At 74.2% G+C, this 112,122-nt stretch carries 103 protein-coding genes and 3 pseudogenes (2 of these 106 cut by a window edge); 56 read left to right on the forward strand and 50 right to left on the reverse strand.

Translation table 11 applies throughout. The features are described from left to right. Nucleotides 1-763: the 5' portion of a UDP-N-acetylglucosamine--N-acetylmuramyl-(pentapeptide) pyrophosphoryl-undecaprenol N-acetylglucosamine transferase gene (locus tag FHR36_RS34310; protein ID WP_253803774.1), read on the reverse strand. It extends 410 nt beyond the left edge of the window; only the first 763 of its 1,173 coding nucleotides appear in the window; it begins with the start codon at nt 761-763; its stop codon lies beyond the left edge, outside the window. A gap of 135 nt (nt 764-898) precedes the next feature. Between FHR36_RS34310 and FHR36_RS34315 the strand changes: the two genes are divergently transcribed. Beyond that, on the forward strand, nt 899-1,885 hold the full coding sequence (locus FHR36_RS34315) for an alpha/beta hydrolase (RefSeq protein WP_253803775.1): 987 nt from the start codon (nt 899-901) through the stop codon (nt 1,883-1,885). Nucleotides 1,886-1,925: 40 nt separating this feature from the next. Here FHR36_RS34315 and FHR36_RS34320 read toward each other — a convergent pair whose 3' ends face one another. Together FHR36_RS34320 and FHR36_RS34325 are read right to left on the reverse strand one after the other, a co-directional pair. After that, complete coding sequence (locus FHR36_RS34320) at nt 1,926-3,413, reverse strand: SulP family inorganic anion transporter (protein ID WP_253803776.1); 1,488 nt, start codon at nt 3,411-3,413, stop codon at nt 1,926-1,928. 234 nt (nt 3,414-3,647) lie between these two features. Continuing rightward, entirely contained in the window at nt 3,648-4,007 is a 360-nt protein-coding gene (locus FHR36_RS34325; RefSeq protein WP_253803777.1) for a hypothetical protein, read from the reverse strand. A 239-nt stretch (nt 4,008-4,246) separates the two neighbouring features. Between FHR36_RS34325 and FHR36_RS34330 the strand changes: the two genes are divergently transcribed. Further along, nucleotides 4,247-4,993: a class I SAM-dependent methyltransferase gene (locus FHR36_RS34330; protein ID WP_301331038.1), complete on the forward strand. Its 747-nt coding sequence runs from the start codon at nt 4,247-4,249 to the stop codon at nt 4,991-4,993. 23 nt (nt 4,994-5,016) lie between these two features. Here FHR36_RS34330 and FHR36_RS34335 read toward each other — a convergent pair whose 3' ends face one another. Together FHR36_RS34335 and FHR36_RS34340 are read right to left on the reverse strand one after the other, a co-directional pair. Then, nucleotides 5,017-6,468: a HAMP domain-containing sensor histidine kinase gene (locus FHR36_RS34335; RefSeq protein ID WP_253803779.1), complete on the reverse strand. Its 1,452-nt coding sequence runs from the start codon at nt 6,466-6,468 to the stop codon at nt 5,017-5,019. Continuing rightward, entirely contained in the window at nt 6,465-7,190 is a 726-nt protein-coding gene (locus FHR36_RS34340) for a response regulator transcription factor (RefSeq protein ID WP_253803781.1), read from the reverse strand. The genes FHR36_RS34335 and FHR36_RS34340 overlap by 4 nt, the downstream gene beginning before the upstream one ends. Before the next feature lie 36 nt (nt 7,191-7,226). Between FHR36_RS34340 and FHR36_RS34345 the strand changes: the two genes are divergently transcribed. The 13 genes from FHR36_RS34345 to FHR36_RS34410 all read left to right on the forward strand — a co-directional run bounded on the left by FHR36_RS34345 (nt 7,227) and on the right by FHR36_RS34410 (nt 18,044). Then, nucleotides 7,227-7,805: a hypothetical protein gene (locus tag FHR36_RS34345; protein WP_253803783.1), complete on the forward strand. Its 579-nt coding sequence runs from the start codon at nt 7,227-7,229 to the stop codon at nt 7,803-7,805. 325 nt (nt 7,806-8,130) lie between these two features. Further along, complete coding sequence (locus FHR36_RS34350; protein WP_253803785.1) at nt 8,131-8,994, forward strand: CAP domain-containing protein; 864 nt, start codon at nt 8,131-8,133, stop codon at nt 8,992-8,994. Between the two features lie 116 nt (nt 8,995-9,110). Beyond that, nucleotides 9,111-9,806, forward strand: a complete 696-nt coding sequence (locus FHR36_RS39685; RefSeq protein ID WP_308199714.1) for a thioredoxin family protein — start codon at nt 9,111-9,113, stop codon at nt 9,804-9,806. Beyond that, the gene (locus FHR36_RS34365; RefSeq protein ID WP_253803787.1) at nt 9,803-10,363 is read left to right on the forward strand and encodes a hypothetical protein; all 561 of its coding nucleotides are present in this window, start codon (nt 9,803-9,805) and stop codon (nt 10,361-10,363) included. The genes FHR36_RS39685 and FHR36_RS34365 overlap by 4 nt, the downstream gene beginning before the upstream one ends. A 4-nt stretch (nt 10,364-10,367) precedes the next feature. After that, nucleotides 10,368-10,964: a TlpA family protein disulfide reductase gene (locus FHR36_RS34370; protein ID WP_253803789.1), complete on the forward strand. Its 597-nt coding sequence runs from the start codon at nt 10,368-10,370 to the stop codon at nt 10,962-10,964. After that, on the forward strand, nt 10,961-11,731 hold the full coding sequence (locus FHR36_RS34375) for a cytochrome c biogenesis CcdA family protein (RefSeq protein WP_253803791.1): 771 nt from the start codon (nt 10,961-10,963) through the stop codon (nt 11,729-11,731). Before FHR36_RS34370 ends, FHR36_RS34375 begins: the two co-directional genes overlap by 4 nt. 347 nt (nt 11,732-12,078) lie before the next feature. Then, a complete protein-coding gene (locus FHR36_RS34380) occupies nt 12,079-13,002 on the forward strand; it encodes an alpha/beta fold hydrolase (protein WP_253803793.1) in 924 nt (307 codons plus the stop codon). 123 nt (nt 13,003-13,125) lie between these two features. Next, a complete protein-coding gene (locus tag FHR36_RS34385; protein ID WP_253803795.1) occupies nt 13,126-14,100 on the forward strand; it encodes a quinone oxidoreductase family protein in 975 nt (324 codons plus the stop codon). Nucleotides 14,101-14,315: 215 nt separating this feature from the next. Beyond that, complete coding sequence (locus FHR36_RS34390; RefSeq protein WP_253803797.1) at nt 14,316-14,762, forward strand: SRPBCC domain-containing protein; 447 nt, start codon at nt 14,316-14,318, stop codon at nt 14,760-14,762. Then, the gene (locus FHR36_RS34395; RefSeq protein WP_344586036.1) at nt 14,759-15,112 is read left to right on the forward strand and encodes an ArsR/SmtB family transcription factor; all 354 of its coding nucleotides are present in this window, start codon (nt 14,759-14,761) and stop codon (nt 15,110-15,112) included. Before FHR36_RS34390 ends, FHR36_RS34395 begins: the two co-directional genes overlap by 4 nt. Before the next feature lie 264 nt (nt 15,113-15,376). Further along, on the forward strand, nt 15,377-16,798 hold the full coding sequence (locus FHR36_RS34400; protein WP_253803799.1) for an MFS transporter: 1,422 nt from the start codon (nt 15,377-15,379) through the stop codon (nt 16,796-16,798). A gap of 140 nt (nt 16,799-16,938) precedes the next feature. Further along, nucleotides 16,939-17,589: a tetratricopeptide repeat protein gene (locus tag FHR36_RS34405; RefSeq protein WP_253803801.1), complete on the forward strand. Its 651-nt coding sequence runs from the start codon at nt 16,939-16,941 to the stop codon at nt 17,587-17,589. Between the two features lie 110 nt (nt 17,590-17,699). Then, entirely contained in the window at nt 17,700-18,044 is a 345-nt protein-coding gene (locus FHR36_RS34410; RefSeq protein ID WP_253803803.1) for a YrhB domain-containing protein, read from the forward strand. A gap of 183 nt (nt 18,045-18,227) precedes the next feature. On the opposite strand, the gene FHR36_RS34415 is transcribed toward FHR36_RS34410, so the two are convergent. Genes FHR36_RS34415 through FHR36_RS34435 form a run of 5 tightly spaced genes read right to left on the reverse strand, consistent with a single transcriptional unit; the run spans nt 18,228 to nt 24,181 of the window. Then, nucleotides 18,228-18,668 (reverse strand): acyl-CoA thioesterase, encoded by a 441-nt coding sequence (locus tag FHR36_RS34415; RefSeq protein WP_253803805.1) that lies wholly within the window; start codon nt 18,666-18,668, stop codon nt 18,228-18,230. Nucleotides 18,669-18,672: 4 nt separating this feature from the next. Then, nucleotides 18,673-21,081 carry a bifunctional salicylyl-CoA 5-hydroxylase/oxidoreductase gene (locus FHR36_RS34420; RefSeq protein WP_253803807.1) on the reverse strand — a complete coding sequence of 803 codons (2,409 nt, stop codon included), beginning with the start codon at nt 21,079-21,081 and terminating at the stop codon, nt 18,673-18,675. Nucleotides 21,082-21,092: 11 nt separating this feature from the next. Beyond that, a complete protein-coding gene (locus FHR36_RS34425; RefSeq protein ID WP_253803809.1) occupies nt 21,093-22,751 on the reverse strand; it encodes an AMP-binding protein in 1,659 nt (552 codons plus the stop codon). A 39-nt stretch (nt 22,752-22,790) separates the two neighbouring features. Then, on the reverse strand, nt 22,791-23,702 hold the full coding sequence (locus FHR36_RS34430) for an acyl-CoA thioesterase (protein WP_253803811.1): 912 nt from the start codon (nt 23,700-23,702) through the stop codon (nt 22,791-22,793). Beyond that, nucleotides 23,699-24,181 (reverse strand): cupin domain-containing protein, encoded by a 483-nt coding sequence (locus FHR36_RS34435; protein WP_253803813.1) that lies wholly within the window; start codon nt 24,179-24,181, stop codon nt 23,699-23,701. The genes FHR36_RS34430 and FHR36_RS34435 overlap by 4 nt, the downstream gene beginning before the upstream one ends. A 154-nt stretch (nt 24,182-24,335) precedes the next feature. On the opposite strand from FHR36_RS34435, the gene FHR36_RS34440 reads away from it, so the two are divergent. From FHR36_RS34440 to FHR36_RS34455, 4 genes are all read left to right on the forward strand, one after another. Then, nucleotides 24,336-24,773, forward strand: coding sequence for a RidA family protein (locus FHR36_RS34440; protein ID WP_253803815.1), 438 nt, complete (start codon nt 24,336-24,338; stop codon nt 24,771-24,773). Between the two features lie 105 nt (nt 24,774-24,878). Further along, a complete protein-coding gene (locus tag FHR36_RS34445) occupies nt 24,879-25,766 on the forward strand; it encodes a fumarylacetoacetate hydrolase family protein (protein WP_253803816.1) in 888 nt (295 codons plus the stop codon). 114 nt (nt 25,767-25,880) lie between these two features. Further along, nucleotides 25,881-26,729, forward strand: coding sequence for a PaaX family transcriptional regulator (locus FHR36_RS34450; RefSeq protein ID WP_253803818.1), 849 nt, complete (start codon nt 25,881-25,883; stop codon nt 26,727-26,729). A 45-nt stretch (nt 26,730-26,774) separates the two neighbouring features. Next, entirely contained in the window at nt 26,775-27,242 is a 468-nt protein-coding gene (locus tag FHR36_RS34455) for a hypothetical protein (protein ID WP_253803819.1), read from the forward strand. On the opposite strand, the gene FHR36_RS34460 is transcribed toward FHR36_RS34455, so the two are convergent. Continuing rightward, entirely contained in the window at nt 27,229-28,920 is a 1,692-nt protein-coding gene (locus tag FHR36_RS34460) for a glycoside hydrolase family 64 protein (RefSeq protein WP_253803820.1), read from the reverse strand. The two genes, FHR36_RS34455 and FHR36_RS34460, sit on opposite strands and share 14 nt — an antisense overlap. 65 nt (nt 28,921-28,985) lie before the next feature. Continuing rightward, on the reverse strand, nt 28,986-30,254 hold the full coding sequence (locus FHR36_RS34465; RefSeq protein ID WP_253803821.1) for a ricin-type beta-trefoil lectin domain protein: 1,269 nt from the start codon (nt 30,252-30,254) through the stop codon (nt 28,986-28,988). Nucleotides 30,255-30,493: 239 nt separating this feature from the next. Here FHR36_RS34465 and FHR36_RS34470 point away from each other — a divergent pair, with 239 nt between their 5' ends. Beyond that, entirely contained in the window at nt 30,494-31,501 is a 1,008-nt protein-coding gene (locus FHR36_RS34470) for a 1-aminocyclopropane-1-carboxylate deaminase/D-cysteine desulfhydrase (protein WP_253803822.1), read from the forward strand. Here the strand turns inward: FHR36_RS34470 and tsaA are convergent. Next, nucleotides 31,498-31,911: a tRNA (N6-threonylcarbamoyladenosine(37)-N6)-methyltransferase TrmO gene (gene tsaA / locus FHR36_RS34475; protein ID WP_253803823.1), complete on the reverse strand. Its 414-nt coding sequence runs from the start codon at nt 31,909-31,911 to the stop codon at nt 31,498-31,500. The genes FHR36_RS34470 and tsaA overlap by 4 nt on opposite strands. A 470-nt stretch (nt 31,912-32,381) precedes the next feature. Here tsaA and FHR36_RS34480 point away from each other — a divergent pair. Together FHR36_RS34480 and FHR36_RS34485 are read left to right on the forward strand one after the other, a co-directional pair. Further along, nucleotides 32,382-33,569 (forward strand): annotated as a pseudogene (locus tag FHR36_RS34480) (family 2 encapsulin nanocompartment cargo protein terpene cyclase); the annotation flags it as partial. A gap of 16 nt (nt 33,570-33,585) precedes the next feature. Beyond that, nucleotides 33,586-34,467 (forward strand): geranyl diphosphate 2-C-methyltransferase, encoded by an 882-nt coding sequence (locus FHR36_RS34485; RefSeq protein WP_253803824.1) that lies wholly within the window; start codon nt 33,586-33,588, stop codon nt 34,465-34,467. A gap of 78 nt (nt 34,468-34,545) precedes the next feature. On the opposite strand, the pseudogene FHR36_RS40410 reads toward FHR36_RS34485, so the two are convergent. From FHR36_RS40410 to FHR36_RS34510, 6 genes and pseudogenes are all read right to left on the reverse strand, one after another. Then, nucleotides 34,546-34,965: pseudogene (locus FHR36_RS40410) on the reverse strand (NPCBM/NEW2 domain-containing protein); the annotation flags it as partial. A 36-nt stretch (nt 34,966-35,001) separates the two neighbouring features. Then, nucleotides 35,002-36,696 (reverse strand): annotated as a pseudogene (locus FHR36_RS34490) (NPCBM/NEW2 domain-containing protein); the annotation flags it as partial. 88 nt (nt 36,697-36,784) lie between these two features. Continuing rightward, complete coding sequence (locus FHR36_RS34495) at nt 36,785-37,828, reverse strand: ABC transporter permease (protein ID WP_253804142.1); 1,044 nt, start codon at nt 37,826-37,828, stop codon at nt 36,785-36,787. Next, nucleotides 37,825-39,444 (reverse strand): sugar ABC transporter ATP-binding protein, encoded by a 1,620-nt coding sequence (locus FHR36_RS34500; RefSeq protein WP_301331040.1) that lies wholly within the window; start codon nt 39,442-39,444, stop codon nt 37,825-37,827. The genes FHR36_RS34495 and FHR36_RS34500 overlap by 4 nt, the downstream gene beginning before the upstream one ends. 55 nt (nt 39,445-39,499) lie before the next feature. Beyond that, entirely contained in the window at nt 39,500-40,549 is a 1,050-nt protein-coding gene (locus FHR36_RS34505; RefSeq protein WP_253803828.1) for a substrate-binding domain-containing protein, read from the reverse strand. A gap of 415 nt (nt 40,550-40,964) precedes the next feature. Continuing rightward, nucleotides 40,965-41,804, reverse strand: a complete 840-nt coding sequence (locus tag FHR36_RS34510; RefSeq protein ID WP_308199716.1) for an alkaline phosphatase family protein — start codon at nt 41,802-41,804, stop codon at nt 40,965-40,967. Nucleotides 41,805-42,014: 210 nt separating this feature from the next. Between FHR36_RS34510 and FHR36_RS34515 the strand changes: the two genes are divergently transcribed. Continuing rightward, on the forward strand, nt 42,015-43,970 hold the full coding sequence (locus FHR36_RS34515) for a glycoside hydrolase family 5 protein (protein ID WP_253803829.1): 1,956 nt from the start codon (nt 42,015-42,017) through the stop codon (nt 43,968-43,970). A 91-nt stretch (nt 43,971-44,061) separates the two neighbouring features. Here FHR36_RS34515 and FHR36_RS34520 read toward each other — a convergent pair whose 3' ends face one another. Next, the gene (locus FHR36_RS34520) at nt 44,062-44,487 is read right to left on the reverse strand and encodes a MarR family winged helix-turn-helix transcriptional regulator (RefSeq protein WP_253803831.1); all 426 of its coding nucleotides are present in this window, start codon (nt 44,485-44,487) and stop codon (nt 44,062-44,064) included. Nucleotides 44,488-44,580: 93 nt separating this feature from the next. Between FHR36_RS34520 and FHR36_RS34525 the strand changes: the two genes are divergently transcribed. Both FHR36_RS34525 and FHR36_RS34530 read left to right on the forward strand, forming a co-directional pair. Then, nucleotides 44,581-45,945 (forward strand): aldehyde dehydrogenase family protein, encoded by a 1,365-nt coding sequence (locus tag FHR36_RS34525; protein WP_253803833.1) that lies wholly within the window; start codon nt 44,581-44,583, stop codon nt 45,943-45,945. A 50-nt stretch (nt 45,946-45,995) separates the two neighbouring features. Further along, nucleotides 45,996-46,763 (forward strand): maleylpyruvate isomerase family mycothiol-dependent enzyme, encoded by a 768-nt coding sequence (locus tag FHR36_RS34530; RefSeq protein ID WP_253803835.1) that lies wholly within the window; start codon nt 45,996-45,998, stop codon nt 46,761-46,763. Between the two features lie 36 nt (nt 46,764-46,799). Here the strand turns inward: FHR36_RS34530 and FHR36_RS34535 are convergent, their stop codons facing one another. Beyond that, complete coding sequence (locus FHR36_RS34535; RefSeq protein ID WP_253803837.1) at nt 46,800-48,236, reverse strand: MFS transporter; 1,437 nt, start codon at nt 48,234-48,236, stop codon at nt 46,800-46,802. 106 nt (nt 48,237-48,342) lie between these two features. Between FHR36_RS34535 and FHR36_RS34540 the strand changes: the two genes are divergently transcribed. Continuing rightward, complete coding sequence (locus FHR36_RS34540) at nt 48,343-48,924, forward strand: helix-turn-helix domain-containing protein (protein WP_253803839.1); 582 nt, start codon at nt 48,343-48,345, stop codon at nt 48,922-48,924. Nucleotides 48,925-49,004: 80 nt separating this feature from the next. Here FHR36_RS34540 and FHR36_RS34545 read toward each other — a convergent pair whose 3' ends face one another. Beyond that, nucleotides 49,005-49,766: a CbtA family protein gene (locus FHR36_RS34545; protein WP_253803841.1), complete on the reverse strand. Its 762-nt coding sequence runs from the start codon at nt 49,764-49,766 to the stop codon at nt 49,005-49,007. Between the two features lie 22 nt (nt 49,767-49,788). Then, entirely contained in the window at nt 49,789-50,001 is a 213-nt protein-coding gene (locus tag FHR36_RS34550; RefSeq protein WP_253803843.1) for a CbtB domain-containing protein, read from the reverse strand. 302 nt (nt 50,002-50,303) lie between these two features. Between FHR36_RS34550 and FHR36_RS34555 the strand changes: the two genes are divergently transcribed. After that, nucleotides 50,304-50,876 (forward strand): histidine phosphatase family protein, encoded by a 573-nt coding sequence (locus tag FHR36_RS34555; protein ID WP_253803845.1) that lies wholly within the window; start codon nt 50,304-50,306, stop codon nt 50,874-50,876. 105 nt (nt 50,877-50,981) lie between these two features. Here the strand turns inward: FHR36_RS34555 and FHR36_RS34560 are convergent, their stop codons facing one another. From FHR36_RS34560 to FHR36_RS34575, 4 genes are all read right to left on the reverse strand, one after another. Continuing rightward, nucleotides 50,982-52,214 (reverse strand): vWA domain-containing protein, encoded by a 1,233-nt coding sequence (locus tag FHR36_RS34560; protein ID WP_253803847.1) that lies wholly within the window; start codon nt 52,212-52,214, stop codon nt 50,982-50,984. Further along, nucleotides 52,211-53,377 (reverse strand): sigma 54-interacting transcriptional regulator, encoded by a 1,167-nt coding sequence (locus FHR36_RS34565; RefSeq protein ID WP_253804145.1) that lies wholly within the window; start codon nt 53,375-53,377, stop codon nt 52,211-52,213. Before FHR36_RS34565 ends, FHR36_RS34560 begins: the two co-directional genes overlap by 4 nt. 98 nt (nt 53,378-53,475) lie before the next feature. Then, entirely contained in the window at nt 53,476-55,260 is a 1,785-nt protein-coding gene (locus tag FHR36_RS34570; protein WP_253803849.1) for an ankyrin repeat domain-containing protein, read from the reverse strand. After that, nucleotides 55,257-56,390 (reverse strand): leucine-rich repeat domain-containing protein, encoded by a 1,134-nt coding sequence (locus FHR36_RS34575; protein ID WP_253803851.1) that lies wholly within the window; start codon nt 56,388-56,390, stop codon nt 55,257-55,259. The genes FHR36_RS34570 and FHR36_RS34575 overlap by 4 nt, the downstream gene beginning before the upstream one ends. A gap of 314 nt (nt 56,391-56,704) precedes the next feature. On the opposite strand from FHR36_RS34575, the gene FHR36_RS34580 reads away from it, so the two are divergent. The 4 genes from FHR36_RS34580 to FHR36_RS34595 all read left to right on the forward strand — a co-directional run bounded on the left by FHR36_RS34580 (nt 56,705) and on the right by FHR36_RS34595 (nt 60,341). Continuing rightward, a complete protein-coding gene (locus tag FHR36_RS34580; RefSeq protein WP_253803853.1) occupies nt 56,705-57,424 on the forward strand; it encodes a YukJ family protein in 720 nt (239 codons plus the stop codon). Between the two features lie 157 nt (nt 57,425-57,581). Next, the gene (locus tag FHR36_RS34585) at nt 57,582-58,595 is read left to right on the forward strand and encodes an Acg family FMN-binding oxidoreductase (protein ID WP_253803874.1); all 1,014 of its coding nucleotides are present in this window, start codon (nt 57,582-57,584) and stop codon (nt 58,593-58,595) included. A gap of 131 nt (nt 58,596-58,726) precedes the next feature. After that, complete coding sequence (locus FHR36_RS34590) at nt 58,727-59,443, forward strand: AAA family ATPase (protein WP_253803875.1); 717 nt, start codon at nt 58,727-58,729, stop codon at nt 59,441-59,443. A 16-nt stretch (nt 59,444-59,459) separates the two neighbouring features. Then, the gene (locus tag FHR36_RS34595) at nt 59,460-60,341 is read left to right on the forward strand and encodes a glycosyltransferase family 2 protein (protein ID WP_253803877.1); all 882 of its coding nucleotides are present in this window, start codon (nt 59,460-59,462) and stop codon (nt 60,339-60,341) included. A 33-nt stretch (nt 60,342-60,374) separates the two neighbouring features. Here FHR36_RS34595 and FHR36_RS34600 read toward each other — a convergent pair whose 3' ends face one another. From FHR36_RS34600 to FHR36_RS34615, 4 genes are all read right to left on the reverse strand, one after another. Continuing rightward, on the reverse strand, nt 60,375-61,241 hold the full coding sequence (locus FHR36_RS34600) for a universal stress protein (protein WP_253803879.1): 867 nt from the start codon (nt 61,239-61,241) through the stop codon (nt 60,375-60,377). Nucleotides 61,242-61,466: 225 nt separating this feature from the next. Continuing rightward, nucleotides 61,467-62,090: a class I SAM-dependent methyltransferase gene (locus FHR36_RS34605; RefSeq protein WP_253803881.1), complete on the reverse strand. Its 624-nt coding sequence runs from the start codon at nt 62,088-62,090 to the stop codon at nt 61,467-61,469. Nucleotides 62,091-62,192: 102 nt separating this feature from the next. Further along, a complete protein-coding gene (gene fusA / locus FHR36_RS34610; protein ID WP_253803883.1) occupies nt 62,193-64,262 on the reverse strand; it encodes an elongation factor G in 2,070 nt (689 codons plus the stop codon). Between the two features lie 308 nt (nt 64,263-64,570). Further along, nucleotides 64,571-65,863 (reverse strand): cytochrome P450, encoded by a 1,293-nt coding sequence (locus FHR36_RS34615; protein ID WP_253803885.1) that lies wholly within the window; start codon nt 65,861-65,863, stop codon nt 64,571-64,573. 214 nt (nt 65,864-66,077) lie between these two features. Between FHR36_RS34615 and FHR36_RS34620 the strand changes: the two genes are divergently transcribed. From FHR36_RS34620 to FHR36_RS34635, 4 genes are all read left to right on the forward strand, one after another. Continuing rightward, complete coding sequence (locus FHR36_RS34620) at nt 66,078-66,968, forward strand: hypothetical protein (protein ID WP_253803887.1); 891 nt, start codon at nt 66,078-66,080, stop codon at nt 66,966-66,968. Nucleotides 66,969-67,033: 65 nt separating this feature from the next. Then, nucleotides 67,034-68,002 (forward strand): SDR family NAD(P)-dependent oxidoreductase, encoded by a 969-nt coding sequence (locus FHR36_RS34625; protein WP_253803889.1) that lies wholly within the window; start codon nt 67,034-67,036, stop codon nt 68,000-68,002. Continuing rightward, entirely contained in the window at nt 68,002-68,724 is a 723-nt protein-coding gene (locus FHR36_RS34630; protein WP_253803891.1) for a polysaccharide deacetylase family protein, read from the forward strand. The genes FHR36_RS34625 and FHR36_RS34630 overlap by 1 nt, the downstream gene beginning before the upstream one ends. Before the next feature lie 155 nt (nt 68,725-68,879). After that, complete coding sequence (locus tag FHR36_RS34635; RefSeq protein WP_253803893.1) at nt 68,880-69,302, forward strand: hypothetical protein; 423 nt, start codon at nt 68,880-68,882, stop codon at nt 69,300-69,302. 19 nt (nt 69,303-69,321) lie between these two features. Here FHR36_RS34635 and FHR36_RS39690 read toward each other — a convergent pair whose 3' ends face one another. The 3 genes from FHR36_RS39690 to FHR36_RS34650 are packed head-to-tail and all read right to left on the reverse strand — an operon-like array spanning nt 69,322 to nt 72,544. Further along, complete coding sequence (locus tag FHR36_RS39690; RefSeq protein ID WP_308199717.1) at nt 69,322-70,455, reverse strand: MGDG synthase family glycosyltransferase; 1,134 nt, start codon at nt 70,453-70,455, stop codon at nt 69,322-69,324. After that, nucleotides 70,452-71,387, reverse strand: a complete 936-nt coding sequence (locus FHR36_RS34645) for an NAD-dependent epimerase/dehydratase family protein (RefSeq protein WP_253803895.1) — start codon at nt 71,385-71,387, stop codon at nt 70,452-70,454. The genes FHR36_RS39690 and FHR36_RS34645 overlap by 4 nt, the downstream gene beginning before the upstream one ends. 32 nt (nt 71,388-71,419) lie before the next feature. Then, nucleotides 71,420-72,544, reverse strand: a complete 1,125-nt coding sequence (locus FHR36_RS34650) for a DegT/DnrJ/EryC1/StrS family aminotransferase (RefSeq protein WP_253803897.1) — start codon at nt 72,542-72,544, stop codon at nt 71,420-71,422. A gap of 259 nt (nt 72,545-72,803) precedes the next feature. Here FHR36_RS34650 and FHR36_RS34655 point away from each other — a divergent pair, with 259 nt between their 5' ends. Next, the gene (locus FHR36_RS34655; protein ID WP_253803899.1) at nt 72,804-74,609 is read left to right on the forward strand and encodes a ricin-type beta-trefoil lectin domain protein; all 1,806 of its coding nucleotides are present in this window, start codon (nt 72,804-72,806) and stop codon (nt 74,607-74,609) included. Nucleotides 74,610-74,768: 159 nt separating this feature from the next. Beyond that, complete coding sequence (locus FHR36_RS34660) at nt 74,769-76,988, forward strand: NADP-dependent isocitrate dehydrogenase (RefSeq protein WP_253803901.1); 2,220 nt, start codon at nt 74,769-74,771, stop codon at nt 76,986-76,988. A gap of 77 nt (nt 76,989-77,065) precedes the next feature. On the opposite strand, the gene FHR36_RS34665 is transcribed toward FHR36_RS34660, so the two are convergent. Both FHR36_RS34665 and FHR36_RS34670 read right to left on the reverse strand, forming a co-directional pair. After that, nucleotides 77,066-77,998 (reverse strand): ketopantoate reductase family protein, encoded by a 933-nt coding sequence (locus FHR36_RS34665; RefSeq protein WP_253803903.1) that lies wholly within the window; start codon nt 77,996-77,998, stop codon nt 77,066-77,068. 77 nt (nt 77,999-78,075) lie between these two features. Then, nucleotides 78,076-78,846 (reverse strand): arylamine N-acetyltransferase family protein, encoded by a 771-nt coding sequence (locus tag FHR36_RS34670; RefSeq protein WP_301331118.1) that lies wholly within the window; start codon nt 78,844-78,846, stop codon nt 78,076-78,078. Nucleotides 78,847-78,958: 112 nt separating this feature from the next. On the opposite strand from FHR36_RS34670, the gene FHR36_RS34675 reads away from it, so the two are divergent. After that, on the forward strand, nt 78,959-79,264 hold the full coding sequence (locus FHR36_RS34675) for a hypothetical protein (protein WP_253803906.1): 306 nt from the start codon (nt 78,959-78,961) through the stop codon (nt 79,262-79,264). A gap of 32 nt (nt 79,265-79,296) precedes the next feature. Here FHR36_RS34675 and FHR36_RS34680 read toward each other — a convergent pair whose 3' ends face one another. Both FHR36_RS34680 and FHR36_RS34685 read right to left on the reverse strand, forming a co-directional pair. Next, nucleotides 79,297-79,959 carry a response regulator gene (locus FHR36_RS34680; RefSeq protein WP_253803907.1) on the reverse strand — a complete coding sequence of 221 codons (663 nt, stop codon included), beginning with the start codon at nt 79,957-79,959 and terminating at the stop codon, nt 79,297-79,299. Continuing rightward, complete coding sequence (locus tag FHR36_RS34685; RefSeq protein ID WP_253804147.1) at nt 79,956-81,149, reverse strand: sensor histidine kinase; 1,194 nt, start codon at nt 81,147-81,149, stop codon at nt 79,956-79,958. Before FHR36_RS34685 ends, FHR36_RS34680 begins: the two co-directional genes overlap by 4 nt. Before the next feature lie 211 nt (nt 81,150-81,360). Between FHR36_RS34685 and FHR36_RS34690 the strand changes: the two genes are divergently transcribed. Continuing rightward, nucleotides 81,361-82,887: an alpha/beta hydrolase family protein gene (locus FHR36_RS34690; protein ID WP_253803908.1), complete on the forward strand. Its 1,527-nt coding sequence runs from the start codon at nt 81,361-81,363 to the stop codon at nt 82,885-82,887. On the opposite strand, the gene FHR36_RS34695 is transcribed toward FHR36_RS34690, so the two are convergent. Genes FHR36_RS34695 through FHR36_RS34705 form a run of 3 tightly spaced genes read right to left on the reverse strand, consistent with a single transcriptional unit; the run spans nt 82,865 to nt 85,350 of the window. Beyond that, complete coding sequence (locus FHR36_RS34695; protein WP_253803909.1) at nt 82,865-83,281, reverse strand: VOC family protein; 417 nt, start codon at nt 83,279-83,281, stop codon at nt 82,865-82,867. The two genes, FHR36_RS34690 and FHR36_RS34695, sit on opposite strands and share 23 nt — an antisense overlap. A gap of 9 nt (nt 83,282-83,290) precedes the next feature. Then, nucleotides 83,291-83,710, reverse strand: coding sequence for a helix-turn-helix transcriptional regulator (locus FHR36_RS34700; protein WP_253803910.1), 420 nt, complete (start codon nt 83,708-83,710; stop codon nt 83,291-83,293). Nucleotides 83,711-83,733: 23 nt separating this feature from the next. Further along, nucleotides 83,734-85,350, reverse strand: coding sequence for a serine/threonine-protein kinase (locus FHR36_RS34705; RefSeq protein ID WP_253803912.1), 1,617 nt, complete (start codon nt 85,348-85,350; stop codon nt 83,734-83,736). A 166-nt stretch (nt 85,351-85,516) separates the two neighbouring features. On the opposite strand from FHR36_RS34705, the gene FHR36_RS34710 reads away from it, so the two are divergent. Then, nucleotides 85,517-86,524 (forward strand): NADP-dependent oxidoreductase, encoded by a 1,008-nt coding sequence (locus tag FHR36_RS34710; protein ID WP_253803914.1) that lies wholly within the window; start codon nt 85,517-85,519, stop codon nt 86,522-86,524. 48 nt (nt 86,525-86,572) lie between these two features. Here the strand turns inward: FHR36_RS34710 and FHR36_RS34715 are convergent, their stop codons facing one another. Continuing rightward, entirely contained in the window at nt 86,573-87,217 is a 645-nt protein-coding gene (locus tag FHR36_RS34715) for a TetR/AcrR family transcriptional regulator (RefSeq protein ID WP_253803916.1), read from the reverse strand. Nucleotides 87,218-87,387: 170 nt separating this feature from the next. Between FHR36_RS34715 and FHR36_RS34720 the strand changes: the two genes are divergently transcribed. After that, entirely contained in the window at nt 87,388-88,647 is a 1,260-nt protein-coding gene (locus FHR36_RS34720; RefSeq protein WP_253803918.1) for a YncE family protein, read from the forward strand. Between the two features lie 83 nt (nt 88,648-88,730). Then, nucleotides 88,731-91,337, forward strand: coding sequence for an SCO7613 C-terminal domain-containing membrane protein (locus FHR36_RS34725; protein ID WP_253804163.1), 2,607 nt, complete (start codon nt 88,731-88,733; stop codon nt 91,335-91,337). Between the two features lie 204 nt (nt 91,338-91,541). Here the strand turns inward: FHR36_RS34725 and FHR36_RS34730 are convergent, their stop codons facing one another. Together FHR36_RS34730 and FHR36_RS34735 are read right to left on the reverse strand one after the other, a co-directional pair. Continuing rightward, nucleotides 91,542-92,204 (reverse strand): DUF6304 family protein, encoded by a 663-nt coding sequence (locus FHR36_RS34730; RefSeq protein ID WP_253803919.1) that lies wholly within the window; start codon nt 92,202-92,204, stop codon nt 91,542-91,544. An 80-nt stretch (nt 92,205-92,284) separates the two neighbouring features. Next, complete coding sequence (locus FHR36_RS34735) at nt 92,285-93,103, reverse strand: barstar family protein (RefSeq protein ID WP_253803920.1); 819 nt, start codon at nt 93,101-93,103, stop codon at nt 92,285-92,287. Nucleotides 93,104-93,197: 94 nt separating this feature from the next. Between FHR36_RS34735 and FHR36_RS34740 the strand changes: the two genes are divergently transcribed. The 8 genes from FHR36_RS34740 to FHR36_RS34775 all read left to right on the forward strand — a co-directional run bounded on the left by FHR36_RS34740 (nt 93,198) and on the right by FHR36_RS34775 (nt 100,966). Then, entirely contained in the window at nt 93,198-93,881 is a 684-nt protein-coding gene (locus FHR36_RS34740; RefSeq protein ID WP_253803922.1) for a DUF429 domain-containing protein, read from the forward strand. A 69-nt stretch (nt 93,882-93,950) separates the two neighbouring features. Beyond that, nucleotides 93,951-95,291, forward strand: coding sequence for a cryptochrome/photolyase family protein (locus FHR36_RS34745; protein WP_253803924.1), 1,341 nt, complete (start codon nt 93,951-93,953; stop codon nt 95,289-95,291). 61 nt (nt 95,292-95,352) lie between these two features. Next, complete coding sequence (locus FHR36_RS34750) at nt 95,353-96,846, forward strand: SDR family oxidoreductase (protein WP_253803926.1); 1,494 nt, start codon at nt 95,353-95,355, stop codon at nt 96,844-96,846. Nucleotides 96,847-96,947: 101 nt separating this feature from the next. After that, nucleotides 96,948-97,934, forward strand: coding sequence for an aldo/keto reductase (locus FHR36_RS34755; RefSeq protein WP_253803927.1), 987 nt, complete (start codon nt 96,948-96,950; stop codon nt 97,932-97,934). Between the two features lie 57 nt (nt 97,935-97,991). Further along, nucleotides 97,992-98,348 (forward strand): immunity 51 family protein, encoded by a 357-nt coding sequence (locus FHR36_RS34760; protein WP_253803929.1) that lies wholly within the window; start codon nt 97,992-97,994, stop codon nt 98,346-98,348. Nucleotides 98,349-98,420: 72 nt separating this feature from the next. After that, nucleotides 98,421-99,083 carry a GNAT family N-acetyltransferase gene (locus FHR36_RS34765; protein ID WP_253803930.1) on the forward strand — a complete coding sequence of 221 codons (663 nt, stop codon included), beginning with the start codon at nt 98,421-98,423 and terminating at the stop codon, nt 99,081-99,083. A gap of 10 nt (nt 99,084-99,093) precedes the next feature. Beyond that, a complete protein-coding gene (locus FHR36_RS34770) occupies nt 99,094-99,588 on the forward strand; it encodes a hypothetical protein (protein ID WP_253803931.1) in 495 nt (164 codons plus the stop codon). Between the two features lie 169 nt (nt 99,589-99,757). Next, on the forward strand, nt 99,758-100,966 hold the full coding sequence (locus tag FHR36_RS34775; RefSeq protein ID WP_253803932.1) for a glycosyltransferase: 1,209 nt from the start codon (nt 99,758-99,760) through the stop codon (nt 100,964-100,966). A 7-nt stretch (nt 100,967-100,973) separates the two neighbouring features. On the opposite strand, the gene FHR36_RS34780 is transcribed toward FHR36_RS34775, so the two are convergent. Together FHR36_RS34780 and FHR36_RS34785 are read right to left on the reverse strand one after the other, a co-directional pair. Further along, nucleotides 100,974-101,543 (reverse strand): dihydrofolate reductase family protein, encoded by a 570-nt coding sequence (locus tag FHR36_RS34780; protein WP_253803934.1) that lies wholly within the window; start codon nt 101,541-101,543, stop codon nt 100,974-100,976. Between the two features lie 158 nt (nt 101,544-101,701). After that, entirely contained in the window at nt 101,702-102,448 is a 747-nt protein-coding gene (locus FHR36_RS34785; protein WP_253803936.1) for a dienelactone hydrolase family protein, read from the reverse strand. 171 nt (nt 102,449-102,619) lie between these two features. On the opposite strand from FHR36_RS34785, the gene FHR36_RS34790 reads away from it, so the two are divergent. Further along, nucleotides 102,620-103,123, forward strand: coding sequence for a DinB family protein (locus FHR36_RS34790; protein WP_253803938.1), 504 nt, complete (start codon nt 102,620-102,622; stop codon nt 103,121-103,123). Between the two features lie 42 nt (nt 103,124-103,165). On the opposite strand, the gene FHR36_RS34795 is transcribed toward FHR36_RS34790, so the two are convergent. Further along, a complete protein-coding gene (locus FHR36_RS34795; protein WP_253803940.1) occupies nt 103,166-104,044 on the reverse strand; it encodes a VOC family protein in 879 nt (292 codons plus the stop codon). A gap of 379 nt (nt 104,045-104,423) precedes the next feature. Between FHR36_RS34795 and FHR36_RS34800 the strand changes: the two genes are divergently transcribed. Further along, the gene (locus FHR36_RS34800) at nt 104,424-104,837 is read left to right on the forward strand and encodes an STAS domain-containing protein (protein WP_253803943.1); all 414 of its coding nucleotides are present in this window, start codon (nt 104,424-104,426) and stop codon (nt 104,835-104,837) included. A 124-nt stretch (nt 104,838-104,961) separates the two neighbouring features. Here the strand turns inward: FHR36_RS34800 and FHR36_RS34805 are convergent, their stop codons facing one another. Beyond that, nucleotides 104,962-106,599 carry a sigma-70 family RNA polymerase sigma factor gene (locus FHR36_RS34805; protein ID WP_253803945.1) on the reverse strand — a complete coding sequence of 546 codons (1,638 nt, stop codon included), beginning with the start codon at nt 106,597-106,599 and terminating at the stop codon, nt 104,962-104,964. A 222-nt stretch (nt 106,600-106,821) separates the two neighbouring features. Between FHR36_RS34805 and FHR36_RS34810 the strand changes: the two genes are divergently transcribed. After that, nucleotides 106,822-107,460 carry a lysine transporter LysE gene (locus FHR36_RS34810; protein WP_253803947.1) on the forward strand — a complete coding sequence of 213 codons (639 nt, stop codon included), beginning with the start codon at nt 106,822-106,824 and terminating at the stop codon, nt 107,458-107,460. Between the two features lie 475 nt (nt 107,461-107,935). Next, nucleotides 107,936-108,739, forward strand: coding sequence for a transglycosylase family protein (locus tag FHR36_RS34815; protein WP_253803950.1), 804 nt, complete (start codon nt 107,936-107,938; stop codon nt 108,737-108,739). 84 nt (nt 108,740-108,823) lie between these two features. Here the strand turns inward: FHR36_RS34815 and FHR36_RS34820 are convergent, their stop codons facing one another. After that, a complete protein-coding gene (locus tag FHR36_RS34820; protein ID WP_253803952.1) occupies nt 108,824-109,234 on the reverse strand; it encodes a GyrI-like domain-containing protein in 411 nt (136 codons plus the stop codon). 238 nt (nt 109,235-109,472) lie between these two features. Between FHR36_RS34820 and FHR36_RS34825 the strand changes: the two genes are divergently transcribed. Continuing rightward, nucleotides 109,473-110,702, forward strand: a complete 1,230-nt coding sequence (locus FHR36_RS34825) for an RNA-guided endonuclease InsQ/TnpB family protein (RefSeq protein WP_253803954.1) — start codon at nt 109,473-109,475, stop codon at nt 110,700-110,702. A 16-nt stretch (nt 110,703-110,718) separates the two neighbouring features. Here FHR36_RS34825 and FHR36_RS34830 read toward each other — a convergent pair whose 3' ends face one another. Next, the gene (locus tag FHR36_RS34830) at nt 110,719-111,087 is read right to left on the reverse strand and encodes a MerR family transcriptional regulator (protein WP_253803956.1); all 369 of its coding nucleotides are present in this window, start codon (nt 111,085-111,087) and stop codon (nt 110,719-110,721) included. 365 nt (nt 111,088-111,452) lie between these two features. Between FHR36_RS34830 and FHR36_RS34835 the strand changes: the two genes are divergently transcribed. Then, on the forward strand, nt 111,453-112,122 hold the 5' portion of the coding sequence (locus tag FHR36_RS34835; RefSeq protein ID WP_253803958.1) for a phosphotransferase family protein. The gene runs 218 nt beyond the window's last position; only the first 670 of its 888 coding nucleotides appear in the window; its start codon is at nt 111,453-111,455; the stop codon falls past the right edge of the window.

Raw genomic sequence — 112,122 nt, forward strand, 5'->3', positions numbered from 1 at the left:
GGAGCTCGGGCTCGTTCGCGGGTCCGCACTGGTGGACGACGTTCGCCCGGTCGAGCAGCCACGGGAGGATCTCGCTGATCAGGCCGTTGATCTGGGCGGAGCCCTGCGCGCCACCGGTGATGTACACGGTGGGGCGGGAGCGGTCGAAGCCCCACAGCCCGAGCGCCTGCACCGCCTTGTCCGCGTGGCCGGTCAGCACCTCGGGTCGCACCGGGTTTCCCGTCACCACCGCCCGGTCGCGGGCGGCCTCCGGCAGATACTGCAGGGTCGATTCCGACGACACCGCGAACCTGCCGGCGGCCCGGGCAAGCCCGCGGTTCGCCAGCCCCAGACGCACCGTCTGCTCATGTACCACCAGCGGCCGGCGGCACATCTTCGCCGCCAGCCCCACCGGCACGGCGACGTACCCGCCCGTGGCCAGCACCACATCGGGTCGGAACTCCGCGACGATCGACCTGGCCTGCGCCACCCCCAGCGGCACCCGCGCCATGTCCTTGAGGTTTGCAGGCGACGCGAGCTTCAACGGGTTGCTGCTGCGCCGGATCTTGCCGGTGGCCACCGTCGCGAACGGGATCTGCTCGGCCGCGGTGATCCGAGCCTCCAGGCCGGTTGCCGTCCCCACCCACAGCACGTCCAGGGCCCGCCCGGCGGCCATGAGCCGCGACTGCAGGGTTCGTACGGCGGTGAGCGCCGGGTAGGTGTGGCCGCCGGTACCGCCACCGGTGACGATCAGGCGAAACGGCGGGATCTGAGGCTTGGTCATGGATCCATCATCCCAGTGTCGCCGGCACGACCCCACCTCCGCACGTGAGCGGGCGGCTGGTTGCGCAGCCCGTGGGGCAGGCTGGGAAGGTGGGTGGTCGAGACGCTGTCGGGTCGGGTCGGGGAGGTTCGTGTCGTGGAGGGAAGGCCGTCGGTGGGGCAGGCGCCGCCGTTCGATCGGGAGTTGGGGGTGGCGCTGGAGGCGTTGGGGGAGGTCGAGCCGCTGACGCCGGAGCGGTTGGGCGAGTGGCAGGAGCGGGACGCCGCGCTCCGGCCGTGGCCGAGTGTGGAGGAGATCCGGGCGGACGGGCGGTTCGCGGTGGAGGAGGTACGGGTGCCGGCCGACCCGGACGGGCGGGAGGTGGTGCTGGTCAGCGCCCGGCCGGCCGGGGTCGACGGTCCGCTGCCGCTGCTGTACTACGTGCACGGTGGTGGGATGGTGGCCGGCAACGCGCGGTCGGTGCTGCCGCGGCTGCTGGAGGAGTGTGCGCTGCCGTTGCGTCTGGCGGTGGTGTCGGTGGAGTACCGGCTGGCGCCGGCGACGCGTTACCCGGGTGCCCTGGAGGACTGCTGGGCCGGGCTGCTCTGGGCGGCCGAGCACGCGGATCGGCTGAACATCGACGCCGACCGGCTGGTGCTCGGCGGCAAGAGCGCCGGCGGTGGACTGGCCGCGGCGCTCGCCCTGCTGACCCGGGACCGCCACGGACCGGTGCCGATCGGGCAGTTGCTGCTGAGCCCGATGCTGGACGACCGCGACGCCACCTTCTCCGGTCGGCAGATGGCCGGCCGCGACCTCTGGGACCGGACCTCGAACGCCACCGCGTGGCAGGCGGTGCTGGGCGAGCGCTACGGCGCCGCCGACGTGCCGGCGTACGCGGCGCCGGCGCGGGCCGAGGACCTGTCGGGGCTGGCTCCGGCGTACGTCGAGGTCGGTTCGGCGGAGACGTTCCGGGACGAGGCGGTGGCGTACGCGAACGGGATCTGGCAGGCCGGCGGCGACGCCGAACTGCACGTGTGGCCCGGCGCGTTCCACGGCTTCGACACCCTCGCGCCACGGGCGGCCCTCAGTCGGGACGCCCGCGACGCGCGGTCGCGCTGGCTCCGGCGGATCCTCGCGCGGTGAGGTCCGCGGAGGTCACCGTCCGAGGCCGTTCGTGTCCGGCTCAGCGGGCCACCGGGGCCTCCAGCGCGGGGAGGGCGGCGAGGGCGGCGACACCGGCCCGGTTGTGGCGCAGGGCCCAGTCCTCGAGGGCACTGCGGCAGGCGTGGTCGAGGTGGCGGACGGCGCCGAGGTCGACCTCGACCGTCCGGTCGCCGGGCAGCGCCTCCAGGGTGTCGAGGATCCGGGGCAGCCGGAGGAAGGTCGCGTTGCCGGACACCGTGACGCGGATCGGTCCGGTCGGTGTCTCGCTGACCTCCAGGTGGATGGCGGAGGTCTCCCACGCGGACTTCAGGACGGCGAGCCCGAGCCCGATCAGCACGCCCTCGAACAGATTGACGGCCACGATCGCGACAGCGGTCGCCACCAGGACCACGACCTCGCCGCGGTGCGAGCGCCACAGCGGCCGGAGTGACTTCAGCGGCAGCAGTTTGAACCCGGCGTGCACCAGGACGGCGGCCAGCGCGGCGAGCGGGATGACGCCGAGCGCGGCCGGGAGGAGGGCCGCGAAGAGCAGCAGCCACAGGCCGTGCATCACCCGGGCGGCCCTGGTCCTGGCGCCGGCCTGGACGTTCGCCGCGCTGCGGACGATCACCGCGGTCATCGGCAGGGCGCCGAGCAGGCCGCAGACGGTGTTCCCGATGCCCTGGGCGAGGAGTTCGCGGTCGTAGTGGGTGCGCGGGCCGTCGTGCAGCCGATCCACCGCGGCGGCGCTGAACAGGCTCTCGGCGGAGGCGATCAGGGCGAAGGCGAGCACGGTGGCGATCGCGCCGAGGTCGGTCAGCAGGGCCGCCCCGGAGACCTCCGGCGGGTCGACCACGCCGAGCAGCCCCCGTACCTCGACCCGCGCGACGGGCAGGTCGAGGACGGCGACGGCGGCGGTCGCCAGCCCGACCGCGGCGAGCGGAGCGGGCAGCACCCGCGCCCGCGCGGGCAGCTTCGGCCACAGCACCAGCACCGCGACGGTGCCCACGCCGAGCGCGAGCGACAGCCGGCCGGTGGTCGATTCCGTGGTGGCGGCGAGCAGCCCGGGCAGGCCCGCGAGGTTGGCCGGGCCGCTGCCCCGGGACTTCGCCCCGGCCAGCGCGTACAGCTGCCCGGCGACCAGCACCAGCCCGATGCCGGCCAGCATGCCCTGCACCACGGAGAGCGAGATGGCGCGGAACAGGCGGCCGAGTCTCAGCGCGCCCATGAGCAGTTGGAGCAGCCCGGCGGCCAGCACGATGACGCCGAGCGAGCCGAGCCCGAATTCGGCGACGGCCTCGTAGACCAGCACGGTCAGTCCGGCGGCGGGCCCGGACACCTGGAGGCTGCTGCCGGGCAGCAGTCCGGTGAGCAGGCCGCCGACGATGCCGGTCACCAGGCCGAGTTCGGCGGGTACGCCGGAGGCGACGGCGACGCCGACGCACAGCGGAAGGGCGACCAGAAAGACGACGAGGGAGGCGGTGAAATCCGCCCGGAAGGTGGTCGGGGGAGAGAGTGTGCGCACCATGGGCTCCTCTGCGGGGCGATGGCGGAAGGGGACGACGGTCGGGCCCGGTCCGGATCCGGACGTGCCGGTACGCCGGCCGGGCCGGTCGCGGTGCCGTCGCGTGACGGCGGCACGACCGGCAGGTCGGGACGGGCGGGTGTGACGGGGCCTGGCTCGGGAACGGCCTGGCGCGGTGCCGCTACGCGGCCTGCGGCCGGGTGGCGGCGAGGTCGCGAGGGAAGGCCCCGGGGACGGTCAGCAGCGGAAGACCTGGTGCACGGAGGCGGCGGTCCCGCCGGTGGGTCTGGACGAGCGATCGCACGGCGCGCCGGCTTCGCGGGTGCGTACCGTCGGCGCGGTCGGCTCCGCCAGCGGGAGAAGCCGCGGGGCCGGGCCGCCGGACGCGGGGCGCCCGGACGTACGCGGACCGCTCCGGTGCGGCACCCCGGCGGGGAGCTCCGGTTCGGTCTCCTGGTGTTCGGCGTGCTCGGTTCCGGCGGCGGCGACCGGAACGGCGGTCCGCGGAGTCGATGCGGCGGCCGCCGCGCCTGCGGAGAGCAGGACGAGGGCGAGCAGGGCCGCCAGCAGGCCGACGGCGGTTGCGCGCATACGCACCGGCGTGCCCCCTCCCGCGGCCGGTCACCTGGACATGGTCATGAGGGAGAACGCGACTGACGAACCATCAGTTCCGTCCGCGCCCGGGCGTCCGGAGTGATCCGCCCCACTCCCCACGGTGACGGAGCGTGAGGGGGAGCGGGAAGGGCGCACGGGGGACACCCCCGGCCGGCCGGTTCCTCGAGGGCGGCGTCGGCGGGCGTGGTGGACTGTTGCCCGGTGACCGGAGGGGGACAGTGATGGGCAGGATCGCGTACGACGCCGCGACAGCGGCCTCGTTCAGGCAGACCCGGGAGATCCGGCGGGACGGGCTGCGCGCCTGGGAGGAGGCCGTGCGGCGGCACCTGACGCCGGTGCCGGGCATGACGGTGCTGGACATCGGCGCCGGGACCGGGGCGTTCGCGACGGCGTTCTGCGACTGGTACGGGGTGCGGGTGGTCGCGGTCGAACCGGCCGCGGCGATGCGGGCGCTGATCCCGCGCCGCCCCGACGTGGACGTCCGGTCCGGGCACGCCGCGGCGCTGCCGCTGGAGGACGGCAGCGCCGACGGCGCGTGGCTGTCCACGGTGACCCACCACGTGCCCGATCTGGCGGCGGCCGCCCGGGAGATCCGCCGGGTGCTGCGCCCCGGTGCGCCGGTGCTGATCCGCAACGCGTTCGCCGGCCGCTCTGAGCGGCTGCGGATCGTCCGCTGGTTCCCGGAGACGGCCCGGCTGCTGGACACCTACCCGTCGGTGGAGCGGACCTGCGAGGCGTTCGCCGCGGCCGGGTTCACGCCGATCGCCCTGGAGCCGGTGGTCCAGCGGGACATCGCGAGCCTGGCCGAACTGCTGGACCGGGTCGAGACCTTGAGGACCGCCGACACCCTGATGCGGAGCCTCACGGACGAGGAGTTCGCCCACGGCAGGCGGCGGATCGCCGCGGCGGTCGAGGCCGGCACGGCGACCGACCTGACCTCCTCGCTCGACCTGCTCGTGCTGCGCTGACCGTTGGTCGGCCGCCGGTCGGTTCAGGCCGGCGGCGCGGTGCGGTGGCGGCGGGCGGATGCGCGGGCGCCGCGCCGGCGGCCGCGGGCGCCGGTGGCGGTCGCCGCGGCGAGGCCGAGCGACAGGGTGATCCGGGCGCCGCCGAGCGGGCCGCGGTCGATCCGCAGGGTGCCGCCGGTGGCGGTGGCGGCGCGGCGGGCGATGTCCAGGCCGAGGCCGGTCGATCCGGTGCTGGTGCCGCGGGCCAGGGCGCCGTCCGGGTCGGTGATGCCGGGCCCCGCGTCCTCGACGGAGAGTTCGACGCCGTGGGCGCTGCGCTCGACCCGCAGGGCGAACGGCGTACCGGGCGGGGTGTGCCGGAACACGTTGCCGACCAGCGAGTCGACCACCGCGACCAGGTCGTCCTCGGGGAGGTCCACCGGGGTGTCCTCGGTGGTGATCTCCAGTTCGCAGTGCCGGTCCTGGTGGCCCGCGAGGGTGGCCCAGAACGCCGCCCGGTGGCGGACCGTCTCCGCTGCCTCGGTGCGCGGTGCGGCCGCCGGGGTGCCCGCGGCTCCCCGCGCCGGTGCGGGGGTGCGGCGCCGGCCGGTGGCGGCCCCGGGGTCGGCTCCGGGGTCGAGTGCGCGGCCCATCGGCCCGGTGGCCAGCGGGGTGCGGGCGGCGGCGATGATCGAGGCGAGCTCGTCCTCCAGCTGGGCGACCGCGGTGGTGATCCGGTCGGCGTCGTGGCCGGGGGCCATCCGGTCGGCGGCCAGGTGCAGGGCGGTCAGCGGTGTCCGCAGCCGGTGCGAGAGGTCGGCGACCAGTTCCCGCTCGGTGGCCAGCAGGCTCACCATGCGGTCCGCCATGGCGTTGAAGGCGCGTCCGGCGTCCTGCAGTTCGGGCGGGCCGCCGGGCTCGACCCGGGTCTCCAGGTCGCCGCCGCCGAGCGCGCCCGAGGCCCGCGAGAGGGTCCGCGAGGAGCGGACCACCTGGGCGCCGAGCCGGTCGGCGACCAGCACCGACCCGCCGATCAGGCCGACCGCCAGCAGGGCCATCACCGCCCAGGAGGCGGTCACCCCGCGGGTGAGATCCGCCTGCGGCACGAACTCCTCGACCACCGCCGTCCGGTCCTGCCCGAGCACCACCGGCTGCAGGTAGAGCCAGCCGCCGGGGACGTCCTGGGCGATCGACTCGCCGTCCCGCATGGCCCGCTCCACCAGCTGCTGCGGGGCGTGCGAGGCGCCGAGCTGCCGCCCGTCGGGCAGTCGCACCCCGAGGCCGTCGCCCGGGTCGAGGCTGGAGATCGCCTGGGTCAGGTCGGACGTGCCGGTGGTCAGGGCGAGCACCGGCGCCAGCGCGGCCGCGCGCTGCTCGGCCGCCGTGGTGCTCTGCTTGCGGGCCTGGGCGGAGACCAGGACCCCGAGCGGGATCAGGAACGCCAGCGCCACCATCGCGGTGACCGCCAGTGCCACGCCCGCCAGCGAGCGTCTCACGCCCCGGCCGCCGGGGTCACCATCTTGATCCCGACGCCGCGCACGGTCCGCAGGTAGCGCGGCCGGGAGCCGCGTTCGCCGAGCTTGCGGCGCAGCGCCGACAGGTGCACGTCGATGGTCTGGTCGTCGACGTACGGCTCGCGCCAGACGTCGGCCAGCACCTGCCGCTTGGAGACCACCTGGTCGGCGTGGCGGGCCAGGTACGCGAGCAGGTCGAACTCGCGGCGGGTCAGCTGCAGCTCGACGCCGTCGAGGACGGCGGTGCGGCCGAGCGGCTCGATCCGCAGGCCGCCCACCGTGATGCTCTCCGCCGCCGCGGCACCGCTGCCGCGGACCGGGTCGGCCGCCAGGTGGCCGGGGGCGGTCGAACGGCGCAGCACCGCGCCGAGCCGGGCCGCCAGCTGGCCGCCGGAGAACGGTTTCACCAGGTAGTCGTCGGCGCCCGCGTCGAGCAGCGCGATGATCTCGGCGTCGTCGTCGCGGGCCGTGGCGACCAGGACCGGCACCTGGGAGATGCCGCGGATCATCCGCAGCGCGTCCGCGCCGTCCAGGTCCGGCAGCCCGAGGTCCAGGATGACCGCGTCCAGCGGCGCCCGGGTCACCTCGCGCAGGGCGCCGAACCCGTCGCCCGCACTGCGCACGACATGCCCGTAGGAGGTGAGCACCTCGATCAGCGAGGCGCGTATCCCGGGCTCGTCTTCGACGACAAGGACGCTGGCCATGGGGGACACCGTAGCGGATCAGGAATGATGGCCCCCGTGCCCCGCCTCGCTCGCTACCTGCTGCTCTGGATCTGCTGCACGGCCTTCGCCGTGACCGCCGTGTTCTTCGCGGTCGGCTTCGTCGTCGACTCGACGACCGGCGTCCCGCCGACGGTCCGGACCGCGGCCGACGGCATCGGCGCGGCCGTCTCCGGTACGGCGGACCCCGCCGCCTCCGCCGCCGCACCCACCGCGTCGGCCGGCGCCGCCGGCACGCCGGCCGCGAGCGCCGCCACCTCCCCGGGCGCGGGCGCCGCCACGAGTGCCAAGCCCCGTCCGGCGGCCACGCCGAGCCAGCAGCCGTCCACCGGCCAGGACACCGAGCACCCGACCAGCTGCCAGGGCGGCCCCGGCGCGTACACCGTGAAGTCCACCGGCGGTCAGGTCTCGGTCCGGTACGGGGCGAACGCCGTCTGCCTGATCTCCGCGCTGCCCGCGCCCGGCTTCACCACCCAGACCGCGCAGAGCGACCCGCACACCCTGGTGGTCACCTTCACCAGCGCCGACCACCGCTCCCAGATCACCTCGACGGTGGTGCCGCGGGCCCAGTCCTCGGTGCGCGAGACCGCGCTCTGACCCGCCGTCCGATCCGCGCTCGGACCCGCTGTCGAAACGGTGCCGAAACGGTGTCGACGCGCCGTTCCGAAGCGGTGGCTGCGGGCATTCTTAGCCGTTCCTAAAGATCGGTCCGAGCGGCCTTTTCGGCCAGGTCGGCGACCTATGCTCGCTGTCGCAGAGAGCTCCTGACGGCCCGCCGGGCCACGGATTCCAGGGGCTCGGCGCGCGCCTCCCGGACCTCGTGCACCGGGCAGGCACGCCCACGCCACCCGGTGCCCGACCCGTACGGTCGGCCGCGCACCGGGGCTCGCCCACCCACGCCCCGATCCAGAGGTATGCCCCCATGAGCTTCCACCAGCGCGGCCCGCGGCGCCTCCGCCCCGCCCGCCCCCACCGCGCCGCCCCGCGGGCGACCCGGCTCCGGCGGGCGGCTGCCGCCGGGGTGCTCGTCGTCGCGGCCGGTACCGCCGCCGTCGCGTTCGTCGCCTGGCCCTCGTCCCCGTCGGGCACGGGCCGCGGGACCGGGACCGACGCGGCCGAGGTGGCCGCGGGGCTGACCCTGAACGGGCCCACGGGATCCGGCACGCCGACGCCGGACGGCGGCGACCCGAACGCCGCCTCCTCGGCGACCGCCACGCCCTCCGCCGCCGGCTCCTCGGCCGCGGCACCGGCCACCCCGGCCGCCTCGCGGTCGGCGGCGGCCGGGTCGGGGACGGGACGCGGCGCCGCCGCCGGGTCGGGTTCGGGTGGGTCGGGTGCGGGTGGCGGCGGGTCGACCACCGGCGGGGACGAGGTCCAGCAGGTCCTCGCCCTGATGAACAAGGCGCGCGCCGCACAGGGCCTCGCCCCGTACACGCTGACCGGTGGGCTGGGCGCGAGCGCCGCCGCCCACAACGACCTGATGGCCGGCGGCTGCGGCCTGTCCCACCAGTGCTCCGGCGAGCCGGCCGTCGGCCAGCGCGAGACCGCCCAGGGTGTCCACTGGAAGGCCGCCGGCGAGAACATCGGGCAGGGCGGCCCGGTCGGCACCGGCACCGCCGACATCGCCGCCATGGCCGTCTCGCTCACCCAGAGCATGCTCGACGAGAAGCCGCCGAACGACGGCCACCGCCGCAACATCCTCAGCCAGAGCTTCACCCACGTCGGCATAGCCGTCCACCGCGACGCCGCCGGCACGGTCTGGCTGACCCAGGACTTCTCCGACTGACCCCGCGCGGCCGCCGCCCCCGTGCGGCCCGCCACGTGCCGCCCGTCCAGGGCATCCGCCTGCCCGGTTCGCTCCCCGAACCGGTGCTCCCGTCACGCCTCACCCAAGGAACTCCCGTGCGCCGTAGCCCACTTCTGCTCGTCCTCGCCGTCGGAGCGACCGCCGGCCTGACCGCCTGCGGACCCACCGACTCCGCCGCCCCCGGCAGCGCCGCCTCCCAGGTCGCCGCCGTGGTCCCGAGCGGGGACGCCGCGCTGCCCGAGCCGATCAACATCGTCACCGCGCCGCCGGAGACCGGTACGCCCACCGCGGCCGCCCCGACGGAGTCCGCCAAGCCCTCCGCCAAGGCCACCTCCGCCACCCCCAAGCCCGCCACCTCCACCAAGTCCGGCGGCGGCGCGGCGGCGGGCAGCGCCGGCAACCCGACCACCTTCGGCTACTCGGCCACCGCCGACTCGCCGGCCGCCGTCGACGCGGCCATGAAGCAGGCCAAGGCCGACGGCCGCAACGTCCTGCTCGACTTCGGCGCGACCTGGTGCGGCAACTGCAAGGCGCTCGACAAGGTGTTCGGCGACAGCAAGGTGCAGAGCGCCCTCAACGCCTCCTACCACCTGGTCCAGGTCGACATCGGCGACCACTCCACGGCCAACTTCAACCTGCTCAAGAAGTACGACTCGCAGGGCAGTTACAAGATGCCGGTACTCATCGTGGTGACCCCGGACGGCCAGGTCCGCACCGACACCAACACCGCCGGCCTGCCCTCGCTGACCGCCTCCGGCTTCGGCGACTTCCTGCGGAAGTGGGCGCCGTGAGCCTGCTCCGCCGCCCCGCCACCGCGCTCCTCGCGGCGGCGCTGGCCGTCCCGGCGGCGGGCTGCTCCGCCGCCGGGGCGGCCGGGGCCCCCGGCCCCGGGTACTCCGCCCGGTTCGACGACAGCGGTGTCACCGTCACCCTCACCGTGCGCGACTGGCACGACGGCGCCGGCTCGCTGGACCTCACCTTCGCGCCCGACGACGAGGGCTTCCACCTCTACAGCACCGACCTGCCGACCAGCGGTGTGGACGGCGTCGGCCGCCCCACCACCGCCCAGGTCGCCGGGGCGCTCGCCGCCACCGCACCGCTGACCGTCCACGCGCAGCTGCGGCAACTCACGCTGGACGGGGTGAACGGCGCCGTCCCGGTCTACCCCGACGGACCGATCACCGCGACCCTGCCGCTGCGCGCCGACGGCCCCGGACCGGCCACGATCCACCTCGGCTACGCGGCCTGCAGCCAGACCCAGGGCTGCCTGCTCCCGGTCGACGACCACCCGGTCTCCCTCACCGTCACCGACCGCGGCCTCACCGCGGTCGCCACCAGCTCCAGGTGAACCCTTGCCTCTCGCACCCCCCGACGTACGGGCCAGGCCGGCCCGATGGGCCGCCGCCGCGGCGGCCGCGCTCGCCCTGGCGGGCTGCTCCGCCGCCGCCCCCGGGAGTACGGCGTCCCGGAACGCCGCGCCCTTGGCCCGAACCTTCCCGATCGCCGAACGCCGGGCCGCCCCCGATCTGACCGGCCACGACCTCGACGGCGCCGCGCTGCGCCTCGCCGACCAGCGCGGCCACGTGGTGGTGGTGAACATCTGGGGCTCCTGGTGCGGCCCGTGCCGCGCCGAGGCGTCAGGACTGCAGCGGGTCCACGCCGACACCGAGGCGAGCGGTGTCCGCTTCCTCGGCATCGACACCCGCGACCCGGACCCCGGACCGGCCCGCACCTTCGTCCGCGACCACGGCCTCAGCTACCCCAGCCTCTTCGACCCCAAGGGCGCCCTGGTCCGCACCCTCCCGCCGGACGTCGTCAACGCCCAGGCGCTGCCCGCCACGCTCGTCCTCGACCGGCAGGGCCGGATCGCCGCCGGCGTGATGGCACCGCTGACCCCCGAGGAACTGCACGCCCTGCTCGACCCGGTCCTGGCGGAGGAGCCCGCATGAGTGCCCGTCAGCTGCTCGCCTTCGACCCCGGGGCCGCCGTCGCCCACGGCACCCTGCTGCTGGCCGTGCCCGTCGCCCTCGCCGGCGGGCTGCTCTCCTTCTTCTCCCCGTGCGTACTGCCGCTGGTGCCCGGCTACCTCAGCTACGTCACCGGCTTCTCCGCCGCAGACCTGGCCGATGCCGGCGCCAAGGGCCGCGGGCGGATGCTCGCCGGATCGCTGCTCTTCGTCCTCGGCTTCACCGCGGTGTTCGTCTCCGGCGGCGCCCTGTTCGGGTACGTCGGCAACACCCTCCAGAACTACCGGGACACCATCACCACCGTCCTCGGCGGTGTCACCATCGCCATGGGGCTGGCCTTCGTCGGCGTGCTGCCCGGCCTGACCCAGCGTGAGGTACGCACCCACCGGCGGCCCGCCGTCGGCCTGCTCGGCGCCCCGCTGCTCGGCTTCGTGTTCGGGGTCGGCTGGACCCCTTGCATCGGCCCCACCCTCGCCGCCGTCCAGGCGCTCGCCTGGAACCAGGCCAGCGCGGGACGGGGCGCCGTGCTGATGGCGGTCTACTGCCTCGGGCTCGGCCTGCCGTTCGTGGTCGCCGCCCTCGCCTTCCGGCGCACCCTCGGGGCGTTCGGATGGGTCAAGCGCCACTACGCCTGGGTGATGCGGATCGGCGGCGGCATGCTCGTCACCGTCGGCCTGCTGCTGGTCACCGGCCTGTGGGACCAGGCCGTCGGCCACCTCCAGCAGTGGGCGGGCGGCACCGGCAGCTGACCGTACGCCGGTCCGCGGAAATTCCGTTCCCGAAATTCCGTCAGCTCGGATCGGGCACCAACTCCGTCGAGTGGTGGTCCTCCGACACCCCGTTACGCCGGAACTCGCCACGGCGCAGCTTCCTCATCTGTCAGTGCCCGCACGACCAGCCACAACGCCCACGGCACCGGGCGTGCAGGTTGCCGATTCGGGGCCGAACAACTACTTCTCCCTTGCCCTCTGATGACATGTCCATTCAGAACGGGGCATTCTGGAAGAAGGCCGTCACCTATATCGATCCGTGATGATGAATCGGAACGCCGGCTGATCCGGTGTGTTCCGACCTCCAGATTCGAGGAGTGGGATTCGTGACGACTGACAGCACCGACGCGAGCACGCCCGCGGCGCCGACGGACGCCGAGCTCGCCGCGTCGCTGGCGGGGGACTTCCGCAGCGCGTACGCCACGGTCGACGGGCTGAAGCTGCACTACGTGGCGGGCGGTGAGGGCAGGCCGCTGCTCCTGCTGCCCGGCTGGCCGCAGACCTGGTGGGAGTTCCGCAAGGTCATGCCCGCCCTCGCCGCGGCCGGCCGGCGGGTCATCGCCGTCGACCTGCCGGGCATGGGCGCCTCCGACAAGCCCGCCGACGGGTACGACAAGAAGGCGATGGCCCAGGTCATCCACGGGCTGGTCCGCGAACTCGGCTACGAACAGGTCGACATCGCCGGCCACGACGTGGGCTCGCAGGTCGCCTTCGCCTTCGCCGCCAACTTCCCGCAGGCCACCGGGCGGATCGCGATGCTGGACGTGCTCCACCCGGACGCCTCGCTCTACCAGATACCGATCATCCCGGCACCGGGGATGCCGTTCTTCCCCTGGTGGTTCGCCTTCAACCAGGTGCCCGGCCTGCCCGAGCAGCTGCTGACCGGGCGGGCGGAGGTCCTGGTCGACTGGATCTTCGACAACTTCCTGCTGGACCGCACCGCGGTGAACGAGCTCGACCGCGCCGTCTACGCCCGCGCGCTCACCAGCGACGGTGTCCGCGGCGGCAACGGCTGGTACCAGGCGTTCGGTCAGGACATCGTCGACCTCGGCACGTACGGCAAGATCGGCGCACCCGTCCTCGGCATGGTCTCCAACCTGGCCGACGGCATGTTCGCCGCCCAGATGCAGGGCACGCTGCCCGGCCAGGCCTCCGACGTGCGCGTGGTGGTGGTCCCGGACGCGGGCCACTACTTCGTCGAGGAGGCGCCGCAGGCCGTGATCGACGAGTTCACCCGCTTCTTCGCCTGACTTCCCGACCTCCCGGCCTGCCTGGCTCGCCCGGCCGGCCCGGTCCGCGCCGGGCACGTCGGAAGAAGCGGAAGATCGTGGCCAACTCCTAGGTTCAAGCGACGACATCAGGAGGAGAACGCAATGCGCGCAGTCGTAGTGCACCAGCAGGGCGACCCCGAGGTGCTGACGTCGGCCGACCGGCCCGTCCCGGCGCCCGGCCCCGGCGAGGTGCTCATCGACGTCGCCGCCGTCGGCGTCAACTACCACGACATCTACGAACGGAGCGGCCTCTACCCCCGCGAGGTGCCGTACGTCCCCGGCCTGGAGGCCGCCGGAACCGTCGCCGCTCTCGGCGAAGGGGTCGACACCCTCGCGGTCGGCGACCTGGTCGCGACCATGAACGTCACCTCGCCCGGCGCGTACGCCCAGCGCATCGTGGCACCCGCCGACCGCGTGGTGAAGGTGCCGGCCGGGGTGACCGCCGAGCAGGCCGCCGCGGTCTTCGTCCACGGCCTGACCGTCCACTTCCTCACCCGCGACAGCCACCCCGTGCAGGCCGGCGAGACCGCGCTGGTCCACGCCGGCGCCGGCGGCATCGGCCAACTCCTCACCCAGGTCCTGCGCCTCAACGGGGTCAGGGTCATCGCCACCGTCTCCGCCGCGGAGAAGGAGGAGGCCGCCCGCAAGGCCGGCGCCCAGGAGGTCATCCGGTACACCGAGACCGACTTCGTCGCCGAGGTGCGCCGGCTCACCGACGGCAAGGGCGTCGACGTGGTCTACGACGGCGTCGGCGCGACCACCTTCGAGGGCAGCCTCGACTGCCTGCGCACGGCCGGCACCCTGGTCCTGTACGGACAGCCCAGCGGGGTCGTCCCGCCGATGAACATGCAGGTCGGCGCGCGGCTGGGCTCCGTCAAGGTGACCCTACCGACCATCCCCGACTTCATCGCCACGCCCGAGGCGCTGGCCGCCCGCGCGGCCGACGTCTTCGCCTGGATCCACACCTCGGGCCTGACCGTGCCGATCGGGCGGACCTACCCGCTCGCCGAGGCCGCCATCGCCCACGCCGACCTCCAGGAGCGCCGCTCCATCGGCAAGTTGCTGCTGGTGCCCTGACCGGACACCGAGCACCGTCCGGGCGGCCGGTCTCTGACGCCGGCCGCCCGGCCTCGCGGCCCCGCCCCGTGCGGGGCCGCACGTCTCCCCCCTGCCGACGCCGGTCGGCCGACCGGGTTCACTCGAACGTGGTGCAACTTCCAGGTTGCGCACGCCCTGACCACGTGCAACCATGAAGTTGCATCTACCCCGGCAGTGCTGTGAGGAGCAACCCCATGAATGCCGAAGTGATCGAGCGCGAGACCCTGATCGAGGCGCCCCTGGAGCGGGTGTGGACGCTGGTGGCCGAGCCCGGCTTCTGGGTCGCCGACGAGGAGAACCTCACCGGCAACCCCGGCCAGGTCGGCGACTCGGTGATCGCCCGCAGCGCCAAGTGGGGCGAGTTCCCGGTCCGCGTCGAGAAGGTCCAGCCCCCCACCTACGTCGCCTACCGCTGGGCGAGCGCCTTCGGCGGCGACACGGTCAGCGAGGACAACAGCACCCTCGTCGAATTCACCCTCATCGCCGAGGGGGACAAGACCCGCCTGCGCGTCGTCGAGAGCGGATTCGAGGCGCTGGCCTGCTCCGGCGAGCGGCGCACCCAGGCCTTCGAGAGCAACACCCAGGGCTGGCCCCAGGTCCTCGACGGGGTCCGGAGCCGGATCGAAGCGTCGTCCGTGTGACGCAGGAACCCCCAGGCGCCGTCGCGACCGTGGACAGCGTTCTGGCGGCGCTCGCCGATCCCATGCGGCGCCGGCTCCTGGACCTCCTCGCCACCAGCGGCGAGACCACCGCGACAGCGCTCGCCGGGGTACTTCCCGTCTCCCGGCAGGCGGTTGTCAAACACCTCGCCGTACTCGACGCCGCCGGGCTCGTCTCCGGCAACCGCGTAGGACGCGAAGTGCGCTACGCCGTGTGCCCCGCCGCACTCGACGCCACCGCCCAGTGGATGAGCGCGCTCGTGTCCGACTGGGACCGTCGGCTCGCCGCCATCAAGCAGCTCGCCGAGTCCGCCGAGCGCGACGTTCGATAGTCCCCGCCGGGCCGGCCGACTCCCGTGCACCGAATGGCCGGTCCGGCCACCGGCACCCCGGTCGGCCCGCCGGCCGCACCGACCGGCCGTCCCACCGCCGTCCTGCCGTCCCCGCAGCACGCCGTCCGGCACCCGCACCCGCGCCCGGTTCTCCCGCACGCCCACCCGTCCCGTACGGGCCGCGGCGCCGGTCGCCCCTGCGCGCGGGAGGCCGCGGCACCCCGCCCGTCATGGCACCCCGCCACCGATGAAGGGAACCGTCCCGTGACCACCGCCACCACCGCGCCGCCGAGGATCACCAGCCGGGAACGGCTGATCCTGCTCATCCTGCTCGGGGCCGGATTCCTCCTGTCCGTCGACTTCTCCATCCTCAACGTCGCCATGCCCAAGGTCGGCGCCGGCGTCGGACTCGAGGTCCGCTCGCTTCCCTGGATCGCCTCCGCCTACGCCCTGCCCGCGGCCGGCTTCGCCCTGCTCTTCGGCCGCATGGCCGACCTGTTCGGCCGGCGGCGAATGTTCCTCTCCGGCATGGTGCTGCTCGTCGCCGCCTCCCTGCTCGGCGGCTTCGCCACCAACTCGACCATGCTGCTTACCGCCCGCAGCCTCCAGGGCTTCGCCTCGGCGATCGCCATCCCGGCCTCGCTCTCGCTGCTCACCAGCACCTTCGCCGAGGGCTCGCTGCGCGACCGCATCCTGGGCCTCAACGGTGCCCTGCTCTCCGGCGGCTTCACCATCGGCGCCCTCGCCGGCGGCACCCTGGTCGACCTGCTGAGCTGGCGGGCCGCGTTCTTCATCAACGTCCCGGTCGCGGTGGCGATCCTGATCCTCACCCCGGCCCTGATCACCGAGTCCAGCGTCCCCGAGCGGGTGCGGCTCGACGTGCCCGGCGCGGTCACCGTCACCGGCGGCCTGCTCGCCGTCATCTACGCCGTCATCGAGCACAACGCCGTCGCCGCCGTCATCGGCGCCGTCCTGCTCGGCGCGTTCTGGATCATCGAGCTGCGCTCGTCGGCCCCGCTCGCCCCACTGCGCATCCTCAAGCGACCCACCGTCAAGTGGGGCAACTACGCAGGCTTCGTGATCTTCACCATGGAGACCGCGATGATCTTCCTGATGACGCTCTACCTCCAGAACATCCTCGGCTTCGCCCCGCTCACCACCGGCCTCATCTTCGGCATCCCCGGCCTCGCCGCGGTGTTCGCCGGCTTCGTCGCCGGCCGGACCATCGGCCGCCTCGGCAGCCGCAACGTCCTCGCCATCGGCATGACCGTCCAGGCCCTGGCCACCCTGCCGTTGGTCTTCCTCGGCGGCAACAAGGCCGCCCTGGCGATCCTCATCCCCGCCCTGTTCATCGGCTTCTTCGGCCACGTCGCCGCGATCGTCGCCTACACCGTCACCGGCACCTCCGGCCTGCCCAACGACGAGCAGGGCCTCGCCACCGGCCTCACCTCGATGACCCAGCAGGTCGCGATCGCCGTCGGCATCCCGATCCTCAGCGCCATCGCCGCCACCAAGGCCGTCGAGCTGGACGGCATCCACCTCGCCCTCACCGTCAACGTCGTCTTCACCGGCGCCAGCATCGTCCTGATCTGGATCGGCCTGCGTCAGCGCGCCGAGCAGCGCCCGGCCACGGTCGCGGCGCAGACCGCCCCCGCCGACGGGGAACTCGCCGGCAGCCTCGACTGATCGCGGGTCCATCGGGCGGTCCGACCCGCCGACCGACACACGCCACGGCGCGGGTGTCGATCGGTGGGTCGGACCGCATCCGTCACCCGCCATCCGTTCGTTCGTCCGCTCGTCCGACGGACCGTCGGTACGATCACCGCATGACCGTGGACGAACGTATCGAACAGGCCGAACTCAGCTACCAGCACTCCGTGTTCGGCGGCGACAGCAGCCAACTCGCGAGCGCGGACCTGGGCCTCGACGCCCTCGAGGCGGACCTCGCCCTGGCCCGCGGCCGCCTGCTCCACGCCCGCTTCCTCGACGAACGCGCCGAGGACACCCGCGAACTCGAACTCTTCGAGCGCGCCGCCGACCTGTACGCGCAGCTCGGCGACGTCCGCGGCGAGGGCGAGGCCCGGTTCTGGATCGGCGCCTACCACCAGGTCGTCCGGGACGACACCCCGACCGCCCTGCCGGCCTTCCACCGCGCCCTCGACCTCGCCACCCGCGCCGAGGACCCGCTCACGCTCTCCTACGTGCTGCGCCACCTCGGCTTCGCCGCCCACCAGGACGGCCGCCTCGACGAGGCCCGCGACCGGCTGGAGGAGTCCACCCGCCTGCGCCGCGAACTCGCCTTCCACCCCGGCACCGCCGCCAACCTGATCGGCCTGGCCCACCTCGCCGCCCAGCAGGACCGCCGCGACGACGCCGCCGCCCACCTCGCCGAGGCGACCCACCTCGCCGAGACCTCCGACGCCAAGGGCGTCCTGCACTGGATCACCGACGCCCGCGCCGAGCTCGACCTGCCGTAGCCGAACCGCCGTTCCGTCCCCGAGCGACGGACGACCCGCTGCCAGGGGGTGCCGCGGCACGGGCGGAAAGCCGGTGGCCGGGGCCGGGGGAGCGCGCGATCATGGCGGGCATGATCGATCGTGAGTACGCCGCCCGTGCGGCGCAGGAGGACCTGGACCGCAGGTACGCGGGGCGGATCGTGGTGGCCGGGGTGGAGGCGCACGAACTCGTCTGGATCGTCTTCTACCAGAGCGCGCCGGATCCGCAGACCGGGCGGCCCGGTCCGCGGCTGGGCGGGAACGGGCCGTACCTGGTCGACCGGCTGGACGGCGGCCTCCACCGGGTCAGTCCGACGTCCTATGTCAGCGGCTTGTGGGAGGCCGACTACCGCCGGCGGGTCAGGAAGCTGCCCGTCCCCGAGCCCGTCGAGGAACTCCACCCCTCGCTCACCGTGCACACGGTCCGGCCGGCCTGACGGCGGCGGTCATGGTTCGTCGTCGTGCCGGTTGCCGAGGCGGGCGGCGGCGAGGAAGAGCAGGAGGGCGAGCAGGGAGCAGCACAGCAGGGCGCCGAGCAGGAGGTAGAGCAGGACCACGGATTTCCCTTCGTCTGCGGTCCTTCTCGGCACGGCGGGTGGTCGGCACAAGCAGGATCCCTCTCACGGGTGAGGCGGCCCCGGGGGGAGAGGGGAGTTCCAGGCGGTGGTCCAGGCCGTGGGCCAGGGGGTGCTGCCGGTGTGGCCGGCGGGGACGTGGGCGGTGGTGTAGCGGCCGGTCGCGGCGAGGCGTCGGGGGTGGTGGTCGGTGGCTTCGCCCCACATCTCGAAGCGGAGGGTGAGGGAGCTGGTGCCGACGCGTTCGACGGTGAGGTGGGTGGTGACCTCCTGGCCGAAGCGGAGCGGGGAGGTGAAGTCGGCCGCGTAGTGGACGCGGGGTGCGGCACCGAAGTAGCCGGTGATGCCGCAGGCGTGCATGAGGGCGGCCTCGGCGGCTTCGAGGTAGCGGACGACGGCGGTGTTGTGGTGGTGGCCGGCGGCGTCGGTGTCCATCCATTCGACGCGGCTGCGGTGGACGATGCCGGCCGTCCCGGTGTCGTTCACGGCGTCAGCCGACCGGGGCGGTGGCGGCGTCAGCGGTGTCGCGCTGCGGGGTCCAGCGCAGGTGGACGGTGTGGTCGGGCTCCTCGGCGCGCAGCAGGGACAGCCGCGGCCGGACGGCGTCGGTGCGGGCGGTGGGGGGCTTGCGGCTGCCGGCGCGGTAGGGGAGGGGCCAGTCGGCGGCGGGGCCGCGGTAGTCCTGTTCGGCGGCGGCGTGGAGGGTCCACTGGGGGTCGTAGAGGTGGGTGCGGCCGAGGGCGCAGAGGTCGGCGCGGCCGGCGAGCAGGATGGAGTTGACGTCGTCGTGGGAGGCGATCGCGCCGACGGCGATGACGGCGGTGCCGGTGGCGGCGGCGACCTCGTGGCGGATCCGGTCGGCGTAGGGCGTCTGGTAGGAGCGGCCGAAGGCGGGGCGTTCGTCCTTGGTGACCTGGCCGGTGGAGACGTCGATGGCGTCGGCGCCGTGGGCGATGAAGGCGCGGGCGATGGCGACGGCGTCGTGTTCGGTGTTGCCGTCGGGGGCCCAGTCGGTGGCGGAGATGCGGACGATCACGGGCCGGTCGGCGGGCCAGACGGCGCGGACGGCGTCGAAGACCTCCAGCGGGTAGCGCAGCCGGTTCTCCAGTGGGCCGCCGTACTCGTCGGTGCGCCGGTTGGCGAGGGGGGAGAGGAAGGAGGAGAGCAGGTAGCCGTGGGCGCAGTGGAGTTCGAGCAGGTCGAAGCCGGCGTCGGCGCCGCGGCGGGCGGCGGCGACGAATTCGGCGGTGATCCGGTCGAGGTCGGCGCGGGTGGCTTCGCGGGGGGTGGCGGAGCCGGTGCCGTACGGGACGGCGGAGGGGCCGATGACGGGCCAGTTCCCGTCCTGGAGCGGGTCGTCGACGCCCTCCCACATCAGCCGGGTGGAGCCCTTGCGGCCGGAGTGGCCGAGTTGGAGGCCGATGCGGGCGGTGCTGTGCCGGTGGACGTAGTCGACGACACGGGTCCAGGCCTCGCGCTGGTCGTCGTTCCACAGGCCGGTGCAGCCGGGGGTGATGCGGCCCTCGGGGGAGACGCAGACCATCTCGGTCATGACCAGTCCGGCGCCGCCCATGGCCTTGGAGCCGAGGTGGACGAGGTGGAAGTCGCCGGGGACGCCGTCGACGGCGGAGTACATGTCCATCGGCGAGACGATGACGCGGTTCTTCAACTCCAGTGCGCCGAGCCGGAACGGCTGGAACATGGCGGGGACGGCCCGTTCGGCGCCCTGCCCGACGCCCTGGGCGGCGGCGAAGGCGGCGTCGACCCGGTCGGTGAACTCGGGGTCGCGGGTGCGCAGGTTGGCGTGGGTGATCCGGCGGGAGCGGGTCAGCAGGTTGAAGCAGAACTGGGTGGGTTCCTGCCGGACGTACATGCCGATGTTCTCGAACCACTCCAGCGAGGCCTGGGCGGCGCGCTGGGTGGACTCCACGACCGGCCGCCGCTCGGCCTCGTACGCGCTCAACGCGGTGTCGAGGTCGGGGTGTTCGTGCAGGCAGGCGGCGAGGGCGAGGGCGTCCTCCATGGCCAGTTTGGTGCCGGAGCCGATGGAGAAGTGCGCGGTGTGGGCGGCGTCGCCGAGCAGGACGAGGTTGCCGTCGTGCCACCGCTCGTTGCGTACGGTGGTGAAGTTCAGCCACTTGGAGTTGTTGGCGAACAGCCGGTGGCCGTCGAGTTCGGCGGCGAAGATCTCCCGGATCCGCTGGACGGCCTTCTCGTCGGAGGCGCCGGGCTGCAGGTCGGTGCCCTCGGCGGTGTCGAAGCCGGCGCGGCGCCAGACGTCCTCGGCCAGTTCGACGATGAAGGTGGAGCCGGTGTCGGAGTAGGGGTAGCCGTGGACCAGGACGGTGCCCCACTCGGTCTGCTTGACGAAGAACTGGAACGCCTCGAAGACCAGGTCGGTGCCGAGCCACATGTACTTGTTCCGCCGAGCGTCCAGGGCGGGCCGGAAGGCCTCCGGGTTGGCCTGCCGCACCTGGGAGTTGAGTCCGTCCGCGGCGACCACCAGGTCGTAGGAGGCGCGCAGCGCGGCCGGGTCCGGGGCGGGGGTGCGGAAGTGCAGGTCGACGCCGAGGGCGCGGCAGCGCTCCTGGAGCAGGTGGAGCAGTTCGCGGCGGCTCATCGCGGCGAAGCCCTGCCCGCCGACGGTGTGGCTGCGGCCGTCGACGTGGATGTCGATGTCGGTCCAGCGGGCGAAGCGGCTGGCCATGGCGGCGGCGAACTCGGGGTCGGCGTTCTCGATGCCGCCGAGGGTCTCGTCGGAGAAGACCACGCCGAAGCCGAAGGTGTCGTCGGGGGCGTTGCGCTCCCAGACGGTGACCCGGTGGGCGGGGTCGAGCTGCTTCATCAGGGCGGCGAGGTAGAGGCCGCCTGGGCCGCCGCCGACGATCGCGATACGCACGGGTGTTCCTCTCAACTCTCGACGGCGGGCGCGGCGGCCAGCTCGTCGTCGACGATCCTGCGCAGGACGAAGCGCTGGAGCTTGCCGCTGGTGTTGCGCGGCAGGGCTTCGCAGAACCGCACCTCGCGGGGGTACTTGTAGGGCGCCAGGATCCGCTTGACGTGGTCCTGGATCTCCCGGGCCTTGGGGTCGCCGCCGGCCACGCCCTCGCGCAGCACGACGAAGGCGCAGACGATCGAGCCGCGCTCCGGGTCGGGTTTGGCGACGACGCCGGACTCCACCACGTCCGGGTGGGTGTCGATGGCGGCCTCGACCTCGGGCCCGCCGATGTTGTAGCCCGAGGAGACGATCATGGCGTCGCTGCGGGCCTGGTAGTAGAAGTAGCCGTCGGCGTCGCGGTGGAACAGGTCGCCGGTGACGTTCCAGCCGTCCTGGACGTAGTCGTACTGGCGCGGGTCGTCCAGGTAGCGGCAGCCGACCGGGCCGATCACCGCGAGGCGCCCGGGCTCGCCGGGGCCGAGTTCGCGGCCGTCCAGGTCGAGGATGGTGGCCCGGTAGCCGGGCACGGGCCGGCCGGTGGCGCCGGGGCGGATGTCGTCGCCGGTGGCGGAGATGAAGATGTGCAGCAGCTCGGTGGCGCCGATACCGTCGATGACCCGCAGGCCGAGCCGGTCGCGCAGCTGCTCCCAGGTGTCCTGCGGCAGGTGCTCGCCGGCCGAGACGGCGGCGCGCAGGCCGGCCAGGCGCTGCTCCTGTCCGCCGCGCAGGATCGCCCGGTAGGCGGTGGGCGCGGTGGCCAGCACGGTGACGCGGTGGCGCTCGACCAGGTCGGCGAGCTGGGGCGGGGTCGCCGCCTCGGTGAGCAGGGCACAGGCGCCCGCCCGGAGCGGGAAGACGGCCAGCATGCCGAGGCCGAAGGTGAACGCCAGCGGCGCCGAGCAGGCGACGGTGTCGCCCGGGCCGAGGCCGAGCAGCGGGCGGCCGAAGGTGTGGTCGATGGAGAGCACGTCGCGGTGGAAGTGCATGGTGATCTTCGGTATGCCGGTGCTGCCGGAGGTCGGGCCGAGCAGGGCCACGTCGTCCGCGGCGGTGGCGACGTCGGTGAACTCGCCGGACTTGGCGGCGGCGCGGGCGGTCAGGTCGTCCGGTCCGGCGCCGCCGTACGGGACGACGACGAGGGCGGGGAGGGTCGAGGCGCGGACCTCGTGGACGTCCTCGGCGAAGCGGTGGTCGACCAGGGCGACCGCGGGCCGGGTCCGCTCGACGATCGGGGCGAGCTCGCGGGCGCGCAGTGCGGCCATGGTGGTGACCACCACGCCGCCGGCCTTCAGCACGCCCAGCCAGGCGGCCACCGTCCAGGGGTTGTTGGGGGAGCGCAGCAGCACCCGCTGGCCGGGGACCAGGCCCAGGTCCTCGGTCAGCACCTGGGCGACCTGGTTGGCGCGCTGCCGGAGCAGGCCGTACGACCAGGTCTCGCCGTCCGGGGTGCGCAGGGCGGGGAGGTCGGGGCCGTGGGTGCGGACGGGGGTGTCGATCAGTTCGGTGGCGGCGTTCAGCCGGTCGGGGTACTGCAGCTCCGGCGTGGTGAACTCGAGCACGGGCCACAGCTCGGCCGGGGGGAGGTGGTCGCGGGTGAAGGTGTCCAGGTGGGCCGAGGGTGAGAGAGACAAGGTGGGGTCTGTCCTTCCGGGAACTCGCTGGACGCGAGGTCAGGCGCGGATCATGCCCTCCTGGGCCACGGTGGCCAGGTGACGGTGGTCTCGGGTGTAGAAGCGGCCGGAGCCGAGACCGCGGCCGGAGTCGGCGGCGACCGCCTCCTGGACGTACAGCAGCCAGTCGTCGACCGGCCCGGGGCGGTGGAACCACATGGCGTGGTCGAGGCTGGCGGTGACCAGTCCGGGCATCGCCCAGGCCAGGCCGAGGACCCGCAGCACCGGCTCCAGGATGGTGTAGTCGCAGACGTACGCCAGGGCGGCGAGGTCGCGCTGGGCGTCGGTCAGACCGTCCACCGGGCGCAGCCGGTCGAAGGGCCGCAGCCAGACCGCCTGGTGCGGCGTCTGCTTGCCCTCGACGGTCAGGTAGACCGGACCGGGCACGTGCCGCATGTCGAAGCCGCGGCCGCCCGACCAGTACGCCTTCGACGTCTCCGTCATCGAACCGCCGCTCCGCCCGGTCAGGTACTCCGCCGAGGCGGGCAGTTCCTCGGGCGCCGGGACGGCCGGGTCGAGGTCGGGTCCGGCCGCGAAGCTGCCGCCGGGCTCGCCGGCGGCGAAGTTGGCCAGGCAGACGTACAGCGCCTTGCCGTTCTGGAAGCCGCGCACCTGGCGGGTGCTGTACCCGCGGCCGTCGCGCAGCAGCTCCACCTCGTAGTGGACCGGGGCGCCGATGTCGGCCGGGCGGAGGAAGTAGCTGTGCATCGAGTGCAGCGACTTGCCGTCCGCCACCGAACGCATCGCGGCGGCCGCGGCCTGGGCGACCAGGTCGCCGCCGTACGCCTTCGGCCACGGGCAGGGCTGGGTGACCGCGGTGAAGGCGAGGTCGAAGTGGACGGGTTCGGCCGGGGTGAGGGTGACCGCCGTGGTGAAGACCGCGGAGGTCGGCGGGGCGTCGGTGGTGGTCATCGGTCCGTCCAGTCGCGCAGGTCGGCGTCGGTGACGTCGGGCAGGTTCACCACGATGTTCTCCGGCGTCCGGGTGGTCATCCAGACCAGCGGCTTGGTCCGGGACAGGTTGCACTCGACGTGCGGCATGAACGGCGGCACGAACACCCAGTCGCCCTCCTCCATGTCGAGGTAGTCCTCGAAGCGCTCGCCGAAGTAGATCCGGGCCCGGCCGGAGAGCACGTACCCGCCGGTCTCCGCCTCGCCGTGGTGGTGGGAGACCGAACGGTACCCCGGCTCGTTGCTCACCTTGCCGAACCACAACCGGCGCGCCGGTGTGTGCTGGATCGACACGCCCGACACCCGGACGGCCCCGCCGGAGTCCGCGGTGCCCGGGTCCTCCAGGCCGGCGCGGGTCACCACCGGGGCCACCAGGCCGCTCGGCAGGCGGTACATCGAGTTGTCGCCCTCGAGGCGGTACTTGCTGAGGTCGGGCTCCATGCGGACGGCTCCGTTTCCTGCGGCGGACGTCGGCGGGCCGGGCGGGGCCGGGCCGATCGATGTCTCGTTTTTTTCACGACCGTCATCTACTGTCAATACGCCCCGCTCGAACAAGCGGATCCCGGCCCCGACGCAGTCCCACACCGGAGGTGGCATGACCCCCGTCGCCGTGAACCCGAGCTCACTCCCCGCGCCCAGCGGCTACTCGCACGGCACGCTGTCCGGGAACACCCTGTACCTCGGCGGCCAGACCGCCCTCGACGCCGACATGCGGATCGTCCCCGGCGGCATCGTCGAGCAGTTCCGGCAGGCCTTCGGCAACGTCCTCACCACCCTGCGGGAGGTCGGCGGCCGGCCCGAGGACCTGGTCAGCATCACCCTGTACCTCACCGACATCCCGGACTACCAGGCCCACGGCAAGGAGATCGGCAAGGTCTGGCGGGAGCTGGCCGGACCGGTCTACCCCGCCATGGCGGGCATCGGCTGCACCGCGCTGTGGCAGCCCGAGGCGATGATCGAGATCCTCGGCGTCGCCGTCGTCCCCGACGAGCGCCTGGTCCGCCCGGGCGTACCGGGGCAGGCCGGCGCCTGAATCGATCTTTCCTGACGGTCGACACGGATACGTACGACACCACGACCGTGCGGCACCGGACCGCTACCGGACCGGTGCCGGCGGACGGCAGAACGGGACGAAGGCATGAGACTCGCATCGATCACCCTCGACGGCCGCCGCCGCGCCGCCGCCCTCCTCGACGACGGCGCCACCCTGGCCCTGCTGCCGGCCGCCCTCGGCACCGTCGACGACCTGGTCCGCGGCGGCCCCGCCGCCCTCGACGCCGCGCGCGCCGCACTGCCCGGCGCCGAGACGGTGCCGCTCGCCGACGTCCGCCTGGAGGCGCCGCTCGGCCGGTTCAACCGCGACATCCTCTGCACCGGCTGGAACTACCAGGACCACTTCGAGGAATCCCGCGGCAAGCGCGGCGGCCAGGACCCGGCCGCCCTGCCCACCCGCCCCACCTTCTTCACCAAGGGCCCCGACACCGTCATCGGCCCCACCGACGACATCGCCCACGACACCGCGCTCTCCACCCAGTGGGACTACGAGGCCGAGATCGCCCTGGTCATCGGCCGCGACGGGCGGTCCATCCCGGAGGCCGAGGCGCACCACCACGTCTTCGGCTACCTGATCGCCAACGACGTCTCCCAGCGCGACCTCCAGCGCGCCCACGGCGGCCAGTGGCTCAAGGGCAAGAGCATCGACGCCACCATGCCGCTCGGCCCCTGGCTCACCACCGCCGACGAGGTGCCCGACCCCGGGGACCTCCGGGTGCAGTGCGAGGTCAACGGCGTGCTGCTGCAGAACGCCTCCAGCGCGCAGATGGCCTTCCCGATCGCCCGCCTGATCGCCGAACTCAGCCAGGGCATGACCCTGCGGGCCGGCGACGTGCTGCTCACCGGCACCCCGAGCGGCATCGGCAGTGCCCGCGAGCCGCAGATCTTCCTCCAGGACGGCGACCTGGTGGTGACCCGGGTCAGCGGACTGGGCGAGCTCCGCAACCGGGTGGTGGCGACATCGCTGCTGTGAGCGCGGCCGGTGTTCCGGCAGGTGACACGGTCCGATCATGTGACGGGGGAGGCGCTAGGCTGCCCGGTGGCGGTCCGACGGGCGGCACCGGCCCGAGGCGAGGAGAACGCAGCAGTGACGGCCGGGCTTGAGGAGTCCCCCGCGGCCGGCCGCGACGCGCGGCACGGCCCCCTGATCATCACCACCTTCGGCCTGTACGCCCGCGGCGAGGCCAACTGGCTCTCCGTCGCCTCGGTGGTCCGGCTGATGGGCGACCTCGGCGTCGAGGCGCAGGCCGTACGCTCCTCGGTCTCCCGGCTCAAGCGGCGCGGCGTCCTGGAGAGCGCCCGGCACGCCGACGCCGCCGGGTACTCCCTCGCCGGCTCGGTGCTCGACACCCTGGCCGAGGGCGACGTCCGGATCTTCGAACGGGTCCGGGCGGTCGCCGAGGACGGCTGGATCGTGGTGATCTTCTCCGTTCCCGAGTCCGAACGCCAGAAGCGCCACGAACTGCGGACCACCCTCACCCGGCTCGGCTTCGGCACCGCCGCCCCCGGCGTCTGGATCGCCCCGGGCAACCTCGCCGCCGAGACCCGCCGCACCCTGGAGCGGCGCGGCCTGGCGAGCTACGTCGACCTGTTCACTGGTGACCACGTCGGCTTCGGCGACCTGCGGTCCAAGGTCCGCGCGTGGTGGGACCTCGACGAACTCACCGCGCTCTACACCGACTTCCTGCGCCGCTACCGCCCGGTCCTGGAACGCGCCAAGGCCACCGCGGTCACGCCGCGCGAGGCCTTCCAGGTGTACGTCCCGATGCTCACCCAGTGGCGCCGGCTGCCCTACCGCGACCCCGGCCTGCCGCTCGCCCTGCTGCCGCCCGGCTGGCAGGGCGAGAGCGCGGGCACCCTCTTCACCGACCTCAACGCCACCCTCGGCGCCGCGGCCCGCGAACACGCGCTGTCCGTCATCCACCCCGATCACTGACCGCCGACCGCAGGCGGGCCGGCGCGGTGTGATAGTCATGCGGCCGTGATCGTCTTCAGCGCGCGGGTGGCCGCGATCGGACTGGCCCTCGAGACGCTGGCCCTCTGCCTGGTCCAGGTGGGCGTGGCGGTGTTCGACCTCCTCGGCTGCGACCAGCCGTGGGAGGAACAGCCCACCTGCGCCGAGGCCGGTGCCGGCCTCGGTCTGTGGCTGCTGCTCGGCGCCCTCCACCTCTGGATCGCGGCGCTCTGGTTCCGCCAGGACCGCGCGCCGCGCCGCGGGGTCCGGGTCCTGATGGCGTGGGTGGTCCTGGTCCAGCTCGCGGCGGTCCGGGAGCTGCTGGACCCGGTGGCCCGGCCGGTCGGCGGCGAGTGGATCGAGGGCGTGGCCGTGCTGGCGGGCATCGCCTACATCACGGCGACCGCGGTGCTCACGATGGTGCGCCCGGAACGGGCCGGTCCCCGGCCCGGGGAAGGCGGGCCGGGGACCGGGCGGGGCGTCAGGCGAAGGTGATCCAGTTGAGGTTGACGAAGTCGGCGGGCTGACCGCTGTCGAACGTCAGGTAGACGTCGTGCACGCCGGTGGTGCGGCTGATGTCGGCGGGGACGGTGCGCCAGGTCTGCCAGCCGCCGGTGGAGGCGACGGCGAAGCTGCCGACCGGGGCGGCGGTGGGGCTGCCGATCCGGACCTGGACCAGGCCGCTGACGCCGGCGGCCGCGCCCGAGGCGACCCGGGCGCTGAACCGGGTGGCCCCGGTGGCGCCGAAGTCCAGGGTGTACTTGAGCCAGTCGCCGTTGGAGAGCCAGCCCACGTCGGAGCCGCCGCCGGTGTCCGAGCAGGCCTCGACCTGCGTCCCGGACTGGGCCCGGAAGGACTCGGCCTGGATGGTGCCGAAGGCGCTGACCGCGCCGCCGGTCGCGGTGGCGGTCGGGGTGGGCGTGCTGCCGCCACCGCCTCCGCCGGCCAGCCCGCCGACCGTGATGGTGAACCGGGTCGGGCTGCCCGACTGCACCTTGCCCTCGAAGTCGACGCCGGACGGGTGCACGTCGTCGTACGGGAAGGCGTAGCCCAGCCCGTCGGGGGTGGTGGCGTGCAGGATCCGGGCGTAGTGGTTGGTGCGGGGCTTGGTGTAGAAGGAGGCCGGCTGCTCCGCGTCCGGCTGGTCGGCGTTGTCGAGCAGGGTGGTGCGGTTGAACGCGGCGGCCAGCCGGGCGCTGAGGTTGCCCATGACGTCGTTGCCGGTGGTGAACGGCGCGTCGCTGCAGGAGAAGATCGCCTGGGTGGAGGGCCGGGCGAAGCTGCCCACCCCGGGGAAGGTGAGCGTGTCGCCGTTGACCCGGCCGGTGACGGCGCCCCAGGTGAACTGGGTGTCGATGCGCAGGTCGGTGGTGCGGTACTTGGTCCACACCTGGTCGACGTAGGAGTCGAAGTAGCCGCGGAACAGCGCGCTGTTGCCGCGGATCGCCAGGTTGGGGCTGAGCACCCGCAGGTCGGAGCCGCCGCCGGGGACGATCAGCCGGCTCCAGTCGCTGCCGTCGGCGGCGGACTGGGCCCGCAGCGCGGAAGCGACCTTGGCCAGGCCGTCGGCGGGCAGGCCGCGGACGGTCTGCGGGCCCTGGCCGGTCTCCAGCTGGAAGGCGATCGGCAGGCAGACCATGTCGACGAAGGTGATGTTCGCGTACAACTGGTCGTTGTTGTACGTGAATTCGCAGAAGTCGTGGCGGACGTTGATGTTCGGGTCGGACGGGTTGCTGACCGAGGGGAGGGCCAGACCGCCGCCGCGGTTCATCAGGAAGGTGAGCTTCGCGCCGACCGAGAAGTAGATCCGGCCGCTGTCCAGGTGCGGCAGGGTGACCCGGCGCGGGGCGGCGCCGGAGGCGTTCAGCGCGATGGCGCAGTCCACGCCCAGCGGGGTCTGGTCGTTGGCCGGGTTCGGCGGGTGGTGGAGGCTGCTGCCGTCGGCCTGGATGAACGCCCAGTTGCCGCCGGCCGCCGGGTCCCGGCCGACGACGTACGCGTAGACGGTGTTGTTGCCGGTGGTGTTGGCCAGGTCCAGCGGCAGCGTGGGGGTGGTCGAGGCGTTGGCGCTGGTCTCGATCCAGGTGGCCACCGCGGGGACGGCGAGGGCGAGCCCGGCGGTCGCGGCCAGCAGCTTGCGACGCGAGATGGGGCGATGGTGGCGTGGGGACATGGGTGGGGGGTTCCGTTCTCCGCGGGGTCGGGGTGGGGGAGCGGGGGGTGGGCGGTGGCTGGGCGTCAGCCGAGGTTCCACTTCTGGTTGGCGCCGCCGCCGCAGGTCCAGATCTGCAGCCGGGTGCCGTCGGCGGACGAGTTGTCCTTGGCGTCCAGGCACTTGTTGGCACCGGTGTTGGTGAGGTCGTGCGCCGAGGTGTACGTCCACTGCTGGGCAGGGGTGCCGTTGCAGGTGTAGAGCTGGACCACCGCGCCGTCCGCGTGGGAGCCGCCCGACACGTCCAGGCACTTGCCGAGCGCGCGGACGGTGCCGTCGCCGCCGACGGTCCACTGCTGGGCCGGGTTGCCGGTGCAGTTGTGCAGCTGGATCGGCGTCCCGTCGGCGTTGGAGCCGCCCGCCACGTCGACGCACATCCCGCCGATGCCGGTGATCCGACCGGTGTAGGAGGGCGGGTTGGTGTTGGAGGTCGAGACGTGGACGTAGTCGACGACCATGGTCTGCGGGAACGCGGTGGAGCCGTCCGGGCTGCCCGGCCAGTCGCCGCCGATCGCCAGGTTGAGGATCAGGAAGAACGGGTGGTCGAAGGCCCAGTGGTTGCCGCCGACGTCCGCCGGGGTGCGGGTCTCGTAGGTGTGGCCGTCCACCGACCAGGTGATCGCGGTGGGGCTCCAGTCGACGGCGAACACGTGGAAGGCGTCCGCGAAGGACTGCCCGGCGGGCAGCGAGTACGCCGCGCCGAGGCCGCCGGCGCCGGAGTAGCCCGGGCCGTGGATGGTGCCGTGGACGGTGGAGGGCTCGCGGCCGATGTTCTCCATCACGTCGATCTCACCGCTGTTCGGCCAGCCCACGCTGCCGATGTCCGAGCCGAGCATCCAGAACGCGGGCCACACGCCCTGACCGCGCGGGATCTTGATGCGGGACTCGAAGTGGCCGTAGGCCTGGGTGAAGGAGCGGGAGGTGTTGAGCCGCGCCGAGGTGTACTGGCACGTCCCGTACCAACAGTTCAGGCCCGGGTCGCTGTTCTTCTTGGCGGTGATCACCAGGTGGCCCTGGCCGTCGAGGGCGGCGTTGCTGTTCCCGCCGGTGTAGTACTGGAGCTCGTGGTTGCCGTTGCCGGAACCGCCGGTCTCCATCGTCCACTTGCCGCCGTCGACGCCGGCGCCCGCCGGTCCGTCGAAGTCGTCCGACCAGTTCTGGGCCAGTGCGGCGGCGCGGGCCGGAGCCGCGCCCGAACCGGTCGTCGACAGCAGCACCGCCGCCACCAGGGCGGTGGTGAGGACCAGCACGAGTCCGCCGAAGGACCAGCGCCGCGCGCGATGTGCAGCAGCCATGGGCATGCTCCCTTGTTCGGGTATTGATGAGAGCGCTCTCTGTGAGCTGACGTGGCGTCGCCTGCTGGGCCTGAATACTAGGGAGGGGCAAGCGTCATGGCAATGTCAGGCGCATCCGATGAAACTGCTCTGACCTGCAGTTTCCTTCTCCGGTGGCGGACTTAACGTTCCCTTAAGGCTGACTTGATGTGGGGAGAGCGCTCTCCACGCCACGTCAGGAACTGGCGTACCGTCAGAGCATGACGCCTCCGCTGCTGCACCGCTACTGGCCCGCGTCGGACGGCGCCCCGCCCTACCTCCGACTCGGCCAAGCACCCACGCCAGTGCGACCGTTGACCGGCCTGGGCAGCCAATCCCCGCTCTGGCTCAAGGACGAGAGCGGCTACGGCGACGGCTACTGGGGCGGCAACAAGGTCCGCAAACTGGAATGGCTGCTCCCCGACGTCCGCCGCCGCGCCACCCGGACCGTCCTCACCGTCGGCGGCCTCGGCACCAACTGGGGCCTGGCGACCGCACTCTACGGACGCGAGCACGGCCTGCGGGTCGTCCTCGCCCTGATCGACCACCCCGTCGACGAACACACCCGGGCCCAACTCGACCGCCTGCACGCCTCCGGAGCCCACCTGCACTTCCTGCACACCGCGACCCGCCTCCGACTCGCCGCGCCATGGCTCCTCGCCCGCCACCTCGACCGCGGAACCCTCCCCGCCTACCTGCCGCCCGGCGGCTCCTCGCCCCTCGGCGCCCTCGGCGCCGTGGAGACCGCCCTCGAACTCGCCGACCAGGTCGCCAGCGGCCAACTCCCCGAACCCGCGTGGCTGGTGACCGCCATCGGCTCCGGCGGCACCGCCGCCGGCCTCACCCTCGGCCTGCGCCTCGCCGGCCTGCGCACCCGGGTCCTCGGCATCGTCGTCAACGACACCCTGCGCCTCGACACCACCACCCTCCTCCGCCTCGCCCGCCGGTCCGAGGCGCTGCTCCGGCGCCGCGGCGCCACCCTCCCGGCCCTCGCCCTCGGCCCGTCCGACCTCACCACCGAACGCGGCTGGCTCGGCCCCGGCTACGCCCACCCCACCGCCGACGCCGACACCGCACTCGCCCACGCGGCCACCGCCGCCGGCCTCACCCTGGAACGCACCTACACCGCCAAGGCCCTGGCCGCCCTGCTCGCCCTCGACACCGCCGGCCGCTTCGCCGGGGAGCCCGTCCTCTTCCTCAACACCCACGGCCCCCGGGTCACTCCTTAGCGCTCCTCGCGGCCGCCGAGGACCGGCTTGACGTCCAGGAGCGGGGTGCCGTCGAGGGCCTCCAGGTCGCTGACGCGGACGCGGAGGCCGTCCACGGCCAGGACCGTGACCCGGTGGAGGCCGATCGGATTGGGGCGGTCCGGGGAGCGGGTGGCGAAGACGCCGGTCTCCGGGCGGGACGGGGCGTTGCGCGGGTGGACGGCGAGCACGGTACGGTCGGCCCGGTCCAGCCAGGTGAGCAGGAGGACGTCCTGCCCGGGGGCCAGGTCGCGCAGCGCCCGTGCCACCGCGGGATCGAACACCAGCCAGGCGTCCGGGCCGCCCTCGTCGCCCTGTTTGGGGGCCAGCGACCGTTCCTGCAGGGGTGATTCCACCCAGCCGATCGCCCGCACCGCGTACTCATCGCCCACCGTCGAACCCCTCTCGCCGACCGCCACCGAGCCTATGCGACGGACGGCCGGTCGTGTCCCGGTGGCGCGCGCTCGACTTCGCGTGGACGGTCCGTCCCGGCGCGAACCATCGCCACGACACGCTCCGTACGGCAGGTTGACCGTCGCCGCGGGCAGGCGGCCGAGGGGCGGAGAGCCGAACGGCCGTGCCCCGTGGCGGGAAGGTGGCCCGCAGTGGCGAGCCGAGGGCGCGCCGTCTCAAACACATCATGGCGGAACGTTCACCTGATCGGGTGCAGAAGATCGCCTTGAGCGGTCTGCGGCCGGTCGCTCCGCCTACGGTTGGGGCGTGCGGGACGGGGTCGGAGGTCAACCAAACCCCTTCTCAGCCGACGATGTGACGATCCGTCATGAGATCAGCCATGAGTCGCAACCCTATGAGAGAGGGGAGGCCCTCCCATGCCCGTGGACACCCGACCGCAGGCATCGCAGCGCCGGCGCACCCGTTCCACCCCGGCGGTGCGGTCATGAACCCGACGGCCGTCGAGCAGGTCCTGCGCGGCCCCAGCGGGCTCGGCACGTCCGGGCTGCACCTGGCGTCCCTGGTGGCCCCGGAGCCGCAGCTGCTGCCGCAGACCGGCATCGGCGACACACCGCACGACACCCGGCTCGACCCCCCGCGCGAGGGGGCGCCGAGGACGGGCGACCCCATCCCGGGCCTGTACCACCACCCCGTCGCGGAGCCCGATCCCGTCCGGGTCGAGGAGATCAGCCGCCGGATCAAGGCGTGGGCGCTGGACGAGGTCGAGCTGTACCCGCCCGAGTGGGAGGACCAGTTCGACGGCTTCTCGCTGGGCCGCTACATGGTGGCGTGCCACCCCGAGGCGCCGACCGTCGACCACCTGATGGTCGCCACCCGGCTGATGGCCGCCGAGAACGCGCTCGACGACTGCTACTGCGAGGACCACGGCGGTTCGCCGGTCGGCCTGGGCAGCCGGCTGCTGCTGGCGCACACCGCGCTCGACCCGCTGCACACCACCCCGGAGTACCAGCCGCACTGGGAGGAGTCGCTGCAGGCCGACGCCCCCCGCCGGGCGTACCGCTCCGCGATGGAGTACTTCGTGCGCGCGGCCACCCCCGCTCAGGCAGACCGCTTCCGGCACGACATGGCCCGCCTGCACCTGGGCTACCTGGCCGAGGCGGCGTGGGCGGAGACCGACCACGTGCCCGAGGTGTGGGAGTACCTGGCGATGCGCCAGTTCAACAACTTCCGTCCCTGCCCGACCATCACCGACACCGTCGACGGCTACGAGCTGCCCGCGGACGTGCACGCCATGCCTGCCATGCAGCGGGTCATCGCGCTCGCGTCCAACGCCACGACGATCGTCAACGACCTCTACTCGTACACCAAGGAACTCGCCAGTCCGGGACTGCACCTCAACCTGCCGGTGGTCATCGCCAAGCGCGAGGACCGCACCGACCGGGAGGGGTACCTGAAGGCGGTCCAGGTCCACAACGACCTGATGCGCGCCTTCGAGTCCGAGGCGGCCGCCCTGGCCGCCGCCGTCCCCGCACCGAGCGTGGTGCGCTTCCTGCGCGGCGTCGCCGCCTGGGTGGACGGCAACCACTACTGGCACCAGACCAATACCTACCGCTACAGCCTGCCCGATTTCTGGTAACAAGGAGCTGACCACCATGTCTTTGACCGACATTTCCGCCCCGGCCGGCCGCGCCGCGATCCCCGGCCCGGCCACCCCCTACCAGGGCGACATCGCCCGGTACTGGGACACCGAGGCCCGGCCGGTCAATCTGCGCCTCGGCGATGTCGACGGCCTCTACCACCACCACTACGGCATCGGCGAGATCGACGAGGCCGCCGTGGGCGACCCGGAGGACAGCGAGCGCGAGAAGAAGGTCATCGCCGAGCTGCACCGCCTGGAGTCCGCCCAGACCGACGTGCTGCTGGACAACCTCGGCGCGATCACCGCCGGGCAGACCCTGGTGGACGCCGGTTGCGGCCGCGGCGGCTCGATGGTGATGGCCCACCAGCGCTTCGGCGCCCGGGTCGAGGGCGTGACGCTCTCCGCCAAGCAGGCCGAGTTCGGCAACCGACGCGCCCGGGAGCTGGGCATCGACGCCTCGGTGCGCGCCCAGGTCTGCAACATGCTGAAGATGCCGTTCGAGACCGGTTCGGTGGCGGCGTCCTGGAACAACGAGTCCAGCATGTACGTCGACCTGGACGACCTGTTCGCCGAGCACTCCCGGATCCTGGAGGTCGGCGGCCGTTACGTGACCATCACCGGTTGCTGGAACCCCAAGTACGGTCAGCCGTCGAAGTGGGTGTCCCAGATCAACGCGCACTTCGAGTGCAACATCCACTCCCGCCGCGAGTACCTGCGCGCGATGGCCGACAACCGCCTGGTCCCGCAGGCCGTCATCGACCTGACCCCGGCCACCCTGCCGTACTGGGAGCTGCGCGCCACCTCGTCCCTGGTCACCGGCATCGAGGAGGCGTTCATCTCCTCCTACAAGGACGGCTCCTTCCAGTACGTCCTGATCGCCGCCGACCGGGTCTGACGGACGCGTCGGAATGTCGGAGCCCCGGCCGGTCCGCGTGGGGGAGCGGGCCGGCCGGGGGGTTCGAGGGGTCGGGGGTCAGGCGCAGGTGAGGGTGGGGGCGGACCAGTCGGCGTGGTCGGAAGTGTTGCCGTCGCCGGCGTCGGTGACCTGGAGGGTCAGCTCGTAGGCGCCGGTGAGCGGTGCGGTGAGGTGGACGGCGCCGCCGGAGCCGGTGACCGTGCCGCTGTCGGCGACCGCGGTGCCGTCGGCGAGGATCCGGAAGACCACCGAGCCCCGGCTGCCGGACTCGTCGTCGACGCCCACGTCGGTGGTGAGGGTGGTGCAGGTGCCGCCGAGGTAGTAGGTGATGGCGGACGCGGCGTGGGCGCCGAGCCCCTTGGGGTAGACGGTGCCCGCGATGGTGAGCGGCTGCCCGTCGCCGGCGGCGGCCTCGCCGTTGCTCCGGTCGTGCTCGACCGGGCCCCAGCCGTTGGTCACGGTGGTCCAGGCGAGGTCGCCGAGGGCGTGGGAGCCGGTGGCGGGGCCGTTGCCGCAGGCGACCTTGGCGTCGGCCCAGTCGGCGTGGTCGTAGGAGTTGCCGTCGCCGGCGTCGGTGACGACCAGGCGCAGGTCGCTGCCGCCGGTGAGGTCGGCGCTCAGGTGTGCGGGCCCGTCGGTGCCGCGGCGGACGCCGCTGTCGGCGACCAGGGTGGCGTCGCGGTAGATCCGGAAGTCGACCGAGCCGTTGTTCCCGGCCTCGTCGTCGACGCCGACGTCGACGGTGAGCCTCTTGCAGGTGCCGCCGAGGTGGTAGCGGACGTCGGAGGCGGCGTGGACGCCGAGGCCGGAGGCGTACGCGGTGCCGCCGATGGTCAGGGTGCGGCCGTCGCCGGAGCCGGTCTCGCCGTTGCTGTGGTTGCGCTCGACCGGGCCCCAGCCGTTGGTGGCGGAGGTCCAGGCGAGGTCGCCGAGCCGGTGGAGGCCGGCCGGGAGCGAGATCGGGGTGCTCGGGGTGACCCGGTACATGACGGTGCCGTGGGCCGGGACGGTGGCGCTGATGGCACCGGTGGTGGTGGTCGTGGCCTTGGACCACAGGTCCTTGAGCGTGTACGAGGGCGCGCCGCCGATGCCGGCCGCGGTCGCGGTGGTGCTGACGGTCTTCGCGGCGGTGGTCTCGTTGGTGAGGGTGACGGCGCGGGAGCCGTCGGCGAGCGGCTTGCTCATCACGACCAGGCCGCCGGTGTTGGACAGGACGGTGCCCTGGACGCCGAGCGGGTCCTGGTCGACGGCGATGACGTCGGTGTTCTTCAGGATCGCCAGGGTGGCGGCGCTCGCGGTGCGCAGGTCGCTGCCGATGAGGAGCGGGGCGGCCAGCTCGGACCAGAGGCTGAAGTGGGTGCGGTATTCGGTGTCGGTCATGCCGCCGTTGCCGACCTCCAGCATGTCGGGGTCGTTCCAGGCGCCGGGGGAGGCGTACGGGGCGAGGTTCTGGTCGGCGTGCGCGATGCCGATCATGCTGGACCAGGAGTCGGAGATGTCGCCGGTGGTGCGCCAGGAGTTGCCGACCCCGGCGGCCCAGGTCCAGGGCTGGTTCTCGCCCCATTCGCAGATGCTGTACAGGATGGGGCGGCCGGTGTTCCTGAGCGCGTCGCCCATGGCCTTGTAGCGCTGCTGGGCGTCGGCGCCGGTGTTGTTGCAGTTGTCGTACTTGAGGTAGTCGACGCCCCAGGACGCCCACAGGTTGGCGTCCTGCTGCTCGTGGCCGAGGCCGCCGGGGAAGCCGAGGGTGTCGCAGGTCTTGGTGCCGGCGCTGGAGTAGAGGCCGAACTTCAGCCCCTTGGCGTGGACGTAGTCGGCGACGGCCTTGATGCCGTTCGGGAAGCGGACCGGGTCGGGCACCAGGTTGCCCGCGGCGTCCCGGTTGGGCAGCGCCCAGCAGTCGTCGAGGTTGACGTAGGTGTAGCCGGCGTCCTTGAGGCCCTGGGAGACGAAGATGTCGGCGATGCCCTTGACCATCGCCTCGTTGAACTCGGCGCGGCAGTGCGTGGAGTTCCAGTTGTTGAACCCCATCTGCGGGGTCCGGGCGAGGGTGTTCTCGACGGCCGCCGCCGGTGGGGCGGTGGCCACGTCGAGGCCCACGGCGGTGAGTGCGGCGAGCGCGCCGCCTCCGGTGAGCAGGGCGAGTGCGGTGACCGTCGCGGTGACGGTCCGGCGGATTGCGCGGCGTGCCGTACCTGGAGAAGACATGAGAGTACTCCGAGAGGGACGGGGTGCAGGGTGGGTGGGTGGTGCGCCGAGCCGGTCGGGAGTCCGTGGGTGCTTTCGGGTGGGCGGGTCAGGCGGGCAGGCCGATGGCGCGTTCGCGATTGCGGCGCTGCTGGATGACGACGGCGGCGACCAGGAGCAGGCCCTGGGCGACGTTCTGCCAGAAGCTGTTGATGCCCTGGACGGTGAGGCCGTTCTGGAGGGCGCCGAGCAGGGCGACGGCGAGCAGGGTGCCGCCGATGGTGCCCTTGCCGCCCTTGAGGGCGCAGCCGCCGAGCGCCGCGGCGGTGATGGACTGGAGTTCCAGGCCCTCGCTGCCGGAGACGGGCTGGCCGGAGCCGGTGCGGGCGGTGAGCAGGACGCCGGCGAGGGCGGCGACGGTGCCGGTGAGGGCGTAGGCGGAGATCAGGTACTTGTTGAGGTTGATGCCGGCGAGCCGGGCGGCGGTGTCGTTGCCGCCGAGGGCGTAGATGTTGCGGCCGATGTCGGTGTAGGTGAGCAGCACGTGGACGGCGGCGGCGACCAGGACCAGGATCCAGATCATGGTGGGCAGTCCGGCGATCTTCCCGCGGCTGAGGAAGACGAAGACGGGGTCGTTCAGGACGAAGCCCTGGGCGCGTCCGCCGGAGACGAGTTGGGCGAGGCCCTTGTAGGCGGCGAGGCCGGCCAGGGTGGCGATGGTGGGGTTGACGCGGCCGTGGATGATGACGGCGCCGTTCAGCAGCCCGACGGCAGCGCCGGCGAGGAGGGCGGCGCCGATGCCCAGGGGTGCGCTGGAGCCGGTCGAGGTGAAGACCATGGCGCTCACCACGGAGGCGAGCCCGGCCTGGGAGCCGACGGAGATGTCCAGGGCTCCGCAGATGATGACGACGGTCTGGACGACGGCGAGCAGGCCGGCGATGGTGGCGGCTTCGCCGATGACCTGGATGTTGTCCCAGCTGAGGAAGTTGGGGTTCAGCGACCCGAAGAGCACGACGACGACGGCGAGGGCGGCGATCAGGCTGAGGTTCTGCCCGCCGACGGAGGCGACCAGGGTGCGCAGGCCGGCCGGCCTGCGTTCGGGCTCGGGCCGGTCCTTGGGACGGGGGGCGGAGGGGGCTTCGGTCGCGCTCAACGGTTCGCTCCGCTCGGGGTGTCGGTGGTGGTCGCGTCGGGGGAGGTGGTGGTCGCGTCCTGGGTGGCGGTGGTCGCGGCAGTGGCGGGGGCCAGGTCGTCGGCCATGGCGAGGGCGAGGACGGCCTCCTCGGTGGCGTCGGCGCGGTCGAGTTCGCCGGTGATCCGGCCGTTCTGGAGGACGACGACGCGGTCGGCGAGGCCGAGGACCTCGGGGAGTTCGGACGAGATGACGAGGACGGCGGTGCCCTCCCGGGCGAGGTCGGCGATGATCTGGTAGATCTCGGCCTTGGCGCCGATGTCGACGCCGCGGGTGGGCTCGTCCAGGATCAGCAGCTCGGGGCGGCGGGCCAGCCAGCGGGCCAGGACGACCTTCTGCTGGTTGCCGCCGGACAGGGTGCGGACCTCGGCCTCGATCGAGGGTGCGCGCACCCGGAGGCGGTCCGCGTACTCCTGGGCCAGTGCGCGCTCCCGGGCGCGGCTGACGAAGCGCCAACGGCGCAGCCGGCGCTGGCTGACCAGGGTGGTGTTGTCGCGGATCGTCCGGTGCAGCAGGAGGGCCTGCGCCTTGCGCTCCTCGGGGGCCAGGCCGATGCCCGCCTCGATGGCGTCGCGCGGGCTGCGGGCCTTCAGCGGCCGCCCGTTGAGGGTGACCGTGCCGGAGCGGATCGGCAGGTCGCCGGCGAGGGCGAGGGCGAGTTCGGAGCGTCCGGCGCCGATCAGCCCGGCGAGGGCGACGACCTCGCCGGCCCGGACGGTGAGGCTGACGTCCCGGACGGCGTCGGTGGTGAGGTGCCGGACGTCCAGTACGACCCGTTCGGTGGCGACGTGCTGACGGACGAACAGGCCCGCCAGGTCGCGGCCGACCATGAGCCGGACCAGCTCGCTCTCGGTGGTCCGGGTGGCGTCGACCTCGCCGACCAGGGCGCCGTCGCGCAGGACGGCGATGCGGTCGGCGAGGTGGAAGATCTCCTTCATCCGGTGCGAGACGTAGACGATGGCGATGCCCAGGTCGCGCAGGCGGCCGATCAGCTCGAACAGAGCCTCGGTCTCGTGCTCGGAGAGCGAGGACGTCGGCTCGTCGAAGGCGATCACCCGGGGCGGGGTCTCGCCGGTCAGGGCGCGCAGGATCTCGACCAACTGGCGCTGGGCGGCGGTGAGTCGGGAGCCGAGCCGGTCGGGGTCGAGGACCCGGTCGAAGCCGAGCCGCGACAGGTCGGCGGTGATCCGGCGGTGCAGTTCGGCGCGGTCCAGGCGGCGTCCGGCGCGGCGGGGGAGGGAGCCGGCGTAGACGTTCTCGGCGACCGAGACGTGCGGGATGATCTCGGGTTCCTGCGGGATGATCCGGATGCCGGCCCGGCGGGCGTCGATCGGCGAGGTGAGGTGCAGTTCCCGGCCGTCGAGCAGCACGCGACCCCGGGTGGGGCGGTGGTCGCCGGTGAGGATGCGCAGCAGGGTGGACTTGCCGGCGCCGTTCTCGCCCATCAGGGCGGTGACCCGGCCGGGCGGGAAGGTGAGGGTGACCCCGTGGAGCGCCTGGACCGAGCCGAAGCTCTTGGAGACGTGCTCGGCGGTCAGGCCGAGTGCGGTGGCGGGCGGGGGTTCGGGTGTGGTCAACGGGGCCTCCCAGTGGGGCGGTACGGGCGGGAGTACGCGGCGGGGGAGGCGGGCGTCAGCTGCAGTTGACGCCGGCGGCCTGCCAGGTGGCCGCGTCGACCATCTTGGTGGGGGCGAAGGCCTCGGCGGGGAACGCCTTGCCGTTCTTCAGCCGGTCGTAGGCCGTCTGGACGGCGAGGGCGCCGACGTCCTTGCCGTTGATGAACAGGGCGGCCTTCATACCGGAGGGCTTGCCGGACTTCCAGTCCTTGCAGGCGAGGTAGGCGCCGAGGCCGACCCCGTCGATGTCGTCGGGGCCGACGCCCGCGTTCTGCAGGGCGGTGACGGCGCCCTGGACGTTCTCGTCGTTGCAGCCCCAGACCACCCAGTGCTTGACGCCCGGGTTGGCGGTGATGGTCGCGGCCACCTTGTCCTGGGCGCCGGTGGGGGTGTTGTCGGTGGCGACGTCGATGTTCTGGACGGCGGCGCCGGAACCGGCGGCGAAGGCGGCCTTGGCGGCCTTGACCCGGTCGCCGCAGACCGTGACGTCCTGCTTCCAGGCGGAGATGGTGCGGGTCTCGGCCGGGTTCCAGGCGGCCTTCTTGAACTCCTCGGCGGCGCGCTTGCCGACCTCGCCGCCCATCTGCTCGCCGGAGAAGCCGATCCGGGGCACCAGGTCGGACTTGGCGCAGGCGGCCGGGTCCGGGCCGGTGGTGCAGATCTGGTCGTCGGACGTGAGCAGGGCGACCTTGGCGTCCCGGGCGGCCTGGACGACCTGCGGTCCGACGGCCGGATCGGGCACCACCACGATCAGGCCGTTGCTCTTCTGCGCGATCGCGGACTGGACCTCGCTGACGGTCTTGTTGGCGTCGTTGCCGAGGTTCACGACCTTCAGGTCGATGCCGAGTTCGGCGGCCTTGGCCTTGGCGCCGGCGGCCTCGCCGACGAAGTACTCCTGGTCACCCTGCTTCTGCAGGTACGTCAGGGAGATCTTGCCGTCGACCTTCTTGACGTCGCCGTCGCCCGACGCGGAGGCGGTCTGCCCGGTCGAGCAGGCGGTCAGGCCGAGGACGGCGGTCAGGCCGAGTGCGGCCACGGGGGCGAGTCGGTGACGAGGAGTGTGCATGGGTGCTCCTGGGGTTCGGGTAGGACCGGAGAGTGCAACACAACCGCTCAAAAACCAGCGCAATCGAACGCTGCGGATCACAGGAAACGCCTAGTTCATCGAGGCGTCAAGTACTCCGGTACGGTCGGCCCGATCCGCAATACGCTCGTTACGGTCACTCAAATGACGTGACCACACGTGATATTGACGGCGCATACGAACACCGCAGCACCCCGGTGGCCCGGTGTGGGCCGCGGGGTGCTGCGGTGGGTGAACCTGTTCGATCCGGTGCTCCGAGTCCGGATCCCATGCCGGTACTACGGTGACAGGATTGCCTGTACTCCGTCAAGAGTGGCAGGCGGGGCGGACGGTGACACGCCGAAACGGCGCCGACCGCCGGGCATCGACGTGCCCGGCGGTCGGCAGTGGTGCGGGATCAGGCGAACGGGGTCCCGTCGAGGGTCCAGTGCGGGTCGGGGGTGATGCCGAGCGCCCGGTAGACGGTCGCGGCGACGTCGGCGTGGCGGAGGTTCTCCGGGGTGGTGCCGGGCGCGATGCCGGGGCCGGCGGCGGCGATCCAGGCGGTGCGCTCCTGGGGGCTGCGGCCGCCGTGGCCGCCCTCGTCGCGGTGGCCGTGGTCGGTGACGACGATGACCGTCCACTCCTCGGTGTCGGCGCAGGCGCGGTCCCGGACGGCTGTCAGGATCCGGCCGAGCCGGCGGTCCGCCGTCTCCACGGCCCGGTGGTACGCGGGGCCGCAGCCGAGGAGGTGGCCGGTCTCGTCGACCGCGCCGAGGTAGACGAAGGAGGCGTGCAGCAGCTCGCCGGAGCCGAGGATCCGGACGGCTTCGGCGGTCACCTGCTCGTCGCACTCCTCCCAGGCCTCCGTGGTGTCCGCGGCCGCCGCGAGGTAGGACAGGCGGCTGGGCGCGGCGAACAGCGGTCCGCCCTGGCGGGCCAGGAACATCGGCTCCCAGCCGCCGACCGCGAAGGTCTTCAGCCGGTGCTCGGCGGCCAGCCGGGTGGTGAAGTCCGGGAACAGGTCGAGGCGGTGGCCGTCGAAGCGGTTGCCCCACACCCCGTGCTTGGCGACGGAGACACCGGTGACGACGGTGGCCCAGCAGGGGCCGGACATGGTCGGGGTGGCGTCGTCGATCTCGACCGGCGCGAGGAAGCCGGTCTTGGCGAGTTCGTCGAGGTGGGGGGTGTCCAGCAGTGGCAGCAGGTCGAGGCGGACGCCGTCGATGCCGACGACCAGGACGCGGCGTGAGTCCACGGGTGGTTCCTTGTGGTTCGGGAAGGGGGAGCAACGTGCAGAGGCCGGCGGCACGACAGTAGAGGTGACGGTGCGGCGAATCAATACTGGACGAAGTTATTTATTCGCCGGTACCTTGCACCCTGCGCACCCCGAGCACCCCGAGCACCTTGAGCCCGGACCGCCGGTCCGGCCGCACCACCTCCACCCCACCCTCCTGGAGGCACCTCGATGCGTACGACCGGAACCGCCGGAACCAGCAGTCCCGCCCGGCGGTTGCCCGCCGTGCTCCTCGCCGCAGCACTGCTGGTGCTGGGCGCCGTCCCCGCCGCCGGCGCGGCTCCGCAGGCCGCCGCAGCGGCCGTGACGCCGCTGACCGGGCCGCAGTTGGCCGCGTCGTGGACGGGGCCGCTGTCCACCCGGGGCCGGTACATCGTGGACGCGAACGGCGACCGCTTCAAGCTCAAGGCGGCCAACTGGGCCGGATCCCAGGGGACCTGGGAGGGCAGCGGGAGCGCCGACGATCCGGCGAACAACCAGGCCGGACAGGTCTCGCACAACATCCCGCTCGGCCTGGACCGGGTGCCGCTGGCTCAGATCATGGCCGACTTCCACGCGGTGGGCCTGAACAGCGTCCGGCTGCCGTTCGCCAACGCGCTGATCCACGACACCGCCCCCGTCCCGGACTCCGCCGTCGCCGCCAACCCGCAGCTGAAGGGTCGAACGCCGCTGCAGGTCTTCGACGCCGTCATCGCCGCCCTGACCGCCGACGGCTTCGCGGTGATCCTCAACAACCACACCACCAGCTACCGGTTCTGCTGCGGCCTGGACGGCAACGAGCGCTGGAACAGCGGCCAGTCCACGCAGGCGTGGGAGGACGACTGGCTGTTCATGGTGAACCGGTACCGGGCCAACAAGCGGGTGGTCGGCGCCGACCTGCGCAACGAGGTCCGCCGCGACACCTGGGACGACCCCAACTGGGGCACGGGCGACGCGCACGACGAGTACGCCGCCTTCGAGGAGGCCGGCAACAGGATCCTCCAGGCCGACCCCGACATGCTGGTCGTCATGGAGGGGATCAACTGGCAGGGCATCCCGTCCGCCCTGTTCAGCCACGGCCGGCCGATGCTCACCCCGGTCCGCAACCTCTCCAACTCCCTGATCAGGTCGGACAAGCTGGTCTACGCCGCGCACTTCTACGCCTACACCGGGCCGGCCAACACCGGTGCGGGCAGCGGCCCCGGTTCCACCAGCGACCCGCGCTACGAGGACTTCACTCCCGACCAGCTCGCCCAGGTGGTCGACGACGAGGCGCTGTTCGTCACCCAGTCCGGCCAGCACTTCACCGCGCCGGTGTGGGTCAGCGAGTTCGGCGCGGCCGGGCGCGGCTCGACCGACACCAAGGAGAAGGCCTGGCTGGACGCCTTCACCGACATCCTGGTGAAGAACGACACCGACTTCGCCCAGTGGCCGGCGATCGGCTGGACCGACAGCGCGGGCAACCCGCAGGACAACTGGGCGCTGCTCTCCTACGACGCCACCGGCCGCAGGACGGGCGTCAACGACCCCGGCGACTGGCGGGCCACCGACTGGAACAAGCTGGTGAACGCCGCCGGCAGGACCGGCCAGGTCGCCAGGGCCACCCGCTGGAACATGCTCGACCTCGACTTCGGCGACCAGAACGTCTCCGCCACCATGCTCGCCCACGGCGACTGGAGCAGCGGCAACCGCAAGGGCACCTGCATCGACGGCCAGCGGCTGGTCGGCCTCGGCCGCAGCGACAGCCGCGGCCTGTGCACCGACGCGAACCAGCCCGCGACCTCCACGGCCGGCTGGGTCACCGTCACCGACGAGCGGTACGTCACCCACGGCGACTGGGCGAGCGGCTACAACAAGCTGCAGTGCCCGGACAACACGTACGCCGTCGGCTACAGCGTGCACTCCAACGCGATGTCCGCCCTGCTGTGCGCGCCGTCCTCGGCGGCGCTGCCGCTGACCGGCCGCAACGTGTGGTTCGACCACGGCGACAACCGGCCCGCCACCGGCGGCTCCACCGGCAGCGACTGGGCGCCGGGCTACTACAAGGGCCAGTGCGCCGACAACGAGTACCTCGCCGGGGTCGCGTACACCTGGAAGTGGCTCCACTACGGCGTCCCGGACGCCCTGCTCTGCCGCCCGCTGAGCTGAGCCGCCCGCAGCCCCTCGGCACGTCTCCGCCCCCGTCCCGGTCACTGTGTCCGGGGCGGGGGCGGTGCCGTGTCCGGAGCCGGGGTGGTGGTCAGGCCTGCGGGAAGACCCGGCCGAGCAGGTCGTGCAGGGTGCGGCGCTCGTCCTCGTCCAGCTGGCCGAGGGTGGTGAGGCCGGACATCAGCTCGGCGCGGATCAGGGCGACGGTGCGCTCCCCCTCCTCGGTCAGCAGGACGTTCTTCACCCGCCGGTCGGTCTGGTCGACCGCGCGCCGGACCAGGCCGCGGGCCTCCAGGCGGTCGGTGATGCCGGTGACGTTGGAGGCGTCGCAGGCGAGCAGTTCGGCCAGGGTGCGCATCGGCATCGGCCGCCGCAGCAGGCTGAGTACCTTGCCCTGCATGAGGGTCAGACCCTGCTCGGCCGCCACCTCGGCGAAGTGCCGGTAGTAGGCGGCGGCCGCACGGGCGAGGCCGTCCATCAGCTGGACGGGCGTCGGGGGCGGCGGCGCGGTGGTCATGGGGCGAGGGTAGTCGAGAATGGTTGACATACTCAACCATCTGGTCCTACCGTCGGGTAATAGTTGATGACCTCAAGGATCACGGAGCGCGTCATGAGCACCACCCCCAGCAACCCGCCCGCCGGGGAGCCCGGGACCGCCACGGCCCCCGCCGCCGTGGCCCCGGCCGCCGTGGCCGCCCGGCTGCGCGCCGCCTTCGCGACCGGCCGTACCAAGCCGCTCGCCTGGCGCCTCGCCCAGCTCGCCGCGCTCCGCTCGCTGCTCACCGACCGCACCGAGGCCCTGCTCACCGCCCTCCACAGCGACCTCGGCAAGGGCGCCCGGGAGGCGTACCGCACCGAGATCGCCTTCACCCTCAACGAGCTCGACCACACCGTGGCCCACCTCGAGGAGTGGCTGCGCCCCCGGCCCGCGGCCGTCCCGGAGAACTTCCGGCCCGCCGAGGCCCGGGTGGTCCGCGACCCGCTCGGCGTGGTGCTGATCATCGCGCCCTGGAACTACCCGCTCCAGCTCGCCCTCGCACCCCTGGTCGGCGCCCTCGCCGCCGGCAACGCCGCCCTGGTCAAGCCCAGCGAACTCGCCCCCGCCACCTCCGCCGCACTCGCCGAACTGGTGCCGCACTACCTCGACCGGGACGCGGTCGCCGTTGTCGAGGGCGGCGTCCCCGAGACCACCGCCCTGCTGGAGCAGCGCTTCGACCACATCTTCTACACCGGCAACGGCGCCGTCGGACGGATCGTGATGGCCGCCGCCGCCCGCCACCTCACCCCGGTCACCCTCGAACTCGGCGGCAAGAGCCCGGTGGTGGTCGAACCCGGCGTCGACCTCGCGGTCACCGCGGAGCGCCTGGCCCGCGGCAAGTTCCTCAACGCCGGCCAGACCTGCGTCGCCCCCGACTACGTGCTGGCCGTCGGCGACACCGCCGCCGCCCTGGAACGCCACCTCGCCGACGCGGTCGAGGCGCTGTACGGGCAGGACCCGGCCACCCACCCCGAGTACGGACGGATCGTCAACGAGCGCCACTTCGACCGGCTCACCGCCCTGCTCGGCGACGGACGCACGGTGATCGGAGGGCAGCACGACCGGGCCAGCCGCTACCTGGCCCCCACCGTCCTCGCCGACGTCGCGCCGGACGCCCCGGTGATGCGCGAGGAGATCTTCGGACCGGTGCTGCCCATCGTCGCCGTCCCCGACCTCGACGCGGCCATCGCCTTCGTCAACGAGCGCGACAAGCCGCTCGCGCTGTACGCCTTCACCGAGTCCGAGCAGACCAAGCGGCGGCTCACCGAGGAGACCTCCTCCGGCGCCCTCACCTTCGGACTGCCGGTCTCCCACCTCGCCGTCCCCGAGCTGCCGTTCGGCGGCGTGGGGGAGAGCGGCATGGGCCGCTACCACGGCGAGTACTCGCTCGACACCTTCAGCCACACCAAGGCCGTCCTCGACAAGCCCCTCGGCTGAGACCCCGTACCCGCCCCCACCTGCCCCCCACCCACAGGAGCCACCGCACGATGACCACCACCGCCCCCGTCGACCACGCCGCGGCCGTCGCCCGCGAGAGCGCCCGCTTCGTCGACGCGGTCGTGGACGCCGACCCGTCCACCCCCGTGCCGACCTGCCCCGACTGGACGCTCACCGACCTGGTCCGGCACGCCGGCAGCGTCCACCGCTGGTTCTCCGTCCTGCTGAGCCGACTCGTCCAGGAGCCGCCGCGCACCCGCGAGGTCGACCTCCAGCTGCCCGACACCGTCGACGGCTACCCCGGGTGGCTCGCCGCGAGCGCCGAGCACGCCGCCGGGGTGATCGCCGGCCTCGACCCGGACGCGCCGATGTGGGCGTGGGGCGCCGACCAGCACGCCCGCTTCTGGGTCCGCCGGATGCTCTTCGAGACGCTGATCCACCGGGTCGACGCCGAACTCGCCCTCGGCCGGCCCGCCGGGATCGACCGGGCCCTCGCCGTCGACGGCATCGACGAGTTCCTGGTCAACCTGCCGTACGCCGCCCTCTTCGCCCCCGACACCGTCAACCTGCGGGCCGAGGACCGGAGTGTCCGCTTCCGCTGCACCGACGGCGAGGAGAGCTTCCTGGTCCGCCTCCGCCCCGACGGCTTCGCCCTGGAATCGGACAGCTCGGGGGAGGAGGCCGACGCCGAGGTCGGCGGTGCGGCCGCGGACCTGCTGCTGCTCCTCTACGGCCGCCTGGACCGCAGCGCCGACGCGTTCCGGCTCGCCGGCGACCCGGAGCTGCTGGCGACCTGGTTCGCGCACTCCGCGTTCTGAGCCTGCCGGCTGCGAGCCCCCGCCGCCCGGCCCCGGCTACGCCGTCCGGCGTGCCGCCCGGGCCGGGAGGCGGGCGGCGGCGAGGGCCAGCAGGCCGAGGACGGCCGCCACGGCGAAGGTGGTGCGGGTGCCGGTGGCCACCGCCGCCGGGGACGCCGCGGTGACGTCGCTCGTCGCCGAGGCGAGCGCGAACACCGCACCCATTGCCGAGGTGCCGGTCACCAGGCCGAGGTTGCGCGAGAGGTTGAGCAGCCCCGACACCACGCCCCGGTGCTCCGCCTCCACGTCCGCCAGCACGGCGGTGTTGTTGGCGGCCTGGAACAGCGCGTACCCGGCGGTGACCGCGACCAGCGGGCCGACGTACCCGGCGACGCCGAACCGGGCCGGCAGGACGGCCAGCGCCGCGCAGCCCGCCGCGTTGACGCACAGCCCGAGCACGGTCGTCCGGCCCGCCCCCAGCCGGTCCACCAGCCGCCCGGCCGGCACCCCGCTCAGGGCACTGACCAGCGGTCCTGCCGACATCGCCAGCCCCACCGCCGCCGGGGCCAGCCCCAGCGCGCGGGAGAGGTGGAACGGGCCGACCACCAGGGTGGCCATCATCACCGTCGACACCAGGGCGCTCATCACCAGGCCCGCGCCGAGCGCCGGGTCGCGGAACATCCCCACCCGCACCAGCGGAGCGGCCGTCCGCGCCTCCACCCGGGCGAACAGCGCGACGCCGAGGCCCGCCGCCACCAGCAGCGCCGCGTTGAGCGGGCCGAACCGGCCCCGGCCGAGCGTCAGCGCGAGCGCGTACGCGCCGAGGGTCAGCGCCAGCAGCGCCGTACCGCGCAGGTCGAACCGGGCCCGTCCGCCCGCCGCGGCCGGCCGGTCGGCGGGCAGGTGACGGTGCGCCAGCAGCAGCGTCAGCGCGCCCAGCGGTACGGCGGCCAGGAAGACCGCCCGCCAGCCGAATCCGGTGATCAGCACGCCGCCGAGCGACGGCCCGAGCGCGGTGCCGATCGCCGACACGGTGCCCAGCAGCCCCATCGCACGGCCGATCCGCTCCCGGGGCACCGTGTCCCCGACGAACGCCAGCGTGAGCGCCGTCATCACCGCGGCGCCGAGACCCTGCACCGCCCGGGCGGCCACCAGCGTGCCGAGGCCGGGCGCCAGCCCGCACAGCGCCGACGCCGCCGTGAACACCAGCAGCCCGCCCAGCAGCAGCCGCCGACGGCCGATCAGGTCGCCGAGCCGGCCCGCTCCCACCACCAGCGTGGTGACGGCCAGCAGATAGGCCAGGACGATCCACTGGACCTCCTGGAAGGATGCCGAGAACGCCCGCGCCAGCGTCGGCAGCGCCACATTGGCGATGCTGGTGCCCAGCGAGGACAGCAGCATCGACAGCGCCAGTCCGGCCAGCGCCCACCGCGAGCCGCTCGGCCCGTCCTGCGCCGCCGTCGTCCGCGCCGCCTCGGCCGTGGTCTCAGACATCGGCCACCCCCTCGTACCCGCTTCGCACCGTCGGTCTCCCTTCCCGTGTCGGATCTGTGCCCACGGTGCGGCCGGGCGGGGGCATCGGCAAAGTACTGTTGCCGTTATGGCAAACGACGACGCCGAGGTGCTGTCCTCGGTCGGGCCGCGGCTGCGGACACTGCGCAAGCAGCGCGGCGTCACACTGAGCGCGCTCGCCGAGTCCACCGGCATCTCGGTCAGCACCCTGTCCCGGCTCGAGTCCGGCGAGCGCCGCCCCACCCTGGAACTGCTGCTGCCGCTCGCCCGCGTCCACCAGGTGCCGCTGGACGAACTGGTCGGCGCACCCCCGGTCGGCGATCCCCGGGTCCGCCTCAAGCCCCTCAAACGCCACGGCTCGACCATCGTCCCGCTCACCCAGCACCCGGGCGGGCTACAGGCGTTCAAGATGGTGATGGGCGCCTCGCGCAGCACACCCGAGCTGCGCGGCCACGAGGGCTACGAGTGGCTGTACGTCCTGAGCGGCCGGCTGCGCCTGGTCCTCGCCGACCACGACGTGATCCTGAAGACGGGCGAGGCCGCCGAGTTCGACACCCGCGTCCCGCACTGGTTCGGCTCCACCGGTGAGGCGCCGGTGGAGATCCTCAGCCTGTTCGGCGCCCAGGGCGAGCGGATGCACGTCCGCGCCAAGCCGCGCGGCGGGGCCTAGGGTCCGGCGGACGCGCCGAAGGCCGACCCGGGCGGCGCTGGCGCGCCGTTCGGACCGGCCTTCGGGTGGTGCGGGTGCCGTCAGTGCACGGGTGCGGCCGCCGGGGCGTCCGTACCGGCGGTGACGGCGGCCGGCTTCGGGTTGAGCTGCCGCTCGGCGAGGTGGCCGAAGAGCAGTCCGAAGGAGGCCCACAGGGTCAGCTGGATGGCGAGCGCCGCGACGCGGAACTGCCAGAGCAGCGTGGCGGAGAAGTCCTCCGGGACCTCGTTGACGGCCGGGAGGAACACGTACGCGAGGGCGACGAGCACGCCGAAGCCCACGACGGAGACGACGGTGGCGTTCCAGTTGCCCAGCCGGGGGGCCAGGCGCTTGCCGACGATCACCGCGGCGATCGCCAGCAGCACGCTGAGCGCCATCATCAGGAAGTACAGCGTGGTGCGCTTGCCGATGGTCTCGGGGTCGCCGATGGACGGCGGGTTGGCCGGGTACTTGAGGAACGGCACCAGGTAGACCGCGACGAGCGCCACCCCGGAGAGCAGCAGGGCGGTGGCCCGGGGGCTGAACCGGCCCACCCGGCCGAGCGCGAAGCAGTACGCGAGGGCGGCGATGCCGCCCAGCGAGACGCCGTACACGAGAACGCCGGTGGCCAGGCCTGCGGTGGACTGCAGGGACCGGCTGACGATCTCCATGCCGTGCTCGGTGGTGTGGGCGTCCTCGTAGGCGATGGCCGCGTCGACGCGCGGCTCACCGAGGAAGTAGGCGACGACCAGGGCGAGCAGGCCGGCGCCGAGGCCGGCCAGCATGCCGCGGACGAGCAGGCCTCTGACGGTTGCTGAGTTCACGGAGCTTCGGTTTCCCCTCGGATCAGTGGCAGGGGAAGCCGAGCAGGTGGCGGCCGTCGTGCACCCACTCGTGCACGTTCTCACCGGAGATCAGGGCGGTGGCGCCCTGCTCGGCGCCGACGAAGTAGATGAGGGCCATCAGCAGGATGCCGAAGAAGACCGCCCACGGGGCGATCGCCTTGAGGGAGATGGGGGCGATAGCCGGAGCGGTGGCGGGGGCGATGGGGTGAGCCACGGCCTGACCTCCTTTGGGAACACGCGTCCCGTTCGATGGAGCACGGACGACGGGGGCGGGTCTGACTCGTCCGGGCCCCGACGAGGCGTCAGGTCCCGGATTTCACAGTGGCGCGACCGTGCCGGACTTCCACCGGCTTCCACGCACCGTCGTTTCAGTTGTCGCGGAGACAGTACCGTGTCGCGGAGTTCCGGCCAAGGGGCGCCACAGGGGCGCACGGCGCGGTGACCGGCGCGGGCGTCGGTCCCGGGAACAGTACGGGTGCGCTCGATCCCGCGCCCCGGGGCATCGGAGGAGGACTGGTGACGGCGCGCGTGATGTTGATCGCACCGGCGGCCGGGGCGGAACTGCGCGAGGCGCGGTTCGGCGCCGACGGTCCGCTGGACGAGGCCGGCCGTACGGCGGCGCGCGCCGCGGCAGGCGCGCTGCCCACCGCTGTACCGTGCCTGGCCGCGCCGTCCCCGCGCTGCCTGGAGAGCGCCGAACTGCTCGGCCTCACCCCGCAGTCCGACCCGCGTCTCGCCGACCTGGACACCGGCGCCTGGCGCGGCCGCCGCCTCGACGAGGTCGCCGCCGAGGACCCGGCCGCCGTCACCGCCTGGCTCGCCGACCCCGGCGCCGCACCGCACGGCGGCGAGTCGGTCACCGCCCTCCTCGACCGCGTCGGCGCCTGGCTCGACGGCCTCCCCGACACCACCGGCCGCCTCGTCGCCGTCGCCGAACCCGCCGTCGTCCGCGCCGCGGTCGTCCGGGCCCTCGCCCTGCCCCCGGCGCTCTTCTGGCGCCTGGACGTCCGACCGCTGTCGCTCACCGAGCTCTCGGGCCGCGCCGGCCGCTGGAACCTGCGCTGCGGCAGCGATCTGACTTCCCGTTGAAGTGAACGTGAACCCAGGGGCGCGAGGAACTGCGCGCCCAGCCATTCACTCAGGTAGAGCGATGGCCGGTCGCGCATTTCCCCGCGCCCCTGGGTTCACGTGATCTCACGTTTCGAGGGGAATGCGGACCGTCTCGACCCAGGAGGGTGGCGCTGGCGCGTCCTGGCCGATGAGGGCGGCGACCAGGCGGCAGCCGGGGAGTTCGTCCGGCCAGGGGGTCAGTCCGTCGGTGAGGACGATGACGATGCCCGGCCGTTCGGGGGCGGCCATCGCGGCGTCGATGCCGACCCGCATGTCGGTGCCGCCGCCACCGCCGAGGGTGATCTGCTCGGTGGCGGTCACCCGGCTGACCGCGTGCACATCGGCGTCGCAGGCCAGCACCGTCACCCGGTTGCCGCGGACCCCGACCTCCCGCAGGACGCCGGTCACCTCGCCGAGGGCGGCGGCGAGTTCGCCGTCTCCCATGGAGCCCGAGGTGTCGATGACCACCGCCACCCGGGGCAGCGGACGCCGGAGGCTGGGCAGGACCACGCCGCGCAGCGCCGGGGTCCGGCGGGACGGGCGGCGGTAGGTGTAGTCGACGGCGCCGGCCGCCCAGGCGGCCGCCTCCCGGACCGCGCCGGACAGCGCCCGGCGCCAGTCCACGGTGGGTTCGAGGATCTCCTCGGCCCAGCGCTGCCAGCCGGCCGGCAGGCTGCCGCGGCTGCGCTGGTGGGCGCGCATCGCGTCGGCGGTCTGCCGGCGCAGCGCCTGCGCCTCGACGTCGCCGAGCCGGGCGGGCCCGGTGCCGCTGGGCAGCTCCCAGGGCGCGGGTCGCCCGGTCGCGCCCGAGCCGCAGTCGGGGCAGCGCACTTCGGGCGGCAGCAGCGGCAGGTACGTCTCGAAGAGCTGCCCCTCGGGCAGGCCGAAGAGCTTGGGTTCCATCCGTCCGGCGGGCAGCCGCAGTCCGTCGGCCAGCAGGTCGTCGTTGATCTCGCAGTCCTGGGCGACGTTGACCCGGTCCCGGTCCCGCTGCTCGGCGGCGGGCAGCCGGTCGGCGCGGCCGTGGTGGTCGCGCAGCAGGTGGGCCACCTCGTGCACCCAGACGCCCGCGAGTTCGGGCACCGGGGTGGCGGCGACGAAGTCGGGGGAGACGTAGCAGCGCCAGTGCCGGTCGACGCCCATGGTGGGGACGTCGGCGGACTCGACGACGGCCAGGGCGTACAGCGCCGCCGCGAGGTAGGGCCGGTCGCTCGCGGCCCGGAACCGGGCGGCGAGCAGCTTGGTGCGGTCCAGCGCGGTACGGGCCGCCGGAGGCTGCTCCGGTGCGTCCGGGCCGGGAGCGGCGGCGGGTGTCATCGGCCGCCGGGCAGCGCCCCGGACAGCTGCAGCAGGTCCAGGAAGGCGTCGATGCCCGCCGGGACGGTCCAGTCGAGGCGGCGCATGGCGGCGAGGTCGGCCGCGGCCCGGGCGGCCACGTCGGGGACGCCGGCGTCCACGGCCTTGGCCAGCACGACCCAGCCGGCCTCCCAGCGCGGCCGGGTCAGGTCGCTCTGGATGGCGGCCACCACTGCGATGAGGAAGGCGAGTTGGCGGTCGCCGCGGTCGGGCAGGGCGAACGCGTCCGGGTCGGCGAGCACCCGGTCCGGGTCGGGCAGGTCGAGGTGCTCCAGGTAGGAGAGCAGTTCGATGCCGGCCCCGTCGCCGACCGCGCCGGTCAGCGCGGCGGCCAGCGCCTCGCGGCCGGCCCCGGTCGCCCAGCCGGTGGCGAGCAGCCGCAGCGCCATCTCCCAGGTGCGCGGGGACGGCCAGGAGCGGCCGCGGCTCTCCGCGTCGGCGGGCAGGTGGTGGACCAGGCCGGGCCGGGCGGTGAGGAAGCCGGAGACCGCGCCGCGGGCGCGGGCCACCGCGCCGGGCACCCGGGACGCCTCGACCACCGGCACGGTGACCTCGGGCCAGGTGCCGGCCAGGCCGCGGGCGACCGTCCGCGGGTCGTGGGTCCAGTGCAGGTGGACGAAGCGGTTGGCCAGCGGCGGGCTGAGGTGCCAGCCGTCGGCGGCGCTGGACGGCGGGTTGGCGGCGGCCACGATCCGGACCGCCTCGGGCAGCTCCAGACTGCCCACCCGGCGCTCCAGCACCACCCGCAGCAGCGCGGCCTGGACGGCGGGCGGCGCCGAGGACAGCTCGTCGAAGAACAGCAGGCCCTGCCCGGACTCGGCCAGGCGCACCGCCCAGTCCGGCGGCGCCATCGGCACGCCGGTGACCGCCGGGTCGTCGCCGACGATCGGCAGTCCGGCGAAGTCGGAGGGCTCGTGCACGCTGGCGATGACGGTCTCCAGCGGCAGGCCGAGCCCGGCGGCCAGCTGGGTGAGACCGGCCGACTTGCCGATGCCGGGCTCGCCCCAGAGCAGGACGGGCTGGTTGGCCGTCACCGCGAGGGCGAGCGCCTCCAGTTGCGGGTTGGCGGCCGCCTCGGTGCGGGTGGCGCCGAGCCGGCGGTTGAGTTCGTCCGCCGCGGCCAGCGGACCGGGCGCGGTGCGGGCGCCCGACGCGGTGCGGCCGCCCCGGGCCGTACGGTCGCCGGGCGCGGTGCGGTCATCGGGTGCGGTGCGGGTGGTGCTCACTCGTCCTCGTCCTCGCCGTCCTGCTCGGCCCAGTACTCCTCCTGCTCGTCCATCCACTCGTCCCACCAGTCGGCGCCGAGGTCCGGATGCTCCGCCTGGACGCGCTCGCGCAGGAAGGCGAGGTCGGTGCGCTTGTAGCGGCGGACGATCTGGGCCAGCGACAGTTCGCTGCGGTCGACCGGGTCGAGCCGGGCCCCGGCGGCGATCAGCGCCTCCACCAGGGCGCGCGAGCCGAGGTCGTTGACGGCGACGTACAGCGGGGTGCGGTCGCGGCTGTCGCAGGCCTCCAGGTCCAGACCGGCCGCCAGCAGCCGCGGCAGCAGCGCCTCGTGGTCGAGGAGGTTGAGCACGTGCAGCAGGGTGCGGCCGGAGGCGTCCCGGACCCGGGGGTCGGTGCCGGCGTCCAACATGGCCAGCACCCCCGGGGTGTCGCCGTGCTGGGCGCGCAGGAACAACTCACGGCGCTGGTCGGTCAGCCCGCGCGGCAGCCGGCCCGAGCCGGAGGACCAGGTCTGCTCGACCGCGAAGCAGCCGGCGACCGCGCCGCCGAAGGCGCGCATGGCGCGCTCGCGCTGCTGCTCCTCGTCGCTGTGCGGCATCCTCAGCAGCCCGTCGGGCCGGAAGCCCACTTCGTGCCACTCGCCGCGGCAGCGGACCCGGACCGGCTCCGGCGGCGTCGGCCCGGGCGGACCGGCGTCGGCGCTCGCGGCGAGCGCCGGGAACAGCGCCGCGCGGACCAGCGGGTGCAGCCGGTCGGCGGTGATCCCGCCCTCGCGCAGCAGGTCCAGGTCGGGCAGCCGGCGCCAGAGCGCCTCGGGCAGGATGGGCGCGCCGTCGGCCTGGTCCTGGTCGATCACGGACACCCGCAGCCCGCCGTCCGGCTTCGGGACCAGCAGCGCGAAGGTGCGCCAGCCGACGCGGACCAGGTGGCGCTCGCCGAGGTCCTCGGCGACCAGCCGGCGGACCTCCGGCTCCAGCCGGGCGTGGTTCAGCTCCAGCTGGGCCAGCAGCGCCACCGGGTCCGACCGGTACCAGCGGCTGGTCTCCGGCGCCGTCGGGACGAACTCGTGGCCGGCGGCGGTCAGTCCCTCGGCGGTGCCGCCGCGCTGGTGCGCCAGGGTCAGCCACTCGGCGCGGGCGGCCGGGTCGCCCGGGCCGGGGTCGGCGGCGGGCAGCCGGTCCTCGGCGACCGGGGTGGCGTCGGGGTGGAAGAACGGGGCGCGCTCGGCGCTGCCGCCGCAGCGCTCCAGCAGTTCGCCGGTGCGGCGGGCGTCCCACAGGTGGCGGGCGCGGCGCCAGTCCTCGACCGTGCGGCCGAAGGTGCCGGGGCGCTGCTCGGCGCCGACCGGCTCGAAGCGCAGGGTGAGCCGCTGCGGGCCGTCGATCATCGGCGGCGTGACCACGTGCAGGTACGGGGTGGTGCCCTTGCGCTCGTCCGGGTCGGCGTCGCGGTAGCGGGCCAGCACGACCACCCGGGCGGTGTCGAGGGTGGTGCGGCCGCCCAGCAGCCGCGGCAGGTGCCAGCGCAGCAGGTCCGGGGCAAGGTGGCGGAGGTCCTCGGCGAGCGCGGCGGCGGTCTCGGCGCCGTACTGCCCGGCGACCTGGTCCAGGTCGAACGCCGGGTCCACCAGGGCGGCGGTGAGAGCGCCGCGCCAGTCACCGGCCAGGCGGCGGTCGGTGGCCTGCTCGATCATCCAGCGCGGCACCGCGTACTGCCGGATCCGGCGCCGGCTGGCCGCCTCGTCCGGGCGGAGGAGGCGGCCTGTGGTGCTCGGGCTCAACGGTAGACACTTCCGATCGCGCGCAGGTCGGGGTGGGAGCGGCCGAGCGGGCGCAGCCGCGCGGTGAACGACCGCTTGACCTTGCGCGGCAGGCCCGGGCCGAGCCCGACGTACTCCAGCGCCGAGCCGTCCGGCACGGCGGCCAGCAGGGACTTGGCGCCGCGTCCGGTCAGGCCGGTGTGGCACAGCTCCAGGCGGCGCAGCGGGCTGCCCGGCAGCGCGGCGGCCAGCGCCGCGGCGCCCTCGTCGCCGGTGGTGTTGCCGGTCGCGCCGAGGCTGCGCTCGGACATCGGCCGGCCCAGGTCGAGCGCCTCGATGCCGGCCAGCGCGTCGGCGAGCGCCCGGGCGCCGGCCGGGCCGATGCCGTTGCCGCCGAGGCCGAGCCGCACCGGCCGGGCCGGGTCGGCGGCGGCCGCGAGCAGCGCGGCGCCGCGGTCGCCGAGGTGGTTGGCGGGCAGGTACAGCTCGCGCACGCCCGCCTCGCGGATCAGCGTGGCCAGCAGCGGAGCCGTCTCGGCGGTGAGTCCGTTGCCGCCGAGGAAGAGCCGCTCCACGTGGTGCGGACGGGCCGTCAGGGCGTCCACCAGGGCGCGCAGCCCGTCCGCGGTCAGGCCGGTGTTCACCAGGTCGAGGGTGCGCAGCGCGCTGTCGCGGCGCAGCAGCTCGGCCAGCGTACGGGCGCCCCGCTCGCCGACCGGGTTGCGCTTCAGCCACAGGGCGCGGACGGTGGTGTCCCCGTCCAGCGCGGTCGCGAGGGCGGCGACGCCCGCGGGGCCGATCCGGTTGCAGCCGAGGTAGAGGGTGTGCAGGCCGTGCCCGTCGGTCAGCACGGCGGCGACCGTGCGCGCGCCATCGTCCCCGATCGCATTGGTGCCGAGCAGGACGTGCGCGGCGTGCGGGGAGGCGGCGGCGGCCGGCATCAGCCGGGCGGCGCCGGCCGGTCCGAGGCCCTGCTTGCACAGGTCGACCCGCCCGTCGGCCCGCAGGGTGCCGACCGGGAAGACCTCGTCGGCCTCGACCGGTGCGGCCGACCCGAGGCGGGCCAGCAGCGGGTCCAGGGCGGCGGGGTCGCCGATCGGAATGTCCGGGTGCTCGATCGCGGGGCACCGTACGGGTGTCGGCTGCGTCATCACCACTCCACACCGGTCGGTCAAAGGTGGCAAGGCCGGTCGGATTCGAACCGACGTCCTCCAGCTTGATGCTTGGGCGCGACGACCTCTGCGCTACAGCCTTGCCGCGGGAGATCATAGCGGTCCCCGGCCCGGTGTTCGAATCGCGGCCAGGGGCTGCCGCCGCAGGTCAACGGATGTGCACGATCGAGCCGTTGACCACTCGGACCGGTGAACATCGGATGACGGGCGGACGTTCTCCACCCCCGGCCGGCGCCGGTGCGAGAAGGTGTGCCCGCGACCAGCTCACGCCCCGTCAACCGGGAGGACACCCGATGCCCATCGCCCACTACGGCGTGCTCGCCGCCCGGGCCGTCGGCCGCCGCCGGGAAGGCGCCGGCGACACCCCGCACTACCAGATCCACCTGCGCGACCAGGGCGGCACCGAGTTCCGGGCCGCCGTCAACGTGCAGTCCCAGCAGGCCCCCTCCGACCTGATGTACCTCGTCGACGACGACTTCCACCACCCCGTCACCGCGCTGCTGCTCGCCACCGCCTTGGGCTGGACCCCGCTGCCCCCGCGCCCCGGCACCGCGGCCCTCGACCTGGTCCGCGACAAGCTCCTCGACCCGGCCGCCCTGCGCACCCTCCCGCCCGACCGGCCCGGTCCCGACAACGACCTCGCCGACCTGCTCGACCAGCGCGTCCAGCAGGCGATCGCCGAACCCGACGCCGTCGTGTACGTCTTCGGGCAGCGCTGGCCCACCGAGCCCACCACCCCGGACAAGGTGTTCGGGTTCACGCCCGGCAACGGCGTCCACGACGTCCATATGAACCAGGGCAACAGCGGCCGCTTCCGCAGCGACGACGGCGTCCACCAGGACGGCGCGCTGCTGATCCACCGGCCCGCCGAGGCCCGCTGGACCGCCGTCTTCCTCGCCTTCCAGTCCCAGTCCTGGCACACGGACGACCGCACCGGCCACGCCCTCGACACCCCGCTGCCCCACCCGCGCGGGCACCACGCCGGCCACCCGCACGGCAGCGCCACGCCCTGAGCCGCCCCGACCTCCCGCGCGCCGGGCCGTTCCCTCGGCGCGCGGGGCTGCGCGGTCCCGCGCCCCGGGGACCTTCGGCCCTACCGCGCCGCCCGGCCCGCGAGCACGCTGATCTTGTCAGCCACCGCCGGCCCGCAGCGGCAAGGAGTGAGCCATCATGACCGCGCTCGCACTCACCGACACCCAGCTGGACCTGCTCGCCGCCGCCGGCGGCGCCGCGCCCTCGCTGCACAACAGCCAGCCCTGGCGCTTTTGCCCGACCGCCGACCGCCACGGGCTCCAGGTCCGCATCGATTCCTCCCGGGCCGTCCCGATCACCGACCCCGACGGCCGCGCCCTCCACCTGTCCGTCGGCGCCGCCGTGTTCAACCTGCGGGTCGCCGCCGCCCAGCTCGGCCGCACCGCCACCGTACGGCTGCTGCCCGACCCGGCAGACCCGCAGCTGGCCGCCGAACTCGACCTCTCCGCACCCGCCGAGGACCGCCGGCCCTTCGGCCCCGACCTCTACCCGGCGATCGCCCACCGCCACTCCAGCCGCCGCCCGTTCAGCAACCGCGACATCCCCGAGCAGATCCTCGGCGACCTCGTCGATGCCGCCCGCGCCGAAGGCGTGGACCTCGCCGTCCTCGAGGAGTACGGCGTACGCCGCGTGCTGGAGCTGACCACCGAGGCCGAACTCCGCACCGCCGCCGACCTCGCGCGCCAGGCCGAGACCCGCAGCTGGCTGCGCCCGGAGGGCCCCACCGCGGACGGCATGCCGCCCGCGGTGCTCGGACCGCAGGACCACGACGCCCGCGTCCCCGTCCGCAGCTTCACCGGCCACCCGCCGACCCGCCCGGCCCCGCCCACCGAACGCTTCGAACCGCTCCCGCAGCTCGCCACCCTCGCCACCCGCACCGACCATCCCGCGGACTGGCTGCGCACCGGGCAAGCGATGGAACGCGTCTGGCTGCTCGCCACCGTCCACGGCGTCCGCGCCTCCGTCCTCCACCAGGCCGTCGAATGGCCCGACACCCGCTGGCGCCTGCGCGAACCCGAGGACGGCCCCGCCCACGTCCAACTCGTCCTGCGCCTTGGCTACGGCCCGCCCGGAACCCCCTCCCCGCGCCGCCCGGTCGGCGAGATCCTCGACGACACCCACCCGGCCGAGCCCCACCTCCCGACCGGCTGACGCGGCCTGCGCCCGTCCTACGCCCCGCGTACCCGCGGCGACTTCGCCCTCACCCAAGCGTACATGCGCCGCCCCTGACCCCCGGACCCCGAACGGACAGGCTCCCGATGTCCGCGTGAGAGGATGCCGGGATGGTCGGCCAGGAGAGCATGGTGAGCGCGGCGTCCGAGAGCGCGCCGTGCGACCTCGCCCCGCACGGCGTGGTCGACCTGCGCGGACGCCGCGGCGAACCGGTCCGGCTCACCTACGCGGCCGATGCCGTCGTGGTCGTCGGCGGGCTGCCCGGCAGTGGGAAGAGCACGCTGATCCGCCGGTGGGAACCGGCCGTCCGCGCGGACGTCGTCGACCCCCGCCGCACCCGCCTCGCCTGCCAGGCCGTCATGCCGTCCTGGCTCCGGTACGCCGCGTACCGGCCGTGGACCAGGACGCTCCACCTCCTGCGCACCCGCGCCGCGTTCCGCCGGCCCGGTCCGCTGCTGGTGCACGACTGCGCCAGCCGCTGGTGGATGCGCCGCCTCCTCGCCCGCTGGGCCCGGCGGTACCACCGCGAACTGCACGTCGTCCTCCTCGCCGTCCACCGCGAGGACGCCCTCGCCGGCCAGCGCGCCCGCAACCGCACCACCGGCGGCCGCGTCTTCCGCCGTCACGTCCGCGGCCTCACCCGCCTCACGGACGCCCTGGAGGGCCGGGGCCGAGCCGCGCTCCCCGGCGCAACGTCCGTCCTGCTGGCGGACGCCGCCTCGCGCGAACGCCTCGCCGCCGTGGCCTTCCTGACGGACGACCACCTTGCCCACCTGCCGCACCAGCGGCGCAGTGGAACGGTCCAGGACGCCGACCACCCGGCGTGACCCGAAGGAGAAGGCGATGACCGGCACCGAGGCGACCGTCGACGCGGTGGTCCTCACCATGAACGACCGCCCCGACGAGTTCCCCAGGGCGATGGCGTCGCTGCTCGCCCAGAAGGGCGTCGACCTGCGCGTGGTCGTCGTCGGCAACGGCGTCGTACCCGACCACGTCCCGGCCGGCGTCCGCACCGTGGCCCTCGCCGAGAACACCGGCATCCCGCAGGGCCGCAACGCCGGGGCGGACGCCCTCGCCGGGCCGGACGCGGGGGAGTTCGTCTTCTTCTTCGACAACGACGCGGTCCTCCCCACCACCGACACCCTCGCCCGACTGGTCGACGAGGCCCGCCGCCACCCGGAGGCCGCCTACCTCCAGCCCCGCATCGCCGACCCCGACACCGGGGTGACCGTGCGCCGCTGGGTGCCACGGCTCGGGGCCGGCGACCCGATGCGCCCTGGCACGGTCACGGTGATGGCGGAAGGCGTCCTGGTCCGCCGCGCCGACTACGACCGGGCCGGCGGCTGGCCGGGCCACTTCTTCCTCTACCACGAGGGCCTCGACCTCAGCTGGCGGCTCTGGGACCTCGGCCGCACCGGCTGGTACGCACCCGACATCACCGTCCACCACCCGGCCACCGACCCCGCCCGCCACGCCCTCTACTTCCGGCTGGTCGCCCGCAACCGGGTGTGGGTCGCCTACCGCCGCCTCCCCGCCCCGCTGATCCCGCTCTACCTGGCCGCCTGGACCCTGCTCACCGTCGCCCGCACCCGCTCGCGGGCCGGGCTCGCCACCTGGTTCGCCGGCCTGCGTGAAGGGCTGCGCGGCGGCCACGGCGAACGGCGGCCGATGTCCTGGACCACCGTGTGGCGGCTGACCAGGGCAGGCCGGCCGCCGATCGTCTGACGCCCCGGGCGGTCCGGCGCCCGCGGGGGAGGCTCAGCTCTCCGCTTCGGCGGGCGGCGGTACGGTGACCACCGGGCAGTGGGCGCGGTGCAGCAGCCCGTGCGGCACCGAACCCAGCCGCATGCCGGTGAACCCGCCGTGGCCCCGCCGGCCGACCACCACCGCGAGGGCGCCCTCCGAGACCCGGGCCAGCTCCTCGACCGGATGCCCGCGCAGCACCTCGCGCTCCAGCTCCAGATCGGGGAACTGCTCGACGCAGCCCGCCGTGGCCACGTGCAGCTGACGGCGCAACTCCTCCACGGCGACCTTCTCGTCGAACGGCACGATCAGCGGCACCTGCCACACCCACGCCGCCCGCAGCGCCGCCCCGCGACGCGCGGCGAACTCCGCGGCGAACTGCACCGCCGTCACCGACGACGGGCTGCCGTCCACGCCCACCACCACCCACGGCCGCCCGTCGGCGGGCGGCTCCGGGTCGCGGACCACGACCACCGGGCAGCGGGCCTGCGCACTGACCGGGACGGTCACCGAGTAGCCGCTGAGGATCTCCTCCAGCCGGCTCATCCCACGCGAGCCGAGGACCAGCAGCTCGGCCTGCGTCGACTCCCGGCACAGCACCCGCGCCGGGCTGCCGTCGGCGATCACCGGCACGGTCTTCAGGCCCGCCACACGTCCCCGGACCAGCTCGACGATCTGGTCCAGCGCCGCGCCACCGCTCTCGCTCGACGAGCCGTGGCGGCGCTTGCCCTCGCCGCGCCGCTCCTCCGGGACGGCGTGCACCAGCCGCAGCGGCACACCTCGCCGGTCCGCCTCGTCCGCCGCCCACGCCACCACCGTGGGGTTGACGGCGAGCGCGTCGACGCCGAGCACGACCGGCCGACGTTCACCCGTGGACGTCATGGACCCTCCTCCACCTCGCCCCCGCACCGCGCCGCACGCGGTCCTACCCCCACGCTAGGCCCGCCCCACCGCCCGAGCGACGCCCGACTGACCCGTCCGGGAGGTCCGCGGTCCACCATCAGGGGCTCGGGGAACTGCGAGGCCCGCCCCGGGGTCGGCGTAGTTTGCTGGTATCGCTCACCACGGGGTCGGCCTCGCAGTTCCCCGAGCCCCTGATGGTTCTCGTCAGGCCGTGGGGCGGTGTACCCGGACGAGGGTGTCGATCGCGTCGGCGGTGGTGCCGTCCGGTCGGGCGACGGGGCGGCGGACGCGTTCCGCGCGGTCGGTGGCGAGGCCGAGGCCGTCGAGGTGGGCGAGGACGCCGTCCGGCGTGTGCAGGACGGCCGGGTCCTGGGGGCCGCCGGTGCCGTCGGTCAGGTTGGTGGCGTCGTGGCCGACCAGCAGCAGCGTGCCGCCGGGCGCGAGCGCGCCGGCGGCGGTCCGCAGGACGGCGCCCATCGCGGCACCCGGCAACTGCAGGTACGCGATCACCACCAGGTCGTACCCGCCCTCCTCGGGCCGGTAGTCGAGCAGGTCGGCCCGTACCAGGTCGACCCGCGCCGAGACGTCGGCGGGCAACTGCGCCGCCAGCCGCCGGGCCCGGTCGATGGCGACGGCCGCGAAGTCGACGGCGGTCACCCGCCAGCCGCGCGCGGCGAGCCAGAGGCTGTTGCGGCCCTCGCCGGCGGCGAGGTCGAGGGCGCGGCCGGGCGGCAGGTCGGCGGTCTCGGCGGCGACCCAGCGGTTGGGTTCGGTGCCCCAGACCAGGTCGGCGGCCGCGTAGCGGGCGTCCCAGGCGTGACTGTCCATCGTGTCGCTCCTCCGGTGTTCGGTCCGGCCGTGCCCGTCTCGCATTCTCCGCGATCCGGCCCACCCGCGAGGGCGGGCGGGCCGGATCGGGGCCGTCAGCGGCTACCGGGGCGCGGGAGCCGGCGCGTAGCCGGTCGGCCGGGCCGTGAAGGTGCCGCGGCCCTGCGTACGGCTGCGCAGCCGCGTCGCGTAGCCGAACAGTTCGGCGAGCGGCACGGTCGCGGTGACCACGGCGGTGCCGGCCCGCGCGGTGGAGCCGGTGATCCGGCCGCGGCGGGCGGCGAGGTCGCCGAGGACTCCACCGACGGCGTCCTCGGGGACGGTGACGGCGACCTCGACGACCGGTTCGAGCAGGGCGGTCGTACAGGCCCGGAGGGCTTCGCGGAGGGCGAGCCGTCCGGCGGTGCGGAAGGCGAGCTCCGAGGAGTCCTTCGGGTGGGTGGCGCCGTCGGTCAGGGTGACCCGGACACCGGTCACCGGGTGGCCGAGCGGGCCTTCGGCGAGGGCGTCGCGGCAGCCGGCCTCGACCGCCTGCACGTACTCCCTCGGCACCCGGCCGCCGACCACCGTCGAGCCGAACGCGAAGTGTTCCGCGCCCGGTTCGCCGGCGCCGGGCAGCGGCTCGACGTCCAGCACGAGGTGGGCGAACTGCCCGGCGCCGCCGTCCTGCTTGACGTGCCGGTGCACCAGCCCCGTGAGGCCGCGCACTGGTGCCTCCCGGTACGTCACCTGCGGGCGGCCGACGGCGATCTCCAGCCCGGTGGCGCGGCGGATCTTCTCCACCGCGACCTCCAGGTGCAGCTCGCCCATGCCGGACAGCACGGTCTGGCCCGTCTCCGGGTCGGTCCGCACCGCCAGCGACGGGTCCTCCTCCACCGAGCGGGCCAGCGCGGACGCCAGCCGGTCGGTGTCCACGCTGCGCCGCGCCTCGACCGCGACCGAGACCACCGGCTCGGCCGCCGACGGCGGCTCGAGCACCAGCGGGGCGCCCGGTGCGCACAGCGTCGTACCGGTCCGGGCGGCCTTCAGCCCGATGACGGCGACGATGTCGCCCGCGACGGCCTGCTCGACCTCCTCCTGCCGGTCGGCCTGCACCCGCAGGACGCGGCCGACCCGCTCGGTGCGTCCGGTGCCCGCGTCCAGCACCACGTCGCCCTTGCGCAGCGAGCCCGAGTAGACCCGCACGGACGTCAGGCGGCCGCGGCCGCCGGTGGTCACCTTGAACACCAGCCCGGCGAACGGCTCCGCCGGGTCGGCGGCCCGCACCCGCTGGGCGCCGTCGTACGTGCCGCGCACCGGCGGCACGTCCAGCGGCGAGGGCAGGTACGCGGTGACGGCGTCCAGCAGCGGCTCGATGCCGCGGTTGCGGTACGCCGCGCCGCAGAGCACCACGACGCCCTCACCGGCGAGGGTGAGGTCGCGCAGCGCCCGGACCAGCGTGGCGTCACGCAGCGCCGCGTCGGCGCAGAACTCCTCCAGGGCGAGCGGATGGAGTTCGGACACCGCCTCCTCCAGCCGCCGCCGACGTCGCCGGGCCTCCTCCGCCAGCTCGGGCGGGACCGGCCCCTCGACGCAGCGTTCGGAGCCGTCCGGCCAGACCAGGGCGCGCATCCGGACCAGGTCAACCACACCGGTGAAGCCGTCCTCGGCACCGATCGGCAGCTGCACCACCAGCGGGACGACGCCGAGCCGCACGCGGATGGAGGCGACCGCGGCGTCCAGGTCGGCGCCCGCCCGGTCGAGCTTGTTGACGAAGGCGAGCCGCGGCACGCCGTACCGGTCGGCCTGCCGCCACACCGACTCGCTCTGCGGCTCGACACCGGCGACCGCGTCGAAGACCGCGACCGCGCCGTCGAGCACCCGCAGGGAGCGCTCGACCTCGTCGGCGAAGTCGACATGGCCGGGGGTGTCGATCAGGTTGAGCCGGTGGCCGCGCCAGCCGCAGCTGACGGCGGCGGCGAAGATGGTGATGCCGCGGTCGCGCTCCTGGGAGTCGAAGTCGGTGACGGTGGTGCCGTCGTGGACCTCACCGCGCTTGTGGACCTCGCCGGTGAGGAAGAGGATCCGCTCGGTCACGGTGGTCTTCCCGGCGTCCACGTGGGCGAGGATGCCGAGGTTGCGGACGGCGGTGACAGGGACGTCGAGGAGCAGACCGGGGAATGCGATGGTCATGGCCGCAGGGCCTTTCGAGGGGTGAATCGGATCAGGGCGGCGCGATTCCCCGACGGATCGTGTCGTGGTGGCCCGTCAGGACATCCGGTGGCGGCCGCGCAGCCGGCACCGGACGGACGAGGACACCAGGATCACCTCGAAGCGCGACGAGGGGACGACGACGGCAACGGCGCTGGTACGCACGGCCGGTCTCCCCTCACTCGTCACGGAGCGCGCCGCAGGATCGGGTGGCGGCGCGCGTTCGGACTCGAGTCTAGGAAGCCCGGACCCGCCGCGGCATCCGAATTACCGCCCGCCCCGACACCCCGTCAGCACGCCCGGACGGTGACCGGGGTGGGACCGTCCGGCCGCACGGTGATGCTGTACGCGGCGCCGGTCGGCACCGAGGCGAACACCGGTACGTACGCGGGCAGCAGCAGCTCCAGCAGGGCCACCGTCTCCCGCAGCGCGAACTGCGCCCCCAGGCACGCCCGCGCCCCCAGCCCGAACGGCAGGTACGCGCCCGGGTGGGTGGGCCGCCCGCCCGGCTCGGTGAACCGCCGCGGTGCGAAGCGCTCCGGTTCGGGCCACAGCGCCGGGTCCCGGTGGGTCAGGTACGGGCAGACCAGCAGGTCGGTGCCGGCCTCGATCCGGTGGCCGAGCAGCACGTCCTCCTCGGCCGCGGACCTGGGCAGCATCCAGGCGGACGGATAGAGCCGCAGCGTCTCCTCGACCAGCGCCCGCAGCGCCTCGCGGCGGCCCGGCGATCCGTCCGGGCCCGCCGCCAGCGCCTCCTCGCGGGCCTGCGGGGACCGGTCCAGCAGCAGGTACAGCCAGGTCAGCGTGGTCGCCGTGGTCTCGTGCCCGGCCACCAGCAGGGTCACCAGCTCGTCGCGGACCAGCCGGTCAGTGTACTCCGGCCGCTCCTCGCCCGCCGCCACCAGCAGGTGCAGCAGCCCGGGACCGTCCGGCCCGGCCTCCCCGCGCCGCGCCGCCGCCAGGGCGTGCTCGGCGACCGCGTCGATCCGGGCCAGGTCGGCCGCGACCGCGGGCGGCACGTCCACCGCGTCGGCGGGCAGCGTCGGCAGCGCGGCCACCACCGAGCCGATCGCGCCGAGCTCGCGCTCGGTGGTGTCGTCGACCGGATTCCCGGTGAGCGAGCGCCAGACCGTGTCCAGCGCGAAGCGGCGCATCTCCTCGCCCAGGTCGACCGTCCGCCCGCTGCCCGCGTACCCCGCCCAGCGCTCGGCCGCGGTCCGGGCCGCCGCGTCGATCCGCTGCTGGTAGCGGCGCATCCCCGGGCCGGTGAACTGCGCCTGCAGCAGTCGCCGCTGCCGCTTCCACGCCTCGCCCGTGGCGGCCAGCACCCCGTCGCCGACCAGCAGCCGGGCGCGGTGCGAACGCTTGACGTACCGGTCCGGGTGGCGCGCCAGCACGTGCTGCACCGCCCGTGGATCGGTCACCACCACCGTCGGCCGCCCGCCCAGCCGGAACCCGGCCACCCCGCCGTGCCGCTCCCGGGCCAGCGCCATCAGCTCGACCAGCTCGCCGCCCCGCTCGCGCCACCGCCCGACGGCGGCGCCGTCCAGCTCCGGGACCGGGATCGTGGTGTCGGTCGCCACGGGGGCTGCTCCTTCGCGCGTCGTCGAGTCGGCCGCGGCCGGTGGGCCCTGACGGACTGTACGGCATCCGCCACCCGTGGTGACAGGCCGTCCTGGCCGGTGACCGGCGGGGCGGCGTGCGGGGGCCGGGGGAGCGGCACAGACTGGGTGGCGGGCTCCGACGACCGCAGCGCCCTGGCGGCCCCGCGGCCCCCGAACCGAGACGTGGGGAACGATGCTGCTGGGACTCACCGCCGCACTGGTCGCGACCGTCTGCTTCGGCTTCGCGTCCGTCCTCCAGGCCCGCGGCGCCCGGGCGGCCCCGCGCGCCGACCGGGTCCGGCTCGGGCTGCTCACCGCGCTCGCCCGCTCCTGGCCGTTCCTGCTGGGCACCGGGATGGACGTCGGCGGGTTCGCGCTGAGCATCGTCGCCCTGCGCAGCCTGCCGCTGTTCGTCGTCCAGGCGGTGACCAACGCCAGCCTCGCGGTCACCGCCCTCGCCGCGGTCCGCTGGCTCGGCGCCCGCCTGCACCGCCCCGACGTGGTCGGAATCGTCGGCGTGGTCGCCGGACTGATCCTGCTCGCCCTCGGCTCCGGCCACGAGGGCCGCGAGGACGCCCCGCTCGCCTTCCACCTCGCCCTGCTCGGCACCACCCTGGTCACCCTGGTGCTCACCGCCGTCCTTGCCCGCCGCGACGGCAACGGCGCCGCGGCCGGACTCGGCCTGCTCGCCGGTGTCGGCTTCGGCGTCACCAGCCTCGCCGTCCGGGTCCTGAACGCCGGCAGCGCGGCCGAGCTGTTCAGCGACCCGGCCACCTACGCGCTCGCCCTCGGCGGCCTCGGCGGCTACGTCGCGTACGCCCTCGCGCTGCAGCGCGGCACCGTCACCGCCGCCACCGCCGCCGGGACCGTCGCCGAGACCTTCGGGCCGGCCGTGATCGGCGTGCTGGTCCTCGACGACACCGCCCGTCCGGGCTACGCCTGGTCCGCCGCCGCCGGGTTCGTCCTCGCCGTCGGCGGCACCTTCCTGCTCTCCCGCTTCGGCGAGGTCGAGGAGCCTCGAACGGAGCAACCCGACCCCCCGGCCGGGGCCTTACCGCCCGAGCGCACCGCCCGGCCCAGGTAGCCCCGGCTCGGACCCCGTGCGAAGGTGACTTGCCGGGACACCTCCGACACAACGGGCAGGTCGACATGGCTGACGACGGCGGTCATCACGGCGGCGGCCACCACGGCACCGCACCCCACCACGGCACCGCACCCCACAACGGCGCCCCGCTCCACGGCGCACCCCTGGACGGCACGCCCGTCGACGGCACCCCCGCGTACGGCGCCCGGCCCAACGGCTCGCAGGGCAACGGCGCGCACCCCGACGCCGCCAGGCACACCGACCCGCTCGCCGACGGCTCCGCCGCCCGCGGCGCCCCCGTCGCCCTGGTCACCGGCGCCTCCTCCGGCATCGGCGCCGCCACCGCCGCCCGCCTCGCCGACGCCGGCTGGCGCCTGCTGCTCGCAGGCACCGACCGCACCCGCCTCGCTGCCGTCGCCGACCGCACCGGCGGCCTCGCCCTCGCCGAGGACCTCAGCACCGCCGACGGCGCCCGCCGCCTCGCCGAGCGCGCCCACGCCGCCTCCGGACGGATCGACGCGCTGATCGCCAGTGCCGGACTCGGCTGGCGCGGCCCCTTCGCCGACACCCCGCCCGAGACCCTCGAGCGCATGGTCTCCGTCAACCTGACCGCGCCCCTGCTGCTGGCCCGCCGGCTGCTCCCCGACATGCTCGAACGCGGGCGCGGCCGGATCGTCCTGATCGGCTCGATGGCCGGTCAGGTCGGCGTCCGCGACGAGGCCGCCTACGCCGCCACCAAGGCCGGACTGACGATGTTCGCCGAGAGCCTCTGGTACGAGCTGCGCGGCACCGGCGTCGGCGTCCGGCTCATCCTCCCCGGCGCCGTCGACACCCCGTTCTTCACCACCCGCGGCACCCCCTACCAGCGCGAACGGCCGCGCCCGGTGTCCGCCGAGAAGATCGCCGACACCGTCGTCCGCACCATCACCACCCGCACCGACCGGCTCTTCGTACCGAACTGGCTCGCCGCACCGGCCCGCTTCCACGGCGCCGCGCCCGGCGTGTTCCGGCGGCTCGCCGCGCGGTTCGGCTGATGCGGGTTCGGTTGATGCGGGCCGGGGCCGCCGCACTCGGCGCCGCGGCCGGGGTGCAACTGCTGCACCTGGCCCCGTCGGTGGTCCGCCTCGCGCCCGCCCGCCGGCTGCTCGCCCCGCACCTGTCCGGGCCCGGCGGCGCCCACCACGTCGCGCTCACCTTCGACGACGGCCCCGACCCGCGCTCCACTCCGGCCGTCCTCGACGCGCTCGACGGACTCGGTGTCCGCGCCACCTTCTTCCTGCTCGGCAGCGCGCTCGAACGCGCCCCGGCCCTCGGCCGCGAACTCGTCGAACGGGGCCACGAGGTCGCCGTCCACGGCTGGTACCACCGGGTGCAGTGGTACCCGGCGCCGCGCCGCGACCTGCGCGAGCTGCGCCGCACCACCGAGGCCGTCACCGAGTTCTGCGGGGCCGCCCCGCGGTGGTACCGGCCCCCGTACGGCGTGCTCACCGCCGGCCTCGCGCTCGCCGCCCGCCGGCTCGGGCTGCGGACCGTCCTGTGGTCGGCCTGGGGCCGCGACTGGACCGCCGACGCCACCCCCGCCTCCGTCCTCGCCACCGCCCGCCCCGCCCTCACCGGCGGCGCCACCCTCCTCCTGCACGACTCCGACTGCACCTCCGCCCCCGACTCCTGGCGCGCCACCCTCGGCGCCCTCCCCCTCCTCGCCGCCCACTGCACCCGACACGGCCTCACCCTCGGCCCCCTCCGCGACCACTGACGCCGCAGGCCTGGACGCGACGGCCCGGATTCCCGCCCGGCCCGGAAGCCCGCTGACCCGGGCGGCGCGGCGCCGGGACGCCGTCCGGCGAACAGGCGCGCAGGGGCGCTACGATCCCCCCGGACGGGCGGTGGGCGACGGCAGGGAGTGACGTGATGGACGGCACGGGCCGGGCGGCCGTCGGGTTGGCCGTGGCGCTGCGGGACGCCCACTTCCGGCTGAAGTGCCTGGCCAGGGCGTGGGAGGACGGCGCGCCGAAGGGGGCGGTCCGCGGGCGGGCGGCGCTGGGGCCGACGTGGCAGTACACCGACGACCCCGACCGGGCGACCTACACGGATGGTCAGGCGATCGAGCTGGCCGACGGCCTGACGGTGGTGCTGGAGCTCTCGGTGCGGTTCAGTGCGGCCGGCACCGATCTGCTCGCCGGGGCGTACGTCGAGGGCGACGACGGGAACGCCGCCGAGTTGCTCTCCACCGGTCCGGAGGAGTTCCCGCCGAGCGCCGACGCGCTGGTCGCCGAGATCGGCCGCTGTCTGGACCGGATGGAGCACCTGGACCCGGCCGGCGTCCTCTGTTGACACCGCCGACAGCGGGCGGTCAGGTGAGCCCGAGGTCGGTGAGGGCCCGGGTGAGGCCGGTGCGCCAGAGGTGGGGGGTGGCGCCCGGCGAGGGCTCGGGCGCGGGGCGCTCGAGGGCGGCGAGGGCGCCCCGGACGACGTCGGCGGGGCGGGCGGAGGTGACGTCGGCGTGGCCGAGTTCGAGTTCGTGCTGCAGGTTGTCGCGGCCGTGGCCCTGGACGACGTCGAGCAGCAGGAGGCGGCGGCCGAGGGCGCGGGCCTCGCTGCAGGTGTCGCCGGAGCTGGTGACGACCAGGTCGGCGGCGGCCATCAGGGCGGGGATCCGGTCGGTGTAGCCGAAGGCGTGCAGACGGGAGCGGGTGCGGGCGGCGGCGCGGAGCCGGTGCTCGAGGGCGGGGTTGCGGCCGGCCACGGCGAGGACGTGGGGGCCGGCGTCGGCGAGGCCGGCGGCGGCGCGGGCGAGCGGGCCGAGTCCCCAGGAGCCGGACATCAGCAGCACGCACCGGGCGTCCTCGGGCACCCCGAGCTCGGCCCGGGCCTTCTCCCGGGTCGGCGGCCGGTAGAACTCCTCGCGCAGCGGCGCGGGCAGCACCGCGATCCGGGCCTCGGGCCGGTAGCGGCGTACGGCGCAGGCGGCGACCTCGGAGGTGACCAGGAACAGGTCGGTGCGGGGCTGGACCCACAGCCGGTGCGGGGTGACGTCGGTACACAGGACGACGTGCCGCAGGTCGGGCCGCTCGCGCTGGAGCCGGTCGACGGCGGAGGTGGCGGTGGCGAAGACGGAGACGACCAGTCGCGGCCGCTGGGCGTCGAGGAGCTCGCGCAGCCGGGGAAGGAGGCGGGCGCGGGCGGCGGCGTCGGCGAGCAGGGCGAGGCGGGCGCCGGGGCGCAGCGCGGAGAAGTGGAAGGCGTCGTAGACGCCGGGCAGGTCGAGCAGGCGGCGGAAGACGGTTTCGCCGGCGGAGCCGGCGCGCTCGCCGAGCAGGGCCATGGCGTCGACGGTGCTGGTGGTCCAGCCGTGCTCGTGCAGGGTGTCGGCGCAGGCCTGGGCCATGACGTCGTGGCCCTGGCCGAGCGAGCCGGAGACCAGCAGGGCGTGCGGACGCCCGTCCGGCGACGTACCGGACGGGCTTCCGGGCGCGGGTGGGTTCACGGCCGGCCGCTGGTGGCGCGGTACCAGTCGGCGTAGCGCTGGACGCCGTCGGAGAAGGTGGTGCTGGGCGACCAGCCGAGCAGGCGCTTGGCCGCGGCGTTGGAGATGCGGCGGCCGGTGTAGTCGGCGGTGCGGGCCTCGATGTGTTCGATGGTGACGGGGCCGAGCAGGCGGTCGACGGTGTCGGCGATCTCGCGGATCGAAATGGCGGTGGAGCCCTCCAGGGCGAAGGTCTGGTCCTGGGCGGCCGGGGACAGGGCGCGGACGTGGGCGTCGGCGAGGTCCTCGACGTACACGAAGTTGCGGGTCTGCAGGCCGCCGCCGGCGATGGTGATGGGGCGGCGTTCGAGTGCGGCCTGGACGAAGCGGGCGACCACGAGCTCGTCGCGCATCCGGGGCCCGTACGGGATGCCGTAGCGCAGGATGGTGAAGTGCTGCCCGTACAGCTCGCGGTAGCTGTGCATCAGCATCTCGGCGGCGAGCTTGGTGGCGACGTAGAGGTGGCCGCTGTGGTCGAGGTCGATCGGGGTGTGCTCGTCGAGTTCCTGTTCCTCGCCGTCGAGGGTCTCGTCGGTGAGGGCGGCGCCGTAGACCCAGACGGTGGAGGCGAGCACGGTGTGGCCGAGTCCGGCGCGGCGGGCGGCCTCCAGGACGGTCTCGGTGCCGTCGATGTTGGCCCGGACGGCGCCGACCGGGTCGGCGGTGACCTTCTCCACGTCGGCCATCGCGGCGAGGTGGAAGGCGACCTCGCAGCCCTCCAGGGCGGCGGTGAGGGCGGGCAGGTCGAGGATGTCGAGGCTGGAGTGCTCGGCGGAGGGGTTGAGGTAGCGGTCGGCGGTGTCGATTGCCAGGACCTCGTGGCCGGCGGCGAGCAGCCGGTCCACGACGTGGGAGCCGATGAAGCCGCAGCCTCCGGTGACGGCGACGCGCACGGTGGGGTTCCTTTCGGCCGGTGGGCGGCGGGTCAGCCGGCCAGGCGGCGGTGGACGGCGGTGACGGCCTCGATGACGCGGTCGGTCTCGTCCTCGGTCATGTCGGAGAGGACCGGGAGGCAGATCTGCCGGGCGCAGACGTCCTCGGCGGCCGGAAGCGGTGCGCCGCGGTAGGGGGCGAACACCGGCTGGTGGTGCAGCGGGAGGTCGTAGACCTCGCCGGAGAGCCGGACGTCGTGCTCGGCGGCCAGGGTGCGCTTGAACTCGGCGCGGTCCACCCCGGGCGGCAGCAGGGCGACGTACTTGTAGTAGTTGGAGCGCACCCCGGCGGGTTCGGTGACGGCGGTGAGGCCGTCGAGTCCGGCGAGCGCGGCGTCGTAGCGGGCGGCGACCCGGCGGCGGGTCTCGACGAACTCCTTGAGCCGGCGCAGGTGGACGGTGCCGACCGCGGCGTTCAGTTCGCTGAGCCGCCAGGAGGCGCCCTCGCGGACGTGGTGGTTGGCGGTGAAGGCGCCCTTGCCCTGGTCGCGGTAGATGCGGGCCTCGTCGCGCAGTTCGGGCGACTCGGTGATGATCATGCCGCCCTCGCCGCTGGTGACCACCTTGGTCGGGTAGAACGAGAAGGCGCCGGCCAGGCCGAAGGTGCCGGCCGGACGGCCGGCGTACGAGCTGCCGTGGGCGTGCGCGGCGTCCTCGACCAGCGGGAGGCCGCGGGCGTCGCACAGGGCGCGTAGCGCGTCCACCGCGGGGGTGATCAGGCCGCCGATGTGGACCAGCACGACGGCGGCGGTGGCCGGGGTCAGGACGGCCTCCACGTTCTGCGGGCCGAGCGCCAGGGTCGTCGGGTCGACGTCGGCGAGGACGGGCCGGCCGCCGGCGTGCAGGACGGCTCCGGCGGTCGCGTAGAAGGTGACGGCCGGGACGACCACCTCGCGGCCCTGGACGCCGATGGTGCGCAGCACCACCTCCAGGGCGGCGGTGCCGCTGGCCACCGCGACGGCGTGCGAGGCGCCGTGCTCGGTGGCGAAGGCCTGCTCGAAGCGCTCGGTCCACGGACCGAGGGTGAGCGCGCCGGTGGCAAGGATCTCGCTCACGGCGTCGGCCACAGTGGCGCGGTCGCTCTCGTCGAACACGATGCGGGCTGCGGGTACCCCCACGTTCCACCTCCGGCGGTGGGCCTGGTTCGGACATGTCGGACACATCACGCTACTTCGGTCACGGCCGCCGGGCCCGTCGCCTGTGGCGGTCGGGTGATCGCCGGGAGCGGGGCGGGTCCACGCGCGTGGATCGGTCGAAAGCCTTGACATGCCGGTGCCATGGCGGCAGATTGCGCACATCTGCTCGATCAGAGCCAAGTTCACGCAGTTCTGAGCACGATCCCTCGCGTGAGTGTTCCAACCCCCAGGAGACAGCACCATGAGGTGGCACAGAAGACTCGTCGGCCTGACCGCGGCGACCGTCCTGGCGTCGGCCGGCCTGCTGGCCGCCGGCCCCGGGTCCGCCCAGGCCGACCCGGTCGCGGCCAACACCCCCACCCCGATCGGCGTCAAGCCGCTGATGGGCTTCAACAACTGGGCCCGCTTCACCTGCGCCGCCCAGGCCCGGCTGGACGGCACCCGCGACGGCTACTCCTTCCAGCAGTTCATGCAGGACCAGGCCAAGGCGATGTCCGACACCGGGCTGGTCGCGGCCGGCTACACCAACCTCACCGTCGACGACTGCTGGATGCAGCGCACCGGCGCCGGCTACCTGCACGGCGCCGCCGCCTGGGGCGGAACCTCCCAGCCGGGCTTCGACTGGGAACTCACCGACTACGCCGCCTACCTGCACGGCCTCGGCATGCAGGCCGGCCTCTACAGCACCTCCGGCGTCAACACCTGCCAGGGCGTACCCGGCGGCGTGATGGGCCACGAGCAGGCCGACGCGAACTCGCTCGCGTACTGGGGCATCGACTCGATCAAGCTGGACAACTGCGGCACCGACTCCACCAACCGGCAGGGCGAGTTCACCACCTTCGCGAACGCCCTGAACACCGCCACGGCCGGGACCGGCCGCAAGATCCTCTTCAACGAGTCCGCCCCGGCCGGCTACGGGCCGGCCTCCGCGGAGAAGTACAACACGATGGACTGGGTGCGCACCCTCGGCCAGATGTGGCGGGTCAGCCCCGACATCGCGGTCTGGCACCCGAGCACCACCTCGGCCTGGGACTGGCCGCACGGCGGCGACTACTACGAGGGCGGCGTCTACCAGAACTTCACCGACGCCGTCGCGCTGGCCCGGTACAACGCCCCCGGCAACGCCAACGACGCCGACATGCTGCTGATCGGCGACAACAACCAGCTCACCCTGCCCGAGCAGCGCAGCCAGTTCGCGCTCTGGTCGGCGATGGGCTCGCCGCTGATGATCAGCACCGACGTGCGGAAGATGGCGGCCGACCCGGTCACCTACGCGCCGCAGCTGGGCATCCTCAAGAACGCCGACATCATCGCCGTCGACCAGGACGCGCTCGGCGCCGGCGGCTACCTGGCCTCGCGCGGCAACGCCTCCGCCACCGCCGGGATCGACGTGGTGGTCAAGCCGCTGGCCGGCGGCAAGCGGGCCGTGGTCGTCCTCAACAAGAACGCGACCGCCACCACGTACACCCTGGACCTCGGCCGGGTCGGGTTCTCCAACCTCACCTGCACCCGCACCGCCCGCGACCTGTGGAGCCACACGAGCACGGGCGTGCAGGGCTCGATCACCGCCACCATCGGCGCGCACGACAACGCGATGTACACCATCGACCCCGGCAGCTGCGGGGCGGCCGCGCCGACCGGCATGATCCAGTCCGCCCAGCCCGGCTTCCAGGCCACCCCGTTCTGCCTGGACGCCTACGGCGGCGCCACCACCGGCGCCAAGGTCGCGCTGTACGGCTGCACCGGCAACAGCAACCAGCAGTGGACCCGCCGCGCCGACGGCCTGATCGCCTCGTACCAGAACGCCGGGCTGTGCGTCTCCGGCGACTCCACCGGGCTGCGGCTGGCCGCCTGCGCCACCGGTGACCCGAAGCAGGTGTGGACCTACCACCGGGACGGGCGGCTCACCCAGGCCGGCGGCGTCTGCATGGACATCTTCGGCGGGAGCCTGACCGACTCCGCCGCCACCGTCGGCACCTACGCCTGCGGCTCCCACCAGCCCAACCAGACCTGGAGCGCGCCCTTCGACGCGCCCCCGGCCGCCTGACCGCACAGCGGGCGGAGCGCGCGGCCGCCGCCGGGAGGGATCCCCGGCGGCGGCCGCGTCGGCATGCGACCCGCCGTACGGAGAGGGGTCGGTGGAATCAAGACCCGGTAACGAGATATCTTGACGTCAAGACGTTCTAGACGTGGAAGCGGAGTACCGGTGACAGACTCGACCATCATCTACACCCACACCGACGAGGCCCCGGCCCTGGCGACGTATTCGTTCCTGCCGGTGGTCCAGGCCTACGCGGCCACGGCGGGCGTCAGCGTGGAGACCCGCGACATCTCCCTGGCCGGGCGCATCATCGCGAGCTTCCCCGAGCGTCTGGAGGAGGGCCAGCGCATCGCCGACGCCCTCTCCGAACTCGGCGAGCTCGCCAAGACCCCGGGCGCCAACATCATCAAGCTGCCGAACATCTCGGCCTCCATCCCGCAGCTCAAGGCCGCCATCGCCGAGCTGCAGGCCCAGGGCTACGCCCTCCCGGACTACCCGGACGACCCGAAGACCGACGAGGAGCGCGACACCCGCGCCCGCTACGACAAGGTCAAGGGCAGCGCCGTCAACCCGGTCCTGCGCGAGGGCAACTCCGACCGCCGCGCCCCGCTGTCGGTCAAGAACTACGCCAAGACCCACCCGCACCGGATGGGCGCCTGGTCGGCCGACTCCAAGACCAACGTCGCCACCATGGGCGTCAACGACTTCCGCTCCACCGAGAAGTCCACCGTCATCGGCGAGGCCGGCGCGCTGCGCATCGAGCACGTCGCCCAGGACGGCACCGTCACCGTGCTGCGCGAGACCGTCCCGGTCCAGGCCGGCGAGGTCGTCGACGCCTCCGTGATGCGGGTCGCCGCGCTGCGCGACTTCCTGGCCGCCCAGGTCGCCCGCGCCAAGGCCGAGGGCGTGCTGTTCTCGGTCCACCTCAAGGCCACCATGATGAAGGTCTCCGACCCGATCGTCTTCGGCCACGTGGTCCGGGCCTTCTTCCCGAAGACCTTCGCCGCGTACGGCGAGACCCTGGCCGCCGCCGGCCTCAGCCCCAACGACGGCCTCGGCGTCATCCTCAAGGGCATCGAGGCGCTTCCCGAGGGCGACGCCATCAAGGCCTCCTTCGACGCCGAGATCGCCGACGGCCCGGCCCTGGCCATGGTCGACTCCGACAAGGGCATCACCAACCTGCACGTGCCGAGCGACGTCATCGTCGACGCCTCGATGCCGGCCATGATCCGCACCTCCGGCCACATGTGGGGCCCGGACGGCCAGGAGGCCGACACCCTCGCCGTCCTGCCGGACAGCAGCTACGCGGGCGTCTACCAGACCGTCGTCGACGACTGCCGCGCCCACGGCGCCTTCGACCCGGCCACCATGGGCTCGGTGCCGAACGTCGGCCTGATGGCCCAGGCCGCCGAGGAGTACGGCTCGCACGACAAGACCTTCGAGATCGCCGCGGCCGGTACCGTCCGCCTGGTCGACGCCGGCGGCGAGACCGTCCTCGAGCAGGTCGTCCAGGCCGGCGACATCTTCCGCGCCTGCCAGACCAAGGACGCGCCGATCCAGGACTGGGTCAAGCTGGCCGTCAGCCGCGCCCGCGCCACCGGCAGCCCGGCCGTGTTCTGGCTGGACGAGGACCGCGCCCACGACGCCGTCCTGATCGCCAAGGTCAAGGAGTACCTGCCGCAGCACGACACCTCGGGCCTGCAGATCGAGATCCTCTCCCCGGTCAAGGCCACCGCCTTCTCCCTGGAGCGCATCCGCCGCGGCGAGGACACCATCTCGGTCACCGGCAACGTCCTGCGCGACTACCTGACCGACCTGTTCCCGATCCTGGAGCTGGGCACCAGCGCCAAGATGCTCTCGGTCGTCCCGCTGATGAACGGCGGCGGCCTGTTCGAGACCGGCGCCGGCGGCTCCGCCCCGAAGCACGTCCAGCAGCTGGTCAAGGAGAACTACCTGCGCTGGGACAGCCTCGGCGAGTTCTTCGCCCTGGCCGCCAGCTTCGAGCACTTCGCCACCACCACCGGCAACGCCCGTGCCAAGGTCCTCGCCGACACCCTGGACCGCGCCACCGGCACCTTCCTCAACGAGGACAAGTCGCCGAGCCGCCGCCTCGGCGGCATCGACAACCGCGGCAGCCACTTCTACCTGGCCATGTACTGGGCCCAGGAGCTGGCCAAGCAGACCGACGACGCGCAGCTCGCGGAGGCGTTCCAGGCCCTGGCCAAGACGCTGACCGAGCAGGAGCAGACCATCGTCGCCGAGCTGATCGCGGTCCAGGGCTCGCCGGTCGAGCTGGGCGGCTACTACCAGCCCGACCCGGCCAAGGCCGCGGCCGTGATGCGCCCGTCCGCGACCCTCAACGAGGCCATCGCCACCCTCGGCTGACCCTGACAGCCGCAGCCGAACGGCCCCGCGACCCGTCACCCGACGGGTCGCGGGGCCGTCCCCGTCGGGGCGCGGGCTCAGCCCAGGCGGTCCCGGTGGATCCGCACCTGGTGGATCCGCAGCGCGAGGGTGGCCAGGTCGAGCAGCGGGGTGGCGACACCGAGGGCGCGGGCCCGCGCGGTGAGGTCGCCGAGGATGTGCTCGACCTCGGTGGGCAGGCCGGCCGCCAGGTCGCGGTAGAGGGAGGCGGTGGCGTCCGAGCCGCGGGCGGTGACGAAGGCGGTGGTGGCCGCCAGCTGGGCGCCCGGGACGGGGTGGCCGGCGGCCTGCGCCACGGCGGCGGCCTCGGCCAGCAGGGCCGGACCGACCCGCTCGCCGCCCGGCACGGCGACGATCTCGCCGACCGAGCCGCGCAGCAGCGAGGTCAGGGCCGCCAGGGTGCTGATGAACACCCACTTGTGCCACATCGCCGCGACGATGTCCGAGTCGACGGTCAGATCGAACCCGGCGCCGCCGAGCGCCCGCTCCACGGCGAGCAGCCGCTCGGTCGGGCGGCCGTCCTGCTCGCCGATCTCCATCCGGGCCAGCGCGCCGAGCCGCCGGATGTCGCCGCGCCCGTCGAGCGTGGTCAGCACCTTCACCACGCCGCCGAGCACCGCCCCGGCGCCGAACCGCTCGTTCAGCAGATCGAGGTGGGCCATGCCGTTGAGGAACGGCACCACGGTGGTCTCCGGGCCGACCGCCGGCGCCGCGTCGGCGAGGGCCGCCGGCAGCGCGTCGGCCTTCACCGTGACCAGCACCAGGTCGTACGGGGAGTCCAGGTCGCCCGCGGTGACCAGCGCGGGCTCGACCACCTCGTCCTCGCCCAGCCCGGTCAGCCGCAGGCCGCGCTCGTGCAGTATCCGGGCGCGGGCGGGCCGGACCAGGAAGGTGACGTCGCGTCCGGCCTGGGCGAGCCGGGCACCGAAAAAGCCTCCGGTCGCGCCGGCCCCGATGACGAGGATCTTCATGGCGATACGGTCTCCTTGACGATCGTGGTGCGGACCGCCGGGACAACCGGGGGCCCGGCGAACGGTATTCCCGGCCGTCACCCGTCTGCGGGACGCGGGAGACGGTCCAGCTCGACCCCGAAGTGCGCGCGGTACGCGGCCAGGGACTCGGCGTCGGTGAGCACCCGCTCCTCCCGCTCGCCTCCCGCCGAGGTGCGGATCAGCCGGCTGCCGCTCAGGGTGATCCGGCCGCCGTCGTCGGTGAGACGGGAGCAGGTGGTGGAACGGGTGAAGTGCGAGGCCGGCGAGGTCGCCTGCCACCAGCAGGTGGGCACGAAGTCGGCCAGCTCGTACGGGCGCGGGTCGAGCCGGTACTGCGGGCTGCCGTCCATCGCCACGTCCAGGTCCGGGCCGTGGGCGGTCACCGTGAAGACGCCGCCCGGGTCCTGCTGCCCGTCGCGCACGTCCAGGCGCAGCGGACGGTGGCTGAACCGGCCGAAGCCGACGTCCACCAGCCACGGCTCGGCCAGGTCCACCCGCAGCGCCAGGTGGTCGAACGGCGGCCCGAGCCGCCCGTCCCCGAACACCCGGGCGCCGAGTAGCTCCACCCGGAAGCCGAGGGCCCGCAGCAGCTCGGCGAACGCGCCGTTGAGCTCGTAGCAGAAGCCGCCGCGCCGTCGGGCCACCAGCTTGTCCAGCAGCGCGGCCGGCTCCAGCACGATCGGCTCGCCCAGGTGGATGGCGAGGTTCTCGAACGGGACGGCGCGCAGGTGCGCCTCCTGCAGCACGGCGAGCGAGGCGGCGTCCGGCCGCTCCGGCCGGCCGACGCCGATCCGCGTCAGGTACGCGTCGACCTGAGTCGCGGTCAGGGAACTCACGGGTGACTGGTGATCCACCCGTCCATTCTCGCCCGCCGCCCGGCGACCCGACCGGCGGACCCCGCGCAGCGGTCCGCGGACGCGGCCTGCCATGATGGCGGCCGTGCACGAACCACGCGGGGTGGTCGTCGGGGGAGGGACCATGGGCCGCCTGGCTGCCGCTGCACGAGCGGTCGGCGTGGTGGTGGCGACCTGGCTGCTGCTGACCGGCCTGTTTCTCCTGCCGGTGCCGCTGATCCCGGAGAGCTGGGGCCCGGTCGTCCACTCGCCGGCCACCGTCGGGTTGTGGCTCCTCTCCCTGCCGGTGGCGCCGGTCCTCGGCTGCTTCGCGCTCCGTCGCTGGATCGCGCGGCCGGTCACGCCGCAGGTGCTGACCGCCGGCAAGTACCGCGCACGCGGGCTGGGCTGACGGCCGTCCGGGTCGGAGACCGTGCAACGGTGTCAGGCCGGGTGGACGAGGCGGCTCTCGTACGCGAAGACCACAGCCTGGATCCGGTCGCGGAGTCCGAGCTTGTGCAGGATCCGCCCCAGATGGGACTTCACGGTCGCCTCGGCGAGGAACAGGGCCGCCGCGATCTCGGCGTTGGACAGGCCGCAGCCCACCTTGACGAGGACGTCGCGCTCGCGGGCGCTGAGCCGGCTCAGCCGCTCGTCGTGGACGGTGGCGCCGCCTTCGGGCAGGTGCGGGCGGACGTTCTCCAGCAGGCGGCGTGTGATCCGCGGGGAGAGCGCCGCGTCGCCCGCGGCCACGCTGCGGATCGCGGTGAGGAACTCCTCGGGCCTGGTGTTCTTCAGCAGGAAGCCCGAGGCTCCGGCGCCGAGTCCGGCGAAGGCGTACTCGTCCAGGTCGAAGGTGGTGAGGATCAGCACCCTGCTCCGCGGGGAGACCCGGGTGACCTGCCGGGTCGCCTCGATCCCGTCCGTCCCGGGCATCCGGACGTCCATGAGGACGACGTCGGGGCGCAGCTCCCGGGCGAGGCGTACGGCCTCGGCGCCGTCCCCGGCCTCGCCGACCGGGGTCATGTCGGGCTGGGCCTCCAGGATCGTGACGAAGGCCATCCGGAGCAGTGCCTCGTCGTCGGCGATCAGGATGCGGATCGTCATGCGGACGCCGCTCCGGCGCTGTCGAGGAGGAGGCGGGCGTGGACTCCCCAGCCGCCGCCCGGGAGCGGTCCGGCCCGCAGCGTACCCCCGTAGGCGGCCGCGCGCTCGCGCATGCCGGGGATGCCCTGGCCGGACCGGGTGGACCGGCCGGACCGGGCGGCGCCGGGAGGTGGCGGGCAGGGGCCGCTGTCGGTGACGTCCACGGTGACGGCCCCGGTCGAGCACCGGATCAGGACCTCGGCGCGGGTGCCGGCGGGGGCGTGTTTGAGGGTGTTGGTCAAGGCTTCCTGCACCAGGCGGTGGACGGTCAGTTGGGCGGTGGCGGGCAGGTGGGTGTGGTCGCCCCGGACGTCGATGCGGGTCGGCAGCCCGGCGGCGCGCATCCGGTCGGCCAGGTCCTGCAGTTGGGGGATGCCGGGAAGCGGGTGGCGCTCCGCGTCCGGTTCGTCGGTCCGCAGGATGCCGAGCGAGCGCCGCATGTCGGTCAGGGCCTGCCGGCCGGTCTCGGAGACCCGGAGCATCGCGGTGGTGGCCCGGTCGGGCGACCGGTGCTGGGCGTGGACGGCGGCGTCGGTGAGCGCGACCATGACGGACAGGTTGTGCGTGACGATGTCGTGCATCTCCCGGGCGATGCGGGTCCGCTCCTCGGCGACGGCCAGCCGCGCCTGCTGGAGCTGCTGCCGTTCCTGGTGCGCGGCCCGTTCCTCCAGAGCCGCGAGGCAGGCGCGCGAGGTCCGGGCGTTGGTGCCCAGGGCAGCGGCGGCGACGACCGCCGCGGTGAGTGCGACGAAGGGGGCCAGGAACGCCCCGTCCGCCGCCCAGCGCAGGCAGGCCAGCAGGGCGCCGCCCTCCACGACGGCGGCGGCGAGGAGCGTGAAGCGTCGGCCGGAGTGCGCGGCCACCGTGTACAGGGCCATCAACAGGGCGACGTCCGCCGGCAGTTGGACGTCCGCCAGCCACTGGACGAAGGCAGCGGCGGCCACGACGCCGAACACCGTGCGCGGGGCCCGGTGCCGCCACAGCAGGGGCAGCGCGAGGACGGCGGTGAGGGCCGCGGCCACCGGGAGCTCCCGCGGCGCACTCGTGGCCGTGACATGGAGCAGGAGCAGCGCCGGCGCCAACGCGTCCCGCACGCGGACCCGGTGGCGTACCGGGTGGGCCCTGTTGGGCCCTGCGGCCGCCTCGGTCATCACCATGTCCCTGTCTCCGCGCCCGGTGCTCCCCGGTGTTCCTGTCACGCTAGGCCGTGGGGCGGTAGCGCACATCAGCCCGGTGTCTGACGGCACGACACCGGGCTACGACCGCAGGAGGAGCCCGGGTACCTCCTGCGGTCGCAGCGCGGCCGTCCGCCCGGCGGGTTCGCGTGCGACCGGGGTCGCAGGCGGGGGAGACCGGGGATCGATGTGGTGCCGGGTGCGCCGCGCCGAGGATGGCCGGGTGACCGAGATCATTGCGGGGCCGTCGATGTCCCCTCCGGAGTTCCTTGCCGTGCTGAGTGCCGTCGCGCTGGTGGTGGCGCGCTGGCTTCCCCCTTCCGCCCGCCCGCGCGTGACGATCGTGGCGGGGGCGGCCCTCGCCCTGTCCGTGATCGTGCTGAGTGCGGTGGGGATCCGCTGGCAGCTGCTGCCGGTATTGGCGGGCGCCGCCGCCGCGCTGCCGTTCGCCCTCTCCCCGCTGCTGCGATTGCATCTCAGGCGTCCCGGCCGGCCGGCGCGGCGGGCCCGGTGGTGGCTGGCGCTGCCGGGGTCGGCGGCCTGCCTCGGCCTGGTCGCCGCGGGGCCGGTGGCTGCCTGGGCCTTTCCGGTACCCGTCTTCCCCGAGCCGTCGGGCGACTTCGCGGTCGGCACCCGGGTGGTGCAGTGGACCGACCCGCACCGCCCCGAGACCTTCACCGCCGATCCGGACGACCGGCGCACGGTCGTGGTCCAGCTCTGGTACCCCGCGCAGCAGGGCCCCGCGGGCGCGCGGCGGGCCCAGTACCTCGGACGCACGGAGCAGGAGGCGCGCACCGTCTCCGAGGCCCTCGCCCGCGGCGCCGGCCTGCCCGGATTCCTGGTCGACGGCGTCCCGCGGGCCCGTACCCATGCGGTCTTCAACGCCCCGGTGGCCGGCGGGGACGAACGGTTCCCGGTCGTGCTGTTCTCTCCCGGGTCGGGCGGGGTCCGCACCCAGAACACCGCCTGGGCGGAGGAACTGGCCAGCCACGGCTACCTGGTGGCCGCCCTCGACCACCCGTACGACTCCGCCGCCGTCGTCCTCGACGACGGCCGGACGATCCGCGCCGCGACCGCCTCCACCGGCGACCGGGACGCGGACGAGGAGCCGGCGGCCGGCTGGACGGCCGTCCGGGCCGCCGACCTCGGCTTCGTCCTCACCCAGTTGGAGGGCTTGGACCGGGGCGGGATCGCCGACCCGCTGACCGGACGCCTGAACACCGGCCGGGTCGCGGTGACCGGCCACTCCCTGGGCGGTGCCGCCGCCCTGCAGGCCGCCCGGCAGGACTCCAGGTTCGCCGCCGTCATCGACCTGGACGGCTACCCGCACGGCCCGGCCTCGCCGGCCCTCCACCAGCCGGTGCTCGCGCTCACCCAGGCCGTCACCCCGAGCACCGATCCGCGCTACCTGCCCCGCCTCGCCGAGGCCCTCGCCGGCGACACCGCGACGACCTACCGGCTCACCGTCGCCGGGGCCGCCCACCTCACCTTCATGGACGGCCCCCTGTACCTGCCGCCGGTGCCCTCGCTCGTCGGCTCGCTGGGCCGCGCCGGGAGCCCGCGCGTCGTGGCCGCGACCACGCTCGCCTTCCTGGACGCCACCCTGCGGCACGCGCCCGGCGACCCGGCCGCCGTCCTCTCGCGCTACGGCAGCCTCGGCGTCCACCGCCCGGACGGCCTCGGCTGCGGTCTCAGCGGGTGCGGGGCTGGTTGAAGCGGAGCATGTTGCCGGACGGGTCGCGGAAGGCGCAGTCGCGGACGCCGTAGGGCTGGTCCATCGGCTCCTGGAGGACCTCGGCGCCGGCGGAGCGGATGCGTTCGAAGGTGGCGTCGCAGTCGTCGGTGCGGAAGATGACGCCGCGCAGCTGGCCCTTGGCGAGGAGTTCGGCGGCGGCCTGGCGGTCGGCGGCGCTGGCGTGGGGGTCGGCGAGCGGGGGTTCGAGGACGATCTCGACGTCCGGCTGGGTCGGCGAACCGACCGTCACCCAGCGCATGTTCTCGAACCCGACGTCGTTGCGGACCTCGAGGCCGAGCACGTCGCGGTAGAAGGCGAGCGCCTTGTCGTGGTCGTCGACGGCGATGAAGCACTGCGAAAGCTTGATGTCCATGCCGCCACGCTACGGACCGGCCGGGGAGTTCGCTTCTCCGTTTCTGACCGGCCTGGTACGGATCTTGGCGATGCAGGCCGGGATGGGTGCGCCGGGCTCGTGGTCGCGGGCCCGGTACGCGCTCGGACTCTCGCCGACCAGCTCGGTGAAGCGGGAGCTGAACGAGCCGAGCGAGGTACAGCCGACCTCCATGCAGACCTCGGTCACCGTCAGGTCGCCGCGCCGCAGCAGTGCCTTGGCCCGTTCGATCCGGCGGGTCATGAGGTAGTTGTACGGCGTCTCCCCGTACGCGGCGCGGAAGCTGCGCGAGAAGTGGCCCGAGGACATCAGGGCGACCCGGGCCAGGGCCGGGACGTCCAGCGGCTGGGCGTAGTCGCGGTCGATGGTGTCCCGGGCCCGGCGCAGGCGGGCGAGGTCGGCGAGTTCCACGCCCCCTACGGTACCGATCCCGCTCAGCCCTGGCGGCCGAGCAGCGCGTCCTCGAACCCGTCCTGGACGGCGAGGAGCTTGCCCTCCGGGGTGAGCTTGAGGGTGACGCCCACACCGACGTCGGGGTGGCAGCCGGCGGTGGCGGAGGTGGTGGTCTCGGAGAGCACCAGGGTGTCGGCGGTGGCGGAGACCAGCAGGTCGATGGAGCCGCAGGAGAGGTCGTACTCCGCGAAGGCGCTGCTGGAGCGGCCGACCGTGTCGCCCTGCTTCCCGGGGGTGATCTGGATCCGGTAGACGCCCTTGGGGTGGTCGCCCTTCTGCTGCACCTCGCCCTGCCAGACGCCGAGCAGCGCGGTGGGCACCAGGCTCTCCGGGGTCGGCGAGGGGCTGGGCGACGGGGAGGCCGAGGGGGAGGGGGAGGCGGACGTGGCGGGGGCGGCCTCCGGGTGCCGGGCGGAGCGGTCGGCCGTGCTGGAGCCGTGGCCGAGCCACAGCGCCGTGCCGCCGGCGGCGGCGAGCACGACCGCTCCCGCGAGGACCGGTACCAGGACGCGCCGGCGCCCGCCGCCGGGGGTCACCTCCGCGGTGACCGGGCCCTCGCCCGTGGACGGTTCGCCCGGGTCGGCGTCGGTCCGGACAGCGGGGACTTCGGACGGGGGCAGGGTGTTCGGCGCGGTCGGGGTGCGGCCGTCGGCGTCGGCCGGGGCGGCGTCGGCGGGCGGCTGCGTGTCCTCCGCGTCCAGGCCGAGCAGCTCGACGGCGAGCCGGGCGACCGACTCGGAGACCGCCGAGGGCAGCCAGCCGCGCCGGCCGAGCCGGACGGTGCCGGCGGCCGGCCCCGCGCTCAGGCGGCGGCGCAGCTCGGCCGGGACGGGCCGGTCCTCGGGTTGCTTGGCGAGGCAGTCGAGGATGACGGCGCGCAGTTCGCCGTCGAGTCCGCCGAGCTCCGGCGGCTCGTGCAGGACGCGGTAGAGCAGGACGGCGGCGCTGACCCCCTCGCCGAAGGGCGCGATGCCGGTGGCGGCGTACGCGAGCACCGCGCCGAGGGCGAAGACGTCCCCGGCCGGTCCTGCTGGGCGGCCCTGGGCCTGTTCGGGCGACATGTAGCCGGGGGAGCCGACCACGTACCCGGACCGGGTCAGGGCGGTGGTGGCGTCGAGCGCGCGGGCGATGCCGAAGTCGATCAGGCGCGGGCCGTCCAGGGCCAGCAGGATGTTGGACGGCTTGATGTCCCGGTGCACCAGGCCCATGCCGTGGACGTGCTCCAGCGTCTCGGCCAGACCCCCGCCGAGGGCCCGGACCACCGGCAGCGGCAGCGGCCCGAACTCGCGGACCGCCTCGCCGAGCGGCGGGCCGGCCACGTAGCCGGTGGCGACCCACGGGTGCGCGCCCTCGGTGTCGGCGTCCAGCACCGGCGCGGTCCACTGGCCGCCGACCTGGCGGGCGGCCGCCACCTCCTGCCGGAAGCGGGTGCGGAACTCGCGGTCGGCCGCGTACTCGCCGCGGACCAGCTTGACCGCGACCGTCCGGCCGCCCGGGCTGCGGCCGAGGTAGACCTCGCCCATGCCGCCCGCGCCCAGCCGTCGCAGCAGGCGGTACTCGCCCACCCGCTGCGGATCCTCCGGCCCCAATGCTTCCATCCCCCAGCCCTCCCCGGCGTGATCGCTGCGCAGACCGTACCGGCAAGGGCCGACCCCTGGCGATTCAGTGCTGCCGGTCGCGGTCACGGACACCGCACTGGCCAGATGACTAAGCGCTTGCTTAGACTGCGGGACATCAGGGCCGCCCACGTCGTACGGAGACGCCATGTCGGGAACCAACCGCCAGATCCGCCTCGCCCGCCGCCCGGTCGGCGAGCTCCAGCCCGAGGACTGGGCGCACGTCACCGAGCCTGCCGAGGCACCCGGCGAGGGCCGGTTCGCGGGCCGCACCCGGTACATCTCGCTCGACCCGGCGATGCGCGGCTGGCTCGACGACCGCCCCTCCTACCTGCCGCCGGTCGGCCTCGGCGAGGTCATGCGGGCCGGCTCGGTGATCGAGGTGACCGAGTCCGACCACCCGGGGTTCCGGCCCGGCGACCACGTGGTCGGCACCTTCGGCGTCCAGGAGTACGTGATCTCCGACGGCCGCGGCACCCTCAAGGTCGACCCCTCGCGGGCCCCGCTGTCCACCTACCTCGGCGCGCTCGGCATGCCCGGCATGACCGCCTACTTCGGCCTGCTGGATGTCGGCGCCCTGAAGGAGGGTGAGACGGTGGTCGTCTCCGGCGCGGCCGGCGCGGTCGGCAGCCTGGTCGGCCAGATCGCGAAGATCAAGGGCTGCCGGGTGATCGGCATCGCGGGCGGCCCCGACAAGTGCGCCGTGCTCACCGACGAGCTGGGCTTCGACGCGGCGATCGACTACCGCGCCGAGGACGTGCGCAAGGCGCTGCGCACCCACGCCCCCGACGGCATCGACGTCTACTTCGACAACGTCGGCGGCGAGATCCTCGAGGCGGCGCTCGGCCGGCTGGCGATGCGCGCCCGGGTGGTGATCTGCGGCGCGATCAGCCAGTACAACAACGAGACCGCGGTGCACGGTCCGGCCAACTACCTGAGCCTGCTGGTGCGGCGGGCACGGATGGAGGGCTTCGTGGTCTTCGACTACTCCGCCCGCTACGGCGAGGCCGCCCGGGAGATCGCCGGCTGGATCGCCGAGGGCCGGATCAAGGTGCTGGAGCACGTGGTCAAGGGCGGCGTGGACGACTTCCCGGCCACCCTCGGGATGCTCTTCCGCGGCGAGAACACCGGCAAGCTGGTGCTCGACCTGACCTGATCGCGCCTGACTGATCGCCCCTGACCTGATCGCGCCCGACCGGCCGGATCACGGGCCGCCCCGCCGCCTCGGCCGGGCGGCCCCGATCATGAACCCGGCCAGCTCCGCGACCACCTCGTCCAGCCCGGCCGCCACCCGGCCCGCCACCCAGTCGTGCAGCAGCCCGTTGACCGCGCCGATGAACGCCGTCGCCGCGATCTGGTAGTCGCGCTCCGCCGCCTCCCCGCGTCCGGCCGCCGCGTCGGCCTCGGCCGCGATCAGGTCCACCCAGCGGGAGCGGCGGACCAGCCGCTGCTCCTCCAACTCCGGGCTGACGCCGACGATCTCGACGAAGGCGATGCGCAGCCGGCGCGGGTCCTCGGTGGCCGCCGTGACGTACGCCCGCAGCACGGCCGCGATCCGCCGCTCGAACGGCAGGCCCTCGGCGGCCGGAAGCGCCCGCAGCACCGCCTGCTCGGCCAGGTCGTTGACCCGCAGGTGCAGCCGGGCGAGCACGTCCTCCAGGTTGCGGAACTCCTCGTAGAACTGACGGGTCGACAACCCGGCCGCCTCGCACAGCGCCGCCACCGAGGACGCCCGGTAGCCGGGGCGGTCGCCGAAGAGGTCCAGCGCGGCCGCCAGGAAGCGCTCGCGCCGCTCGTCCCGCCGCTCCTGCGCCGTCCGGCCGCCGTACGTGCCCGTGGCCTGCCTCACCGCTGCCGCCCCTCCCGTCGAGACCGCGGGATCCCGGTACGCCGATGCCCCGCCGCCCCGATTGTCGCGTACCGGGGTCTTGTCAGGGCTCGCGGATCCTCCCTACCGTCGGGTAGCGCCAATCTGACAATCCGTCGTTTCAGACTCGTGTGCCCCGCGAAGGAGTGGCCATGTCGCCGTCCCGCACGTCACGGCTCCGCGTACTCGGCGGTCTCGCCGCCGCCCTGGTCCTCTGCACCACCGCCGGGGGCGCCGCCGCCGGCGTCCCGGCCGCCGGCGGCGGGCTGCGGGAGGTGATGTTCGTCGGCAACAACTGGGACGGCACCGCCGACGTCATCCGCTCCGGCGGCGACCTCGCCAGGATCGGCCGGATCAACGTCATTCCCGACAAGGACCTGCGGCTGGCCGAGATCTACCTCAACCCGGTCAAGCTGGCGTACTTCCTCGGCGTGCGGCTCGGCCCGGGCGAGGGCCACGACCAGTTCGTCGACGACATGTACTCCACGCCGGACGGCAGCGCCGTGGTCGTCTCCCGCCCGAGCTTCGCCGACGTGGTCTCCATCGACCTGGCCAGCGGCCGGATCAACTGGCGCTTCCCCGTGGCCGGTTACCGTTCCGACCACATGGCCGTCTCACCGGACGGCACCCGGATCGCGGTCTCCGCCTCCACCGCGAACACCGTCCACGTCCTCGACATCCGCACCGGCCGGCCGCTCGGCTCCTTCGCCACCGGCGACAAGCCGCACGAGAACCTGTTCACCGACGGCGGCAAGCGGATCTGGAACATGTCCATCGGCGAGGTCACCACCGCGCTCGACGCCCCCTGGCTCGACTGGACCAAGGGCGACCGGCACATCACCGTGGTGGACGCCGACACCTTCGCCACCGTCAGGACCATCGACATGCGCAGCCGCCTCGACGCCGCCGGCCGCAGCGACCTCTCCAACGCGGTGCGGCCCGCCGCCTTCACCCCCGACGGCTCGACCCTCTACTTCCAGGTCTCCTTCTTCAACGGCTTCGTCGAGTACGACGTCGCCGCCGACAAGGTCACCCGGGTCAAGACCCTGCCCAAGAACCCCGCCACCAGCGAGGACCGCACCACCTGGGTCAACGACTCGCGCCACCACGGCCTGTCGATGAGCCCCGCCGGCGACAAGCTCTGCGTCGCCGGCACCATGGACGACTACGCCACCGTCGTCGACCGGGCCACCCTCCAGGAAGGGCCGCTGGTCCCCGCCGTCAAGCCGTACTGGGCCACCGTCAGTGGCGACGGCAAGTCCTGCATCATCTCCGAGAGCGGCGCCGACCGGGTCACCGCCATCGACTTCGCCACCGGCCGCAGGACCGCCTCGGTGGACGTCGGCGACCACCCCCAGCGGGTCCGCCTCGGCCACGTCGCCGCCGACTGGACCGGACCGGCCGGCAGCTGAGCGGTGTTCCCGGCCGCGTTCCCGGCCGCAGTTGAGTAGGCGTACTCATGTACGCCGGTGCCCCCGGCCGCCACACTCTCCGCATGACCACCCCGATCCCGGCCTGCCCCGACTGCGGCAGCCCCCTCGGCCCCGGACCGCAGCAGCTCGCCTGCGCCCGCTGCCGGCTCCCGCTCACCGGACCCGACGCCGCCGCACTCTGGCAGGTCGAGACCGCCCTCCGCGCCCTGGACCAGCACCGCGTGGTGCTGGTCCACCAGCGCGACGGGCTGCTCGCCGGGCTGCGGGCGCGCCGGGACGGGGCGGCGGGCGCTGCTCCGGTGTGGTCGGTCATGCCGGCCGGGCCCGCTCCGGTCGGGGCCGGACGGGCGCCGGAGGTGTCGGGACGATCGGCGCAGACCGTGCTGCTGGTCCTCGGCGGGCTGCTGGTCAGCCTGGCCGCCCTGGTGTTCACCGTGGTCAGCTGGGGCTACCTGGGCATCGGCGGCCGCACCGCCGTCCTGCTCGCGCTCACCGCCTGCGCCCTCGCCCTGCCCGGGCCGCTGCGCGGACGCGGGCTCACCGCAACCGCCGAGGCCTCCGCGGCGGTCGGCCTCGGCCTGGTCCTGCTGGACGCCTTCGCCGCCCGCGCCGCCGACTTCGGCGGCCTCGCCACCTCGATCGGCGACCACGGCTACTGGGCCGCCGTCACCGCCCTGGTCGCGGCGGGCTCCCTCGGGTACGGAGCGGCCCTGCGACTGCGCTTCCCGCTCGCCACCGGCTTCCTGCTCACCCGGCTTCCCGCCCTGCTCGCCCTGCGCGCGGCCGGCGTCGAGCAGGTGCAGGCGTACGCGGCCGTGGTGGTGGGCGGCGTGGCCCTGGACTGCGTCCTGCTGCACGCCGCCCGGCGCGCCGACGGCGCGGGACGGCTGGCCGGTCTGTTCGGCGCCGACACCGGCGTTGGCGGTGCGCCGGCCCGGCAGCCCGCGAGTGGTGTGGTGCTGTGGCCGCTGGGCGTGGCGGTCGCGATGGTGTGGGCGCTGATCGGCGCCGGACTGGCCGTGGCTGGATCGGTGGCCGCCGGGACGGCGGCCGCGGCCGGGTGGGCGTTCGGCCCGCTCGGGATGCTGGCCGCGCTCGGCTGGGTCCTCGCGACCCGCTACGAGGGACTGTCGGACGCCGCGCAGCGGGTGGCGGCGGCCGGTTCGGGCACCGCGCTGGTCCTCGCGGCCGGCGGGGTGCTGCGGCACGCGGCGGCCGAGGAGTGGACCGCACTCGCGTACGGCCTCCCCGCCGCCGTGCTGTTCGCCCTCACCGCCCTCCGGCTGCGCCGCGGTGCGGACGGCCCGACCCAGCAGGGCGCGTTCCACGCCGCCGCGGCCCTGCTGGCGCTGACCACCTGCGCCGCGCTGCCCGAGGTCCTGCGCGCCGTCCTGGAGCCGGTGGCGCACGCGCCCGCCGCCTGGACCGGCCCGCGGCCGGACAGCGGCTGGCCGTGGCTCCTCCCCGCCGCCGCCCCGACCGGCCTGGCCCTCGCCGTGGCCGCCCTCGCCGCCGTGACCGTCCTGCGGGTCACCCCCGTCCCCGCCGCCGTCCTGGAGACCGCCACCGCCACCACCGGCGCCCTGCTGCTCGCCGTCCTGCCGATCACCCTCGGCCTGCCGTACGGCGTCGCCGTCGCCGTGCCCCTGCTGCTGGCGTCGCTCGCGGCGGCCGCACTGGCGCTGGGGACCTGGCGGCCCGGCGCGGCGGCCGTGGCGGTGCTCGGCGCCGCGCTCGGCCTGCTGTGGGCGTCGGCCGACCGCGCGGCGACGATCGGCGCGCTGGCCGTCTGCGCGGTGCTCGCCGCGCTGCTCGCGTGGCGCGTCCCGCTGCTCGGGCCGGTCGCCGGCCTGTCGGTGGTGGCGCTCGGCGCGGACGCGGTCGCGGTCGGCACCACGGCCGGGCTCACCTGGCCGTCCACCATGCTCGCCCTGCTCGGCGTGGCCGTCGCGAGCGCCCCGGCGGCGGCCCTGACCGCCCGCCGGTCGGCACCCGGGACGGGCCCGGCGATCGACGCCTCGGCAGCCGTCGAGTTCAGCGGCTACCTGCTCGGCGCGGTCGCGCTGCTGCTGACCGCCGCTCAGCCGGGCCCGCTCGCCTTCGCGCTGGCGGTCGCGGGCGTCGCGGCGCTCGGGGTGGCGCTGCGCCCAGGCCGTCGCCGGCCCGCCGGGATCGCGGCCACCGCCCTGCTGCTCGCCTCCTCGTGGGTCCGGCTGGCCCTCTGGCAGGTGCACACCCCCGAGGCGTACACCCTGCCGCTGGCCGCGGCCGCCCTGGTGGTCGGCCACCTGCGCCACCGGCGCGACCCGCAGGCCGCGTCCTGGTCGACGTACGGCACCGGCCTGTCGCTGGCCCTGGTGCCCAGCGTCCTGGCGCTGTGGGCGGACGGACACTGGCTGCGGCCGCTGCTGCTCGGCACGGCGGCGCTGGCCGCGACCGTGGCGGGCGTGCGGCTGCGGCTCGGCGCGCCGGTGCTGCTCGGCGGCGGGGCGCTGCTGCTCACGGCGGGCCACGAACTCGCGCCCACCGTCGTCCAGGTGCTCGGCCTGCTGCCGCGCTGGCTGCCGCTGGCCGCCGCCGGACTGCTGCTGCTGGCCCTCGGCGCCGGGTACGAGCAGCGCCTGCGCGACGCCCGGCGGCTGCGCGCGTCGCTGCGCCGCCTGCGCTGACCGGACGGGCACTGCCCGGCACGGTGGCACCGACCGCGATCGCGGGGCGGCCGAGCTTTCCCGGGTGGGGACTGTTGTCCCCGCTCGGGGCGTCCGCCCCTGTGCGTCGTGGGCCGACGAACTCCCGGCGGTGGCAGCGCGATCAACCTCGCCGGGCCGGATGACGCCGTGCGGGTCCGAGCCGGGACACAGAGCTTCGGAGCATCAACTCCGGTATCCGGTTCCGGGTGCGCGGGGCTCGAACTCTCGACACAGGTAGGTCTCCGGTACCTCCTCCGTCACCGGTACCGGCCAGTAGTCGGCCTTGCTGTTCACCGCCAGGTACCGAGCCCCGGCATCGCGATGGCAGCGGATTCCCAGCAGGCTGTGGCCGGCCGGCGAGTAGTCGGAGAAGAGACACGTGACGCAGCTTCGGAGGCTGAAGCCGTCCGGGAGCGCGGTTGCCAGTCGGAGCAGGCCGTCCTCGAACCAGTCGTCCGCCACCGCGAAGGTCTGCCCGTCAAGGTCGATGGACAGCCGAAGGATCGGTTCGGTCCGCACCCGTTCGCCCTCGCACAGGTCCAGAGTGAACCGGATCTCGCACGGCTGGTCGCCCGTGGGTCCTGCCACCGTGCAGGGAAGATCACCCGTGAGGACGCAAGCGGTCAAGGCGCCGTGGGAGTCGCGTGAGAGACCGGCCTCGACGGCGGCGAGCACATCAACCGGTTCCAGGCTGTCGAAGTCGTTGCCGCAGACGGCAACGCCACGCACAGTGCAGTGAATCCCGAAGCCCGGCACCGGCCTTCCGGCCGACGGCTCGAACCGCCACGTGACCGGCTCAGCGCCGTGCTCATCGACGTACCTGCCCGGGAACGACTGCGGGATCACCGTCCACCTCCACAGCGATGATCCCGCACGCTCCCATGTGGCGTCGACCCCCGACTGGACGCGGGCCCGGGGACCGGCTGTCACTGGAGGACGACGCTCACGCCCCGTTCCTCGAAGATCTCCAGGAGCAGGTCGAACAGCGCGACCTCGCGATCGCCGACGGGAAGGCGCTCCACCAAGCGTGCCCGAGCCTCCGCCGAGGAGTTCCAGAGCAGAGTGAAGGGGGCAGTGGCGCCCCAGCCACCGAAGAGACAGTCGTCCAGCGCGTCGAGGTTCCAGCCGAAGTATCCGCCGGGGCCGTTGACGGCTTCACCGATCGCACAGTAGAAGCTGTCCCTGTCGACGACGTGCCGGCCGTCCAGGGCGAACACCTGGCCCGCCGGGGCATCGGGCCTTCCCCGACGTTGGTACTCCCGGGACCACAGCGCCACCGACAGCCACGCGCGTCTGTCCTCGGGCGTGAGGTCGTGCCACATGCCGGTGCGGTTCAGGTGGCCCGTACGGACCAGGTCCCAGGCTCGTTCCGCTCCGGGCAGGGCGTTGTCGCACCACAGGGTCACCGTGAGGTCGACGAGGCCGGTTCCGCGGATGGAGGGTTCGACGTCGACGACGGTGAGCTCGTTGACGAAGTAGGACCCCATGGTGGCACCCTCGCCGTCGAGAAGGGCGAGCGAGGCGTTCCCGGCCATGGCGCGACGACGGCCGACATGACCGACGCTCTTCAGCAGGCCGCCCTGCGGGAGGCACCCTTCGAGGTGCACGCGGCGTGCGCCGTCCTCGTGCGGCAGAGGTGTGAAGAGCCCCTCGGCCTCGTGAGCGGAGCCCCAGAAGTCGCTGTCGTCCTCGTCCGAGGTGAGCGCGTACTTCTGCCCCTCGCCGTCCCGTACTGATGCTCGCATCGCAGCCCCCCATGAGTGCGCTGATCCTACCGACTCCCGGCGGCTGCGCGCGTCGCTGCGGCGCCTGCGTCGAGCGGAGGGGCAGAGTGGTGGGGTGACGGTTCTCGGGGTCGACGGGTGCCGCGGTGGATGGGTCGGGATCGCGCTGGTGGACGGCCGGTTCCAGCGGGCGTGGTTCGAGCGGACGCTGGCGGAGTTGCTCGGACGCGTGCCGGAGGCGGAGGTGGTCGCGGTCGACATTCCGCTCGGCCTGCTGGAGACCGGCCGGCGCCAGGCGGAGGCGCTGGCCCGGCCGCTGCTCAGCCCGCACGGCAGCCGGATCTTCTCGGTGCCACCGCGGGCGGCGTGGGTGGAGAGCGACAACGACCGGGCCGCGGCCGACCGGATCAGCCGGCAGTTCGGCGGCGGCGGGATGAGCGCGCAGACGTGGGGGCTGAAGGAGAAGGTCCGCGACGCGCGGCCGTGCTGGGAGGCCGAGCCGCAGCGGCTGATCGAGGTCCACCCCGAGCTGTCGTTCCGCGAGCTGGCCGGCGGGGCCACCGTCCGGCCCGGCAAGAAGACGTGGAACGGGACGGCGGTCCGGCGCCGGCTGCTGGCGGCGGCGGGCATCGTGCTGCCGGACGACCTCGGCGGGGCGGGCACCGTCCCGCCCGACGACTGCCTGGACGCGGCGGCCGCCGCCTGGAGCGCGCAGCGGTACCTCGAGGGCCGGGCGGTGAGCCTGCCCGACCCGCCCGAGCCGGACCGGCTGGGCCGTCCGGTCGCCGTGCGGTACTGACCGGGAGGAGTAAACAGTGCGCAAACGGTGCGACTGGCCGCGGGCGGGCCGGGTGGCGAGGGTGAGAGCGTGACCGTCGCCATCGCCCTGTTCACCCAGGACCTCCGCCTGCACGACCACCCCGTCCTGCACGCCGCCCGCAACGCCGCGGACCGGGTGGTGCCGCTGTTCGTCCGGGACCCGCGGGTGGACGCCGCCGGGTTCGCCGCCCCCAACCGGCTGGCGTTCCTCGCCGACTGCCTCGCCGACCTGGACGGCTCGCTGCGCGCGATCGGCTCCCGGCTGACCGTCCGCCGCGGCGACACCGCCGAGGAGACCGCCCGCCTGGCCACCGAACTCGGCGCCGCCACCGTCCACGTCGCCGCCGGCGTCACCGCCTTCGCCCAGCGCCGGGAGAACGGACTGCGCACGGCGCTCGGCGACCGGCTCCAGGTCCACGACGGCGTGCTGACGGTCCAGCCGCCCGGCCGGGTGACCCCCGCCGGGCGCGACCACTACGCGGTGTTCACCCCGTACCACCGGGCCTGGCAGCAGGCCCACCGCCGACCCGTGCTGCCCGCGCCCCGCGCCCTGCACACCCCCGAGGACGTCCCCGGCGAGCCCCTGCCGACCGCCCCGGCCCGGGGCGTGTCGCCCGGCCTGCCGCCCGGCGGGGAGCACGCCGCCCGCAGCCGCCGCCAGCACTGGGACGTGGACGGCTACGCCGACCTGCACGACGACCTGGCCGCCGACGCCACCTCCCACCTCTCGCCCTACCTGCACTTCGGCTGCCTCTCCCCGAACGAACTGGTCGCCCTCGCCGAACGGCGCGGCGGCCCCGGCGCGGAGGCGTTCGTCCGCCAGCTCGCCTGGCGCGACTTCCACCACCAGGTGCTCGCCGCCCGGCCGGAGGCCGCCCACTCCGACTACCGCACCCGCCACGACCGGTGGCACCACGACGAGAAGGAGGCCGAGGCCTGGCGGCAGGGCCGCACCGGCTACCCGATCGTCGACGCGGGCCTGCGCCAACTCGCCCACCAGGGCTGGATGCACAACCGGGCCCGGCTGCTCACCGCCTGCTTCCTCGCCAAGTCGCTCCACCTGGACTGGCGGATCGGCGCCGCGCACTTCCTCGCCCTGCTGGTCGACGGCGACGTGGCCAACAACCAGCTGAACTGGCAGTGGGTCGCCGGCACCGGCACCGACACCCGGCCCAACCGCGTCCTCAACCCGCTGCTCCAGGCCGACCGGTACGACCCCGACGGCACGTACGTCCGCCGCTGGGTGCCCGAACTGGCCGCCGTCCCCGGGCGGGCCGTGCACCGGCCCTGGCAGCTGCCCGACCGCGACCGGTGCCCCGACTACCCCGACCCGATCATCCCGCCCGACACGCTCACCCAGCGGCTGCGCAGCGCCCGCGGCCTGGACTGACCGGCCGACCGGCGCCCGACGCGAGGCGCCGGGCACGCCGGGTACCGGAGGAGGAACCGCAATGCCGGAGCCGGACGCCCCACCCGCCGCACGGCACTGCCTGGTGACCGGCGCGACCGGCTACCTCGGCGGCCGCCTGGTCCCCGAACTGCTCGCCGCCGGCCACACCGTGCGCTGCCTGGTGCGCGACCCCGGACGGCTGCGCGACCAGCCCTGGCGGGCCGAGGTCTCCACCGCCACCGGCGACGTCACCCGGCCCGCCACCCTGCCCGGGGCCTTCGACTCCATCGACGTGGCCTACTACCTGGTCCACTCCCTCGGCACCGGGGCGGACTTCGAGACCACCGACCGGGAGGCCGCCCGGGCCTTCGGCGCGGCCGCCGCCGCGGCCGGCGTGCGCCGGATCGTCTACCTCGGCGGGCTGATCCCGGCCGGCGTGCCCGCCACGGAACTCTCCCCGCACCTGCGCTCGCGCGCCGAGGTCGGCCGGATGCTGCGGGACAGCGGCGTCCCCACCGCCGAACTGCGCGCCGCCGTCATCATCGGCTCCGGCTCGGCCTCCTTCGAAATGCTCCGCTACCTCACCGAACGGCTCCCCGCCATGGTGACCCCGCGCTGGGTCGACACCCGGATCCAGCCCATCGCCGTCCGCGACGTGCTCCGCTACCTGGTCGGTGCGGCCGGCCTGCCCGCCGACGTCAACCGCACCTTCGACCTCGGCGGACCCGAGATCCTGACATACCGGCGGATGATGGAGCGCTACGCCCGGGTCGCCGGACTGCCCCGGCGGGTGATCGTCCCGGTCCCGGTGCTCACCCCGCGCCTGTCCAGCCACTGGGTCGGGCTGGTCACCCCCGTCCCCGACCGGATCGCCCGCCCGCTGGTCGAATCGCTGCGCCACGAGGTGGTCTGCGCCGAGCACGACATCGCCCGCCACGTCCCCGACCCGCCGGCCGGGCTGATCGGCTTCGACGACGCGGTCGCCCTCGCCCTGCGCCGGATCCGCGACGCCCAGGTCGCCACCCGCTGGTCCTCCGCCAGCGTGCCCGGCGCCCCCAGCGACCCGCTGCCCACCGACCCCGACTGGGCCGGCGGCAGCCTCTACCAGGACGTCCGCGAACTCGCCGTCGACGCCTCGCCCGCCGCCCTGTGGCGCGTCGTCGAAGGCATCGGCGGCGACAACGGCTGGTACTCCTTCCCGCTCGCCTGGGCGCTGCGCGGCCTCCTCGACCGCCTCGCCGGCGGCGTCGGCCTGCGGCGCGGGCGGCGCGACCCCGCTCGGCTGCGGGTCGGCGACTCGCTCGACTTCTGGCGCGTCGAGGAGATCGACCCCGGACGGCTGCTGCGGCTGCGCGCCGAGATGCGGCTGCCCGGACTCGCCTGGCTGGAGCTGTCCGTCGAACCGGACCGCGGCGGCGCCCGCTACCGGCAGCGGGCCCTGTTCCACCCCCGCGGACTCGCCGGACACGCCTACTGGTGGTCGGTCGCGCCCTTCCACACCCTGGTGTTCGGCGCCATGGCGCGCAACATCGCCCGCCGCGCGGGCGCGACCTGACGCAGTCCGCCGCGGTTTCCCGGCGCCGGCCGGAGGCGCGGTTAGGGTGGCGTACGACGGCGGTCCGTCGGCGGTCCGTCGGCGTCCGGAGAGGTGTGGAGATGGAACAGCGCGTACTCGGTCGCACCGGCCGACCCGTCTCGGTGGTGGGACTGGGCACCTGGCAGCTCGGCGCCGACTGGGGCGAGGTGGACGAGGGCGAGGCGCTCACCGTCCTCGACTCCGCCGTCGCCGGCGGCGTCACCTTCTTCGACACCGCCGACGTGTACGGCGACGGCCGCAGCGAACAGCTCATCGGCCAGTACCTGAACACCGCCGGCCGCGACGCCGACATCCTCGTCGCCACCAAGCTCGGCCGCCGACTGCCGCCGGCGCCCGAGAACTACGTCATGGACAACTTCCGCCCCTGGGTGGAGCGTTCACTGCGCAACCTGGGTGTCGACCGGCTCGACCTGGTCCAGCTGCACTGCCCGCCCACCCCCGTCTACTCCACCGACGCGGTCTACGACGCCCTCGACACCCTGGTCGCCGAACAGAAGATCGCCGCCTACGGGGTCAGCGTCGAGACCTGCGACGAGGCACTCACCGCCATCGCCCGGCCCGGCGTCGCCAGCGTCCAGATCATCCTCAACCCGTTCCGGCTCAAGCCGCTCGAGCGGGTGCTGCCCGCCGCGTCGGCCGCGGGGGTCGGGATCATCGCCCGCGTCCCGCTCGCCTCCGGCCTGCTCTCCGGGCGCTACACCAAGGACACCGTCTTCGCCGCCGACGACCACCGCACCTACAACCGCGACGGCTCCTCCTTCGACCAGGGCGAGACCTTCTCCGGCGTCGACTTCGCCACCGGCGTCGAGGCCGCCGCCGAGTTCGGCGAACTCGCCCCCGCCGGCGCCACCCCCGCCCAGACCGCCCTGCGCTGGATCGTCCAGCAGCCCGGCGTCACCTCCGTCATCCCCGGCGCCCGCACCCCCGCCCAGGCCCGCGCCAACGCCGGCGCCGGCGACCTCCCCGCCCTCCCGGACTCCACCCTGGACGCCGTCCGCGACCTCTACGACCGGCGCATCCGCACCCAGGTCCACCACCGCTGGTGAACCACCCTGCCCGGCCGAGCCGCGCCGCTGTCGGTGGCGACGGCTACGGTCGGGCGCATGACCGATCGTGAGAGCTTCGCGCCGCTGGTGTTCTTCGAGTACGACCACCGGCCGGGGACGTACTGCCTGATGCTGAGCGACCACCACATGGTGGACGTCGAGGACGTGTTCGAGGCGTGCGGGCAGTACGGCAACGGCTACGGCTGGGAGGGCGTGGCCCGCTCCGCACTGCGCGAACGGGCCCCCGAGCTGGCCGACCGGCTCGCCTTCGACCCGGAGGCCGGCACCTTCGTCGCCCACGGCAGCGACGCCGACGCCCTCCGACGCCTCGGCGGCCTGCTCCGCGACGCCTTCCACGACCGGGCGCTGCTCGCCGCACTCATCGAGGCCGGCGACCCGGACTGGTTCGACTGACCGCACCGGCTCGGCGGACGGGTGAGTGGAAATTCGGATGAGGAAGGGCGCCGGGCAGCGGGAGAATTCCGCATGCTGATCGACCACTGGCCCCTGCTGGGCCTACGCCTGACCACACCCCGCCTGGAGCTCCGCCTGCCCGGCGACGAGGAGTTGGCCGCGCTCGCGGACCTGGCCGCCGAGGGCATCCACCCGCCGGACCGGATGCCCTTCCTGATCCCGTGGACCGACCTGCCGCCGGCCGAACGGGCCCGGTCGGTGGTCCGGCACCACTGGCTGCGCCGCGGCACCTGGACGCCGGAGGACTGGGTCCTCAACCTCGCGGTGATCGAGGACGGCCGGGTGGTCGGCCTGCAGACCCTCGCCGCCCGGTCGTTCACGGAGCTGCGGCAGGCCACCACGGCGTCCTGGCTCGGCGTCCGCCATCAGGGGCGCGGCATCGGCACCGAGATGCGGGCCGCCGTCCTGGAGTTGGCGTTCGCCGGGCTGGGCGCGCGGGAGGCCGTCTCGGGAGCGTTCACCGACAACGACGCGTCGATGGCGGTCTCCAGGAAGCTCGGCTACCGGGAGGACGGGATCGACCGTACCCTCTCGCGGGGTCGGCCGGTGACGGTGCGACGGCTCCGGCTGAGCCGGGAGGACTGGGCACTGCGGCGGTCGGTGGCGGCCGGGATCGAGGGTCTGGAGTCGTGCCTCGGGATGTTCGGGCTCGGCGCGGTGGACGGAGCGGAGTGAGGGAGCGGGGATGGGTGTACTGACGGACTGGTTCCGGGCGGCCGACGCCGAGTCGGTGGTGGCGGCGCTGATCCGGAGCGAGGGCGGGTCGCCGCTCGGCGGGCCGGGGGCCGGGTTCGCGGGGGTCGAGGCCAAGCAGGTGGATCCGACCGTGCTGCTGGGACAACTGGTCGCCGCCGTCCGGCGGATCCCCTGGCAGGTGGACCTGGTGGCGACGCGTACGGTGTGGCCGACCGGCCCCGCGCCCGGCCCGGACGGCCCCGCCGAGGAGGACGACCCGTGGCTGACCGGCCCGTGGGTGGAGGAGGTCGACGGGGCGGTCCGCGACGTCCTCGCCGACGTACCCGACCACGAGATCGCGGCGGTCGCGGCGCGGTGGGCGCGGGCGGAGGAGTGGCACGGCGCGACGGGGGAGGAACTGCGGCCGCTGGTCGAGGACCTGGTCCGGCTCGCCCGGCAGGCCCGGGCCGAGGGCGAGCGGCTGTACTGCTGGATCTGCCTGTGACCCCACCCGGCAACCGACCGCCGGCCGGTCGGTGAATGACAACGGCGGAGAGATCGCACTCCCCGCCACTATCAAGCTATAGCCCACCCGGGGGCTTGCGGCAAGACCCCGGTCATGGCGCAGGATGGTCGACCTCGGTCGGTACCTGGGGTTATGGGAGATTTGCGGTATGCGTGTGGTGTTGTCGAGTTGGGGCTCGCGCGGGGACGTCGAACCGCTGGCGGCGCTCGCCGTCCGGTTGCGGGAGCTCGGGGCGGAGGCCGTGGTGTGCGCGCCGCCGGACGAGGAGTTCGCCGCCCTGCTGGAGCGGGTCGGCGTACCGCTGGTGCCGCTCGGCCCGTCGGTGCGCTCGGTGGTCAGCGGCGCCGAACCGCCGTCGACGCAGGACGCGTTCCGGCTGGCCGCCGAGCTGGTCGCCGCCCGCTTCGAGACGCTCACCGCGGCGGCGGAGGGCAGCGACGTGCTGCTGGCGACCGGGCTGATGCCGGCCGGTGTCCGCTCGGTCGCAGAGAGGGCGGGCATCCGCTATGTGTTCGCCTGCTTCCACACCGTCGGGCTGCCGTCCCGGCACCGCCCGCCGCTGCAGCGGCCCGGCCGGCCGTCGTCGCCCGACGAGACCGACATCGAGGTGCTCTGGGACGAGGACGCGCAGCGGGTCAACGCCCTGTACGGCGAGGCGCTCAATCGCCACCGGGCGGCGATCGGCCTGCCGCCCGTGGACAACGTCCGCGACCACGTCCTCACCGAGCGGCCCTGGCTCGCGGCCGAGCCGGGCCTCGTCCCGTGGCAGGACCTGACCGACCTGGACGTCGTCCGGACCGGGGCCTGGCTCCTGTCCGACGAACGCCCCCTCCCCGACGACCTGGAGGCGTTCCTGGCCGCCGGTCCGGCGCCGGTGTACGTCGGCTTCGGCAGCATGGCGATGCGCGCCACCCCCGACCTCGCCCGGGTCGCCGTGGAGGCCGCCCGCGCCCACGGCCGCCGTATCCTGCTCGCCGGCGGCTGGGCCGGCCTCGCCCCGATCGACGACCGCGACGACTGCCACCTGGTCGGCGAGGTCAACCACCAGGCCCTGTTCCGCCGGACCGCCGCCGTCGTCCACCACGGCGGCGCCGGCACCACGACCACCGCCGCCCTGGCCGGCGCACCCCAGGTGGTGGTGCCGCAGCTGGTGGACCAGCCGTACTGGGCCGCGAGGATCGCCGAACTCGGCATCGGCGCCGCCCACGCCGGGCCCGCGCCCACCGTCGACTCGCTGACCGCCGCGCTCGCCGTGGCGCTCGCGCCCGGGACGGCCGTACGGGCGATGGCCGTGGCCGGGGCGATCCGCACCGACGGCGCGACCGTCGCCGCGAAGCGGCTGATCTCCGGGGAGTGAGCACCACCTACGCGGCGTCGGGCCGGCCGTAGTGGAGCCGGACGACGCCGTTGCCGAAGGTCCGGGTGCCGAGCAGGCGCACGGGCCGCTCGACGCCGTCCGCCGGGAACAGCGGTTTGCCGCCGCCGATCGCCACCGGGTGGACGTAGAGCCGGTACTCGTCGACCAGGTCGTGCGCCAGGAAGGCCGCGGCCAGGTCGGCCCCGCCGACCACCAGGTCGCCGCCCGGCTCGGCCTGCAGGGCGCGGACTTCGTCCGGGTCGACCTCGCGGCGGATTGTGGTGTTCCAGTCCGCGTGGTCGATCGTGCGGGAGTAGACCACCTTGGGCATCCGGCGCCAGATCGCGGCGAAGTCGGCCATCACCGGCGGACAGTCCGGCCCGGCGTCGGCGGTGGGCCAGTACGCCGCCATTAGCTCGTAGGTGACCCGGCCGCTGAGGAAGGCACCCGCGCCGCGGAGTTCTTCGTTGAGGTGCCGGTGCAGCTCCTCGTCGACGCGGTGCCAGTCGATCCGCCGGCCCGGGGCCTCGATGTGACCGTCGAGCGAGATCGACATCTGCAGGATGATCTTTCGCACCCCGGCGACCCTACGCCCACCCCCGGCCGCGGAGCCGGCGACGCGCGGTGCCGCACGCTCCCGCTCGGGCAGGCGGACGAGGAGGTGCGGGAGTCGCAAGCCGCGTTCGTCGGGTGGGCGATGGCGGTCGCCGACCGCGGGGCGGGGGCGAGGGGGCGTCAGAGGGTGCGGGCGAGGAGGGCGAGCAACGACTCCCAGTGGCGGGCGTCGCCGTCGGGGTGGTACGCGACGGTGTCGGCCTGGGTGAAGCCGTGGCCGGCGCCGGGGTAGACCTCGCAGCGGTGGCGGACGCCGGCGGCGGTGAGGGCCTTGTCGAGGCGGTCGATCTGCTCGGCGGGCAGGGAGGGGTCCTGGTCGGCGTGGCCGAAGTAGAGCTCGGCACTGACGCGGTCGGCGAGCAGGTGGGGGCTGTCCGGGGCGTCGGTGGCGAGGCCGCCGCCGTGGTAGCCGGCGGCGGCCAAGACCCGGTCGGGGTAGGTGCCGGCGGTGCGCAGGGCGAGGACGGCGCCGAGGCAGTAGCCGGTGATGCCGATCGGGCCGTCGACGGCGGCGGGGCATTCGGCGAGGAAGTTCAGGTACGCGCCGGCGTCGCGCATGGCGCGCTCGGGGGTCAGGGCGCGGACCATCGGCTCGACCTCGGACCAGACGGTCCCGGGGTCGATGACCTCCGGCAGGTCGAGGATCGGCGCCCGGCCGTGGCGGTGGAAGAGGTTGGGAACGAGCACGGTGTAGCCGGCTCCGGCGAGGCGGTCGGCCATGGTGCGCAGGTGCGGGCGCAGGCCGAAGGCGTTGCCGTAGAGGAGGACCGCGGGGTGGCGATCGCCGTCGTCCGGGTGGGCGAGGTAGGCGTCCGCGACGCCGTCGGGCGTGGTGATGTCCACGGAGGTTCCGCGTACGGTGGTCACGGTGGCCGTCCTCTCCTCGGGTGCGTGCCGGGCGGTGGCCCGCACGGCACGGTGCGGCTGATCATCCAAACATCAGGTCGGGCCCGGGGCAAGGGAGTTCGGACGTGTGCGGCCGGTGCCCGGCGGACAGGGGCAGCCGTGGGGTCGTCACCTGCTGCTAGGGTCCCGCGCATGATGAAGCGCGTGCCGTTCACCGGCGAGGAGAAGGAAAGCCTGTTCGTGGCGCTGGACCGGCACCGGGACGCGGTGCTGTGGAAGGTGCAGGGTCTGGACGACGAGCAGCTGCGCCGTCCGATGACGCCGTCCGGCACCAATCTGCTGGGCCTGGTCAAGCACCTGGCCGGAGCCGAACTGGGCTGGTTCTGCGAGACGTTCGGCCGGGAGACGGGTCCGCTGCCGTTCGACCTCGACGCCGACGACACGTCGGACATGCGGGTCGAGCCGCACGAGACGACCGAGGAGGTGCTGGCCTTCTACGCCCGCGCCCGGGCCGCCTCGGACGCGGTGATCGGCGAGTTGGACCTGGACCACCTGGGCAAGGCGTGGTTCGGTGACGCGGTGTCACTGCGCTGGGTGCTGATCCACATGGCGACCGAGACGGCGCGGCACGCGGGCCACCTGGACATCCTGCGCGAGCTGATCGACGGCGCGACCGGCGACCACGACCGCAGCTGAGCGGCGGCCGACGCCCGGTCCGGCCGCCGCTCGGGCGATGGGTCAACCAGCCGCCGGGGTGGGCGGGTTGACGGGGGTGAGCACGACGAAGTCGGCGCCCCAGGGGTCGACGCAGACGGCGAGGCGGCCGACGTCCGGGGTGTCGGCAGGCCCCATCTGGACGGTACCGCCGTTGGCGGCGACGGTGGCGACGGCGGTGTCGCAGTCGGTCACGTTGAAGACCGGGTGCCAGTACGGGCGGCCGCCGGTGAGAGCGAGCATCTCGGCGGGCAACTGCATCAGTCCGCCCTGCATCCGCTCGGTCGGCTGGTCGGCCGGCGTGATCATGCCGTAGGTGCCGCCCTCGCCGGGCAGCTCCATGTCGTCGTACCGCCAGCCGAAGACGGACCGGTAGAACGATCGGGCGGCGGCGCCGTCGGTGGTGTACAGCTCGGTCCACATCAGGCTGCCGGGGCGGTCGACGGCCTCCAGTCCCGGTGCCCGGCCGGGCTGCCAGACGGCGAACTGCCCGCCCTGCGGGTCGCTGTACTGAGCCGCGGTCGCCCAGCCGCCGCCCTCCGTCGGCGGCACCCGGACCGTGCCGCCGGCCTCCTCGACGGCGCGGGTGGTGGCCTGGGCGTCGTCGGTCCGGTAGTAGATCATCCATGCCGACCGGGCGCCCTCCTCGGTGAGCGGGCCGATCGCCCCGACCAGGTCGCCGTCCGAGCGCAGCAGCCCGAAACCGCCGGCCGACGCCTCGTCCGCGCCGCTCCCGCCGCTTCCCCCGCCGCCGCTCTCGCCGCCTCCCTCGCTCTCCTCGCCGGGCATCGGTTCGAAGTCCCAGCCGAGGACGGCGCGGTAGAAGGCCACGGCGGCCGGCACGTCCGGGGAGCCGAGGTCGAGCCAGCAGGGCGCGCCGGGGACGAATTCAGTGGTGATCATGGTGATTCCCTTCGCGGAGATCTCCGGGATTTCAGACTCGCACCGCGGACGGGGCCGCGCGCTCCGGGAGCGGGAATCGGCAATCGGCCCGGAAAACGATCTCCGCCGGTCCGCGCGGAGTCCGGTGCGGATTTCGCGAAGATCCGTCGTGCACGCCGTGTGGCGCTGATCCGATGATCCAACGCGGGAGGTAGCGGGCGGTGCGCCCGGTATCCGGAATGCTCCGAACGTCCTTGTTCCTTGCGCAAAATCGTCACCTTCGGAGCGATTGGCTGGCGTGAGACCGGGCAGAGGCCGCATGGCCGCGATTGACCGGCAGGAAATCATCCGCCGCGCCCGCAGGCATAAGGTCGATTGATCCCAGCAGAAAGGCACGAGCGTGGCACTCACCGTGAGCTACGGGGAACGGTATGGCTGGACGGTCGTCCAGGTGGCGGGCGAGGTCGACATCGCAGGCGTGGTCGCCCTGCGCGAGCGGCTTCAGCGCCTGGTCACCGACGGCAACCTGCAGCTGGTGGTGGACATCAGCAGGCTCGACTTCTGCGATTCGACCGGCTTCGCCGTCCTGGTCGCCATCCGTCGCATGCTCGCCGCCCGGCACGGCCGCCTGCGGCTCGTCCTGCCCGGCCCCGAGGTGCACACCCGCAAGATCCTCACCCTGTTCGGCATCGAGCGGATCTTCGAGGTCCACGACTCGGTCGAGGACGCCCTGGCCCAGGAGCGGACCGCGGCCTCGTCCGGACACGAAGCGGTGCCGCGGCAGCGGGACGTGGCGTCCGCCGCCGCGGACTGAGTCGCCGACTGAGCCGCCAGACGCGGCTGTCGGCATCGAGCGGAACGGCCGGGCCGCCGTCCCCCGGAGAGTGGGGGAGGGCGGCCCGGCCGGGTCGCGGTGCGGTCGGGTCAGTCGTCCGGTGTCAGCCCGGGGTACCGAAGTCCTGGGTCCACCAAGGGCCGCCGGCGCCGTTGTGGACGCCGACCCCGAGCTCGGTGAACGAGCAGTTCAGGATGTTGGCGCGGTGGCCCGGGCTGTTCATCCAGCTGGTCATCACCGACGAGGCGCCCTGCTGGCCGCGCGCGATGTTCTCGCCCCAGGAACTCCAGCGGTAGCCCGTCGCGTCGATCCGCTCCTGCGGACCGGCCCCGTCCGGGTTGGTGTGGTCGAAGAAGTTGCGCGCCGCCATGTCGTCCGAGTGCCGCTGGGCGGCCAGCTGAAGCTTGTCGTTGGACTTGACCGGCTTGCAGCCGTTGCGGGTCCGCTCGGCATTGACCAGGTCGATCACCTGCAGCTGGACGCTCTTCGGCGCGGCCGAGGAGGCCTTCGGCGCGGCGGTGGTCGGCGACGGCGTGGGCGTCGGGGTGGGGGTCGGGCTCGGCGTGGGGGAGTCGGACGGCGACGGCGACGGCGAGTCCTGAACGGCCGACGCCACCTCCACCTTGGCCGGCGGCGCGGCGTCCGGCTTCGGCGCCTTGTCCGGCAGCCCGGTCGCGACCACACCCGCCACCACCGCCGTGACCACGGCGGCGCCGGCCACCGTCAGCGGCTTGCGGCCGCGCGGGACCGCCCGGCGCCGACCGCCACCGCCGCGGTGCGAGGACGGCCGCGGGCCGCCGGAGCCGGAGCCGGGTGCGTGGGAGGCCGGTGCGTGAGTCGCCGGCGCGTGAGTCGCCGGTGCGTGGGAGCCCGGACCGCCCGTACCGCCGTGGCCGCCGCCGGTACCGCCGTGGCCGCCCGCACCGCCGGAGCCGCCCGAGCCGCCGGAGAGCAGGTTGGCCAGCAGCGGATGGCCGAGCGAATCCGGGAGCGGGACCATCGCCAGACCGGCCAGCAGGCCCTCCGCCGGAACCAGTCCGTTGCGGTGACGCGCGCACGCCCCGCACTCCTTCGCATGGCGGCCTATTCGCTTGCGCCACAGCGCGCTCGGCTCGCCGTCCCAGCTCGCGGTCAGCTCGGCCAGCCACGGGCAGCGCGGAGTGACCGCCAGCGCCCGCACCACCACCCGGGCCGCCTCCAGCTGCGCCTTCATCCGCTGCACCCGGACCGCCGCATGGGCCGGCGCGATCTCCATCGCGTCCGCCAGCTCGGCGCGGGACAGCTCGCCGGCCGCCTCCTGCCACCACAGCGAGAGCAGGTCCTGGTCGCCCGGGTCCAGCCAGCGGGTCGCCTCGGCGACCTCGCGGCGCTGCTCGGACAGGCCGAGGCGGACGATGGTCAGGCCGACGAAGTCCGAACCCGGGTCCGGCACGCCGTACGCGGAGTGCAGGTCGTCGCCGGGCGCCGTGGGAGGGGTGTCGCGATGGCGGCGGCGGATCTGGTTCATCGCGATCGCCACCAGCCACGAACGGAAGGTGCGCGGGTCGCGCAGTCCGCCGAGGCCGTCCACCGCCCGCAGCATGGTGTCCTGCACCACGTCGTCGGTGTCCGCGTGCCCCGCCAGCGCCCGTCCGACGATGTTGTAGACCAGCGGCAGGTGTCCGCTGATCAGTTCGGCCGTCGCCTGTCGGTCGCCGTGCTGCGCCTGTCCGACCAGCGCGGCTGTGCGCTCACTCTCCACTGCGCGGTCCACCTCTGTGTGTCGCCTGTCCGGTACTGCCCTACACATGGGAGATCCGGCAGCCGGCCGCCGATAACGAAAACCCGTACGGAACATTCCGGAACCGTCGGACAGCCTGGCGAGTGACCCTAGCGGAATCCCCCTCTCCGGCCGATGTCGGCCGACTCCGGTCGGGCGAAAACCCTGGTGCGCGGGGGACGGGCCGTGGGTCACTCTGTGCCGATGAGCGGATCCCTGATGACGACGGCGGCCGAAGGTGCGGCCGCGGGCCTGGGCGTGGCGATGCCCCTGGGGGCGATCGGCGTCCTCCTGCTGCAGGAGGGGCGGCACGGCTGGCGGGCGGCGGCGAGCGGCGCGGCGGCCGTGGCCGTGGTGGACGGTCTGTACGCGACGGTCGCCGTCCTCGTCGGGCCGCAGCTGGCGCGGCTGCTCAGTGGGTACGAGGGGTGGGTGCGGCTGCTGTCGGCCGTGGTGCTCGGAGTGATCGCGGTCCGGGGGCTGCTCTCGCTGCGAGCCGTGGCCGGTACGGCAGGGGCGCAGGCGGCGGTGGACGGCGGTGGTCCGGCGGCCGGCGGCTCGGGGGCGGGGCGGGCGTTCGTGCGGTTCGGGGTGCTGACCCTGGTCAACCCGATGACCGCGCTCTACTTCACCGCACTGATCGCGGCCCGGGGGAGCGGGGGCTCGGGCGGCCCGGTGTTCGTCGGCGCCGCGTTCCTGGCGTCGCTCGCCTGGCAGCAACTGCTGGCGGCGGGCGGGGCGCTGGCCGGGGCCCGGCTGGGGCCGGGCGTGCGTCGCGCGACGTACGCGTTCGGGTACGGACTGGTGGCGTTCCTGGCGCTGCGGCTGGCCTTCGCGGGCTGACCGTCCGGGGCGGTGGAGGGGCCCTTGTGGTCCGGGCCATAGCGCGCGACGTCGACGCTCGGCGGAGGGTGGAGCGCCCCTCACGCAGTGTCGGCGGCACCCGGCGAATCGGGCCCGAAAACCGGTGAGCCGGGTCACAGCGGTCGGCGGCGGACGCCGGAAAATGGCGGCCGACGGGCGGCGTTTCGGCCGATGTACCGGCGGTAACAGGGCTCTGAGCTGCACAGACCTCGGAATGCTTGGCCTGGCGGCGCAGCCCCCGTAACTTCGAAACCGGTGCAGGGCGCACCACCCGGGATCACCCCGAAGCAGTTTCCCCGGAGCGGCAGTCGAGCCGCCCGCCGGGACGGGGCGATCGGGACGCGGGCGCGGCGGCAAGCCGCAGCCGGCCGTCCGAGACACGAAGCACGCCGAACCGGGCTCTCCCCGAGCCCTGGTTCCGCCTGCCCACCCCGGGGCCTCCGAAAGGAACCGTATGACCTTCCGTAACGAGACCGCTGCCGCCGAGACCGCCACCACCGCCGCGAAGGGCCGCAAGCGCAACCGCGTGCGGGCCGCCATCATCGCCGGCTCGGCCGTGGCCGTTCTTCCGGTGGCCGGCCTCGTCACGGCGACCTCGGCCTCCGCCGCGCCGGTGTCCACCTGGGACAAGGTCGCGCAGTGCGAGTCCACCGGTAACTGGAGCATCGACACCGGCAACGGCTTCTACGGCGGCGTGCAGTTCACCTCCTCCACCTGGGCCGCGTACGGCGGCACCGCGTACGCCCCGCAGGCCAACCTGGCCACCAAGGCGCAGCAGATCGCGATCGCCGAGAAGGTGCTGGCCGACCAGGGCCCCGGCGCCTGGCCCGTCTGCTCCATCCAGGCCGGTCTGACCAAGGGCGGCGCCGCCGCCGCGGTCGACACCTCCGCCTCGTCCTCCAACGCCTCCTCGGGCCAGGCCGCCTCGCGCAGCGAGACCCGTGCCCAGGCTCCGCAGGCCGCCACCCAGCAGGCCGCGCCGAAGCAGGACGCCACGCCGAAGCCGGCCGCTGCCCCGAAGCAGGACACCACCCCGGCTCCGGTCCAGAAGAAGTCCGCCCCGGCCAAGACCACCCCGGCCCCCAAGGCCCCGGTCAACACCGCCAAGGGCGGCAGCTACACCGTCAAGCCGGGTGACACCCTGAGCAAGATCGCCGCCGCGCAGGGCGTCGACTGGCACACCCTGTACAACACCAACCACGGTGTCGTCGGCACCAACCCGGACGTCATCTTCCCGGGTCAGGTCCTGAGCATCTGATCCAGCGTCCGTCGCACCACCGGACCGGGCCACCCCTTCATGTCGGGAAGGGGTGGCCTTCCGGCGTTCCCGGACCGCGCGCTGTCAGGGTCCGTCGGGCTCGGTGATCGGCCACGCGATCTCGAGGCGGTTGTCGGGGTGGCCCGGCTCGCCGCACCAGCGGCGGTAGATCTCGTGCACCGGTCCGGCGAAGTCGAAGGCGTGCGTGGTGATCCAGGAGGCGACGGCGTCGTACGCCGCCAGGATGTCCGGGAACGCGGCGGCGGCGCCGTCCACCACGGTGCTCGCGTACAGCGTCCCGGGGAGGTCGAGCACGACCATGCCGTCCGGCAGGTCGCCGGGTTGGGCGGCGGCCGCCGCGAACGGCAGACACGCCTCGACCGGTGAGGCGTCCTCCTGGGTGACCGGACCGTGGAGGCGGCAGAACGCCGGGCCCGTGAAGGTCAGCAGATCGCGGCCGGCCACCGTGTACATGGCCTGGTAGCTCGACCGCACGAACGCGTCGAGCCCGGCTGGTCCACGGTCGCGCGGCAGGCCAGGACGCGCTCGGGGCCGCGGCGCGAGGCGGTGATGCGGTGGGTCATCCGGGTCCTTTCGTGGATACCTCCGGCTTCAGCCGGGGGAGGAAACGAAACTCCTGCGGAGCAGGACAGGGAGCTGCGATTCGCCGTCAAGGCGGACCGCAGTGCTCTGACCCGCAGTTTTGATCTTTAACATGTAGTCCCGCTAGTTTGTGAGCGTGACCACGAACCACGTGAAGCGGGCGTTCAAGTACCGCTTCCACCCGACCGATGCGCAGGCAGCTGAGCTTTCGCGCACGTTCGGGTGCGTGAGGAAGGTGTACAATCTGGCGCTGGCAGCCCGCACCGAGGCGTGGACGCTGCGTCAGGAGCGGGTCAACTACAACGCCACCTCGGCGCTGCTGACCGCGTGGAAGAAGACCGGGGAACTGGCCTACCTCGGCGAGGTGTCGTCCGTTCCGTTGCAGCAGACGCTCCGACACCTGCAAGGGGCGTTCGGGAACTTCTGGGCGAAGCGGGCAAGGTACCCGACGTTCAAGTCCCGGAAGAAGTCCCGGAAGTCCGCCGAGTACACCACCAGCGGTTTCCGGTTCCGGGATGGCCAGCTGACGCTGGCGAAGATGGACCGGCCGCTCGACATCGTGTGGTCCCGTCCGCTGCCCGAGGGCGCATCGCCGTCCACGGTGACGGTGTCGCAGGACAGTGCGGGCCGCTGGTTCGTCTCCATGCTGTGCGACGACCGGCCCACCATGGCCGCGCCGGCCAGCCATGCGGTGGGCATCGACGCCGGTATCACCGCGCTGGTGACGCTCTCCACCGGCGAGAAGATCACCAACCCCCGGCACGAACGCGCCGACCGGGAACGCCTGGCCAAGGCCCAGCGGGAGTTGTCCCGCAAGGCCAAGGGCGACGGCACCAACCGGGCGAAGGCCCGAGTCAAGGTCGGCCGAGTGCACGCCCGGATCGCCGACCGGCGCAGGGACTTCCTGCACAAGCTCACCACTCGACTCGTCCGCGAAAACCAAGTGGTCGTGATCGAGGACCTGACCGTGAGGAACATGCTCAAGAACCGCAAGCTCTCCCGAGCCATCGCGGACGCGAGCTGGACCGAGATGCGGTCGATGCTGGAGTACAAGGCCGACTGGTACGGACGCGAGGTGATCACCGTGGACCGGTGGTTCCCCTCCTCCAAGCTCTGCTCGGCATGCGGCACCCTGCGAAGCATGATGCCGCTCAACGTCCGCGAGTGGACGTGCGACTGCGGAACGACCCACGACCGGGACGTCAACGCAGCCCGCAACATACTGGCCGCCGGGCTGGCGGTTACAGCCTGTGGAGACGGTGTAAGACCTCAACGGAGCACTCCGGGCGGGCAGTCGTCGATGAATCAGGAAGTTGTCCCAGCACCCCGCACACCCGGGGTGTCTCAGCCGCGAGGCTGAGGGGAATCCCCCTCCTTCAGGAGGGGGAGGATGTCAACTCGTCTCCCTCGGTGTGACGGTGCAGCAGATTGCGGACGAGGGCGCGCTGGACCTCCAGCCGGAGTTCGGCGGCGGCGAGGCGGGCCAGGACCGGCCCCGCGATGTCCCTGCCGGCCGCGTGGCTGGCCATCAGGTCGCGCACCTCGTCGATCGGGACGTCCAACTGGCGCAGCGCGCGCACGAGTCGGGCGCTGTCGAGCTGATCGCGGCGGTAGTAGCGGTAGCCGCTGTCCGGGTCGACCAGGGCGGGCGTGAGTACGCCGCTGGTGTCGTAGTGCCGCAAGGCCTGTCTGACAATTCCCGCCGGGCGGTCGCCGCCGGAGCACGCTCCCTCCTTGCCCGCCATGGGCAGGAGGGGCCCACCGCCGGCTTGTCGTCGGTCGCCGATGGCCCCCAGCCTCCGGCCGGGAGGTGCCCCCACCGCATGGACTCCCTCCTCCGCACCGCCGAGCCACGCTCCCTCCTGCCCGCCAGCGGGCAGGAGGGGCCCATCAACGCCGCCCGCTGATCCGACGGGAATTGTCAGACAGGCCTTGGCGCAGTGATCGGCAGACCGCTCGCCTGCGCGAACTGCCCGATCGGCAGCAGATTCGTCCTGTCCACGCAGAGCACTGTGCCGTCTCTCGTCACCCGAGAGTCAAGCGGTCGGCGGCGGCTCGGCCGGGTGGAAAATCGGTGGTCGGGGACGGTGGGCTGGGACAGCATGGGTCGGTGATCAAGACGGAGCCGTCGCGGGCGGCACTGGAGTGGGCGGCCGAGGCCGCCGGGGTGCCGGGGAGCGGGTGGGCCGTCAGCCGGCTGCTCGGCGGGGCGCATGCGGCCACGCATCTGCTGCGGGCCGAGCGCGGGGGCGGCGAGCTGGTGCTGCGGCGCTTCCCGGCGGGAGACGGTGCGGCGGCGTACGAGGCGCGGGTGCTGCGGGCGTTGGACGGGCTGGGCGGATGGGCGCCGCGGCTGGTGGCGGCCGATCCGGACGGGGCGCGGGTGGGCGGTCCGGCCGTCCTGATCTCGCGGCTGCCCGGCCGGGCGGACCTCTCGACGGCCCCGGCGCACACGGCCGCACAGGCACTGGGACGGGCGCTCGCCCGGGTCCACGCGGTGCCGACCGAACGCCTCGCGGGCGTGCTGCGGGACGGGATGGCGGCGGGGAGCCGGCCACTGACCGCGGACGCGGGCCCCGGCGCGCCGGTGCTCGCCGCACACGGCGACCGGCTCGCCCGGCAGCAGCCGGTGCTCACCCACTTCGACTTCTGGTCCGGCAACGTGCTGTGGCAGGACGGCGAGTTGACCGGCGTCGTGGACTGGTCCGGGGCCTCGCTCGCGCCGCGCGGCTTCGACGTCTCGTGGTGCCGCCTCGATCTGGCGCTGCTGCACGGCCCGG

The organism is Kitasatospora cinereorecta, assembly GCF_024172095.1.
In the GTDB taxonomy this organism is placed as follows: domain Bacteria; phylum Actinomycetota; class Actinomycetes; order Streptomycetales; family Streptomycetaceae; genus Kitasatospora; species Kitasatospora cinereorecta.

Excerpts from the sequence above, each read along its gene's own strand:
- FHR36_RS34320 (WP_253803776.1), bottom strand. The coding sequence starts at position 3,413 with ATGGTGCGCACACTCTCTCCCCCGACCACCTTCCGGGCGGATTTCACC.
- FHR36_RS34330 (WP_301331038.1), top strand. The coding sequence starts at position 4,247 with ATGGGCAGGATCGCGTACGACGCCGCGACAGCGGCCTCGTTCAGGCAG.
- FHR36_RS34340 (WP_253803781.1), bottom strand. The coding sequence starts at position 7,190 with ATGGCCAGCGTCCTTGTCGTCGAAGACGAGCCCGGGATACGCGCCTCG.
- FHR36_RS34350 (WP_253803785.1), top strand. The coding sequence starts at position 8,131 with ATGAGCTTCCACCAGCGCGGCCCGCGGCGCCTCCGCCCCGCCCGCCCC.
- FHR36_RS34375 (WP_253803791.1), top strand. The coding sequence starts at position 10,961 with ATGAGTGCCCGTCAGCTGCTCGCCTTCGACCCCGGGGCCGCCGTCGCC.
- FHR36_RS34385 (WP_253803795.1), top strand. The coding sequence starts at position 13,126 with ATGCGCGCAGTCGTAGTGCACCAGCAGGGCGACCCCGAGGTGCTGACG.
- FHR36_RS34390 (WP_253803797.1), top strand. The coding sequence starts at position 14,316 with ATGAATGCCGAAGTGATCGAGCGCGAGACCCTGATCGAGGCGCCCCTG.
- FHR36_RS34405 (WP_253803801.1), top strand. The coding sequence starts at position 16,939 with ATGACCGTGGACGAACGTATCGAACAGGCCGAACTCAGCTACCAGCAC.
- FHR36_RS34410 (WP_253803803.1), top strand. The coding sequence starts at position 17,700 with ATGATCGATCGTGAGTACGCCGCCCGTGCGGCGCAGGAGGACCTGGAC.
- FHR36_RS34430 (WP_253803811.1), bottom strand. The coding sequence starts at position 23,702 with ATGACCACCACCGACGCCCCGCCGACCTCCGCGGTCTTCACCACGGCG.
- FHR36_RS34435 (WP_253803813.1), bottom strand. The coding sequence starts at position 24,181 with ATGGAGCCCGACCTCAGCAAGTACCGCCTCGAGGGCGACAACTCGATG.
- FHR36_RS34440 (WP_253803815.1), top strand. The coding sequence starts at position 24,336 with ATGACCCCCGTCGCCGTGAACCCGAGCTCACTCCCCGCGCCCAGCGGC.
- FHR36_RS34445 (WP_253803816.1), top strand. The coding sequence starts at position 24,879 with ATGAGACTCGCATCGATCACCCTCGACGGCCGCCGCCGCGCCGCCGCC.
- FHR36_RS34460 (WP_253803820.1), bottom strand. The coding sequence starts at position 28,920 with ATGTCCCCACGCCACCATCGCCCCATCTCGCGTCGCAAGCTGCTGGCC.
- FHR36_RS34465 (WP_253803821.1), bottom strand. The coding sequence starts at position 30,254 with ATGGCTGCTGCACATCGCGCGCGGCGCTGGTCCTTCGGCGGACTCGTG.
- FHR36_RS34470 (WP_253803822.1), top strand. The coding sequence starts at position 30,494 with ATGACGCCTCCGCTGCTGCACCGCTACTGGCCCGCGTCGGACGGCGCC.
- FHR36_RS34485 (WP_253803824.1), top strand. The coding sequence starts at position 33,586 with ATGTCTTTGACCGACATTTCCGCCCCGGCCGGCCGCGCCGCGATCCCC.
- FHR36_RS34505 (WP_253803828.1), bottom strand. The coding sequence starts at position 40,549 with ATGCACACTCCTCGTCACCGACTCGCCCCCGTGGCCGCACTCGGCCTG.
- FHR36_RS34515 (WP_253803829.1), top strand. The coding sequence starts at position 42,015 with ATGCGTACGACCGGAACCGCCGGAACCAGCAGTCCCGCCCGGCGGTTG.
- FHR36_RS34520 (WP_253803831.1), bottom strand. The coding sequence starts at position 44,487 with ATGACCACCGCGCCGCCGCCCCCGACGCCCGTCCAGCTGATGGACGGC.
- FHR36_RS34525 (WP_253803833.1), top strand. The coding sequence starts at position 44,581 with ATGAGCACCACCCCCAGCAACCCGCCCGCCGGGGAGCCCGGGACCGCC.
- FHR36_RS34530 (WP_253803835.1), top strand. The coding sequence starts at position 45,996 with ATGACCACCACCGCCCCCGTCGACCACGCCGCGGCCGTCGCCCGCGAG.
- FHR36_RS34535 (WP_253803837.1), bottom strand. The coding sequence starts at position 48,236 with ATGTCTGAGACCACGGCCGAGGCGGCGCGGACGACGGCGGCGCAGGAC.
- FHR36_RS34540 (WP_253803839.1), top strand. The coding sequence starts at position 48,343 with ATGGCAAACGACGACGCCGAGGTGCTGTCCTCGGTCGGGCCGCGGCTG.
- FHR36_RS34560 (WP_253803847.1), bottom strand. The coding sequence starts at position 52,214 with ATGACACCCGCCGCCGCTCCCGGCCCGGACGCACCGGAGCAGCCTCCG.
- FHR36_RS34575 (WP_253803851.1), bottom strand. The coding sequence starts at position 56,390 with ATGACGCAGCCGACACCCGTACGGTGCCCCGCGATCGAGCACCCGGAC.
- FHR36_RS34580 (WP_253803853.1), top strand. The coding sequence starts at position 56,705 with ATGCCCATCGCCCACTACGGCGTGCTCGCCGCCCGGGCCGTCGGCCGC.
- FHR36_RS34585 (WP_253803874.1), top strand. The coding sequence starts at position 57,582 with ATGACCGCGCTCGCACTCACCGACACCCAGCTGGACCTGCTCGCCGCC.
- FHR36_RS34590 (WP_253803875.1), top strand. The coding sequence starts at position 58,727 with ATGGTCGGCCAGGAGAGCATGGTGAGCGCGGCGTCCGAGAGCGCGCCG.
- FHR36_RS34595 (WP_253803877.1), top strand. The coding sequence starts at position 59,460 with ATGACCGGCACCGAGGCGACCGTCGACGCGGTGGTCCTCACCATGAAC.
- FHR36_RS34600 (WP_253803879.1), bottom strand. The coding sequence starts at position 61,241 with ATGACGTCCACGGGTGAACGTCGGCCGGTCGTGCTCGGCGTCGACGCG.
- FHR36_RS34605 (WP_253803881.1), bottom strand. The coding sequence starts at position 62,090 with ATGGACAGTCACGCCTGGGACGCCCGCTACGCGGCCGCCGACCTGGTC.
- fusA (WP_253803883.1), bottom strand. The coding sequence starts at position 64,262 with ATGACCATCGCATTCCCCGGTCTGCTCCTCGACGTCCCTGTCACCGCC.
- FHR36_RS34620 (WP_253803887.1), top strand. The coding sequence starts at position 66,078 with ATGCTGCTGGGACTCACCGCCGCACTGGTCGCGACCGTCTGCTTCGGC.
- FHR36_RS34625 (WP_253803889.1), top strand. The coding sequence starts at position 67,034 with ATGGCTGACGACGGCGGTCATCACGGCGGCGGCCACCACGGCACCGCA.
- FHR36_RS34630 (WP_253803891.1), top strand. The coding sequence starts at position 68,002 with ATGCGGGTTCGGTTGATGCGGGCCGGGGCCGCCGCACTCGGCGCCGCG.
- FHR36_RS34635 (WP_253803893.1), top strand. The coding sequence starts at position 68,880 with ATGGACGGCACGGGCCGGGCGGCCGTCGGGTTGGCCGTGGCGCTGCGG.
- FHR36_RS34655 (WP_253803899.1), top strand. The coding sequence starts at position 72,804 with ATGAGGTGGCACAGAAGACTCGTCGGCCTGACCGCGGCGACCGTCCTG.
- FHR36_RS34665 (WP_253803903.1), bottom strand. The coding sequence starts at position 77,998 with ATGAAGATCCTCGTCATCGGGGCCGGCGCGACCGGAGGCTTTTTCGGT.
- FHR36_RS34680 (WP_253803907.1), bottom strand. The coding sequence starts at position 79,959 with ATGACGATCCGCATCCTGATCGCCGACGACGAGGCACTGCTCCGGATG.
- FHR36_RS34685 (WP_253804147.1), bottom strand. The coding sequence starts at position 81,149 with ATGACCGAGGCGGCCGCAGGGCCCAACAGGGCCCACCCGGTACGCCAC.
- FHR36_RS34690 (WP_253803908.1), top strand. The coding sequence starts at position 81,361 with ATGTGGTGCCGGGTGCGCCGCGCCGAGGATGGCCGGGTGACCGAGATC.
- FHR36_RS34695 (WP_253803909.1), bottom strand. The coding sequence starts at position 83,281 with ATGGACATCAAGCTTTCGCAGTGCTTCATCGCCGTCGACGACCACGAC.
- FHR36_RS34705 (WP_253803912.1), bottom strand. The coding sequence starts at position 85,350 with ATGGAAGCATTGGGGCCGGAGGATCCGCAGCGGGTGGGCGAGTACCGC.
- FHR36_RS34710 (WP_253803914.1), top strand. The coding sequence starts at position 85,517 with ATGTCGGGAACCAACCGCCAGATCCGCCTCGCCCGCCGCCCGGTCGGC.
- FHR36_RS34720 (WP_253803918.1), top strand. The coding sequence starts at position 87,388 with ATGTCGCCGTCCCGCACGTCACGGCTCCGCGTACTCGGCGGTCTCGCC.
- FHR36_RS34725 (WP_253804163.1), top strand. The coding sequence starts at position 88,731 with ATGACCACCCCGATCCCGGCCTGCCCCGACTGCGGCAGCCCCCTCGGC.
- FHR36_RS34735 (WP_253803920.1), bottom strand. The coding sequence starts at position 93,103 with ATGCGAGCATCAGTACGGGACGGCGAGGGGCAGAAGTACGCGCTCACC.
- FHR36_RS34750 (WP_253803926.1), top strand. The coding sequence starts at position 95,353 with ATGCCGGAGCCGGACGCCCCACCCGCCGCACGGCACTGCCTGGTGACC.
- FHR36_RS34755 (WP_253803927.1), top strand. The coding sequence starts at position 96,948 with ATGGAACAGCGCGTACTCGGTCGCACCGGCCGACCCGTCTCGGTGGTG.
- FHR36_RS34760 (WP_253803929.1), top strand. The coding sequence starts at position 97,992 with ATGACCGATCGTGAGAGCTTCGCGCCGCTGGTGTTCTTCGAGTACGAC.
- FHR36_RS34765 (WP_253803930.1), top strand. The coding sequence starts at position 98,421 with ATGCTGATCGACCACTGGCCCCTGCTGGGCCTACGCCTGACCACACCC.
- FHR36_RS34770 (WP_253803931.1), top strand. The coding sequence starts at position 99,094 with ATGGGTGTACTGACGGACTGGTTCCGGGCGGCCGACGCCGAGTCGGTG.
- FHR36_RS34775 (WP_253803932.1), top strand. The coding sequence starts at position 99,758 with ATGCGTGTGGTGTTGTCGAGTTGGGGCTCGCGCGGGGACGTCGAACCG.
- FHR36_RS34790 (WP_253803938.1), top strand. The coding sequence starts at position 102,620 with ATGATGAAGCGCGTGCCGTTCACCGGCGAGGAGAAGGAAAGCCTGTTC.
- FHR36_RS34795 (WP_253803940.1), bottom strand. The coding sequence starts at position 104,044 with ATGATCACCACTGAATTCGTCCCCGGCGCGCCCTGCTGGCTCGACCTC.
- FHR36_RS34810 (WP_253803947.1), top strand. The coding sequence starts at position 106,822 with ATGAGCGGATCCCTGATGACGACGGCGGCCGAAGGTGCGGCCGCGGGC.
- FHR36_RS34815 (WP_253803950.1), top strand. The coding sequence starts at position 107,936 with ATGACCTTCCGTAACGAGACCGCTGCCGCCGAGACCGCCACCACCGCC.
- FHR36_RS34830 (WP_253803956.1), bottom strand. The coding sequence starts at position 111,087 with ATGGCGGGCAAGGAGGGAGCGTGCTCCGGCGGCGACCGCCCGGCGGGA.